This is a genomic window from Mesorhizobium sp. M0207, assembly GCF_040321995.1.
Classification (GTDB): domain Bacteria; phylum Pseudomonadota; class Alphaproteobacteria; order Rhizobiales; family Rhizobiaceae; genus Mesorhizobium.
In genome coordinates this window covers 7,501-121,769 of the sequence record NZ_JAMYSQ010000013.1, presented here as the reverse complement: position 1 = coordinate 121,769, position 114,269 = coordinate 7,501, and the positions used below count along the sequence as shown (strand labels likewise).

The following is a 114,269-nucleotide window of genomic DNA, read 5'->3' as shown; positions in this document are numbered from 1 at the left end:
GGTTCGGATTCGACGTTGAAACAGAGAATGCCGGCCGAGAGCGCAGAATCCATTTCGCGCGCGGTCTTGCCGACGCCCGAAAACAGGATCTTGCTTGCCGGGATGCCGGCCGCCAAAGCGCGGCGCAATTCGCCCTCCGAGACCACGTCGGCGCCGGCGCCGAGCCTTGCCAGCACCCTCAGCACGGCCTGGTTGGAATTCGCCTTCATGGCATAGCAGACGAGAGCATCGAGCCCGGCAAAGGCCTCGGTGAAGACGCGAAAATGCCTGGTCAGCGTCGCCGTCGAATAACAGTAGAACGGCGTGCCGACGCTGGCGGCGATGTCTGATATCGCCACGTCCTCGGCATGCAGCGCGCCGTCGCGGTAGTCGAAATGGTTCACGAGATTGGTCCGAAATCAGAGCAGCGGGTCGAGGATGAATTTCTTGTCCTCGACAGGTTTTTCCGGCTCCGGCGGCAAGGGTTGCTTGGCCTTCTCGGCGTCCTTGCGGGCCTGCACGGCTGCCGCGTACGGCGTGTCGAGCGCAGCCTTCCTGCCGCAGGCCGCAACGGTGGCCATTGCCGCCAGCAGCGTCAGCGTCACCAAAATCCTGCTTCCGGTCATCGTGCCATCCGTCCGAAACTGTTGCCCGCAGCCGCTTCTAGCCGAGTTTTGCGGCCATTGCACCCCGCGTCTTACGCCTTGGCGAGCCGCTTTTTCCAGTAGCGGATCTGCTTGCGCACCTCGGACGGCGCGGTGCCGCCGAAGCTCGTGCGGCTCTTTACAGAATTCTGCACGGCAAGAACCGAAAACACGTCGGCGCTGATACCGGGGTGAATGGACTGCAGATCCTCCAGCGAAAGCCTGTCGAGCCCGACCTTCTTCTCCTCGGCCAGCGCCACCGCCCGGCCAGTGATATGGTGCGCCTCGCGGAACGGCAGGCCGAGCGAGCGCACCAGCCAGTCGGCGAGGTCGGTCGCAGTCGAATAGCCGGCGCCGGCCGCCTTCTTCATCGCGGCAGTGTTCACCGTCATATCGCGCACCATGCCGGTCATCGCCGCCAGCATCAGGTCGAGCGTCTCGGCCGCGTCGAAGACCGATTCCTTGTCTTCCTGCATGTCCTTGCCATAGGTCAGCGGCATGCCCTTCATCACCGTCAGCAGACCGACGAGATGGCCGGTGACACGGCCGGTCTTGCCGCGCACCAGTTCGGCAGCGTCCGGGTTCTTCTTCTGCGGCATGATCGACGAACCCGTCGAGAAACTATCCGACAGCCTGATGAAGCCGAATTGCGGCGTCGACCAGATGATGATCTCTTCGGCCAGCCGCGACAGATGCGTCGCGCAGATCGCCGCAAAGCCCAGGAACTCGAGCGCGAAATCGCGGTCCGAAACACTGTCGAGCGAATTGCGCATCGGCTCGCGGAAGCCAAGCGCCTTCGCCGTCTGGTGCCGGTCGATGGAAAAGCTGGTGCCGGCAAGGGCGGCGGCGCCGAGCGGGCTTTCATCCATCCGCTCGATGGCGTCGCGGACACGCGACAGGTCGCGCGCAAACATCTCGACATAGGCCATGCAGTGGTGGCCGAAGGTCACCGGCTGCGCCGCCTGCATGTGGGTGAAGCCCGGCATCACCGTTGCCGCATGCTCCTCGGCCCGATCCAGGAACGCCGTGATCAGGCCCTTCAGCGCCTCGGCGACACGAAAGCATTCGTCCTTGACCCACAGCCTGAGGTCGACCGCCACCTGGTCGTTGCGCGAGCGGGCGGTATGCAGGCGGCCGGCGGCGGGGCCGATCAAATCGGCCAGACGGGCCTCGACATTCATGTGGATGTCTTCCAGCCTGGTCGAGAACTCGAATGTGCCGGCCTCGATCTCTGCGAGGATCGTGTTCAGCCCGTGAGCGATTTTTTCTTGATCGGCCGCCGAAATAATGCCCGTTTGCGCCAGCATCTGGCTATGGGCGATCGAGCCGCGAATATCCTGCGCATAGAGTTTGCGGTCGAACGAGATCGATGCGTTGATCGCTTCCATGATTGCGGCCGGACCCGAGGCAAAACGTCCGCCCCACATCTGGTTGCTGGCCTTCTTGTCGTTCATCGCTATAACCCGTGCTCCGGAGCAGTTTTTCAAAAATGGCAGACGGCAATAGATTTTTCCCGGCTTTGCGTCTCATCCTCGCCGCTTTGGTTGCGGGCGTGCTGGCCGGCGCGGTCGCGGTATATGTCAGGGAAAGCAGTTCTGGCAACAAGGCGCCCGCGCAAGTGGCCGCCGGCGGCGGCAAGGACGACGTCGCCTGCGCCGCCAAGACCGACCGTGCCAAGAAGATCGCCGCCGCTGCCACCGGCCAGGTTGCCGCGCTTTTGCCGGCGGATCCGCCGCAATCGCTGAAAAGCCTTGCCTTCAACGGCCCCGACGGCAAGCCGACGACGATCGCCGATCATGCCGGCAAGACGGTGCTGCTCAATCTGTGGGCGACATGGTGCGCACCTTGCCGCGCCGAAATGCCGGCGCTCGATGCGCTGCAGAAGGAGATGGGCAGCGATGCGTTTCAGGTTGTTGCCGTCAACGTCGATGCCGGCGACGATGCCAAACCGAAGAAGTTCCTGGAGGACACCGGCGTCAAGTCGCTCGGCTACTATCGCGATGCCACGATGGCGCTGTTCAACGACGTCAAGACGCGCGGCCTGGCGCTCGGTCTGCCGGTCACCATGCTGATCGATGGGCAAGGCTGCCTGATCGCCCATATGAATGGCCCGGCCGAATGGTCGGGGCCGGATGCCAAGCGTCTGGTCGAGGCGGCGCTTCAGCCGGGATAGGCTCAGACCGTGCGCAGGCGCGGCTTGAGCACGGCAATGCTTGCGCCGCGTCGGCTGGCGGTGCGGATTGCCGGAGCGGCCACGCCCGTCAGTTCCCCGAATGTCTCGATCGGAGCCGGTTTGCCGAGGTAGTAGCCTTGCCCGATCTCGCAAGCCTCGGCGTCCAGGAACTGCAATTCACCCGGCGTCTCGATGCCTTCTGCCAGAACCGGTAAGCCGAGACCGCGTCCAAGCCCCAGCACGGCGCGAACGATCGCCGCGAACTGGGCGTTCTTGTCGACCGATTTGATGAACGACCCGTCGATCTTGATCTTGTCGAAGGGAAAGGCGCTGAGGTTGGACAGCGAAGAATAGCCGGTGCCAAAATCGTCCATCGCCACATGCACGCCAAGCGCCTTGACCTGCCTCAAGGTTGCCAGCGCGCGCGGCATGTCCTTCACCAGGGCCGTTTCGGTGATCTCCAGTTCGAGCCTGCCGGGGGCCAGGCCGGATCTCGTCAATGCGTCGTGCACCTTGCGGCTGAAGTTCGGATTGTGAAGTTGCACGGCGGAGACGTTGACGGCGACCATCAGCGGGTTTGTCCAGCGAACAGCATCGTTACAAGCCGTCGTCAGCACCCAGTCGCCGATCTGCGCGATAGCGCCACTGTCCTCGGCCACGGGGATGAAAACGGTCGGAGAAATGTCACCCCGCTCAGGGTGCTGCCAACGGACCAGGGCTTCGAAGCCGATCATCCTGCCGCCGCGGATCTCCTTCTGCGGCTGATAGACGAGGTGGAACTCCTTGCGGGCGATCGCCTGGCGCAATTCATGCTCCATCACGCGCTTGTCGCGGGCCGCGGTGCCCATGGCTATCTCGAAAAACCGATAAGTGTCCCTGCCTTCGGTTTTGGCGCGATGGAGTGCCGTGTCGGCATGGCTGATCAGGCCGGCCTGGTCTTCGGCATCCAGCGGAAAGAAGGCGATGCCGATGCTGGCCGAGACGAGGCCGGAGCCGACCGAAACCCTGTTTTCCTCCCGGATCGCCGCCAGCAAGTCCTCGGCTATCCGGCCTGCGGCCAGGGGGTCGGGGAGGTTCGGAGCTATGATGGCAAATTCATCGCCGCCGAGACGCGCGAGCATCTGTCCGTGGCGCGGGATGCCGGAAATGCAGTGCGCCAGCTTCTGCAGCATAGCATCGCCGGCCCCGTGGCCATAGAGGTCGTTGACTTGCTTGAACCGGTCGAGGTCAAGCAGCAGGAGCGCCAGATGTCCATCCTTGCCGCCACGATCCATCGAGGCGAATTCTGCTTCCAGCCGGGAAGAAAAGCTCCGCCGATTGGCAAGCCCGGTAAGCGGATCGAAATGCGCGAGGCGGAGGATCTCTTGTTCTGCCTTCTTGCGCTCACGGATGTCGCGAACGGCAAGCACCGTATGAGGCCTGCCGCAGTAGGTGATTTTCCTGGCGATCAGCTCGACAGGAATTCTCGCCCCGTCGCTGCCCCTTAACTTCGCTTCCTGCGCCTGTTCGCCGAAGCCGGACATATCGGCTGCGCTCTGTCCGTCGAAAAGCTCGCCGAATTGCATCGTGTTCAGGGTGGCTGTCGCTGTTCCGGTCAGCTTCGCCATACTGTCATTGGCGCTGACAATGCGGGTGCCATCGCAAACGATCAGACCTTCCACCGCCGCATTGGCGAGATCGTGCATGCGATCGGCCTCGAGCTTCTGGCGGCGAAAGCGCAGGTCGATCCACAGCGCGGCACCCGATAGCACAAGGATTATCAGGCTGGCGACCGCTGCGGCAAAGGCCTGGGAAATGGGCTCGATGGAATGTTCGGATATTTCAATCGAGGAATCCGGAATGATCGACACCGCGGCCATCGCGATGAAATGCAAGCTGCAAATCGCCAGCGTCAAAAGCGCGGCGCCGCCGAAAGTCGCGAGCGCTGACGGACGGCGCAAGACGACAAGGAGCGCCAGTGCCGCGAGGGTCACGCCGGCCAGAAGCGATATCGCGACAAGGAGCAGGTTCCATACGACCCGGCCTTCGACCTCGAAAGCTGCCATGCCGATGTAGTGCATCGTCGCGATGGCGCCGCCCAGAATGGCGCCACCGACGAGGAAATGGTCGATGCCGCGGCGCAAGGTGGCGACCCACATCCCAAGCGCGGTCATGATAACGGCGGCGGCAAGCGAAAAGGCGGATAATCCCGGATTGTATGCGTTCGGTATTCCCGGCGTAAACGCGGTCATGGCGATGAAATGCGTCGCCCATATGCCGAACCCGGTCGAGGCCGCGGCGATCATCAGCCAGACAAGCCGGTTTCGCTCGGTCGATCGGCCGACATGCTTAAGGAGATTAACCGCTGAGAAGCAAGAAATTCCACAGATGAGTGCGGCAAGCGCAACCAGTCTCGGATCGTGCTGACTTACAATACAATTATAGACCGTCAGCATCCTGGTTCACTCGGTCTGCCAAAATTAACAGGGGAGGTGTGACTGATTAGCTCTTGGAGATTTTAACGAATGGTTAACCCGTGGGCCATGAGGCGGGTCTTTTCGGGGGAAAACCGACGCCGCTGCGCCCAAAAAGACAGTGATGTGATTTCTGGCGCCCGGTTTCAGTAGCGAGTGCACTTTAGGAAGGAATGATGTTCATTGATCCGCAATAAAACCGTTGTCCGATTGTCATCAGCGCCACATATTGGCTTTGCGGAAGTGCCCCTTTCGCCAATGACAAACGGGAGATGAAACATGAAGTTCTTCGGCTTTGCGGCCGGTATCGCCGCCACCGTGACCCTGCTTTCCACCACCTCCGCCTTCGCCGTCACGCAGATCAGCTGGTGGCACGCCATGACCGGCGCCAACGCCGAGGTCGTCGCCAAGATCTCCAAGGATTTCAACGCCAGCCAGAGCGACTATGAGCTCGTTCCGGTGTTCAAGGGCACCTATCCGGAGACGCTGAATGCCGGCATCGCTGCCTTTCGTGCCGGGCAAGCGCCAGATATCCTCCAGGTGTTCGACGTCGGCACCGGCGTGATGATGGCGGCCGAGGGTGCGATAAAGCCGGTGGCCGATGTGATGACCGGCGCCGGGATGACTTTCGACAAGAGCCAGTATCTGCCCGGCATCGTCGGCTATTATTCGAAGCCGGACGGCACCATGCTATCGTTCCCCTACAACTCTTCCTCGCCGATCCTCTATTACAACAAGGACATCTTCCAGAAGGCAGGCCTCGACGTGAACAATCCGCCCAAGACGTGGAACGAGGTGTGGGAAGCTGCCAAGAAGATCAAGACGAGCGGCGCCGCCCCTTGCGGCTATACCTCGACCTGGCTGACCTGGATCCACCTGGAGAATTTCGCGGCGTGGAATGACGTGCCTTGGGCCACCCAGCAGAATGGCCTGGCCGGCGGTGATGTCGAACTCAAGATCAATGCGCCGATTTTCGTCAACCACTTCCAGGCGCTCGCTGACCTGGCCAAGGACGGCACATTCAAATATGGCGGGCGCACCTCCGAAGCCAAGCAGATATTCCTCGCCGGCGAATGCGGCATCTTCACCGAATCGTCGGGCGGCCTCGGCGATATCGTCAAGTCCGGCATGAACTATGGCATCGGCCAGCTTCCTTACGACAGTGACGCCAAGGGTGCCCCGCAGAACACGACGCCGGGCGGTGCCAGCCTGTGGGTGTTCGGCAACAAGTCGGACGAGGAATACAAGGGCGTCGCGGCCTTCTTTGCCTATCTGTCCAAGACCGATGTGCAGGAATATCTGCACCAGAAGTCGGGATATTTGCCAGTGACGCTTGCGGCATACGAGGCGACTAAGAAATCAGGCTTCTATGACAAGAACCCCGGCCGCGAGACACCCATCCTGCAGATGATCGGCAAGTCGCCGACCGACAATTCGAAGGGCGTGCGCCTGCCGAATCTGCCGCAGGTGCGTGATATCCAGAACGAGGAGCTGGAGAAGATGCTGGCCGGCCAGCAAACCGCCCAGCAGGCACTCGACAATGCGGTTGCGCGCGGCAACGCGGCGATCAAGGAAGCGCTGGAGAACTGACGGGATTATCTCAGTTAGTCGGTTGGAATATCGCCCACGCGAGCTCGCGCGGGCGATACCTGGATAGCGAGGGAAATCAGCCTGTCTCCACGCGTCGTCTTTCCCAACAAGATCCTGCCCTACCTGCTGGTGGCGCCACAACTCGCCATCACCCTGGTTTTCTTCTACTGGCCGGCCGGTCAGGCGATGTACCAGTCGATGCTCAGGCAAGACCCGTTCGGGCTGAAGAGCAGGTTCGTCTGGTTTGCCAATTTCCGGAAGGTGCTGGCCGATCCGGCCTACCTCAACTCGATCAAGGTCACAGTAGTGTTCTCTCTTGCGACCGCGATCGTTGCCATGGTTGTGGCCCTGCTGCTCGCGGTCATGGCCGAGAAGGCCGTGCGCGGCAAAGGCCTTTACCGCACACTGTTGATATGGCCTTACGCCGTGGCGCCGGCGATTGCCGGCATGCTTTGGCTTTTCCTGTTCAATCCCTCGATCGGCTCGTTGGCCTATTTGCTGAGAAGCCTCGGCGTCGTATGGGACCCGCTCCTCAACGGCACCCACGCCATGATCCTGCTGGTGTCGGCTGCTGCCTGGAAGCAGATCAGCTACAACTTCCTGTTCTTCGTCGCCGGCCTGCAGGCGGTGCCGAAAACGCTGATCGAAGCGGCGGCCATGGACGGCGCCGGCGAAACCAAGCGCTTCTGGACCATCGTCTTCCCGCTGCTTGCGCCGACAACCTTTTTCCTGCTGGTCGTCAACACCGTCTATGCCCTGTTCGACACGTTCGGCATCGTTCATGCCGTCACCGGCGGCGGGCCGGGCAAGACGACAGAGACGCTGGTCTACAAGGTCTACAATGACGGCTTCGTCAATCTGATCCTGGGCGACTCGGCGGCGCAGTCGGTCATCCTGATGGCCATCGTCATCGCGCTCACAGCAATCCAGTTCCGCTATGTGGAACGCAAAGTCCACTACGGCTGAGGGCAGCGATGATCGGCCAGTCCCCGCTCCGCACCTTCATCGCCCATGCCGTGCTCATCCTCGGCATATTGATCGTGGCTTTTCCGATCTACTACACCTTCGTTGCCTCGACGCACACGCTGCAAACGATCCTCAGGCCGCCCCTGCCGCTCTTACCCGGCGGCCAGCTATGGAACAATTACAGCGAGGCGCTGTTCGGCGGCATCGGTCGTATCGGCGGGGTCAGCGTCGGCAGGCTGCTCCTCAACACCACGATCATGGCGCTCGGCGTTGCGGTGGGAAAGATCTTCATCTCGATCCTGTCGGCCTACGCGATCGTGTTCTTTCGCTTTCCGTTGCGCATGACCTTCTTCTGGCTGATCTTCATCACCTTGATGCTTCCAGTCGAGGTGCGCATCCTGCCGACCTACAAGGTGATGGTCGATCTCGGCATGATCGACACCTATGCCGGCCTGATCGTCCCGCTGATCGCCTCGGCCACCGCAACGCTGCTGTTTCGCCAGTTCTTCATGACCATACCGGGCGAATTGGTCGAGGCGGCGCGTGTCGACGGTGCCGGGCCATGGCGCTTCTTTTTCGATATTCTGGTGCCGCTGTCGCGGACAAACATCGCCGCGCTGTTCGTGATCCTCTTCATTTATGGCTGGACGCAGTATCTTTGGCCGCTGCTCGTCACCAACAGCAACGACATGAACACCATCGTCATCGCGCTGAGAAAGATGGTTTCCTTCGCCGATGCCGACACCCAATGGCACCTCGTGATGGTCACGGCAATGCTGGCCATCGTGCCGCCGATCCTGGTGGTCGTGCTGATGCAACGCTGGTTCGTGCGCGGTCTGGTCGAATCCGAAAAGTGAGAAGCCGATGGCGACCGTGGATCTGAAGGATGTCAGGAAAATCTATCCCAGCGGCGTCGAGGCCGTGAAGGGCGTTTCCATCGCCATTCCCGACAAGGAGCTTTGTGTGCTGGTCGGCCCCTCCGGCTGCGGCAAGTCTACGCTGCTGAGGATGATCGCCGGACTGGAGACGATTTCTGCCGGTACAGTCGCCATCGACGGCAAGGTGGTCAACGCCATTGGCCCGACCGAGCGCGACATCGCCATGGTGTTCCAGAACTACGCGCTCTACCCACATATGAAGGTCTATGACAACATGGCCTATGGCCTGCGCAACCGCGGCACGCCGAATGACGAGATCGACAGCAGGGTACGCTCGACTGCCAAGGTGCTGGAGCTTTCGGCGCTGCTCGACCGGCGCCCGCGCGAGCTTTCCGGCGGTCAGCGCCAGCGCGTCGCCATGGGTCGCGCCATCGTGCGCAACCCGAAGGTCTTCCTGTTCGACGAACCGCTGTCCAACCTCGATGCGAAATTACGCGGGCAGATGCGCATCGAGATCAAGAATCTGCAACGCTCGCTTGGCGTCACCTCGGTTTATGTCACGCACGACCAGCTTGAGGCGATGACGCTGGCCGACATCCTCGTCGTCATGAACGCCGGCCTGGTCGAGCAGACCGGCGCGCCGCTTGATGTGTACGAGAAACCGGCCTCGACCTTCGTCGCTTCGTTCATAGGCGCACCGCCGATGAATCTGCTGGCGCTCACAGGGGCCTCCCCAAGCTCGGTATTGGCGGACGGTACTGTGATTGGCTTGGCGCCTCGACAGGGCAAGGCAGTGACACTAGGCTTTCGTCCGGAGGACGCCGACATCACCTTCGCGGCAGAGGCGCCGGCCGGCGCGCTCGCGCTGCCGGCAACAGTGGAAGCGGTCGAACCGGTCGGTGCCGAAAGCTTTCTCCATTGCGTGGCAGCCGGCAGCCGCATCGTGGTGCGCGTCTCAGGCCGCGCCAGCGCCAAGCCAGGCGACCAATTGCGCGTCGTGGCCAGGTCCGAAAAGCTGCATTGGTTCGATCAGGCGGGCAAACGGGTCGATTGAAGTCGGCCTTGCGCAAAACCGTTCATGCAAACACATGCGCCTTGCCCGACACGGTCAGCCGGACGATCTCGCCGATCGCCGGCGCGTCCATGCCCGGCTTGCGCAGGATCAACGGCGTATTGCCGATGGCGGCGGCGTCGGGCGGATCGGGGCTGTTCAACAGACGCACCGCGATGGTGCACATCGAGCCGGCGAACTCCGAATCCGTCACCTCGCCGAACAGCATGTCCGGCGTGCCGGACATGCCTTCACGCGATGTGCGTTTCAGCAACACCTGCTCCGGCCGCAGCATGATGCGGGCGACGTCGCGCCGCTCCGAGCTGTCGACAGCGATGCGGCCGAGCGGCGAGATGGCGAAGCCATCGGCGATCCTTGCCGGCAGGACGATGGCGTCGCCAAGGAACTCGGCGACCATCCTGTCCTTCGGCTTGAAATAGAGCTCGCGCGGCGTGCCGACCTGCGAGAATTTGCCGTCGCGCATCACCGCGACCTGGCTGGCGAATGACAGCGCCTCGGCCTGGTCGTGGGTGACCAGAATGGTGGTGATGCCGGCGGTTTCAAGGAGCTCGGCCACGGCCTTGCGCATCGAGGCGCGCAGGCCGGTGTCGAGCGCCGAGAACGGCTCGTCGAGCAGCATCAGCCGCGGCTTCATGGCCATGGCGCGGGCGAGCGCGACGCGCTGCTGCTGGCCACCGGAGAGTTCGTGCGGACGGCGCTTCAGGATACCTTTGTCCAGCCCGACGACATAGGCGAGCTCGGCGATGCGCTCACTGCGCTTTTCCTCGTGACGCCCCATGCCGAAGCCGATATTGGCGGCGATGCTCAGATGCGGGAATAGAGCGCCGTCCTGCGCCACCAGCCCGATGCCGCGGCGATGCGCCGGCACGGCCGTGTCGCCATCGGCCAGCACCTCGCCATCGAGCACGATGCGGCCCTGGTCCGGCGCCTCGAAGCCGGCGATCAGCCGCAGCAAGGTGGTCTTGCCACAACCGGACGGCCCGACGATTGCCGTACGGCTGCCGCTGGCCACGCTGAGGTCGACGCCGGCAAGTGCTGCGACGGGCCCGTAGTGCTTGTGGATGCCGCTCAGCTCGAGAAAGCTCATCGCCCGGCCATCCGCTTCGACTGGACGTAGAGCAACCAGGTCAAAGGCAGCGACATCGCCACCATGATCAGGGCATAAGGCGCCGCCGACGCATAGTCGATCTCGCCGCTATAGGACCAGAACGCCATGGCCAGCGTGCGGGTGCCGTTGGGCGCCAGCATCTGGGTTGCGGTCAATTCGTTCATGATACCCAGCGCGACCAACGCCATGCCGGCTGCGGCGCCCGGCGCCGACAGGCGGATGGTCGTCGACCACAGCGCCTTGAGCGGCGACCGGCCGAGGCTGGAGGCGGCGCGTTCGAGCTCGACCGGCGCCTGTGCGATCGACGCCCTGAGGCTAATCAGAGCGCGCGGCAGGAACATCAGCGCATAGGCGACCAGGATGGTGAACAGGGTCTGGTAGAGCGGCATGGCGATACGCACGGCGATGGTGACCAGCGCCAGGGCGATGACAACGCCGGGCAACGCGCCGACGATATAGTTGCAGCCCTCCAGGACGCGTTGCAGCCGCCCCGGCGCGCGGATCGAAATCCACGCCATCGGCATTGCCGCGACGGTGGCGAGCAGCGCGCCGGCAATTGCTAGGAACAGCGTTTGGCCAAGCGCCAGGCCGATCTCGTCGAGCCGCCAGACATCGGCGCCGCCGGCCATGAGCCAGCGGCCGATAGTGGCGAACGGCACGCCGAGCGCCAGCAGCGTGGTAATGGCAGGCAGCAGCAGGCAAGGAATGGTGGCGCGCCCAAGGCTCGTGCGCTGCTGCTGGCGCGCAGCACCCGAACCGACGCGGGCGTAGCGCTCCTCGCCGCGCACCAGCACCTCCAGCCCGAGCAACACAAGGCAGCAGGTCACCAGCACGCCGGCCAGCATGTTGGCGGCGGGACCGTTGAAGGTCGACTGGAACTGGTCGACGATCGCGGTGGTGAAGGTGTCGAAGCGGATGAACACATAGAGCCCGTATTCGGCCAGGAGATGCAGGCCGACCAGCAGGGAGCCGCCGCAAATGGCGAGCCGGAGCTGCGGCAGCACGACACGCCTGAACACACGCCACGGGCCGAGACCAAGGGCTGCCGCTGCATCTTCGAGAGCGGGATCGAGCCGGCGCAATGCCGCCGCCACCGGCAGATAAAGGAAGGGGAAGTAGGCGATGACCGACACAAGCACGCCGGCCCACAGGCCGTGCAGTCTGGGCACCATGGTGATCCAGGCGTAACTATGGACGAAGGCCGGAATGGCGAGCGGCGCCACCGACAGCCAGGCCCATAGGCGGGTACCCGGCAGATCGCTGCGCTCGGTCAGCCAGGCCAGCATGACCGACAGCACGATCGAGATCGGCACCGCCAACACCACCAGCAGGCTGGTGTTGACCAGAAGTTCGCCGACGCGCGGCCTGAACACCAGCGCCGCCACCGTTTCCCAGCCGGTCTGCACCGCCACCCAGACGATGAAGGCAAGCGGCAGCAGCGCGAAAAGCGAGACAAAGACGGCAGCCAACGCAATCCATGAGACCGACCAACGACGTGCCCGCACGGCCGTGGCGTCGGCCGGCAAGCCTGGGCGTGCGAGATCGATCGCGGATTGCATCAGATCAGACGTTGCGCCAGCTCCGCCCGGAGGCGGAAACGATCGGCGGCGGATAATCTCGCGGGTAGCTTGTGGTCATAGGCAAATGCCATCTTGAAAACAGAGCGCTCCTGTGGAAAGCGAATTCCCACAGGAGCGCAGTCGGTTGCCCTTTTAGGACGAACGCCGGCTAAAGCAAGCCGGCCGCCGTCATCAGGTCGGTCACCTTTTTCGAGTTCAGCGTCGTTGGGTCGACTTTCGGCGCCTGCAGATCGGCCAGCGGCACCAGCTTCGGATTGGACTCGGCGCCCTTGCCGACTGCGTATTCGAACGAATCGCCTGTTTTCAGCACGTCCTGGCCGCCATTGCCGGTGACCCATTTCAGGAAAGCCTGCGCTTCCTTCGGGTGCTTGCTCGAGGCCAGCACACCACCGCCGGAAACCGAGACGAAAGCGCCGGGGTCCTGGTGCTTGAAATAGTGCAACTCGACATTCTTGCTGTTCTCGCCGGTCTTGGCCTGATCGCCGTAGTAGTAATAGTGGTAGATCACGCCGCCTTCGACCTCGCCGGCATTGACCGCCTTCATCACCGTGCTGTTGCCCTTATAGGCGGTAAAATTCTCCTTCATCGCCTTCAGCCATTCGGCCGTCGCTGCCTCGCCCTTGAGCTGCAGAAGCGCGCTGACGATCGCCTGGAAATCGGCGCCGGAGGGAGAAGCGGCCCAGCGGCCCTTCCAGCTCGGATCGGCGAGATCGAGCAGCGATTTCGGCAGCTGGTCGGCGGTCAGCTTGGTCTTGTTGTAGGCAAAGACGGTGCTGCGCGCGGCGACGCCGACCCATTTGCCGCTCGCCGGCTGGTACTCCTGCGGAACCTGAGCCAGCGTCTCGGTGTCGACCGATGCGAACAGGCCGGCCGCCTCGACTAATGCCATGGCCGGCGAATTCTCCGTCAGGAATACATCGGCGGGCGAAGCGGTGCCTTCGGCAACAATCTGGTTGGAAAAATCGCTGTCGCCGCCATTGCGGACGGTAACCTTGATGCCGGTTTCCTTGGTGAATCCCTCCGCCCAAGCCTTGGTCAGGTTTTCGTGCTGGGCGTTGTAGACGACGATGCCCTCGTCCTCTGCCATTGCCGGGCCGGCGATCAGGCTGATTGCAAGTGCTGTCGCACCGGCAAGGGCGGAAAGAGCATATTTCATGGCGTCGTCCTCGATTTCGATTGGCTTTGGCTTGGCACGCTGCACCTATCAATACATGACTAGCGCAGTCAACATTGCTGGCCCACTCAATCGCTCAAAAGGAGCAAACTTTCGTCATGCTCAGCTAATTTGCCTTGGACATTATTTCGCCGGCCACGTAACAAATCAGCGCCGAGACGCGAATATCGGGGAGTGAACTCTTGTGAGCGGCAAGGACGAAGCCGAGCTTTCACGGCTGCTGCGGGCCGCGATCGCCGGAGACGAAAGAGCCTATGCCGACTTTCTGCACCGGATCGCCGCGCTCGTTCGTGGCTTTGCCCGGCGCAAGATCGTGCAGGGCGGGGTGGATCCCGAGGATGTAGTGCAGGAAACCTTGCTGGCCATTCATGTGAAACGACACACCTGGCGCCATGATGCGCCGGTGCTGCCTTGGGTTTATGCAATAGCCCGCTTCAAGCTGATCGATGCGTTCCGGCGGCGCGGTCGGCGGATCGAGATCGAGATCGACGAAATCGCCGAGACCTTTGCCGAGCCGGAATCGGAGACGGTGAGCGAGCGCGACGTCAACCGGGCGCTCGACAGCCTGTCGCCGGCACAGCGTTCCGTCGTCTCGGCCGTATCGGTCGAAGGCCGGTCAATCGGTGAGACCGCGGCCAAATTCGGCATCAGCGAGACGGCTGTGCGGGTGTCACTGCACCGCGGGCTTGCCGCCATTGCCAAACGGTTCAGGGCGGGGCGGGAATAAGAATAACATGAGGACCGAAGATTTCATCAGGGCGCTTGACGCCGATGCCCGCAGCAAGGCGCTGCCGCTAGGCACCGCCTGGTGGCTTGCCGCCGGCGTGGCCATCGTGATCGCGGCCGCGGTTTTCTGGCTGACGATCGGCCCGCGCCCCGACATTGCGATCGCCATGCACACGATGCGGTTCCTGTCCAAATTCGTCTTCACGATTGCTCTTGCCGTCAGCGCCTTTGTCCTGGTGCGTGGGCTGTCGACGCCCGGTGCATCGACCGGCCGGGCGGTGAGCTGGATGATCGCCGCGCCGCTGCTGGTGATTGTGGCTGTGATTTTCGAACTCTTCGCCGTGCCTGCGTCCGACTGGGGCACGCGCCTGGTCGGCACGAACATGGTCATCTGCCTGACCTTCGTTCCGTTGATCGGGATCGGCCCGCTTGCCGTCTTTCTCGCGGTGCTGCGCCATGGCGCGCCGACAAGGCCGGTGCTTGCCGGTGCGGCCGCGGGCCTGCTTGCCGGCGGGCTGGCGGCGACCTTCTATGCGGCGCATTGCTTCGACGATTCGCCGCTTTTCGTCGGCACCTGGTATACGATCGCGGTCGCCATCCTTGCCGTGCTCGGGGCGCTCGGCGGACGACTTTTTGTGCGCTGGTAGCGAGGCGATCAGCGTGTCGGAACGGGATGCTCGCCGCGATAGTCGTAGAAGCCACGCCCGGTCTTGCGGCCGAGCCAGCCGGCCTCGACATATTTGACCAGCAGCGGGCAGGGGCGGTATTTCGAATCCGACAGCCCGTCATGCAGCACCTGCATGATCGATAGGCAGGTATCGAGCCCGATGAAGTCGGCAAGCTGCAGCGGCCCCATCGGATGGTTGGCGCCGAGCTTCATGGCGGTATCGATGGCGTCGACCGAGCCGACACCTTCATAGAGCGTGTAGATCGCCTCGTTGATCATCGGCAGCAGGATGCGGTTGACGATGAAGGCCGGGAAATCCTCCGAGACGGTGATCGTCTTGTCGAGCTGCTTCACATAGGTTTTTGCCGCCTCGAAGGTCTGGTCCTCGGTGGCGATGCCGCGCACCAGTTCGACCAGTTTCATCACCGGAACCGGATTCATGAAATGTATGCCGATGAAGCGTTCCGGCCGGTCGGTCTGCGAAGCCAGCCGTGTGATCGAGATCGATGACGTGTTCGTCGCCAGGATGGCCTCGGGGTTGAGCTGCGGGCAGAGCTGGGCGTAGATCTTGCGCTTGACCGTCTCGTCCTCCGTCGCTGCTTCGATCACCAGATCGGCGCCCGCAAGGTCGGCCATGGCCGGTGCCGCCGAAATGCGCGCCATCGCCTCATTGCGCAGCTTTTCCTCGAGTTTGCCTGAGCCGACCTGACGGGCCATGTTGCCGCTGATCGTAGCGATGCCCTTTTCGATGCGGTCGGGCGAAATATCGTAAACCAGCACCTTATAGCCCGCCAGCGCCGACACATGGGCGATGCCGCCACCCATCTGGCCCGCGCCGATGATGCCGATCGTTTCGATCTTGCTCATTACCCGATCCCGTCGAGGCCTTTGCGGCCGGTTTTTTGTGCAGTGCAAACTAAAAGGGCGGGGCGACTTCGTCTACCCCACCCCTCAGAATTTAATACGCTTTGGCAGAAGGCGTCAAAGCGCCTTTTGCAGTTCCGGCAGAATGACGAAGAGATCGCCGACGAGACCGTAGTCGGCGACCTGGAAGATCGGCGCTTCCTCGTCCTTGTTGATGGCAACGATCACCTTCGAATCCTTCATGCCGGCAAGGTGCTGGATGGCACCGGAGATGCCGACGGCAATATAAAGGTCGGGCGCTACCACCTTGCCGGTCTGGCCGACCTGCCAGTCGTTCGGCGCATAGCCGGCATCGACGGCGGCGCGAGATGCGCCAACCGCCGCACCGAGCTTGTCGGCGACCGGCAGGATGACCTCCTGGAACTTCTCGGAGGAGCCCAGCGCACGGCCGCCCGAGATGATGATCTTGGCCGAGGTCAGCTCTGGACGGTCGGTCTCGGAGAGCTTGTTCTCGACAAAGCTCGACAGGCCGGGATTGGCCGCCGCCTGGACCGTCTCGACCGGCGCGGAACCGCCCTCGGGCGCTGCCTGGAAGGAAGCGGTACGCACCGTGATGACCTTCTTGGCGTCACTGGACTGCACCGTCTGGATGGCGTTGCCGGCATAGATCGGCCGCTTGAAGGTGTCGGGCGACACGACTTCGATGATTTCAGATATCTGGGCGACATCGAGCAGCGCCGCCACGCGGGGCGCGACGTTCTTGCCCGACGAGGTCGCCGGCGCGATGATCGTCTCGTATGGCTCAGCAAGCGAAACGACGAGTGCCGCCAGCGGTTCGGCGAGACGCTCGGTCAGTTCGTCGGCGTCGGCGAGCAGCACCTTGGTGACGCCCTTGAGCTTGGCGGCGGCGTCCGCTGCCGGCTTGGCACCTTTGCCGGCAACCAGCACATGCACGTCCGAACCGATCTGCAGCGCCGCCGAAAGCGCCTTGGCGGTCTGGTCGGAAAGCGCAGCGTTGTCGTGTTCGGCAATCAGAAGAATAGCCATGATGTTTTCCTGACTTTCGTCTTCGAGGCTCCTGAAATCCGGTCAGGCCGAGTCGAAAACGGTTGGTTTCGAGAACCGGAGCGGAGCGTACTTCAGTACGTGAGCACCGGAAGCGGAGAAACCGGCCGTTTGCAGGCCGGGCCTCATCGGATTTCCTTAGAGCACGCCGGCTTCGTTCTTCAGCTTGTCTACCAGTTCGGCGACGCTCTTGACCTTGACGCCCGCCTTGCGGCCGCCCGGCTCCTCGGTCTTGAGCACTTTAAGCCGCGGCTTGACGTCGGCGCCGTAATCGGCAGGGCTCTTCTCGTCGAGCGGCTTCTTCTTGGCCTTCATGATGTTGGGCAGAGACGCGTAGCGTGGCTGGTTCAGCCGCAAATCGGCCGTGACGATCGCCGGCATCTTCAGTTCCAGCGTCTGCAGGCCGCCATCGACCTCGCGCGTCACCGTGGCCTTGTCACCGTCGAGCACGATCTTGGAGGCGAAGGTGCCCTGCGCCCAGCCGAGAAGTGCGGCCAGCATCTGGCCGGTCTGGTTGGAATCGTCGTCGATCGCCTGCTTGCCGAGAATGACAAGGCCGGGCCGTTCTGCCTCGACGACGCCCTTCAGCACCTTGGCGACGCCCAGCGGCTCAGTCTGCTCGTCGGTCTTGACCAGGATGGCGCGGTCGGCGCCCATGGCGAGCGCCGTGCGCAAGGTCTCCTGTGCCTGCTGCGGCCCGATCGACACGACGATGATCTCTTCGGCCTTGCCAGCTTCCTTCAGCCGGATCGCCTCTTCGACCGCGATCTCGTCGAACGGGTTCATCGCCATCTTGACGTTGGCGAGTTCCACCGCCGAACCGTCCGCCTTCACCCGGACCTTGACGTTCGCATCCACAACCCGCTTCACGGGCACAAGGATCTTCATTTGCCTGTCACCTCTTTCACGATAGTCTCTTCACGCTCGTCGGGCGCGCTATAGCAGCGTGCACCTCTTCAGAGTTGTCGAAAGCCGACATTCCGGACGGAATTCTGGTCTTCGCCACGCCAGTAGGGTGGCGCTTCCGTAGTTGCGGCGACCCCGCGCGTCAATATCCGGGGCGCACTCGGATGCTCGGCGAAGCACTCAAATCGGTTCAGTCCGGACCGGAAACTGTCCCCCGGCCCCAGCGCGGCGCCGGCTGCGCAGGTTGTGGGTCGCTTGGCGCCGGCTCCACGGCTACGGGCGCCGGACCGGCGACCACGGCCGGCTCCTCGTCTGCGCCGGCGAGTAGCGGTACGCCGCGGCTGCGCAAGACAAGCACCAGCACGGCTCCAGCGATGATGCCGCCGATATGGCAGGCCCAGGAAACCTGATCCTCGCCCCCCAGGGCGAACATGAAGATCTGGAAAAGGATCCACAGGATCAGCGGGATGAAGGCCGGAATGCGCAACGGGATGCGCGCGAAGACCAGCACCCATACCTTCACCCGCGGATAAAGGATCAGATAGGCGGCGACCACACCGGCGATAGCGCCCGACGCGCCAATCAGCGGCACCCGCGAATCCCAGGCAACCAGACCCTGGAGGAAAGCGCCGGCGATGGCGCAAAGCAGGTAGAAGACGAGGTAGCGGACATGGCCAAGTGCATCCTCGACATTGTCGCCGAACACCCACAGGAACAGCATGTTGCCGCCGAGGTGGAAGATATCCGCGTGCAGGAAGGAATAGGTCAGATAGCTCAGGCTCTCCGGAATGACGACAAATTGCGGAGCGAGCTCGACGCTGTCATGCACAACCGACGGGATGAAACCGAGGCCCATCACCGCGGCGTTGGCGAAATCCTCGCCGCCCAATGTGGTGACAAAGTAGATCAGCACGTTGAGCGCGATCAGGCTGATCGTCACATATTGCAGCTTGATGTGCCGCAGCCGGTTGGTGTCATAAAGCGGGATAAACATCAGGCCTCTCCCGGTTCCGGCAGATTCAGCGGTTCTTGCCGGGAACCCATAGCACGTCGGCATTTCCGTTGTCATTGACCGCGCGTGCGGCGACGAACAGAAAGTCCGAGACACGGTTGATGTATCTTATCGCCTCGCGGTTGACGTGCTCGTCTGGATCTTGCGACAGCGCAACCATGATGCGCTCGGCGCGGCGGGCCACCGTGCGGGCGAGGTGAAGGGCAGCCGCTGCCGGCGTACCGCCGTTGAGCACGAAGGATTTGAGCGGCTCAAGGTCCTTGTTGAGGAGATCGATGTCCTGTTCGACGCGGTCGGTCTGCGAGGCGATGATGCGCAACGGCTCGTAGTCGAGCGGCTTGCCATTATTGGGGACTGCCAGATCGGCGCCGAGGTCGAAAAGGTCGTTCTGGATGCGGCCGAGCATCGCATCGATCGCCGGATTTACTGCCGCGGTATGAATGCGGGCCATGCCGATGCAGGCATTGGCCTCGTCGACCGTGCCGTAGGCGTCGATGCGAAGGTCGGATTTCAGCCGCCGCTCGCCGGAGCCGAGACCGGTGGTGCCATCGTCGCCAGTGCGGGTGTAGATCTTGTTGAGCTTGACCACGGGGTACCTCCCGGCTGGTGCTGCGTCACTTACGGGTGAAATACACCGCCAGCATGATCAGCACCAAGGCCACGAACTGCAAGAGCACGCGCGTCTGCATCAGCTTGTTGGAGGTCATGCTGGAGCCGCCGCGCATCATGTTGATGAGGCCGCGGATCAGCACGATCACCACTGCGACCATGACAAGAACGGCGAGGATGTTGAAGACGGTTGCCATGGTGTGTTCCAGTTGAATTGCGTTCAGGCGCGATTGGCGAGCAGACGGTAGAGTGCAGAAGCCGGCAGGATGCGTTTAAGGATCACACCGATCCTGGCCGGCACTGTTACCACATAATGCGGGCGCGGGCGCCGCGACAGAAGCGCATGGTGCAAGGCGGCATAAACCACCTCCGCCCCGGGCTTCAGCCGCGATGTGCTGCCGCCGGCCCGCAGCCGTTTGAGTTGCGCCGCATAGGCGAGGCGATGAACGGAATTCTCGTGATCGATATTCGCCAGGAACCATGCGAGGCTGTTGCTGGCGATCTTCGATTTCACCGGCCCCGGCTCGATCAGCGAAACATGGATGCCGCTACCCCGGAGTTCTTGATAGAGGGACAGCATCAGCCCTTCGATAGCGTGCTTCGATGCCGAGTAGGCGCCGCGAAAAGGCACCGGCGCGAGGCCGAGGATCGATGAGCAATGAACGAGACGACCATGGCCCTGACGGCGCATCACCGGTACGACACGGCGAGTGAGGTCATGCCAGCCAAAGACATTGGCCTCGAACTGCTGCCGTAAAGCCTTGACCGGCAGGTCCTCGACGGCGCCGGGCTGTCCGTAGGCGCCATTGTTGAAGAGCGCATCGAGCCGGCCGCCGGTCCGTTCCAGCACCGACGCCACCAGCGCCTCGATCGATCCGGGCTCGGTGTAGTCCAGATAAAAGGCCTCGATGCCGTCGGCCTCGAGCGCAGCGATATCTTCTGGCTTTCGGGCCGTCGCGAACACCCGCCAGCCTTCCTTCTTAAGAGCATGGGCGCAATAGGCGCCTATACCGGAAGAGGCACCTGTGACAATGATGGTGCGCAACTCTTCTCCGGGAGGAATGGTGGTTTGACCTAGGGTTGTCATTTACCGCAAACCCTTCCCATATTCGCGGCGTCGGGACAATCGAAGGGAACGCGGTTCTTGTTGCGGAAGATCGTAGCCCTCAAACGCGTTCTCTACGACGCGCTCGGCCATTTCAACACCGACGACGGCTGGGCAATGGCCAGCCATCTGGCGATCACCGCGCTGATGGCGCTTTTTCCTTTCCTGATCTTCGCTACGACGCTGGCGAGTTTTTTCGGCGCGCAGGCTTTCGCCGACACCGCCGTGCACCTTGTGTTCGACACATGGCCCGAGCAGATCGCCAAACCGATCGCGCGCGAGGTGCTCAACGTGCTTACCGTCCGGCGCAGTGACCTGTTGACCTACGGTATCGTGCTTGCCGGATATTTCGCCTCGAACGGCATCGAGGCGCTGCGCACCTCGCTCAACCGGGCCTATCGTGTCTCGGAAACGCGCGGCATCATCTACCGGCGGGTGCAGAGCATCATCTTCGTGCTGATCGCGACGGCCGGGTTTTTGGCCATCAGCGTGCTGCTGGTCTTCGCGCCGTTGCTGGCACGGCTGGCCGAGTCGCATTTCGAATGGATAAAACCTTATATGGGCACGATCACGCTGTGGCGGTACGTCATCGCCTCGGTCGTCATCATCGGCGGCCTGTTCGCCGTGCATTTCTGGTTGCCGGCCGGCAAGCGCCGCTTCGTTTCGATCGTGCCTGGCATCATCTTCACGCTGGTCGGCTGGCTCATCGGGTCGACCATCTTCGCCGCCTATCTCGATCATTTCTCGTCCTATGTGACGACCTATGCCGGCCTCGCCTCGATCATGATCGCCGTCGTCTTCCTCTACATCGTATCAGCGATCTTCATCCTCGGTGGCGAGCTCAACGCCGCGATCAGCCGCTATTTAGAGGCGCGTGCCCGCGTCGGCGGCTGAGCCGTCGCCAGCCCGACGCCGAGCGTCGCGATCGCCATGCCGGCGATCTGGAGCGGGCTCAAGTGCTCACCGAACAATGCCCAGGCGATGACCGCGGTGACGGCCGGCACGAGGTAAAACAGCGAGGCGACCTTCGACATTTCGCCGTCGCGGATCATCACCATCAACAGGAAGATGGCGCCGATCGACAGCACTAGCACGAGCCAGGCCATGGCGAAGATCAGTTCGCCATTGACGATGACCGTTCGCGTCTCGAAGGCTAGCGAGGCCAAGGCCATTACAGATGCACCGCCGACATATTGCCAGAACGTGGCAGCCACCAGATCGCCGCCGGAAGCAAAGCGCTTCTGCCAGATCGTGCCGGCGCTCATGCCGAGCACCGAGACAAGTGAGGCGCCCACCGTCTCGGCCGTCACCCCGCCGCCGAGCGCGCCGAGCTTCGGCCAGAGCACGATCACCACACCGATCAGCCCGAGGCCGAGACCGGCCCAGTGGCGCGGCAGGATGGCCTCGCCGAGAAGCCTGCCGGCGAGCACTGCCGTGATCAGCGGCTGCAGGCCGACGATCAGGGCTGAAAGCCCGGCGGGCATGCCCCGGTGGATGGCCCAGAACACGCCGCCGAGATAGACGCCATGCATCAGGATGCCGGCGCCGGTCGCGTGCAGCGCCTCGTCGCGGGTGGCACGGCTCGAACCAAGCGCGGCCATCAAAGCGACAAGCAGGATTGCGGCCAGGACAAAGCGCGCGGCCAGGAAGGTAAAGGGCTCCGCCCACGGCATGGCATAGCGCGCGCCGATGAAGCCGGTCGCCCACAGGACGACGAAAGAGGCGGGGATGAACCGCTTGAGGCTGTGCATTTTTCCGGAGGCCACGCGTCGGTGAGGACTGATTGTCGCGCTTGCTCTAATGCCGTTCCGAGCGGAAGGCAAAACCAAACCGTTGATCCATAGGCTCATTTCCATTCAAGGAATGCCTTTGGCGCCGCTAGAGACCGACCAGCCGCCTCACATCGTCCGGCGATGCGCCCGTCTTACGCTGGGCGGCAAGGCCGGTATCGCCAAGACTCTTCGACAGTTTTCGTCCGTCCGGGCCGAGGATCAGGCGATGGTGAAAATAGGCCGGCTGCGGCAGGCCAAGCAGTTGCTGAAGCAGCCGCTGCACGCTGGTCGCGGAATAGAGATCCTGGCCGCGCACGACATGGCTGACGCCCTGCAGCGCGTCGTCCATGGTGACGGCGAGGTGATAGCTGGTCGGGATTTCGCGGCGCGCCACGACCACGTCGCCCCAATCCTGCGGATGGGCTTCGACACGACGCGTCGCGGAGAGCGTCTCGTTCGTGTATTCGGCCCATGACAGGTCCTTGCCGGCGCGCGCTATTGCCGCATCGACGTCCAGCCGCCAGGCAAATGGCACATTTTCGGCCTGGCGCCGCTTGCGTTCGCTCGCCGTCAACGCCTTGTCGGCGGCAGGATAGAGCGGCACGCCGTCCGGGTCGCGCGGCCAGTCGCGGCCACGCTTCTCGCTGTCGGCGATAAAGGCGCGGATCTCACTTCTGCTCATGAAGGCCGGGTAGACAAGTTCTTCCTCGATCAGCCGCTCGAGCATCGCCCGATATTCGGCAAAATGCTCGGACTGGCGGCGCACCGGTTCCTCCCAGCCAAGCCTCAGCCATTTCAGGTCGCGAAAAATGCCTGCCTCGAATTCCGGCGTGCAGCGTGTCGTGTCGATATCCTCGATGCGCAGCAGCAGGCGTCCGCCCGTCGCCTTTGCCAATTTCTGATTGAGCAGCGCCGAATAGGCATGGCCGAGATGCAGTTCGCCGTTCGGGCTCGGCGCGAAGCGGAATGTCAGCAGTGTCATTGTCCGGCGGCAATCGGGTTGTGTGGCGCTTTCGCCAATTGCTACTTTGCGCCGGTGGCGTCGTGCGTCCAGAGGGACACGTGACGAAGCGTGCGGCACTTTTGATTTTGGAACAAGCAGACATGCAACGCATCGCCAGTCTCGACGACATTGCGCAAGGGCTGGATAGGCTATGCTTACTCGACCCACGCCTGGAAAGAGTGCGCGGCATGGCCGGCGAGGTGCCGCTCAGGCTATCGGAGCCGGGGTTCAGGAGCCTTGCTTCCATCGTCGTTTCGCAACAAGTGTCCCGCGCGAGCGCCGACGCCATCTTCGGCCGGCTGACGAGACTGCTCGATCCGCTGACGCCGCAGGCGATACTTGCCGCCGACGAGGTGATCTTTCGCGAGGCCGGGCTGTCGCGACCCAAGCAGCGCGGCCTGCTTGCCGTCGCCCGGGCGGTGGCCGACGGGCTCGACCTCGATCACCTCTGCCGGCTCGATGCAAGCGAGGCGATCGCGGCCATGACCAGGGTGCCGGGGATCGGCCCGTGGACGGCTGAAGTCTACCTTTTGTTTGCCGCCGGACACCCGGACATCTTTCCGGCGCGCGACGTTGCACTGCAGAGCGCGGTCGGCCATGCACTAGGCATCGACCCGCGTCCGCCGGAGAAAATGCTGATCCGGCTTGCCGAATCATGGAGCCCGTGGCGCGGTGTCGCATCGCGGCTTTTCTGGGCTTATTATCGCGAATTGAAGGGCAGGGATGCCGCGCCTCCGGCCTGAATCCGCAAAAAAGCATTGAAATCATGCGTTTTTGAGACCCGGCATGATCGACAATCCGCTTCACATCCCTGTCATGTCGGGCTTACAGTATCCGCGTCGACCGGTTCTAGGGTGAAGGAGGTCAACGACGTGACGGTTGCCGTATCTCCGGATGGGCTTCCAGCGCTGGTGCTGAACGCGGATTACCGTCCGCTCAGCTATTACCCCCTGTCGCTCTGGTCCTGGCAGGATGCCATCAAGGCGGTGTTCCTCGAGAGGGTGAACATCGTCGCCGAATACGAACACGCCGTCTCTTCACCGACCTTTTCGATGAAGCTGCCGAGCGTCGTCAGCCTGAAGGCTTACGTGAAGCCGTCGAGGCATCCGGCGTTTACCCGTTTCAACGTCTTCCTGCGTGACCGTTTCCAATGCCAATATTGCGGCACGCCGGACGATCTGACGTTCGACCATGTCATTCCTCGCCATCGCGGCGGCGCCACGACCTGGGAGAATGTCGTCGCTGCCTGCTCGCCCTGCAATCTGAGGAAGGGCGGCATGATGCCGGCCCACGCCAAGATGTGGCCGCTGCAGAAGCCCTACCAGCCGACGGTGCATGATTTGCATAATAACGGCCGGCTGTTCCCGCCCAACCATCTACACGAAAGCTGGATGGATTATCTGTACTGGGATGTCGAACTCGAGCCCTGAGATCATCCGATAATTCGGGACGCTGGCCGTCTGAAGCGATTTTCTGCGCTTCCGATGCTCACGGACCAATGTCCGCTCCGCTTCGGTTCTCGGCAATCACTCCACCCGACTCAGCCTGCCGAATTCTTGGATGATCTCGTGTCGCGCTAAATCAGTCGCGGGCGAAGGCGCTGCGGAAGGCTACGACTGCCAGGACAAAGCTGGCGATGGCGTTCCAGCCGGCCAGCGACAGGCCGAGAATGCGGAGCGCCGCCTTGTCGCAGGAGGGCGGGACGAATTTGTCGAGCGCATCGAGCACGCCCTTGCCGCCGGTGTCCACCGGCCCGGCGGCTGCGGTGCAATCGGTCGGGCCTGGCCACCACGCCCATTCGACACCGGAGTGATAAACGCCGAGATAGACGCCGTAGAGCATCAGCAGGCCGCCAATGGCCAGCAGGCCACGGCTTACCCAGGCTGGCGCCTGAAGAGCCGACGCAAGCACCGCCAGCAGCATCAAGGGCACGCCGACGTAGTAAGGCGTGCGCTGCTCGAGGCAGAGCTTGCAGGGGATGTAGCCGCCGAGATACTGGAAGGCCAGCGCCGAGCCGACCGTGGCGGCCATGGCGACAGCGAGGAACAGGGCGGTGCGCAGCCGCTGGCGTCCGGTATCGGTATTCACGGTCGCTGTCATCGGGCTCAGTCCATTCGGTTCGATGCCGTTCAGACGGCGTATTTGACGACGATATAGAGCAAAATCAGGGCGGCGGCGGCGGCGCCTGCAATCTGGCCGAGGCGCTTTTCGATGAAGTGGCGGATCGGCTCGCCATAGCGGCGCAAGAGCCACGCGAGAAACAGGAAGCGAGCACCGCGCGCCACGATTGCCAGCACGATGAACAGCAGCAAAGGAACACCGATGACGCCCGACAGGATCGTCACAACCTTGATCGGCGGCAGATGGGCGAGGCCGGAGGTGACCAGCATCAGGATGATGAAGCCAACACCCGACGAGACGCGCATCGCCTCGAACTCGTCATATTTGCCATAAAATTCGAGGATCGGCCGCGCCACCGCATCATAGGCATAATGGCCGATGAACCAGCCGGCGATGCCGCCCAGTACCGAGGCAACGGTGGCGACCAGCGCGTAACGATAGGCGCGATCCGGCCGCGACAGCGCCATCGGCAGATAGAGGACGTCGGCCGGCACCAGGAACACCGAGCTCTCGACGAAGGCGATGAAGGCCAGCCACCATTCGGCGGATTTGCTCGCCGCCAGCGACAAGGTCCAGTCGTAAAGTCCGCGAAGCATCGGCACTCCTAATGCACGCCCAAACCAGAAGCGGTCTTGGGATCACGACATGTACAAACAAGACTTGGAAGCGCCCAGCATCAACCTCGTCGGACGAGGTGCGCTTCAATGACATGCGCCGCCTGTCTAGAAAGATTTTCCGCGCTGCACAATGGCAGCTGCTTCACGAAATCGAAAGGCTGAGGCTTGAGCGAGCCCAGATGTCGGGATTTGGCCAGTTGACGAACAGGCCTCCAACCGTATAGTCCGCGCCCATCCAGGCCGCCCGGCCTGAGCCCCTATGGCGGAATTGGTAGACGCGCTCGACTCAAAATCAGGATGCGTCTACCGTCAGCCCGCAGGGTAATAGGATTGGAGGTCAATGGGTTAGGAGTTAAGAGCCGCTTAATTCTCGAACTGCCACCCTCTGCGTAGGTGCAGCATGAGAGCGTTGAGAGGTAAATGAGTTAGCGCCTTGCGGGTGTGGTGAAACTGGTAGACGCGCTGGATTCAAAATCCAGTTCCGAAAGGAGTGTCGGTTCGAGCCCGACCACCCGCACCAACTATCGGCCAACAAACTTTGAGAACGGCAGTCATTTCACCTGTCGCGCCAGAGTTCGAATCGTGTCGGCCGCCCACCTCCACCAGGATACTCCGCAATGTCCGGTGATGGATGGGACAGATCAATACATAAAATCAATATGTTATGAGAGATCGTGTGCAAAAACTGCACACGAAAGGTCCGCTACTCTTCTGGTTTTCGTTCCTGCGATGGAGTAGCCGACGGGCCTCTTGGGACGCCTGTTGAGTAGCTGCGCTGTCCTATCCTGCGAGGACCGTTGCTGGTGTATCCGCGATCTGCCGTCTTTCAGATGGCGGACGTCACCCATGTCGGTCGACCAAGATCAAGCTTGATCCCGCTGACCACGCGACGCCGCTGATGTGCTCGACACCAATGCCCGACTGCGTCGGCGCATTACGCGTGAGCCGTAAGAAATAAAATGACCAGTGCGCTTGAGCCCGCTGCAATATCAAAAAGATGCCCCGGCTTCAGGGAGGCCACACGCGCCGCCCATTCGTCGGCTGTGAAAGCGCGTCGTTGCAATGCAAGTGAAAAAAACTACCGGCCAATCAAAGCGAACATTTCTGGACTGTTTGCCGACCGAGGCGGAGTTTGATGAGGCTCAACTTCAGCCGGGACCGAAATGGCCTTACCGACCGATCCAGATCACCACGCCCGGGAGACGCTCCGGCTGATCGGCCCCGATCCGCAGAACTGGGTGCCGGACCGGGAAGGCATCGACCACAATGTCTTCATCGTTGGCGGTGGGCAGACGGGGGCGACCTTTGCCTTCGCGTTGAGGCGTGCCGGCATCGGCAAGGTTACTGTCGTCGACGCGGCACCGGATGAAAGCAAGGCCGGCATCTGGTTCACTCATGCACGGATGAACCGGCTGCGAACGCCAAAGGGCTTGCCGGGGCCGGAACTCGGCTTGCCGGGCTTGAGCTTTCAGTCCTGGTACGAAGCCCGCCACGGTGCGGAAGCTTATGCCGGATTCGACCGCATCGCACGGACGGATTGGGCGAACTACCTGAAATGGTATCGCGCGTTCCTCGGTATCGGCATCCGTTACGGCACGCGTCTCATTCGCATCGAGCCGGCCGGCGGGCTTTTTCGCCTCCACCTCGAAGCCGACGGCACGCCATCGGTCGAAACGGCGCGCAAGATCATTCTGGCCAATGGCTTTGGCGGCAGCGGCGGTCCAGTGATACCGGCGGTACTTGCCGCCTTGCCGCGGGGCCTTGTCGCACACAGTTCAGCGGCAATCGATTTTGCCTCGCTCAAGGGCAAGGCAATCGCTGTCGTCGGGTCGGCGGCTTCGGCATTCGATGCGGCCGGAGCTGCCCTTGAGGCCGGCGCGAAATCGGTGCGTCTCTTTGCCCGCCGCAACAGCATTGCCAGTGTGCCGATCAACCGCGTGCGAAGCTATCCCGGCGCCTATGACAATTATCCTCGGCTGCCCGATGCGGTGCGCTGGCGCCAGGCATTGCGCTTCCGCGAGGCCGGTTCAACGCCGCCGCTCGATGCGGTGGAGCGGGCGGTGCGGCACCAGAATTTTCATCTCCATCTCGGTGCCCCCTGGACAAATGCGGATGTCGAAGACGGCAAGGTCGTCACCGATATCGCAGGCGAGACGTTTGCGTTCGACTTCGTCGTCGCCGGCACCGGCTATTTCGCCGACCCGACGCGCAAGCCTGAGTTCGCCGATTTCGCCGCCACCATCCGGCTATGGCGAGACCAGTACGGGCCGCCGGAAGCAGAGCTGGATGAATTTTTCGGCGCCCATCCCTATCTCGGCCTCGGCCATGAATTCCTCGAGAAGGCGCCGGGCGAAGCACCGTTCCTGAAGAATATCCATGTTTTCAATCCCGGCGGCTTCGTCAGTTTCGGCCTGCCGATCGGCGATGTTCCGTCGATCAGGCGCGATGTGCCGGCCGTTGTCGCGCGCATCAGCCGCGATCTCTTCCTCGCCGATCTCGACAGCCATGAGAGCCGCATAACCGGGAGCCATCCGGCCGAGTTCGGCGAAGACGCCTATGCCGCTTCCGTCTGGCGGCCGGCGCAGACCATCGCGGCGGAATAGGCATTTTTCGATGGACAAACGCCGATGACCTTCAGCCCTGACCTTTCCGACCCGTTCGTCGCCACGGCGGTCGAACTGCGCGATATCTTCGATCGGGATGCCGTGGCGCGCGACAAGGCCGGCGGGCGGCCCGTCGAACAGATCCGCCTGCTGAAGGAAAGTGGTTTGCCGTCGGCGCAGATTCCCAAGCGCTATGGCGGCAAGGGCGCACCCTGGCTGTCGGTGCTTCGCGTCGTGCGCGAATTCGCCCGCACCGACGGCTCGCTCGCCCATCTCTACGGATACCATCATCTGCCGCTCAATGGCGTGCTGTTCCGTGGCACGCAGGCGCAGAGGGACCGGCTGCTGACACGCTCGGCAAGGGAGAACTGGGTCTGGGGCAATTCCGGCAACGCCATGTCGAAGACGTCGACGGCCAGGCGCAACGGCACGGGCTGGATCCTGAGCGGCTTTCGGCCGTTCTCCTCCGGTTCCCACATCGCAGACTACATCCAGGTTGCCTGGGAGGACGGCCAGGATAGACTAGCGGCAGCGATCCCGGCTGACCGTGAGGGCATCGTCATCGAGGATGACTGGGATGGTGTCGGCCAGCGGCAGACCGGCAGCGGCAAGGTGACGTTCAAGGACGTGCATGTCGGCGACGACGAACTGATTGGCTCGCCCGCGGTGCCGCTGACGCCGTTCCAGACGCTGACGTCACTGTTCCAGCAGGCGGTCCTGCTCAACCTGTTCGTCGGCAGCGCGCAAGGAGCGCTGAGCGAAGGCCGGGACTATACGGTCTCGCAATCGCGCCCCTGGGTCTATTCCGGCTATGAGAAACATACCGACGATCCGTTCGTGCAACGCAAATATGGCGACCTCTATATCCGCACGCTCGCCGCGGCCGAACTGGCCGATATAGCAGCATGCAGCCTCGATGCCGCCTATGGCCAGGGCGAGGCGTTGACCCTGGAGCAGCGCGGGCAGACGGCGATCGATCTCGCCACCGCCAATGTCTACGCCGGACAAGTCGGCCTCGACGCGTCGAGCGAGGTTTTCGAGGTGATGGGCGCCCGCTCAGCCACCAAGGCCAACGGCTACGACAGGTTCTGGCGCAACGTGCGCACGCACACGCTGCACAATCCGGCCGAATACAAGAAGCGCACGATCGGCACCTGGTTGCTGACCGGGGAATTCCCGGCCGGCGGACTGTACCGCTGAGGAGGCGAAAAAAATGGCCAGGCGCAAGGACAAGCTCAAGCTGGGAGCGTTTCTGCTCTTCACCGGTCACCATGTGGCGGCCTGGCGCCATCCAGCGGCAGGCGAGGGGACCAGCCTCGGCGACTACGTCGAACTTGCCCGGCTGGCGGAAGCGGCCAAATTCGACGCGATCTTCTTTGCCGATGGCGTCGCGGCGCGGCTGAGCAACCTCGAGGCCGCCAGCCGCAAGGCGCATAGCGGCGTCTATCCGTTCGAGCCGATCACGCTGCTGTCGGCACTGTCGGCTGTGACGAGGAACATCGGCCTCATCGCCACGGCGTCGACCAGTTTTTCCGATCCCTACAATCTGGCCCGCCAGTTCGCGTCGCTCGACCATCTGAGCGGCGGGCGCGCAGGCTGGAATCTGGTCACCTCTTCCGATCCGGAGGCAGCGTTCAATTTCGGTCACGAGACGCATATCCAGCATGGCGAGCGCTACGACCGCGCCGAGGAATTCGCCGATGTCGTGCTCGGCCTGTGGGACAGCTGGGAGGATGACGCCTTCCCGCGCGACAGAGCAAGCGGGCGCTATTTCGACAAGGACAAACTGCATGTGCTGAACCACAAGGGCCAGCACTTCAAGGTGCGTGGTCCCCTGAACACGCCGCGAACGCCGCAAGGTCGTCCGGTCGTGGTCCAGGCCGGCGCGTCGGGTCCGGGCAAAGAGCTGGCGGCTCGTACCGCGGAAGCGATTTTCGCCGCGCAGATCACGCTCGACGAAGCCACCGCCTTCTATGCCGACGTCAAGGGCAGGCTCGGCAAATATGGCCGCTCGGAGGATGACCTGAAAGTCCTGCCAGGCATTTTCCCGGTCGTCGGCCTCACTGAAGCCGAGGCGCGGGGGAAGTTCGAACAGCTGCAGGATCTCATCCAGCCGGAAGTCGGCCTCGGTCTGGTCTCGGCGCTGGCCGGCGGCTTCGACCTCAGCGCCTATCCGCTCGACGGGCCGGTGCCGGATTTGCCGGAGACCAATGCCGGCAAGAGCCGGCAAGCGCTGGTGATCGATCTGGCGTGGCGCGAGAACCTGACGATCCGGCAGCTTTATCTGCGCATCGCCGGCGCCCGCGGCCACTGGCAGGTGGTCGGCACGCCGCAACAGATCGCCGACACCATGGAAGAGCGGTTCGAGAATTACGGCGCCGACGGCTTCAACATCATGGCGCCGATCATGCCCGGTGGCCTGAAGGATTTCATCGAGCTGGTGGTGCCGGAACTGCGCCGCCGTGGCCTGTTCCGCGACGAGTATGAGGGCAGCACCTCGTGCGACAATCTCGGCCTGAAGCGACCGGCAAACCGTTTTTCGCGGCATGCCGCGGCAGCTGCGGAATAGGCCGGCAATGGCGCGCGACACGCTCTTTCTCATCCAGCCGGGTTTCGCCGACCCAAATCAGCCGGGCCAGACGTTCGTCTGCCCCTATTGCAACCAGGTTGAGGGATTGCTCGCAGCCTTTCCCGATCTCGCCGCCAGACTCGACGTTGAGCGCGTGCCGTTTTCGAGGCCGAGAGGCAAGGTGATCGACGCGCTCGGCGAACGGCACCAGTCGCTGCCGGTGCTGATCATCGGCAGCAATCCGCCCGCCGACTTGCCGACGGCCAAGGGCAAGGTCTTCGCCGATGACACCAGGCGCATTCTTGCACTGCTTGCCGAGCGCCACGGCTTCCCGCAGCTGCATGAGTGAGACGATGACCTTCGATCCCGATACGTCCAATCCATGGATCGCCAAGGCGGTCGAGTTGCGCGACATCTTTGCCCGCGATGCGGTCGAGCGCGACCAGCTTGGCGGCAGGCCTACCGAACAGATCCGTCTTCTCAAGCAAAGCGGCCTACTCACCATCGTGATCCCCAAGGAATTCGGTGGCGCCGGGGAACCCTATTCGACGGCGCTGAAGATCGGGCGCGAGTTCGCCAAGGTCGACGGCTCGATCGGCCATATCTACGGCTACCATTTCAGCGCACTGATCGCCGCCAGGCTCAATTCGGACGAACCGCGCTCAGCCGATCTGCTGCGGCGTTCGGCTGCCGGCGACTGGTTCTGGGGCAACACCGGCAACAGTTTTTCCAAAACGCTGTTCGGCCGCAAAGATGGCGAGTGGACGATCGTAAACGGCTTCAAACCCTTCGCCTCCGGCTCGCATGTCGCCGACTATCTTTCGACCTCGTGGGAAGACGAGGTCAGCGGCGAGAGGAAATTCGCGGCGATCCCCGCAAATCGCGAAGGCATCACCGTTCTCGACGACTGGGACGGCATCGGCCAGACGCAGACCGGCAGCGGCAAGGTCGCCTACAAGGACGTCAGGATCCACGACAGCGAGTTGGTGCGCGGTTGGGTCGACGCGTCGTTGCCAATCCGCACCATCGGCCCGCTGCAGCAGCAGAGCGTGTTGCTCAATGTCTTTGTCGGCACGGCCCAGGGCGCGCTGCTGGCGGCGCGAGATTATACGCTCAACAGTTCGCGGCCGTGGATGTATTCCGGCGTCGAGCGCCATATCGACGATCCATGGATCAAGCGGCAGTATGGCGAGCTCTGGGTCAAGACGCGGGCGGCGACGGCGCTGGCCGATCGCGCGGCGGCGGCGATCGATCATGCGATCGCGCGCGGCAAGGCGCTGACCGAGCAAGAACGCGGTGAGGCGGCGGTTGCCGTCGCCGCGGCCAATGTGCTGGCAGGCGATGTTGCGCTCGAAGTCACGACCGAGATATTCGAGGTGATGGGTGCCCGCTCCGCAGTGCGCAAATACGGCTTCGACCGCTTCTGGCGCAACGCACGCATTCACACCTTGCACAACCCTGCCGAATACAAGACCCGCACCGTCGGCACCTGGTATCTGACCGGCGCATATCCCGAGCCCGGCGCCTTTCGATGAGCGGCCGGCAGCTCCATCTCAACGTCAACATCCTGCATGCCGGCTTCTCGCCGGCGGCATGGCGGATGGACGGCGTCGACCCCTATGCCGCCTTCACCGTCGGCCACTATGTGCACGTGGCGAAGATCGCCGAGCGCGCCAAGCTCGACGCCATCTTTCTTGCCGATCAGGCAGCAATCTCGGACCGCATTGACTATCGGCCGATCACATCTCTGGAGCCGACGATTGTGCTGGCGACGGTAGCCGCCGCAACCGAGCGCATCGGCCTGATCGCCACCGCTTCAACCAGCTTCAACGAGCCCTACAATATCGCCAGGCGCTTCGCGACGCTCGACCATGTCAGCGACGGACGCATCGGCTGGAACATCGTCACCACGGCCGATCCCGCCTCGGCCCGCAATTTCGGCCTCAACGGTGCCATCGATCATGGCCGGCGCTACGAGCGGGCGGCGGAATTTGCTGACATCGTCAAGGCATTGTGGGACAGCTGGGAGGACGATGCCTTCATCGGCGACGTCGCCAGCGGGCGCTTCGTCGATGCCACCAAGGTTCACGCCATCGACCACAAGGGCGCACATTTCTCGGTGCACGGGCCGCACAATGTGCCGCGTTCGCCGCAAGGGCATCCGGTGGTCGTCCAGGCCGGCGGGTCCGATGACGGCAAGGACCTCGCCGCCCGCCACGCCGAAGCCGTGTTTTCCGCATCGCAATCTTTCGAGGAAGCGCTCGGCTATGCGCGGGAACTTAAGGCGCGTGCCGTCGCCTATGGCCGCACCGGCGGCGTGCCGCTCAACCTCGCCGGCCTAGCCACTATCATCGGCAGCACAGAGGGGGAAGCGGAGCGGCGGCAAGAAGAGCTGTGGGATCGCATTCCGCTCGACTACAGCCTTGGGCGGCTGTCCGGCGTGCTCGGCATCGATCGCGAGCGGCTGAAGCTCGATGAGAAGTTGCCGGAACGGATTCAACTGCCCCCCAACGGCGGCCACACCTTCTTCAAGGCCACGCTCGCGCTCGCCCGCAGCAATGATTTCACGGTTCGCCAGCTGATCCGGGCGCTGAACGGCAGCACTGGCCACCGCACCATCGTCGGCACGCCGGAGCAGATCGCCGACGATATCGAAAGATGGTTTGTCGCCGGCGCCGCCGACGGCTTCAACCTGATGCCGGACGTGCTGCCGACCGGACTGGAGGTCTTTGTCGATACGGTGGTGCCGATCCTGCGCCGGCGGGGGGTGTTCCGAACGGAATATGAAGGGCGCACGCTGCGCGACCATCTCGGCCTTATCAGGCCCGAAAGCCGCTTTGCACCGCAGCCGAGCAAGGCGCCAGGGCTGCTAGGGGCAGCCCTTTGAATGATCATCAAAATACAACGGAGCGGAGGGTCCTGCCATTGACCTCCATGCCCGGCCAAAATACAGGCCCGACAATGAGCGCTGATACCGAATTTCTTTGGTACATCCCGAACCAGGTCGCTCCCGGTCACCGCGGCGAGCCGGCCGTCGAGAACCACAACAGCCTGGAGACGCTGACCAGCCACGCGAAGGCGCTTGAGGAATACGGCTGGAAGGGCGCGCTGATCGGTACCGGCTGGGGTCGGCCCGACACTTTTACTGTCGCGGCCTCGCTCGCCGCGCGGACCACCTCCTTCGAGCCGCTCATCGCGATCCGCCCGGGGTACTGGCGGCCGGCGCACTTCGCATCCGCCGTAGCCACGCTCGACCAGCTGACCGCCGGTCGCGTGCGTATCAACATAGTGTCAGGCAAGGACAACCTCGCTGCTTATGGCGACAGCGAAGGTGACCAGATACATCGCTATGCCCGTACCAGAGAGTTCATGCGCCTGGTTCGCAGACTTTGGACTGAAGAGAACGTGACCTTTGCGGGCGAGCACTTCCAGGTCACTGGCTCTACCGTGATGCCCCGCATCCATGTCCGTGGCGATCGTCGCCATCCCAAGCTCTACTTCGGCGGCGCGTCGGAGGCGGCGGAGCGGGTGTCGGCCAGCGAGGCGGATGTCCAGCTCTTTTGGGGTGAGCCGCTCGACGGCGTCCGGGAGCGGATCGAGCGGCTCAAAGCCTTGAGCAGGGAACTCGACCGAGACCTCCCGCCTCTGGAGTTCGGGTTGCGGGTCACCACGCTGGTCCGCGACACCGCTGGGCAGGCCTGGGCGGATGCAGAAGCGAAGGTCGACGAGATGGCCAAGGGCCAGGGAGCCGGCTGGAACGATCACGGTCGGGCGGTAGCGGTGGGCCAGCAGCGTCTGCTCGATCTGCACGCGCGCGGCGAGGTGCTGGACGACAATCTCTATACTGCGCCGGGCAAATATGGCGGCGGCGGCGCTGGCACCACCTGGCTGGTCGGCTCGGCCGCCGACGTCGCCCGCTCGCTCGGCAGATACCGGGATCTGGGCATCACGCATTTCGTGCTCTCGGACACGCCGTATCTTTCCGAGATCAAGCGGCAAGGCGATCAGTTGCTTCCGCTTTTGCGCAACGGGGCCTAAGCCGCGCTTCTTGAATGACCTGGGGTCGTCAGAACACCGGATAAGCCAGATTGCCAGTAGGGAAGACGATGTCACAGCCGGCCGCCTTCAGCATCCGCCCTTCCGACGCTGACCTGCGTGGTGAAGCGGCGCTACGGCGGCGTTATCGAGCGCCGCAAAGCGCGCATACCGGAACCTGGAACGAAGCCCTCGAGGCGATCCTTTCGCATCGCTCGGTCCGCAATTATCTCGCCAAGCCTCTTCCCGAAGGGACGCTGGAACTGATCGTCGCCGCCGCCCAGTCGGCGCCGACTTCTTCCAATCTCCAGGCGTGGAGCGTCATCGCAGTCGAGGATCCGGCGCGCAAGGCGCGGCTTGCCGAACTGGCGGCGATCAATCGCCATATCGAGCAGGCGCCGCTGCTGCTGGTCTGGCTGGCCGACCTGTCGCGGCTGCGCGCCATTGCCGAGGCAAACGGCCGGGTGGGCGAGGGGCTCGATTATCAGGAGAGCTTTCTGCTGGCCGTGATCGACGCCGCACTTGCCGCACAGAACGCCGTGGTGGCGACCGACGCGCTCGGGCTCGGCTCCTGCTACATCGGCGCGATGCGCAATCATCCGCAGGAGGTGGCGCGCGAACTCGGCCTCCCGCCGGAAACCGTGGCGGTGTTCGGCCTGACCGTCGGCTATCCCGATCTCCTGGCTGCGACTGACATCAAGCCCAGACTGCCGCAGGCTGCGGTGCTGCACCGCGAGCGCTATCGATCAGAGCCCGATCCGGACGATCTTGCAGCCTACAACCAGAGGCTTCGATTATTCCAGCAGGAGCAGGCGATGCCTGTGGTGGACTGGACAGAGTTGGTTTCGAACCGCATCGGCAGCAAAGCAGCGCTGAAAGGCCGTGATCGCCTGGGCGAAGTGCTCAAAGCGCTGGGCTTCAAGCTCAAATAGGCGCGCGCCTGCTCGCGAGACCGCGGCGAGGCTATTCGGCCGCGATAATGGCGATGCGCGCCGGAAGCGCCGCCGGCGGTGGGGCGTCGAGAGCGCCGAGCTGGCGCGCCTCGGCCTTCAGCCAGCCATGAAAGCGCTCGACCGTCTCCAGCTTCGCCTTGTGCGGCGTCGTCGCAAAATAATAGGAAAACTCGACCGGCTGCGGTGAGCCGAATGGACTGACCAGACGCCCCGCGGCGAGGTCAGGCTCGGCCAGCCGGAATTTGCCGAGACCGATGCCCTTGCCGGCAGCAGCTGCGTCGAGCACCAGTGACGATTGGCTAAGCCGTATACCGCCCTCGACAAAGCGGCCGGACAGGCCGTTGGATCTCAGCCAGCCCTTCCAGTCAGGGCAGCTTGGATCGCGTTCCGGACCGTCCTCATGCAGGATCGGTGCGTCACGCAGCCCCTCCGGCCCGCGATAGAGACCGTGCATGCGAGCAAATTCCGGGCTGCAGACGGGCAGCACCGCTTCCGAAAACAGCCGTTCCGTCAGCAGGCCGCTATAGGCGCCCGACCCGTAGCGGATGACGCAGTCGACGTCTTCGCTGGCAAAATCGGCAAGCCTGGTCGATGCGTCGACCAGCACTTCTAGGCCGGGTACCGCGTCGCGCAGTGCGTCGAGGCGCGGGATCAGCCATTTGCTGGCGAAGGAGGGCGCGACCGACACTTTGATCGGCGCATCCTCCTCGTCGCCGGAAATCCGCGCGACCGACTCGACAACGACGTCGAAAGCCTCGGTGAGGCCGGGCATCAGCGCCTGGCCGGCCGACGTCAGCAGAAGCTCGCCACGGTTGCGATGGAACAGCGGTTGACCGAGGTGATCCTCGAGCAGGCGGATCTGCTGGCCGATGGCGGCAGGCGTCACATGGAGCTCTTCGGCCGCCCGCGTAAAGCTCAGGTGGCGGGCGGTTGCGACAAAAGCGCGAAGCGACGTCAGCGGCGGAAGCCTCGCCAGCGTCGGCCGCAGCTTCCTTGATTTTGCGCGAATGAGATCGACCATGGAGCGCATTCAACACGTTCAGGCCGGGCGCGACGAGGGCGGGCTTTGCGCCAAAGTGCCCGGTGGAAAATTTCGTTTGCCGCAGCGTCGCGGCAGCGGGAACGGAAATCTAAAAAATCGTAATGTCTACAATTCTTGTAGAAATAAGATCGGAGCGCTGATTTGGGCGTCGAGCAGCTTTGCCAGATCCTGGAATGAAACGGTCGTGCGAAGCGGTGCTTTCGGCAGACGATAGAAAATCATTCTTCCGGTTTTGCGGCGTGGCAGGGATCATCGCGTCGAGGCGCCGGAGTGTGTTCGGCCGCCGGATGCCATCGTAGCCGTTTTCCGGAGCTCAAGGCCATGTCTGTCAATCGTCGTCATTTCAACCAGCTGCTGTTGCTTGGCGGTGCGAGCTTCGCATTGCCCGGGGTTTCCTTCGCTGCCGAAGGAACGCCGGTCCAGGGTGGCACGCTCAACTGGGCCTACTATCCCGACCCCACGTCGCTGATTGCCATCAACACCTCGTCGGGCACCGGCCAGGCGATCGGTCCCAAGGTGAATGAAGGTCTGCTTGATTTCGCCTATGACCTCAGCCCGAAACCGCTGCTGGCGACGGAGTGGTCGATCAGCGATGACGGCCTGCGCTACACCTTCAAGCTGCGCGACGGCGTCAAATGGCATGACGGCAAGGACTTCACGTCGGAAGACGTTGCCTTCACCATCTTCCGGCTGAAGGAGGCGCATCCGCGCGGCCGCATCACCTACCAAAACGTGACCGTGGTCGAGACGCCCGATCCGCACACCGCCATCATCGTGCTTTCAAAGCCGGCGCCCTATCTGATCACGGCACTGAGCAGCTCGGAATCACCGATTGTGCCGAAGCACGTCTACGAAACGTTCAAGCCGGCGGAACAGCCGAAGCTCGAACAGACGATCGGCACCGGTCCCTTCATTCTCAAGGAATGGGTGCCCGGCAGCCATCTGATCTTCGACCGCAATCCGGATTATTGGGACGCGCCTCGGCCCTACCTCGACCGCATCGTCCTGCACGTCATCTTCGACCCGGCCGCGCGTTCGGCGGCTCTTGAAACCGGCGAGATCGATATCGGCGCCAATCCCGTGCCGCTGGCCGACATCGAACGGCTGAAGGCAAACCCCGCTCTGGTCGTCGACACCAACACCTACGCCTATTCCGGCCCACAGCAGCAATTGTTCTTCAATTACGAGAACGAAATCCTGACCAAGCGCGATGTGCGCCTTGCCATCGCCCACGCAATCGACCTGCAGAAGCTGGTCGACATCGCGCTCTACGGTTATGCGCAGGTATCGCCGAGCCCGATCAGCACGGCGCTGCCCAAATGGTATGACCCCAGCATCAAGGCGCGCGAGCCCGATACCAAACTGGCGGAGAAGCTGCTCGACGACGCCGGCTATCCGAGTGGCGCCGATGGGACGCGCTTCAAGCTCCGGCTTGCCTACAACGCGTTCCTGCCGGCGTCCTATGCCGATTTCATCAAGCAGTCGTTGGCGACGGTCGGCGTCGATGCCGAGATCCTCAAGCTTGACCTGTCGACGTTCCTGAAGACCGTCTACACCGACCGCGCCTGGGACTTGGTGGTCGAGTCGCTGTCGAACACCTTCGATCCGACGCTCGGCGTCCAGCGCGCCTACTGGTCGAAGAACTTCAAGATCGGCCTCGTCTTCTCCAACGCTAGCCACTACGCAAACCCCGAGGTCGACCAGATCCTCGAAGCCGCGGCAATCGAGCCCGACGAGACCAAGCGGCGCGAGCTCTGGTACAAATTCCAGCACATCATCCATGACGACGTGGTGTCGGTCGATCTGGTCGCCGCCGGCGCCCAGATCGTCGCCAACAACAAGGTCCGGGATTTTGCGCCCGGCGCTCAGGGGATCAACAACAGCTTCGCGCAGATATGGCTCGCGCCAAACGCCTAAGCGTTCTGCAAGCCCTCTGGTTGGGACCGGCGCGTGAAAACGACGATCCCGACTTTTCTCCATCAAAGATAAATCGCGCAATTCGGAGTACCGACCATGACCATCAATCGACGCCTGTTCAATCAGTTCCTGCTGCTGGCCGGCGCGAGTGCTGGACTTCCCGCCGGGGCATTCGCAGAAGACGCAAAGCCGGTGGCCGGAGGCACGCTCAACTTCGTCTACTATCCCGAGCCCAACCAGATCGTTTCCATCAACACCAGCGCTGGCGGACCGGCCACCATCGGTCCGAAGATTTTCGACGGCCTGCTCGCCTACGACTACGATCTCAATCCGCGACCGCAACTGGCCACCGAATGGTCGATCAGCGACGACGGGCTCGAATACGTCTTCAAGCTGCGCCAGGGGGTGAAGTTCAGCGATGGCCATGATTTGACCTCCGAGGACGTGGCCTTTTCTATCTCCCGGCTGCGCGAAGCGCATCCGCGCGGTCGCATCACCTTCCAGAACGTCACCGACATCGACACGTCGGACCCGTATATCGTGAAGATCAAATTGTCGAAGCCGTCCGCCGCCCTGATCTCGGGGCTGGCCGCGACGGAATCGCCTGTCGTGCCCAAACACATCTACGAGAAGCTGAGGCCGGCCGACGATCCGTCCTTCAAGCAGATCATCGGCAGCGGGCCGTTTGTGCTGAAGGAATGGGTAAAGGGCAGCCACATCCTCGTCGAAAAGAATCCGACCTATTGGGATGCGCCTAAACCCTATCTCGACCGGATCATCTTCCGCTTCATCACCGATCCGGGCGCGCGCGCTGCGGCGCTCGAAACGGGCGAGGTCGACATCGGACCGAACCCGGTGGCCTTCGCCGACCTGGAGCGTTTCAAGGCGCTGCCGCAATTCGTCGTCGACAGCACGGTCTTCGCCTATAGCGGCCCGCTGCACCAACTGATCATCAACCTCGAAAACCCGATCCTGAAGGAGAAGAAGGTCCGTCAGGCAATCGCGCATGCGATCGACCTCGACGCGATCAATGCAATCGTGTTTTACGGTTATGGCCAAGTCTCGCCGACGCCGATCAGCGTCGTCAACAAGAAGTATTTCGATCCCGACGTAAAGGCCGCGACAGTCGATACGGCATTGTCGGAAAAACTGCTCGACGAGGCCGGTTTCAAGCGTGGGGCTGACGGCGTACGCTTCAAGCTCAGGCTCACCAACAATCCCTACAACCCGTGGGGCTATGCCGACTTCCTCAAGCAGGCATTGGCCAAGATCGGCATCGATGCCGAGATCGAAAAATTCGACTTCGGCACCTATGTCAAAACCATCTACACCGATCGCACCTGGGACCTGTCGACGGAATCCTGCGGCAACATCTTCGATCCGAGCGCCGGCGCACAGCGGCTCTACTGGTCGAAGAACATCAAGAAAGGGCTGCCGTTCTCCAACGGCGCGCACTATGAGAACCCGGAGGTTGACCGATTGCTGGAAGCCGCATCGGTCGAGCTCGACGAGGCCAAGCGCAAGCAGCTCTTCTTCAAGTTCCAGGAGATCATCGCCGACGAGTTGCCGATCATCAATCTGATCGCGCCACCGACCATCATCATCGCCCGCAAAACCGTCAAGAACTACGCGCCTGGCGCCGAAGGCCTGTCAGCGAATTTCGCCGACGCCTATCTCGACCCGAACGCCTAAATCTGCCGGGCAATCATGAGAGAAGGGCCGCATAGAGCTGCGGCCCTTTTCGTTTCTTCCATTTCGCAAAGCTGGTAACTTCAGGCCAAAGCACCCAGCCTTCGGCTGGCGCCGACCAGAAGGCCGGCAAGGGCTATGGCCTGCGCCAGTTGTTCGCCGATGGAGCTCGATTCCCAGGCGACGCCGCGCAGCGGATGGCCGATGGCGAACAGATTGCCATGGGTCTCGCCATCACGGGAAATCACCTGGCCGTCATGCGTCGCGTCGATGCCGAAGCCGGTCGCATGCGGCCTGACGATGCCGTTCTCGAGCAGGTTCTGGACGAACGGATCGGCGATCCGCCGCCAATCATGCTCCTGATGGCCGCGGCAGTTGACGACGCCGTCGAAGCGCAGCCGTTCGACCGCGCCGGTATCACGCCAGCGGACTTCAGCGACGATGCCATTTGCCTGCGGATGGAGTGCCAGCACCCGTCCCGCTCGACCCGTCCAACGGCCTTGGCTTCGCGCCAGTGTCACGCGCTCAAAACTCGGTGGCGCCGCGCGGTGCGCGGTGACATCCCAGAAGGCGCGCAGATGGCGTGCGAACTTCAAGCGCTCCCTGTCGGTGGCGCCTTGCCACAAGGCCAGGATCCACGGCCGGATCGTCAGTGGCAGCCCTTGCCAGTCCAGGCCGGTGGTTTCGATTGCCCGGCGTTCGGCCTTGACCAGTGCGAGAAGCGCCCTGGTGGTTTTCGGCAGCGGCCGCCCGGCGAGGAAATCGCGCCACGCTTCCGTGTTCCGCCGAGGTTCGACGATCTGTCCGCGCCGCGACACGACGCGATAACCGCCCTTGAAGCCGCGCGCTTCCATGCTGGCGACGACGTCGACCATGCTGAGGCTGGAGCCGATCAGCAGCAGTTCCTTGCTGCCGGCGAGCCGATCGAGCGCCGCCGAATCCCAGGGATTGGCGACATAACGGGGATCGCCGACGACGGCTGCTTCCGTGGTGGACGGCTGGCTCTGGAACACCCCGGTTGCCAGTACCGCCTCATCCGCCAGCAATTGCTGGCTATCGCTGGTGCCGACGCATACCCCGGACGGACCCGTCAGCATGTCGACGGCGGATGCCTTGATGTGGCGCAGCGAAGAACGCGGATCTGCTTCTCTGATCGCTCTCGTCAGTTCCGACTGGACATAGCTGCCGAACAGCCAGCGCGGCGGGCTTGAGTCCGGGACATCCTCGGGCGGTGTCCAGCCGTGCTCCGGCCCATTCCCCATAAGCCAGCGAACGAGGTGATCGGGATCGTCCGGATGCAGCGAGAAGATGCGCGCCGCGCCGTTGACGAGGTGTTGTGGATCGACGGTGCTATAGGCAACGCCGCGACCGAGCTCGGCCCGGCGCTCGATGATGGTGATTGCCAGCGGCTCAGTTGAACGGTCGAGCAGCTTGATCGCGGTAACCGCGCCGGCAAAGCCGCCGCCAACGATGATGATTGAACGAGGGATCGAACGTAGCGGGGAGGAAGGGGTATGAAGCATCAAGAACCTTTGCGATGCCGGTGGTCGTGGCTCCAGCCCATCGCCCCGGCAACGATCATCGTGCTTTCCCGTAACCCGATGTCAAAAAACAATAATTGCCAGCTGACGAAAGGCATTCTTTCACTCAGCGGGTTTGGCAGGCGCTAGATAGGAACGCCCTTTGCGACCAGCCCGAGAACCGCTGATGACTGAAAATCGAAAGATAAGGCTTGGAGCCTTTGTTCGCGGACCGGGCCATCATGTCGCTGCCTGGCGCCATCCCGATGTGCCTGCCAATCCGGGCCTGAGCTTCCAGCACTATGCGGACGCCGCGCGCACTGCCGAGCGTGGCCTGTTCGACATGGTGTTTCTGGCCGACAGCCTCAGCGCGCGCAATGGCGAGCAGCCGATCGAGACCTTCGAGCGCACCGGCCATGTCGTGCATTTCGAGCCGCTGACGCTTTTGTCGGCGCTCTCGACCATCACGCAAGGGATCGGGCTCGTTGCGACCGCCTCGACCACCTATTGGGAGCCGTTCCACTTGGCGCGGCTGTTCGCTTCGATCGATCATCTCAGCGGCGGCAGGACAGGCTGGAATGTCGTCACCTCAGCCGATGCGCCGGCGGCGGCGAATTTCAGCCTCGACCAGCATCCCGTTCATGCCGACCGTTACGCCCGCGCCGAGGAATTCGTCGCTGTCGCGCAGAAGCTTTGGGACAGCTGGGACGACGATGCCTTCGTCGCCGACAAGGCTTCGGGGATCGCCATCGACCGGCGCGGCATCCACGCCCCGGACCATGCCGGCCGGCATTTCCGCGTCAAGGGACCGCTCAACGTCGCTCGCCCACCGCAGGGCCATCCCGTCATCGTCCAGGCGGGCTCGTCCGATGCCGGCCAGCACTTGGCGGCGCGGACGGCGGAGGTGGTTTTCACCGCCCACCCGACCATCGAATCGGCGCGCGGCTTTTACGGCGAACTGAAAGGCCGGCTGGGCTCGTTTGGCCGCTCCGCCGACAGCCTGAAGATCATGCCCGGTGTCTTCCCGGTCGTCGCGCCGACGCGCACGGAGGCCGAGGACAAGTTCGATGCGATCCAGCGCCTGGTCGATCCTGTGGTTGGTGTGGCGCTGGTTTCAGGATTGCTCGGCGGTGTCGATCTTTCCGGCCATTCACTCGACGGACCGTTGCCGGAACTGGGCAGTTCCGATGCCGTGAAGAGCCGCCTGAAAGTCGTTTCCGAATTGGCCGCGAGCCGGAACCTGACCATCCGCCAATTGTATCTCGCCGTTGCCGGCGCGCGCGGCCATTTCCAGATCGTCGGCACGCCAAAGGATGTGGCCGACATGATGGAGGAGTGGTTCGCCGGTGGCGCGGCGGACGGCTTCAACGTCATGCCGCCGATCCTGCCGACGGGCCTCACCGATTTTGTCGACCTCGTCATTCCGGAGCTGCAGCGGCGGCGTCTGTTCCGGACTGCTTACGAAGGCGGGACGTTGCGCGAGAACCTCGGCCTTGCGCGTCCGATCCGTGGCGCCGCTGAACAGCAAGAGAGGAAAGCATCATGAGCGACAGGACGATCGATTCGAAAATGTTTCGCCAATGGCTGGCGGATGGCGAAGAACTGGCGGTACTAGACATTCGCGACAGCGCGACTGTCGGATACGCATCGCCGCTGTTCGCCACCAACCTGCCCGCGGCTCAGGTCGAGGCCGAGATCGACCGCTTCATCCCGCGCAAATCGGTGCGCACCGTGCTGGCGGACGACGGCAGCGGCGTTGCCGAGCAACTTGTCGAACGACTGGTGGGGTATGGCCGTACCCAGCTGTTTTCGCTGAACGGTGGAATTCCGGAATGGACGCAAAGCGGCGTTGAAGACCTGCCGACCTTCGATACGCCGGGCGTCGATTTTTCGCTGGCGATCCGCGACGAGAAGGGAACCCCGGTCGTCAGCGTTGAAGAGCTCGCGGTGCTCAGAGGCCGAGGCGCCGACGTGGTGGTGCTCGACAGCCGCACGGTGGCGGAGTTCGAAAAGGACCATGTGCCGGGCGCCATCAGCGTGCCGGGCGCCGAGCTGGTGCTGCGCTTCGCCGACCTGGTGCCGTCACCGGAGACGCAGGTTGTCGTCTCCTGCGCCGGCCTGCCGCGCGCCATCATCGGGGCGCAGACACTGATCGATGCCGGCGTGCCCAACCGGGTCGCCTATCTGCACGACGGCACCAGGGCATGGCGCGAGGCCGGTCTTGCACTCGAAACCGGCAAGACCGCAATCTATGGTCCGGCAAGCGAGGATGCCAAGCGTTTCGCCGGGGAGCACATCGCAAAGCTTGCCGAAGGCGACAGCTTTCCCCGCATCAATGCGGCCACGGCCGCGAACTGGGCGAAGGACGAAAAGCGGACGACCTACCTGCTTGACGTGCGCACGCCCGACGAGTTCGCCGAAGCGCATATTCCGGGGTCGATCGCGTCTGAGGGCGGGCAGTTGCTCGGTGTCGCCTATCGCACCATCGCCGTGCGCGGCGCCCGCGTCGTGCTGATCGACGATCTGCTCGGTGTCCGCGCGGCGACGACGGCGCATTGGGCTGCAGCGGCGCGGCTTCGAGATCGCGATCCTCTTGTATGACTTCCAGTCGACCAGCCTGGTGGAAGCGGCGTAGGGCAGGAGCACTGTCAGGCGATTTTTTCGGGGGCCACTATTCGGCGGCTTCCGATTGGCGGCGACGGCCCGCCAGCACGTTCTTCTGCATCGCCGTCAGCGAAGACCGCACGGCTTTGGCGCCGTATTCCAGCATCTTGGCCTCATACTCCGACAGCGCCTGGAGAAGCGGCTTGTCGCCGCGTTTGGCGGCCACCAGCTCTGGCACCAGCAGCCCGGCGTCGTAGATCGCGGTGTTGCCGCCAAGCGCGCGAAAATAGGTCATGGCGTGGATGGCATCGCCAAGCAGCGTCACCGGTTTCGTCGGCCAGGGATCGACAGGTTCGGAGCTGTGGACATGAAGCAGCGCCACCGTCGATGGGTCGGTGTAGCGGATGAGGTTGAGGATTTCCGGGTGCCAGTGGGCGATCTTCGAGATCAGCAGGTCAATCAGTTCTGAACCGGAGAGCTTTGCCAGCGCGTCGTCTGTGGCAAGTTCGTCCTTTTCATAGGCGGTGTTCCACCAGACATAGCTGGTGGTGTTGTTGAAATGGAAGCCGGAAAAATCCTTGTGAGTGGCGTCGTCCAGCCCGATCAGTCCATGCTTTCGGAATGCGTCGACATTGACTCTGTGGCTGGTGACCATAAGCCCATGACCTTCGGTTGGCCTGACGCCGGCATTGTAGTCGAGTAGCAGCGGCGAGATCTGGTGAAGGGCTGCGGCATGCAGCGTCATCTTGCCGGCCAGACGCCTGACGCCGGTGTCGAAGCTTCGCGCATGCGGCACCAGTTGCTGGCGCACCCGCGAGCGGGCGCCGTCGGCACCGACCAGCACGTCGGCATGGATTGCCGAGCCGTCCTCGAAATGCGCGACGACCGAACCATCCGGCTGCTCGTCGTAGCGAGAGAAGACCTTGCCATAGCGCATGATGCCGTCGAGGCCGGACAACAGCACCTGGCGCAGCGTGATACGGCTTACCGATTTTTCGATATGCGTGTCGTCGGCCTCGCCCGGCGCGTTGCCGCCGCCCCAGGCATCCTCGCCCAGGATGTTGAAATTCTCGTCGAGCAGGATGTTGCGATCCGGCGCCTGGCCGAGCGTGGCGACAAAAGCGTCGTAGAGTTCCGGCGGCAAATTGGCGATCAGGGAATCGATGCCGCGCTGGCGGATGCGCAGACGAAAACCCTGGACATAGTCGGTGCGGGCGCGGTCCTTCTCGAAGACCGCGACACTGATGCCGTTCTTCTTCAGGCCTTGCGCCAGTGTCAGGCCGCCGGGGCCTCCGCCGATGATGGCGACTTCGACATGTTCTGTTGTCATGGCGCTCAACCGACCGCCGCGAGCTTGGGCTTGCCCGCGGCAATAGCCGGCGTCTCGGCCAACTGCCGGGCGATATGGCGGCTGAGCGTCGCCTTGGCGGCGATCGTGCGGATCATGTGGTTCTGCGGTGCGTGGGAACGGGCGGTCAGCGCATCACGGTGGTGGCGCTCAAGCTGGAAATCTCTGTTAAGGCCTGGATTGCCGGCAAGCTCCAGCGCCAGCGAGGTGACGGCAACGGCATTGTCGATGACGACATGCCTGACCGTCATGCCGTCGGTGCCCACAGGCCGGCCGGCGTCGACATCTTCGGCGAGCGAACGCAGCAGCCGCGTGCTGCTCGCAAGCCTGACCTCGATCTCACCGAGCCCTGCCTGGATGTGCGGCACGGTCGACAGCGGCGCACCAAGACTTGCCGGCGCGTGCGTGCTGACAAAGGAGACAAGCCGGTCACGGGCAGCACGGGCGGCACCGTGGTAGACAGCGCCGATCAGCGAAAAGAAGAACGCCGTCGCGCCTTCCTCGCGCCTCAGCGGCTCGGATGCCGGCTGCGCCTCGGTGATGTCTTCGGCAGGAACCGCAACATTATCCAGAATGATGTCGTCGCTGGCCGTCGCCCGCATGCCGGCGGCGTTCCATGTCTTTTCGACACGCAATCCAGGCGCGTCGGTCGGCACCAGGAATGAAGCCAGGCGGGGCTGCGGCTCGTCGGTCAGCGCCAGCAAGTTCACCCATTTCAGAATAGGAATGCCGGTGACGTAGTTCTTGTGGCCGGATATCCGCCAGACATTGCCGTCGCGCCGGGCAATGGTTTCGGGCGGCTTGCCATGGGCGGGCGAGCCAATCCGCGGCTCGGCTTGGGCGGCGTTGATCAAAGCAGGGCCAAGACGGCCGGCCTCGACAATCCGCTGAACCAGATGGCGCGGCCATTTTCCGGATTTCCGCATCGCATACTGGCTGTTGTAGTGCATGGCCAGCACCAGCGCCGTCGACGGCTCGCCACGGCCAATCTCGGCGATCACCGCCTGTGCTTCCGTCAGCCCGCCACCGAAGCCGCCATGTTCGCGCACCGTGACCAGGCCAAGCAGCCCCGCCTGGTGAAGCCGGTCGAAATTGGCGAATGGGAATTCCCCGGTCGCGTCGTGATGCGCGGCGGTCAGCGCGAAGTCGTCGGCAAGGCCGGCCACTTTCTCGAGGAGTTGCGGAAACTCGGCAATTGTCGACATCATGACGTTGGCTTTCTCTCAGGCGGCGGCGCGAATGTTCACCAGATCGAGCGGCCGGCGATCGACCCAGGCCTCGACGTCGAAATCGCCGGCGAGGAAGCCCCAGTCGCGCAGGAAATTCTTGTAGTGGGAAACCGCTGCGACGAGCTCAGGCTGCAGTCCGAGGCCGAGATGCTTATGGACATCCGGGCCATTGGCGGCCAGCACCTGTTCCTCGGTGGCCCCGGCTTCGCGGGCAACAAAGCGCTGCGTCTCTTCCGGATGCGCCTCGGCCCAGGCGCTGGCGCGCAGGATGGTCTCGATCAGTCGCGCGACCAGATCGGGGCGTTGTTCCGCCAGCAGTTCATCGACGGTCAGCACGCGCGGCGAACCGGAATTGATGCGGATATTCGGGTCGGGGTGGAAGCCGAATTCCACGACCTGGATGGCGCCGATCAGATTGGCGACATTGATGCCGGCCGTGCCTTTGACATAGATGGCGTCGACCTCGCCGCGGATCAGGGCTGCGGCTTCCTCGCCATAGGCCTGCTTGCGCTTGAGGCCGAACAGCGACGGTCCTTCCTGGCTGTCGAGCACGCTGTCGGCCAGCGCTATGTCGACGATCTCGACGTCGCCATAGCCAAGGCCCTCGAGCGAGAGCGCCGAGACCAGTCCCTTCAACGCCGTCGCTCGCATGAAGTCGACGATTCCCTCGGGGCGCCGGGCGATGCCGAAGCGGCGGCCTTTCAGGTCCCGGGTTGTCCTGATGCCGGAACCGGGCAAGGCGATGATTGCCTGGAATTCGTCGGTCCAGGTGATGCCGGCGAGACGCGTCTTGCGTCCTTCGGACCGCGCGCGGATCGGCGGCACGTTGCCGCCGTGGCGGAACGACCAGTCGAGCGTGTGGTTGAAATGGCTCTGGCGGATGTCGCGATTGGGCGAATCGATGATCGACTTCAATTCAATCCCCTCCTTGCGAAAGGTCTCGTCGAGAAGCCCGAGCTGTGCGGCGAGCCCGACGGGCGTCGGCACCGGGCAGCGTGTGTACCAGATTTCGGAGATCGCAGTCGCGGTCATGATTGCTCCTCAGGTGTTGCGCAGGCCAGCCTGCTTCATCAGCGGCAGGATGTTCTCGCCGAAGAATTCGAGGTCAGGTTTGAAATCGAAGAAGGACAGCTGCAGGCCGTCGATGCCGGCGTCCTTCAACTTGACGAACTGGTCGACGATCTGTTCGGGCGTGCCGATGAGATAAATGTTGCCGCCGACCTTGGCGTAGGGATCGTCGCGGCCCTCGCGTCCTTTCCAGGCCTGGGCATCGCTGTTGAAGGTCTGGAAGCCTTTCGGCGTGCGGCTGTCGGCATGGGCGACGATCTCATCGGCGACCGCCCAGGCCTCCTTCTCGGTCGGCCTGCTGATGACCAGCGGGTTGAGCAGCGTGCGCACGGTGCGGCCGACGCCGAGGGCTGCGTCCTTCACCTTCTTCGTATGCGCCGGCAGCGCTTCCAGCGCGCTGGCGATGTCGGAGCCGGCCGGGCTGGTGACGAAGACGATGTCGGAATAACGGCCGGCAAAGGAAATGCCGGCGTCGGAGCCGGTGGCATTGACCAGGATCGGCCGTCCATAATTCGGCTTGGGCGTGACGAAGCCGCCATTGAGCTTCCAGCTCGATTCTCCGGAGAATGAGAAATTCTCGTCGTCCTGCCACAGTCGCTGCAGCACTTCGACGAACTCGGCGGCGAGTTCATAGCGGCGGTCGTGCTCGATACGGTTCCAGCCGAACATTTCATGTTCGACGGCGCGATGGCCGGTGACGACGTTGATGCCCCAGCGGCCGCCGGAGATGTGGTCGAGTGTGGCGCCGAATTTCGCCAGATGCAGCGGGTGCCACGGGCCGTAGAGAACATGCATGGTCGAGATCAGCATGATCTTCTTGGTGATCGCGGCCATGGCCGCGACGGAGACGAAACTGTCCAGCGCCTGGCCGTTGAAGACACCGCCATAACCGCCCTTGGGCAGCCACTGGCTGAGCGCGAAGACGAGGTCGAAGCCAAGCTCCTCGGCCTTCAACGTCAGGTCGCGATTGTAGTCGAAGCGCCAGTCGGTCGAGCGCGGCAAGGTCGAGTTGGTCCAGCCACCGGCCTGGATCGGCAAGAATAGCCCGAGCAGCACCGGCTGCTGAAGCGCTTTCGACAGCGGGCTGTCCGGATAGTCGGTCGGCGCCTTGAAGAAGGGCGTGCCGACGATGGAACCAGGCTTGTGGGCGAGCGTCATGGCGAACTTTCTCGGGTGGAGGAAGGGAACCCGTGCGAAGGACCGCGCACGGGTCAGGGCTCAGGCGACGATATGGGCGGTTGCGAGGGAGCCGGCATTGCCCTCGGCGCCCACCGTGTGACCGGCTATGCGCCTGTTGTAGAGGGTGATTTCCGGTTGGCTGACGATGCCGATATCGGGCAGGTCCTCGACAAGGATCTGCTGGATCGCGGCCCATTGCTCGAAGCGCTTTTCGTGGTCGACCTCGACGGCGGCCGCTTCAAGAAGTTCGTCGACCTTGGCATTGCTGTATTTCGAACCGTTGGAGAACGGCACGCCGGGTTTGAAATTTTTCGACCAGTAGAGGCGCTGTACGCCTACCGTCGGGTCGAACAGATTGCTCATGCCGTTGAAGGTGAAGTCGAAGTCGCGGTCGGTGTAGATGCGCTTGGTGTAGGTGGCGAAATCCTGGCTGCGCACGGTGACCTCGATCCCGACCGCGGCCAATGCCTGCTTGATGTAATCGGCGCCGCGCTTGTAGGTTTCGCCGCTCGGGACATAGTCGTGGACAAGCTTGAGCCGGGTACCGTTGGCGTCGCGCGGCAAGCCTGCTTCATCGAGCAGTTTATCGGCGGCGGCCGTGTCGACCGGATAGGTCTTCAGGTCGGCGACGAACCACTTCTTCAGATTGGGGTTGATCGGGCCTGGAATGGTTTCGCCATAGCCATAGTTGATCGTCTCGCGGATGACGTTGCGGTCGATGACATGGGCGAAGGCACGGCGGACGCGAACATCCTGGAAATAGGCTTTCTCCAGGTTGAATTCGACCCGGCTGATGCCATTGGAATATTGGTAGCCCTGCTTCTCGAAGCCGATATGCGGCAGCGTCTCAAAACGCTGCAAATCGCTGTACGGAATCGGCGTTGCCGGCGCCAGATCGATCTCGCCGGTCTCCAGCGCCAGCGCGCGCGCCGAAGCGTCCGGGATGAAGCGCACGATCAACCGGTCGAGATAGGGGCGCGGTGCGTCCCAGTAGTCAGGATTGCGTTCGTAAACGATGTGGCTGCCGCGCACCCATTCTTTGAAGACGAACGGGCCGGTGCCGACCGGAGCGACGTTGACCGGATTTTCGGCTGCCTTTGTGCCGTCATAGAGGTGCTTCGGCACGATTGGCGTTTCGGCCGCAGCCAGGGCCGTGATCAAGTAAGGCGCCGGCCTCGACAGAACCAGCGCTACGGTCAGCGGATCCGGCGTCTGGATGTCTACAAGGTTGAGGAAGGTGTTGCGGCCGCGCGGATGAACCTCTCTGATCGTGGTGATCGAATAGGCGACGTCGGCGGCGGTGAACGGCTGGCCATCATGCCACTTCACGCCTTCGCGCAGCTTGAAGGTGTATTGCAGCCCATCGCCACTGACTGACCATTGTCTGGCCAGGGATGGGCGCGGCGTGAGATCGAAATCATAGGTCAGCAGGCCCTCGGTGGTCTTTGCCGAGACGTAGACCGAATTGAATGCCGTGTGGGCGATGGTCGTCAGCACAGGCGGCTCAGCCGAGAGCACCAGCGTCGCCGTTCCACCCTGTTTCGGCTCGGCGGCGTAGGCGCTGCGCGATGCAGGCAACAGGGTCGCTCCGAGCGCGGCCGCCGAGATGCCGAGGAACCTGCGGCGGTTCGGACTGAGGAAATGAGACATAGCGTCCTGGTCCTTTTTTGCTGCCGGACCCGATCGGCCGATCGTCGGCCGCCAGGCTAAAAATCCGTCGTTCCAAGAGCGGGCCCGTTTGCGAAAAGATTTGGCCGACCTGCTCCCGCGCTTAAGATTTCATACCTCAAACAGCTAAGTTTGTAGTATGAAATAAAATTCTATTCTGCAATGAAGCCATTTGCAGGATAAAATTTCTTAAATCAGGTTTGACAATGTCTATAAATCTTGTCAACTAAAAAGCGCGGAACTTTCCGGGAAACAGCAAACCCGCATCGTCAGCCACAGCCGGGATAGCGAAAACGATGTCGACCCTGACGCGCATTGGCAGAACCTTCCGGCGCACCGCCATCCAGGCGGTGCCGACCGTTCTGGGCATCGTCATCCTGAACTTCTTCCTGCTGCAGCTCGCGCCCGGCGATGCCGCCGATGTCATGGCCGGCGAGGCTGGCTCGGCCACTGTCGAAACGATGGCGGCGCTTCGCCAGCGCTTCGGGCTCGACAATCCGCTTCTCGTCCAGCTGTTCAACTATCTCTACAATCTGGCGCATTTCAGCCTCGGCTTTTCGCCGCGCTACGGCATGCCGGTCGCCGACCTGATCGGCCAGCGGCTGCCCGGCACGCTAGTGCTGATGGCGGTGGCTCTGGCCGTCGCCATTGTGCTCGGCCTCGCCCTTGGATCGGTGATGGCGGTGTTTGCCGGGCGCCTGCCGGATCGTGTGCTCTCCGTTATTTCGCTGCTGTTCTATTCAATCCCGGGTTTCTGGATCGGCTTGATGCTGATCGTGCTGTTTTCGGTCAAGCTCGGCTGGCTGCCGAGCGGCGGCTCGGGAACCATCGGCAGCAACCTGACCGGCCTTGCCGGGCTCTGGGACAGGGCGCGCTACATGATCCTGCCGGCACTGTCGCTGGCGCTGTTCTACGTGGCGATCTATGCGCGGCTGACACGAGCGGCGATGCTGGAGGTCCAGTCGCAGGACTACGTGCGCACCGCCGCAGCCAAGGGCCTGCCGCCGGCCATCATCACCATTCGCCATGTCCTGCGCAACGCGCTGATCCCCATTACCACCATGGCCGGCATGCATGTCGGCGGCATGCTCGGCGGCGCCGTGGTTGTCGAGACTGTCTATTCCTGGCCCGGCCTCGGGCGTCTCGCCTTCGAAGCGGTCATGGGCCGCGATTTCACCGTGCTGCTCGGCATCCTTCTGTTGTCGTCGCTGCTGGTGATCATCGCCAACGCGACCGTCGATCTTCTGCACGCCTGGCTCGATCCCCGCATCGGAGTACGCTGATGGCTTCCACCGATTTCGCCGCGGGCGATGCCCGTTCCCGCCGTCTCCATGCCGATGCCCGCGGGCCCGCGGCACCGCCTGAACCCGAGGCAAAGAGTTGGAGCAATCTCCACGCGCCCGACGCACGCTCCGCTTCGGCAGCGTCGGTGCCGATAGCCGCTGGCGGGCGTGCGCTGAAGGTTTTCCTGCGCAATCCCAACGCCATGTTCGGCGTTGTGTTCCTGTCACTGGTCGTGCTGGCCGCACTGCTGGCACCAGTCCTCTATCCGGCCGATCCGCTATCGATGGTGGCGCGGCCCTTCCTGTGGCCGGGCCAGAACCCAGCCTTCCCACTGGGCACGGACTCCATGGGCCGCGATGTGCTTTCGGGCATTCTGCATGGCGCACGGATTTCGCTGTTCGTCGGCCTGGTGGCGACCGCGCTCGGCCTCAGCTTCGGCATCCTGGTCGGCGCCGCCGCCGGCTACTTCGGCGGCTGGATCGACGACCTGCTGGTGCGCCTGATCGAGATCTTTCAGACCATACCGAGCTTCGTGCTGCTGGTCGTCATGGTGGCGATCGCGCAGCCGACCGCGCCTGTCGTGACAGTGGCGATCGCCGTCATCACCTGGCCGACGGTGGCGCGGTTGACCCGCGCCGAGTTCCGGGCCATCCGCGAGAAGGATTTCGTCATGGCCGCCCGCAGCCTCGGCTACGGCCATGTCCGCATTATCTTCCGCGAGATCCTGCCCAATGCGCTGCCGCCGTTGATCGTGACCTCGTCGGTGATGGTGGCGACCGCGATCCTGATGGAATCGGCGCTGTCCTTCATGGGCCTCGGCGATCCCAACGTCGTCAGCTGGGGCTCGATGATCGGAGCGGGCAGGGAATTGATCCGCACCGCTTGGTATCTGACAGCGCTTCCGGGACTGGCGATCGTCTTTACCGTGCTGGCGCTGAACCTGATCGGTGACGGCCTCAACGACGCGCTCAACCCGCGCTTCTCACAGGAGCGATAGAGATGGCGGCTCCTTTGCTCAGGATCGACAATCTGACGGTTCGCTTCCCGACCGCCGAGCCGGTCAGCCGGCTGAGCTTCGAGGTCGGTGAGGGCGAGACGCTGGCGATCGTTGGTGAATCAGGCTCCGGCAAGTCGCTGACCGCGCTCGCCCTGATGCAGCTTCTGCCGCGCTCGGCGAAAATACCCAATGGCAGGATCGAATTCGCCGGCAAGGATCTGCTTGGTCTCGACCAGAAGGCTATGCGGAGCCTGCGCGGACGCGAGATCGCCATGATCTTCCAGGAGCCGATGACGTCGCTCAATCCGGTGCTGACCATCGGCCGGCAGATCACCGAGGTGCTGACGCTGCACGAAGGCATACGCGGCAAGGCAGCGCGGAACCGTGCCATCGAGCTTCTCAATCTGGTTCGCATTCCCGATCCGCAGCGGCGCATCGATGACTATCCGCACCAGCTTTCCGGCGGCATGCGCCAGCGCATCATGATTGCCATCGCCGTCGCCTGCCGGCCGCGCCTGCTGATTGCCGACGAACCGACGACGGCGCTCGACGTGACCATCCAGGCGCAGGTGCTCGACCTGCTCGATACGCTGCGCCGCGAACTGTCGATGGCTGTCATGCTCATCACCCACGATCTTGGTGTCGTGGCACAATGGGCCGACAAGGTCGTCGTCATGTATGCCGGCCGCAAGGTTGAACAGGCGCTGCCGGACGCACTGTTCAGAACACCCCTTCACCCCTATACGCGCGGCCTGCTGGCGGCGTCGCCGCGGCTGAAGACCAATCTCCACTACCGCGACGCCAGGCTGACGGAGATTCCCGGCAGTATCGTCTCGGCCGCCGGCGAAAAGGGCTGCCCGTTCCGCCCGCGCTGCGCGGTGGCGCGCGACAGCTGCGCCCATTTCGTACCCGACCTCGTCGAGGTGAGCGAGGATCGTCTAGTCGCCTGCCCCTACAGCTTCATTCCGGAGGTTGCGCATGGCGCTGCTCTCGGTCTCTGACCTTTCCACCCATTTCCACGCCCAGGGCGGCACGCTGCGCGCCGTCGATGGCGTATCCCTCGAAGTCGGACGCGGCGAGACGGTTGGTCTCGTCGGCGAAAGCGGTTGCGGAAAATCGACGCTAGGCAAGACCATCATGCGGCTGGTCGACCCGACTAGCGGCAGGATCGAGTTCAACGGCACCGACATCACCGTTCTCGACACGCGCCGGCTGAAGGCGGCGCGCCGTAATATCCAGATGATCTTCCAGGATCCGTTCGCATCGCTCAATCCGCGCCACACGATCGGCGACATCCTGACAGCACCACTGAAGGTCCATGGCATCGGCAACACGGCCGAGCGGCGCACCATCGTCGAGGACATCATCGAGCGTGTCGGTCTGCCGAGGGATTCGCTTGGCCGCTACCCGCATGAATTTTCCGGCGGGCAACGCCAGCGCATCGGCATCGCCCGGGCGCTGATCCTCAATCCGGAACTGGTTGTGTGCGACGAGCCGGTGTCGGCGCTCGACCTTTCGATCCAGGCGCAGATTCTGAACCTGCTGGTCGACATGAAACGTCAGCTCGGCCTGTCCTATCTCTTCATTTCGCACGATCTATCAGTCGTTCGCTATTTCGCCGACCGGGTGCTGGTGATGTATCTCGGACGCATTGTCGAAAGCGCCGACAATGCGGCGCTGTGGACCTCGCCAAAGCATCCCTACACGCGCGCGCTGATGGATGCCGTGCCGGACCCGGCGCGCCGACGTCAGGCCGCGCCGATCCATGGCGATCTGCCAAGCCCGCAGAACATCCCCAGCGGCTGCCGTTTCCATACCCGCTGCCCGCTGGCGACCGATCTGTGCCGTTCGCAGGAACCGGCGTTCCGAGCGATCGCGCCGGGACACCATGTCGCCTGCCACTACGCCGAACCAACCATCAACTGAAATTCAACGGAGCAGAAAAATGTCCGACTACCGCTATCTTGGCCGCAGCGCCCTGAAGGTTTCGCCGCTCAGCCTGGGCACGATGATGTTCGGCGGGCCGACCGAGGAGACGGTCGCGCATCGCATCATCGACAAGGCGCGCGAGCAAGGCATCAACTTCATCGACACCGCCGACGTCTACCACAACGGCAAGTCCGAGGAAGTCGTCGGTCGCGGTATCAAGGTGACGCGCGATCATTGGGTCGTGGCGACCAAGTTCGTCAACTCGCATGATAAGGGGCCTAATCTCGGCGGCCATTCGCGCAAATGGGTGATCCAGACGGTCGAGAACAGCCTGCGGCGCCTGGGAACAGACTATATCGACCTGTTCTACTTCCACCGCGCCGTCTTCGATGCGCCGCTGGAAGAGCCGGTGCGGGCGATCGCCGACCTGATCCGCCAGGGCAAGCTGCGCTATTTCGGCGTCTCCAACTTTCGTGGCTGGCGCATCGCCGAAGTCGCGCATCTGGCCGATGAACTCGGCATCGACCGGCCGGTGGCCAGCCAGCCGCTCTATAACATCGTCAACCGCATCGCCGAGGCCGAACAGCTGCCGGCGGCCGCCTATTACGGTCTTGGCGTCGTCTCCTACAGCCCGCTGGCGCGCGGCGTGCTGACCGGCAAATACGAGCCGAACCAGGCGCCTGCCGCCGACACGCGGGCCGGCCGTGGCGACAAGCGCATCGCCGAGACCGAGTGGCGCCCGGAATCGATCGAGATCGCCAGGCAGATCGCGGCGCACGCAAAGTCGCGCGGCGTCTCGGCCGCCGATTTCGCGCTGGCCTGGGTGTTGAACAACCGGCTGATCACGGCGGCGATCGCCGGCCCGCGTACCGAGGAACAGTGGGACAGCTATGCGAAGGCATTGGACTTCAGGCTGAGCGCCGAGGACGAGGCCTTTGTCGACCGCCTCGTCACTGCCGGTCATGCCTCAACGCATGGGTTCAATGATCCGAGCCATCCGGTCGAAGGCCGCGTGCCGCGTTCGGAGCCGGCCGCGCCGATCCCGCTGACACGGCCTCTGCGCGCCGCCTGACGGTCGCCGACGAAATGGCGGGGCCGGCGGCCCCGCCCGCGTTTCCAATTGCTTTGGACAGATGAGAGAGCCCATGAATTTCCACGTCGAACGGCTGCGCCAGAACATCGTCGTGCTTTCGGGCAACACCCACAGGCCGTCGAAGTCGCGGACGCTGGCGCATCATCTCGGCGAGGCGCTGCGCGAAAGATTGTCTGTCACAGTAAATTTCCTCGATCTTGTCGATGCCGGCCGTGGCCTGGGTGCTGCGTTTACGCGAAGGGAATTGACGCCGGAGGCGCTGAATGTGGTAAACGCGGTCGAACAGGCCGACGCGCTGATCGTCACGACGCCGGTCTACAACGGCTCCTATGCTGGCCTGTTCAAGCATCTGTTCGACCTCATCGATCCACTGGCGCTCGTCGACCGGCCGGTCCTGATCGGCGCGACGGGTGGTGGCCAGCGCCACGCGCTGGTAGTCGAACATCAGCTTCGCCCGCTGTTTGGCTTTTACTCCGCCCTGACGGTGCCGAGCGCCGTCTATGGCAGTGACAGCGACTTTGCCGACGGCAAGCTCGTAGATTCGCTGGTTCTGGCGCGGGCCGGGCAGGCCGTGGATCAATTCGTTGCCCTGCTTTCAGCGCGCCAGCCGAAGAGCCAACCGGTCCGGGCGGCTTCGGGCTGACGGATAAAGTGCCAAGGCAAGTGCCTGATAGGCGATATATGGCCAAGGCGCGGCCCGTAAGCACTCCGCATTTTGCGCCTGAATAATCCCGCGGGCGACAGGGTGCCGTCTAAATCCGAATTCTTTTTTAAGCGCGAGCTGATTTTAAGAATTCCATTGCTATCTAAGTCTATAATATCAGTGGACTTTAATCCAACGCTCTTTGAATAGGGCGGTCGAGGGGTTTGCCCTCTGTTCAAAAGGATTAAGGCTCCATGCGAAAACTTATTTCCGCCGCCCTTGTCGGGCTTGCCATAGCGGCCACATCCGCTGCAGCGCATGCCGACGACAAGAAAGTCGTCATCGCCTACCAGACCGGTGCCAATCCCTACAACCTCGGTATTGCCAACGGCGATCTTGCCAAGAAAACCGGCTGGAACATCGAATACCGCCGCTTCAATTCCGGTGCTGACATCTTTGCTGCCATCGCATCCGGCGACGTCCAGATCGGCGATGTCGGATCAAGCCCGTTCGCCGCAGCCGTCAGCAGGGGCATCGACGTGAAGGCCTTCTACATCTCCTCGGTCTCCCGTGACGGAGAAGCCCTGGTGGTGCGGCCCGATATCAAGTCGCCGGCCGACCTGCGGGGCAAGAAGCTCGCGGCCGCGCCAGTATCGACGGACCATTACCAGCTTCTCGCCGTCCTCAAGCAGGAAGGCATTTCGGAGAAAGAAACCCAGGTCATCGCCATTCCGCAGCCCGAAATCGTCGCTGCCTGGAAGCGCGGCGACATTGACGGGGCCTTCGTCTGGGATCCGGCACTCTCTGAACTCAAAAAGGACGGCAAGGTTCTGCTCACAGCCGGCCAGGTCGCCGACCGTGGCGCGCCGACCTTCAGCGCGCTGGTCGTGACCGGCGAGTTCGCCAAGGCCAATCCCGACTTCCTCGGCCAGTATGTCCGGCTGATCGACGGCTACAACACCGCCTACCTGAGCAACCCGGCCGCATGGGGACCGGACTCAGAGAGCGCCAAGCTGATCGCCAAATTGCAGGGCGGCACGGCGGCCGAGAATTCGGAGCAGTTGAAGACGACTGTGGTTCCGCCGCTCGACGAGCAGGTGTCCGACAAATGGCTGGGCGGTGGCGACAAGAGCGCCGTTGCGAAAATCCTCAAGGACACCGCAGGCTTCCTGAAGGACCAGCACAAGATCACCGCCATCAAGGACAGCTACGCCGCGTTCGCCGATCCGGAATACGCAGACGCTGCCAAGGCCTCGAACTAGAAATCACCTGACGAAATTCAGGTTCTGGCTGGCGGAATTCTCGCCAGCCAGACTGCTTGGAGGCCCACCATGCTTCGGATCCGCGATGCCAGCGTGACCTTTCCGGCCTCGGATGGCCAGGACGTACACGCGCTTGATCACGTCTCGCTCGATATCGCTCCAGATTCCATCGTTGTCGCGGTTGGTGCTTCCGGATGCGGCAAGTCGACATTGCTCAACGCGATCGCCGGCTTCCTGCCGCTCACCGAAGGCACGATCACACTGGACGGAAAAGAAATTGTCGCGCCCGGCGGCGATCGTGGCGTCGTCTTCCAGAAAGATACCTTGCTGCCCTGGGCCAATGTGCTGGACAATGTCGCTCTCGGCCTGAAATACCGAGGCGTGCGGCGCGGCGAACGCCATGAGCGATCGAGGCGTCTGCTGGAACTGGTCGGGCTCGCCGATTTCGCCGAAAAGCCGCCCTATGAACTGTCCGGCGGCATGCGCCAGCGAGTCGGCATCGCGCGGGCGCTGGCCACCGATCCGAAGATCCTGCTGATGGACGAGCCGTTCGGCGCCCTCGACAGCCTGACGCGCGAGACGATGCAGCAGCTTCTGGCCTCGGTCTGGGCCAAGACCGGCAAGCAGATCCTGTTCATTACCCATTCGATCGAGGAAGCCCTCACGCTCGGCACCACCATTGTTGTGATGTCGCCTCGACCAGGCCGCATCGTTGCCCGGTTCGACGCCGACTTCGTTCGCGACTTCGCTGAGAGCGGCGACATCGGGCCGATCCAGTCCCACCCGCGTTTCATCGAACTGCGGCAGGAAATCCGCTCGCTCATCCACCAGCCGGAAGGCGCCCGCACAGGAACCTTGCAATGACGCTCGCCGCCAATTCCGGAACCTCTTTTTCGTCTTCGATAGCTCAGCGCGCGCCGTCTCCCAAGACGCGCCGGTCCGCTTCGACAAGCACGCTCGGCATCAGCCTGGTCACCCTGGCGTCGCTCATCGCCTTGTGGTTTTTGGCCACGCGCTTCGGCTGGGCGTCGCCGCTGTTCCTGCCGTCGCCCGCCGAGGTACTGACCCAGTTCAGCGCCGTCTGGGCCGATGGCTATGCCAACGGTACGCTCCTCGAGCACACACTCGCCAGCCTCGGCCGCATCGCCGCGGCGCTCGGTGTCGGCATTTTCCTGGGCGTTCCGCTCGGCCTGCTGATGGGACTCAATCGCTGGGTCAAGGGCATCTTCAGCGTTCCGATCGATCTCTACTGGGGTCTGCCGCCTTTGGCCTACCTGCCGCTGCTGATCATCTGGCTGGGCATCGGCGAAACGTCCAAGATCGTGCTCCTGTCGCTGTCGACCTTCGCCCCGATCTGTTTTGCCGCACAGGCCGGCGTCCGGTCGGTGCCGGCCGAACGCATTAATGCCGCGCTGTCGCTCGGTGCGAGCCGGCTGCAACTTTTCACCAGCATCATCCTGCCGTCCGCGTTGCCGGAAATCATGACCGGCCTGAAGATTGCCATCGGCGCCGGATTGTCCACGCTGGTAGCGGCCGAGCTGATCGCGGCCCAGTCGGGCCTCGGCTACATGATCATGTCGGCGGCCAATTTCCTCGCCACCGACGTCGTCTTCGTCGGCCTCATCGTCATCGCCATTCTTGCCTTCGCCTTTACCAGCGGCATGCGCTGGCTGGAGCATCGCCTCATCCCCTGGAAGGGCAAGATCTGACGCTTGCCGAGACATTCCGCAATCGCTGAAGGAAACAATCCGATGTCCAGCAACACCCGTCCGCTCGACCTCTACTGGTATCTGCCGACCCATGGCGATGGACCGTATCTCGGCACGGACGAGCGGCACCGCCCGGCAACCTTCGGCTATCTCAGGGAGATCGCCCAGGCTGCGGACCGGCTTGGCTTCAAGGGCGTGCTCCTGCCGACAGGAACGCGTTGCGAAGACGCCTGGATCGTGGCGGCCGGGCTGATCCCGCTCACCGAACGGCTGAGGTTCCTCGTGGCACTTCGGCCGGGCAGCGGAACACCGGCGCTGTTTGCGCGTCATGCGGCCACTCTGGACCGCATTTCCGGTGGTCGTGTCCTGCTCAATGTCGTCACTGGAGCCGACCCGGCCGATCTCGCCGGCGACGGCAACAAGCTCAGTCATGACGAGCGCTATGCACAGACCGACGAGTTCCTGACGATCTGGCGGCGGATCCTTTCGGGTGAGCCGGCGGATTTCGACGGCAAATATCTTTCCGCCCACGGCACCGACATTTCCTTCCCGCCGGTTCAGCGGCCGCATCCGCCACTCTGGTTCGGAGGCTCTTCGGATGCCGGCATCGCGATCGCCGCCAAGCACGTGGATACCTATCTGAGCTGGGGTGAACCGGTGGACCAGCTTGCCGAAAAGATCGCCCGCGTCAGGGAAGCCGCAGCGGCGCAAGGCCGCATGATGCGCTTCGGGCTTCGCGTTCACCTGATCGTACGCGAAACGGAGGATGAGGCGTGGGCGGCGGCCGACCGGCTGATCAGCCACGTCACCGACGACCTGATCGCCGAAGCCCAGAAGGGATTTGTCCACATTTCGGAATCCGTCGGCCAAAAGCGCATGTCGGCGCTGCATCAGGGCCGACGCGACCGGCTGGTCGTCGGCCCGAACCTGTGGGCGGGACCGGGGCTGGTGCGTGGCGGTGCGGGAACGGCCTTGGTCGGCAATCCCGACAATGTTGCCGCGCGCATTCGCGAGTATCAGGAGATCGGCATCGAAACCATCATCGCGTCCGGCTATCCGCATCTGGAAGAGGCGTTCAACGTCGCTGAATTGCTTTTCCCCAAACTCGGCCTGAATGGCGAAGCCGCACCCCAGGAGCGCAGCTGGGACGTCGAGTTCGGACGCCCCAAAGTCACCGCGTCCGCTTCGTGACGACCTGCCGACAGCGTCGGCCAGAGCGATGTCATGTGGCTTCGCGGCGGCGATCGGAGCGAGGCTGCGGCTAGGTCCAATGACACGGCTTTCGGGAAGTCGACCGAGAGCAAGTAGCGTCCTGGCTAACCGCCGGATAAAGTTAGGACAGGCCATATCCGGCCGCTCAAGCGAGCTCGGCTGGCGTTATCCCAGGAGCCCCTGGGATAACTGCTATTGAGGCCGCGGCCGGCCCCTCCGACAGCCTCAGGCGGTAACGAGGTCGCTCACATCGGCCCCGGCACCATCTTGGTCGGCTGCTCCGGCATCGGGAATGCATAATTGTCGCATTTCACGTCCGGGTTCGTCGGGCTGAACATTCCGAGCGGGTTGTCCTTGAACAGCCAGGCGTGAAGGTCGTAGTGGTGGAACTCCTTGGGGATGAGCGGATAATGCCCCTCCATCGGCCCCTGGAATGTCTGGCCGAAGAGCTTCGGCGGCTCCTTGGTGTCCGGCGTCAAGGGCACGAGCCATTCCGCGCCGACTAGACGCAAGTCGCCGCCGACCGGCTCATAGATCAGCACATTGGGGCGCGTCGGATCCGCGGTCGGGCCGACAGTCGTGACGTTGACGAAATGGATGCCCATCGCGCCCTTCGGGTAGTCCATCGCCCCCTCTACCTTTTCGCCGCTGTAGAAGACGCATCCTACCGTCGATAGATAAAGCTCGCGAATGGCAACCTTGTAGTCTTCATACCTGGACAGCGATTTACGCAGGGCATCGATCTCGGCTTTGTCGGGTTCGGCCGCCCGAGGAGTGGCGGCGTTCAGACACGCGCCAACGAGACCTGCCAAGGTGAGGATACCGACACGCCTGAGGTGAGTTGTTTTCATCATGCATTCCTCCCAGATTTTTTTCTTCTGGCCGTGCAGGACCGAGGCGGCAGTGATGCTGGACGCGCGGCCGTAATCGATCGCCTCATCCCGGTTGGGACTGCGTCGATGCTAATCCTTTCCGCTGATCGGGAGAATTAACCCTGACGACCTAGGCCCGAGAGAGCCGACGGTGCAGAGACGGACGGTCGGGCCTACTTTGGACCCCATGCACTAGCGCCGGCGCAGCAGGCTCCTCATCCGGTTGCGCAGCAGGCGCGCCATGTTGCGGGTTTCGCGGTAGAGGTGAAGCTGCGACGCCGCCTGGCGGGCGGGACGGTCGGCATCCGGCGTCAGCCCGATCACCAGCGTGCCCATCGGCCTGCGTTCGCTCCACAGCCGGCTCATCACCGGATGGTCGGGCACGGCGCAGGAATCGGTCATCATGATGTTGGGGTCGTCGAGATGCTGCCTGGTCACCTCGATCATCAGCAGCGTGCCCGGCGAATAGGCAGCGAGCGTCTCGTCATAGGCGGTCTTCCAGGTGTAGGCGACGCCGGCCTCGACGAAGACGACCAGGCAGGCGATGGTGCGGCCGTCGAGCGTCAGCGAATGGATGCGGCAGAGATCCTGCTCGGCCAGCCGGTGCACCGCTTCGCGGGCGAAGGCGGCGCGGTAGCGGTCGATGGCCATGGCGGTGCGCTCGCGGCCTTTCCAGCCGGCGGCCTCCAGCGTCAGGAAATTCTCGATGGCATGGCGGATCTCGTCCGGCCCGCGCGCCACGACATGCTCCAGCCGGCCGAGGTCGGCAAGGCGGCGCTTCAGGCGGCGGAATTCGCGATAATGGTGGGCGCGCAGCGAAGCCTTCAGATATTCCTCGCCGTCGAGCTCGCTTTCGAGCACCGGGCGGTCGGCCTTGCCGGTGGTGACCAGCGTCAGGCCGCGCGTTTCGGCGACGCTGGCGAGCAGGCTGGCCACCGGGCCGTCCAGCCTTATGTCGGGCAGCACGAAGACTTTCGGCAGCTTGAGATGCGGCCTGGACAGCATCGCGAAGAAATCCTCGATCACGCCGATCGGATCGTCGCGGTCGACCAGCGGCGTGCCGATCGGGCCGAACGCGCTCGACCAGGTGCGCATGACTGGAACGCCGAGCGGCACCGCCGGCCGCTCGACCGAGAACGGCACCAGCAGGCGCAGCCGGTTGCGATACTGGTCACCGTCGCGGATCACCGCCAGCCGCACCTCACGGTCCTCGAGCCTGGGCATGGCCGGCGCCAGGAAGCGCGGATTGAAGAAGACGTTGGGCTCGATCGTGCGGGTACAGAGATAGTCGAGCTCCTCGACCAGGTCGAAGCCGGCGGAGGCCGGATAGATGGCAAGCTTGCGCTCGGGCCGGTTGTTGGCGAGGATCTCGACATGGGCGGGATCGGCTTCGCGGGCAAGCCCGGCAAGGCCGGACACCATGGCGCCGGCCGGGCCGCCGCTGGTTTCCTCGAGCAAGGGGACAGCAGCCATCAGGCGGCTCCTTTGGCGGGCACGAAAATGACCATGGCGATGCCGAGCTTGCGCCAGACCGTAAAGGACAGCGCGCCGGCCTCGAAGATCATGGCGAAGACGGTGGCCATCGCCGCGCCCCACAGACCGAAAAGCGGGATCAGCACGACGCTAAGCGCGATGTTGAAGGCCAGCGTCATGGCGTAGACGGCAGCACAGATGTTCTGGTTGCCGCTCATGGTGAGCAGGCTTTCGCAAGGGCCGACGGCGGCCCGCGCGACGACGCCGAACACCAGCAGGAACAGCAGCGGATAGCCGGCGGAAAATTCCGGGCCGAACAGGGTCAGCATCGGCTCGCCCAGGGCCAGCACCAGCAGCGCCATCGCCAGCGACGGCCAGAAGGTCCACGACACGGTTTCGCGGGCGAAGGCGGCGAGCTTTTGCGGCTCGCCATGGGTGAACTGCGCATAGCGCTGGGCGACGCCGGCCTTGACCGCGAAATAGACGAAATGCACCAGCGCAAGCGTCTTGACCGTGGCGAAATAGACGGCGACGTCGTTGGGATCGAGATAGGCGCCGACCATCAGCACGTCGGCATTGGTGAGCAGGAAGAAGAAGCTCTCGACCAGGAAGATCGGCAGCGAGACGATGAACCATTGGCCGAAATGCAATTTCATCGGTCCGGCCGGGATCCTTTTGTCGATGCGCGACGTCACGCCGATAAGCTGGCCGAGCGTGGTGGCATAGGTGGCGGCGATGGCGGCGAAGATCGCCGTTCTGGCGTCGGGCGCATAGCCCGCCAGCAGCATCAGCGCCATGAACGCCAGGATCAGCAGCGGCCGCACCAGAAAGGTCGGCGACAGCGCAAACAGCGCCCAGGAATTGGCCCGCGCCAGCCCTTGCAGCAGGTCGGACATGGCAATCATCGGCAGGCAGATGATGCCGAGGATGAATGGCACGACATAGTAGTCTTCGATAAAGGCCGACAGCAGCCAGACGCCGAGCGCGCCGAGGCCGGCGATCAGCGTCGAGGCAACCAGCACGAACAGCCGGCTGGCCCGCACGATGCCGCGCAGTTCGGCCATCATGCCGCGCTCGCGATATTCGGGAATGAAGCGGATGATCGAGGTGTGGAAGCCGAGGCAGGCGAGATTGCCGACGATGACCATCGTCACCCAGACGAGCACGAAAATGCCGTATTCGAACGAGCCCATCCAGCGCGCCATCAAGACCTGGCTGACGAAGGCGATGACGGCGCTGACGATGCGGACCGAAAAGGCGATCAGCGACATGCGGCCGGCCTCGCCGCGCGCGCCGGCGCTGAACAGCACGGCATCGATCAGGCCAAGCAGCGGCCTGATGCGCAGCGCAAGGCGCTGCGGCAGGAACCGCCCGGCTGTCGTCGCCGCGGAAAAGCGCACCCCGATCACACTCCGTTTTCCGCCAATTTACAGGGTGTTGGTGTAGCGGAGACACATTAAGAAACGGTTGGGTGGGGAGAGGGTACGGTCGTTGGCAATGCAGGTGGCATGACGAAATCGGAACCGAGCCTGAGGAAGATCACCGCAGCGCTTCCGATGCCCTCCGGACCGCGATACAGGGATGCGAGGAAGGTACAAAGCGGGTGGACAAAAATTTGTTTGCGTGACGTAAGTCGCTGAATCAGCTTAAGTCTGCCCATGCCTGTCCAGACTCCGGGCAAGTTTGAACCCGCTTCCGAAAATGGTCCATAGCTATGTTCGATGACAGCCGCAGCTTCGTAACGCGGGCGTTCCTTCGTGCCGAATTGGAACTTGAATTCCGTGCCTATGTCGGCGAGGGGTCGGATGCGATCTTGATACAGCGGTTGCGCGAGTGGGATAATCGTCGCCAGCTAAGCGAAGTACAAGCGGAAGGTGCGTTCACCCAAACCTTCTTCGTCGATACCTGGGGGTATGGCGAAGCGGGCCGAGTAGCGCCCGAATTGCAGACCATAATTCCCAAACTTCGGATTGCCGGTGACGGCGCAGGCGGTGGTCCTGGTGAGGCTGACCTGGCTCTCGGCTGGTTTGGTGGTGACTTACACGCGACGCCGCAGGTGCTTTGCGAGTTCAAGGACATTCGCTCAAAGCTCGACGCGAAGCAAAATCGCAAGGGCAGCAACCGTTCGCCCGTCGAGCAATGCCTGAACTACATTCGTGGCGCGCGGCGCGGCCTATTCGGCAATGAGCCGGTGCAGCCGTGGTGGGGAATTGCCACCGACATGAACGAGTTTCGCCTCTACTGGTGGGACCGTGCTCCATCGGAATATCTCCGCTTCGTCATCCGCCGCACCGATCTCTTCGCGGAGAACTATGACCTGCTGACCAATTCGGAGGATGCGCAGTTCGACCGCTTCTTGTTTTGGAAACTGTTCCAGCGGGATTATCTACTTTCCCAAGCGGGCCGCCCTCCGCTCCTGCGACTCATCGAGCGACAATGGGTGCGGGAACGTGCGCTCGAAGGTGAGTTCTACGACCGTTACAAAGCGGTTCGCGAGCGGCTTTTCGAGGTCATGCGGCTGAACAACGCCACATTCGACGGCACACCGACGGAACTCCTTCGGCTCTCGCAGGCGTTGCTCGACCGATTCATTTTCGCCTTCTACTGTGAGGACATGGGCGCGCGGATGCTGTTTCCGCCGCAAATGATCCGTGATCATCTAAAGAGCCGGAGCGTCGAACCCTATTATGACCCCAACGGGTCGGAGTTTTGGGAGTTCTTCAAGCGTCTGTTCGCTTTCATGAATGAGGGCGGTATGTTTGGCGGTCTAAGAGTGCCGCATATTAATGGCGGCCTGTTCGCCGCCAATCCAGCAATGAACGCGCTGGTCATCCCAAATCATGTATTCGCGGCAGCGAAGCAGGGTGCAGGCGAAGCTGCGCTTGAAAGCGATAGAGACACGCTGCTCTATCTCTGCGCGCGGTACAACTACGCCTCGCGCGGTAATGTGAAGGAAAGCCTGAGCCTTTACACTCTCGGCCGTATTTTCGAACAGTCGATAACCGAACTCGAATACCGCGCTGGCGAACTGGAAGGCCGTGATAGCGTTGCCAAGCTTTCAAAGCGAAAGCGCGACGGTGTCTACTATACGCCTGAATGGGTGGTGAACCTGATGGTCGAGCAGGCGCTTGGTCCATGGTTCAGGGAGGCTAGGGCGGCGAGCGGCTATCCTGCTGCAGAAGATGGTGCGCCTGACCTTTCCGCCGGGGAGGCTTATCTTGCGCGACTACGCGGGATACGCATCGTCGATCCGGCCTGCGGCTCCGGCGCATTCCTGATTTCTGCCTTCCGGCGCCTGCTGCAGGAAAGGATGGCGGTGGATCGCGACATCGAGCGCGCCAAGGGCGGAGGGGTGGCGGCGGCTGTCAGCGAGGCACCCATGATCGCCGACATCCTCGCCAACAACATCTACGGCGTCGACATCAATCCGGCTTCGGTGGAAATTGCCAAGCTGGCGCTGTGGCTACATTCGGCTCGCGCCGATGGACCGCTCTCTTCGCTCGATCACACGATCCGGTGCGGCAACAGTCTTGTCGACCATGATTTCTGGGCTGGGCGAGAGCGGATGCAAGATCACATCGAGCGCATCAACAGCTTCGACTGGGAGGATGCTTTCCCCGAAGTCTGGCCGGACGACGACGCAGATGGCGGCTTTGATATCGTCCTTGGCAACCCGCCCTATGTGAAGTTGCAGAACCTTATGAAGGTCGATCCTGACGTGGTTGCCTATCTGCAAGGAAACCGAGGTGACGACACCTACGTCAGCGCCCAGACTGGCAACACTGACCTCTATCTTCCGGTTCATCGAGAAGGGGCTGCGGCTACTCGCACCGGGCGGTCGCATGGCTTACATCGCGCCGAGTCTGTGGACGGTAAATCACTATGGCGAAGGCCTGCGCAGGCTGGTGCGCAGAACGCGGCAGCTTGACCGCTGGATCGACTTCAAGGCCCACCAGATATTCGATGAGGCCATAACCTATACTGCGGTGCAATTCTTCACCAAGGAACCGTGTGCACAGGTTCGGATCGCCATCGCACCCGGCGGTGATGCCGAGGCACATGATGTAGACTGGTCGGATGGAGATCTGGCGGTTCCCTACAACGCCTTTGCCGCGAATGGCGAATGGCTGATGGCGACCGGAACGGAACGAGCGCTGATCGATCGACTGGCGCGGGATTGCTTGCGTCTTGACGATCAGCGGCTGACCAGCGGCATTACCGTCGGTATCCAGACAAGCGCTGATTCCTTCTATCATCTCGACCGCATAGGAACCAATCGCTACCGCTGTGCACCAAAGGGGGTGCCTGCCTGTGAAGTCGAGATCGAGGATGCGATCATGAAGCCGCTAATTTCTGGCGGCGAGGCAAAACGCTACGAAGAGCCTGCGACTGACACTTATCTGTTGTTTCCCTACGCACGCGACCCGCGCGGCAACATGCGCCTTATCCCAGCCGACGAGATGGAACAGCGATTTCCTCGAGCATGGCAATATTTGCTTTCGTGGGAAGCGGAACTTCGAGCGCGAGAAGGAAACAAATTCGACGATGACAACTGGTACCGGTTTGGGCGCCATCAGAATGTCGACAAACAGGACATCCCAAAACTAATAGTTGCGCAAACAGTTCCTGAAATGAGAGTTTGCGCTGACACTAGCGCGGATAAGTACCTTAACAATGTCCGGGTTAATGGCATCATAGCAGCCACTGGAACGGATCAGTCCTATCTGCTCGGCGTGTTGAACGGGCCGATTTCGGACTTTGTCTTCCGCCGGATCGGAAAGCCCAAACAGGGTGGCTGGTTCGAAGCCAACAAACAGTTCATTGCGCCTCTCCCGATCCCCAATGTGTCGCCGGAGGACCGTGCCGAGATCGCTGCCCGGGCTCGTGAATTGCAGCGAAATTGGACCCGCCGCCGCGAACTGCTTCATTCCATCGAGGATCGGCTTTCTGTCCTGGCGCGGGCGCGACATCCGGCGCGTTGGCTCTGGCCTGACCTGCAAGAGCTGCCGGAAATGACGGCGCAAGCACCGGCAGTGCTAAAGCTGCAAGGCGAACGCCGCGCTTGGGCGGAAGCCCAGCTAAACGAGTTCGAGGCCAGTCGTCTCGAAGCGTTGCAGGCGGCGCTTGATGGTGGTGGGCGTCTCGAAGCGGCGTTCCGTGAGGGTGAGCTTCGACTCTATGTCGGCGGCGCGATCATTCTTGACCGCATCTACCTCAACGACGGCGCCGGGCGACTGGCAGAGGCCTATTGGCGCTGGCTATTCCTCAGCCGCAAGTGGCGCGAGGCTGACCGCTTCGCTGCCGAACTGCGGCGACCGCCGGTCGAATCCGATTCGCCGGCCACCCATCAGTTTGTCGAACGCATCGGCGAGTTAGCTGATGACGTGAATGCGATTGAAGCCGGCGAACGGGAAATGAACGAGCGCCTGTTCCAGCTCTATGCGTTAACGGCGGACGAACGGCTTCTTGTTGAAAACGATCATATGCGCCGCCGCGATGCCTGAAACCGCTCGTCAAATGACCTATCGAACGCCTAGATAGTCGGCATGGATCAGCTTTCGCTTTTCGAGACCGAACACGCCGTCACCGAGCCTCGTGCCCCTAACGCCGCCTATATCCGCAAGCACCTCAACCGCCTGCTTCGGCTTGCTCGGCAAGCTGAGCGGTTGCCATGGAGTCAAGCGGAAACGGCTAGCTGGGAAAAGCTATTTCCGGAACTGACGCTACTGCTTCCGCCGGAAGAGGGTGAGGCCTTACGAGCTGCTTTTGTGTTGGAGTTGGAACGGCTTAAGGCGGCGTAAGGGCAGAGCCGAATGAAAGTGCTCGTTCCACCTTTCGCAGAGTTCTTCGTGCCGGTTCTCAGGGCGCTGGACGCCCTCGGCGGGTCGGCTTCGATCGAAGAAATTGATGACAAGACGGCTGTGTTGATGAATGTTTCCGACACGGCGCGGGCCGTGCTGGTTGGCGATGGGCCAAGGTCGAAATTCGACTATCGCTGCGCCTGGGCGCGGAGCTGGCTGAAGAATGCGGGCTTTACGAATAATAGCGAGCGCGGCGTGTGGGCCCTGACTGCGGAAGGCCGTGCAGCGTTGTCACTCAATCCGGACGAGATCGTGCGGAGCGTCAGGCGAGCGGACGCCGCTTTGCGCAAGGCGAAGGTTGTCGTCACCCCTGAGCGGGTAGAGGTTGAGGCGGAAGCAGTGGAAATCTCCTTGAAGGATTGGCGCGAGCAATTGCTCGACATCCTCTTGGCGCTGGATCCAGGAGCGTTCGAGCGACTTTGCCAACGGCTTCTCCGAGAGGCGGGTTTCATCAAGGTCGAAGTGACCGGGAGGAGCGGCGACGGCGGCATCGACGGTACCGGCGTATTGCGGGTCAACCTGCTTTCATTCCACGTGCTGTTCCAGTCCAAGCGTTGGAAGGGGTCAGTCGGGGCAGGCGTTGTGCGGGACTTTCGCGGCGCCATGGTAGGGCGGGCGGACAAGGGCCTGATTATCACCACCGGTACTTTTACGGCGGATGCTCGGCGCGAAGCCGTGCGCGACGGCGCACCGGCCATCGACCTGATCGATGGCGATGGGTTATGCGACCTGCTGAAGGAGCAGAAGATCGGCGTCAGGGTGAAGATGGTCGAGGAAGTTACTGTGGACGAAGCCGCCTTCGCAGGATTTTAGCTGGTCACGCCAGCGGGACAGCGCCCCCCTCTGGCCTGCCGGCCATCTCCCCCTCGGGTGGGGAGATTGGCCAACGGCGGACGTCCGCGCTGCCCCTCATCCGCCCTTCGGGCACCTTCTCCCCGTATGACGGGGAGAAGGAAAGGGCGCCTCTACGTCCCCTTCATCGCATCACATGAAACATTCGGGTTCATGTCGGCGAAGGCGCCGGTCGGGTTGCCCTTCCAGGCCCAGACATGCAGCTCATAGAACGGACCGAGGCCATAGCGATTGGGCGCGCTGTTGAAGTTGAACAGATGCCCATCGAGCGAGGCCGGGCCTTTCGAGGTGATGTATTCGACCGCGACCAGTTTTAGCGTGCCGTCGGCCATCGGCTCGTACATCACCGCTTCCGGCTTGGCGACATCGACAGCGTCGTCCTTGAGGTAGCCGGGATTGACGTAATGGATGCCCATGGCGCCGCCGGTGATGCCGCTGGCGCAGGGGATTGGCGCATAGCCCTCGGCGGTCGCCGCCGCCACATTCTCGAAGCGGCTGTTGGCGGCTCGTACCATGTCGGCCAGCGGATTGCCGTCCTTTGCCTGGGCCGCGGTGGCGGCGATCGACAGGATGGCCAGGGCGGCAAGGCGCCCGGTGCAAAGATTGATGTTCATGTTCTCTCCGGTTGTTTGAGGACGCGCACCGATCGGGTCTGCTCAACGCTGCGGCGTCCGTTGGAATTTTGCGAAACAGGTCGCTCGTCCTGTTTTCATGTCGGCCGCGATGATGCGGCCGGTTGCACGGGTTGTTTCAGCCCGTCCAAACGGCGCGGCGGCCTAATGGTCCCACCAATAATATTCCCAGTATTCGCGCCGCTGCTCGCGTTCGGGCAGTCCGATGTCCTGCCTCAGATAATCGTCTTGCGGGGGCAGCCGGCGCCGCCTGCCCAGCAGACGCGAAGGCAGCGCCGCCGCGATCCGCCATAGACGGCCAGGCAGGGAACCGCCGGGGTTTCCCACGACAGGCGCCGGTTCGCCGACCGGCATGCCATCAGGCATGTCGCAATTGCCGCGAATGGCAGTTTGATACTCATCCTTTTGTCCGCCACTTGGGGTTTGCCTGCCATCAACGGTAAAAGTAGGGGTCAAGAACCCGCACCTCCGTGATCTTGTCGACAGGCAGCGAATTCTTCTGGGCGGTGCTGCGGATCGCCTCGGGCGAGGGCGCGTCATAGATGCAGAAGCTGCGCTTCTTGTCCGGCGACACGTAGGACTGCAGCCAGGTAACGCCCTTTTCGGCATTGCGCATGACGACACCGCCCAGCGCGTCGGCGCCGGCTTCGTTCATCGGCACGTTGAGGCCGTCCGGGAATGTGCGTTCGATCAGATAACGAGGCATGGAAGCCTTCCTTTCTCCAGTGGGTCACGCCCGGTTTGAGCGCGGCTCGACATTGATCACGCCCGGCAAGAGCGCACATCGGAGCCTTTCCCCATTTTTGACGGGATGATTCCCTATGTTGGCAGCGTTATGGACGGGGGATATGTTGGCGGGTCCATCGCGGGTCCGCCTTTTCGGCGAACTCGATCTGCGTGAGCGAATGATGCTTCTGGAACGGCAGACACAGCTGGAGCGACTCGACGGGCTGCTGGCCGATGCCGGGCGCGGCCGTGGCTGCGTCGCGGTGCTTGCTGGCGAGGCCGGGGCCGGCAAGACCGCGCTTGTCGAGGCCTTCATCGACCGGACTGCGCAAGCCACGCGCATATTCCGCAGCGCCTGCGAGGATCTGTCGATACCCGATCCGCTCGGGCCGCTTTACGATCTGGCGCGGGACGCGCAATGGGCGCTGCCGCAGGCGATCGATCATCGGCAGGGACAGAGGCTGCCGCTGTTTTCGGATGCGCTCGACATCTTCGAGACAAAGGCGCAGCCGACCCTGCTGGTGATCGAGGACTTGCACTGGGCCGATGATGCGACGCTCGATTTCGTCCGCTTTCTCGGCCGGCGCATTGCCAACAGGCATCTCTTGCTGCTGCTGACGGCGCGCACCGATCGCAGCGAGGGACAGATGCGGGTGCGCCGCGCGCTCGGTGAGATACCGGCAGGCAGCGTCGCGCGCATCGACGTGCCGCTGCTCAGCGAGTCGGCGGTGCTGTCGCTGGCCGAGGCGGCGGGGCGTGATGGCGACGCCATCTACCGGGCGACGGCGGGCAACGCCTTTTTCGTCACCGAGCTGTTGTGCAGCGGATGCGAGGAAAAAACGGCGCTGCCGGCAAGCGTGCGCGACGCGGTTCTGGCGCGGGCCGAGCGCCTGTCGGCCGGCGCCCGCGCGATGCTCGACGCGGTGTCGGTGTTCCCACGCCGGGCCGACGCCTGGGCGTTGCAAGGCCTGTGCGGCGTCGCCAGCGCCGGCCAGCTTGCCGAATGCGTCGCCAACGGCTTGCTGGAGGATCTGGGCGATGGCTATGCGTTCCGGCACGAGATCGCCCGCCGCGCCATCGAGGCGATGCTGACGACGAGCCACCGGCTACAGTTCAACCAGCGCGCGCTGGCCGCCCTGCTCGAAAACAGTGAGGTTTCCACCGGCCGCCTGGTGCATCACGCGGTGGAGGCGCACAATCTGCAGGCAGTGCGCGAGCTGGCCCCGGTTGCGGCGCGCGAGGCCTCCCGCGTCGGCGCCCATCGCGATGCGGCCGGCTTCTATGAAGCCGTGTTGCGGCAGGCCGACAGCCTGCCGGTGGAGGAGCGCACGGCGCTCCATGAGAAATATGCCTTCGAGTGCCACCTCATCGGCAAGATCGACGAGGCCATTGCCGCGCAGGACCAGGCGCGCCGGCTGCATCAGGCCCAGGGGAATACGGCGAAGGAAGGGGATTGCCTCAGGTGGCTGTCGCGCTTTGCTTACCTGCTTGGCGACCGCATGGCTGCCGATGCCCTTGGCGAGCAGGCGGTTCAGCTGCTGGAGACCGCGCCGGCCGGGCCGGAACTCGCCATGGCCTATTCCAACCTCTCGCAACTGGCGATGCTGGCCGAAAGGCTCGACGACACGCTGCGGCTCGGCAACAAGGCGATTGCGCTCGCCGAACAACTGAACCGGCCCGACATCGTCTGCCACGCGCTCAACAATGTCGGCAGCGCCGAGCAGTGGCTGGATCTGGCAAACGGACGGCTGCACCTTGCCCGCAGCCTGGAGATCGCGCTGGAGCAGAATTTTCAGGAACATGCGGCGCGCGCCTTCACCAACAGCGCCTGCAGCGAGATGAACCAGCTCGGCTTCGCTGAGGCGCGGTCGTTCCTCGATCGCGGCATCAACTATTGCGTCGAAAACGACCTCGTCACTTGGCGCGACTATATGCGCGGCGTGCTGGCCCAGTTGCTGCTGCGCCAGGGGCAATGGGAAGAGGCTGCCGGCGAGGCGCTCGAGGTGATCGCCAATGAACAGGCAACGATGCTGGTCCGCTATCCCGCCGTGGTCGCCCTGGCGAAGCTGCGGATACGGCGCGGCGACCCGTCCGCCGAGCCGCTGTTTGCCGAAATGACGCAGTTCCTGGACAAGGGATTGGAATTGCAGCGGCTGGCGCCCTATGCGGCGCTGATGGCCGAACGGGCGTGGCTCGGCCAGGCTGACAAGGATGAGGCGCTCGGCCTGATCGCACTGGCTGAGAGCTTGTCGACGACGCGGGCGGGTTTCGGCGAGCTGGCGACGTGGCGGCAGAAGCTGGCGCCGGACATGGATCCAGGCGACACCATCGGCATGGCTGCGCCCTACCGCCTGCTGCTCGCCGGCGACTGGCAGGCGGCGGCAGAACTATGGGCCGAGATGAACGCGCCCTACGAACGCGGGCTGGCGTTGGCAGAGGGTAACGAGACCGCGCAGCGCCTGGCGCTGGAGATTTTCGAAAGCCTCGGCGCCAGGCCGGTCGCCGTTCACCTGCGCGATATCATGCGCCGCAACGGTGTCAACGGCATCGCAAGGGGGCCGCGCCGAACCACGCGCGCCAATCGCGCCGGCCTGACCCGGCGCCAGATGGAGGTGCTGCAACTGATCGAGCGCGGCTTCTCCAATAAGCGGATCGCCGAGCAGCTGACCATCTCGCCGAAGACGGTCGATCACCACGTCTCGGCGGTTCTGGGCAAGCTGGACGCGGTTTCGCGCGGCGAAGCCACCGCCGCGGCGCGCGATTCGGGGTTGATTTGAGCCTGTGTTCTTCGGGTCGCGATCCTTCGCGCCCCCCTCTGCCCTGCCGGCCATCTCCCCCTCAGGTGGGGAGATTGGCCAATGGCGAAAGTCCGCGCTGCCCCTCATCCGCCCTTCGGGCACCTTCTCCCCGTGAACGGGGCGAAGGAAAGCAGTGCCTTACGCAAACGCCCCATGACAATGCTTGTATTTTTTCCCTGACCCGCACGGGCAAGCCTCGTTGCGGCCGACCTTGCCCCAGGTGGCCGGGTTCTTCGGGTCGCGGTCTTCGGGGGCGACGATGGCGTTGGTCTCCTGGCGGACCAGCACGGCCGTCTCGCCGCCTTCGAAATCGTCCTCGCCGGTGAAGCCGTCGATGTGGCTGCCGAACATGTCGGGGGCCTCGGGCGGCGGCGCTTCCGCCGCCTGGCGGACCAGCTCGACGCGCATCAATTGCGCGGTGACGGCCTGGCGCAGATTGCCCAGCATCGCCTGGAACAGCTCGAACGCTTCGCCCTTGTACTCCTGCAGCGGATCGCGCTGCGCATAGCCGCGGAAGCCGACGACCGAGCGCAGATGGTCGAGATTGACGATGTGCTCGCGCCACAGATGGTCGAGCGTCTGAAGCACCACCGAGCGCTCGACATAGGTCATCACGTCGGGGCCGAAGCGCTCGGCGCGTTCCTTGGCGGCGGCCTCGGCGGCCTGGCTGACGCGCTCGCGGATGTCGTCCTCGGCGATGCCTTCTTCCTTGACCCAGTCCTCGACCGGCAGATCGAGATTGAGGAATTCGGCGATCTCGGCCTTGAGCCCGGCGACGTTCCACTGCTCGGCATAGGCGTTTTCGGGAATGTTCTTGGCGACGATCTCCTCGATGACGCCTTCGCGCATCTCTGTGATGGTCTCGGACAGGCCCTCGCCGTCCATCAGCTCGATGCGCTGCTCGAACACCACCTTGCGCTGGTCGTTCGAGACGTCATCGTATTTCAAGAGGTTCTTGCGGATGTCGAAGTTGCGCGCCTCGACCTTCTTCTGCGCCTTTTCCAGCGCCTTGTTGATCCACGGATGGATGATCGCCTCGTCTTCCTTGAGGCCGAGCTTCTGCAGCATGCCGTCCATGCGCTCGGAACCGAAGATGCGCATCAAATCGTCCTGCAGCGACAGGAAGAATTTCGACCGGCCGGGATCGCCCTGGCGGCCCGAGCGGCCGCGCAACTGGTTGTCGATGCGGCGCGATTCATGGCGTTCGGTGGCCAGCACGTAGAGGCCGCCGGCGGCGAGCGCCTTTTCCTTCAGCCGGGCGATGTCGTCGCGGATTTCCTTTTCCCTGGCTTCGCGCTCGGGGCCGGCCGGCATGTCGCCAAGCTCCTCGGCGATGCGCATGTCGGCATTGCCGCCGAGCTGGATGTCGGTGCCGCGGCCGGCCATGTTGGTGGCGATGGTGATGGCGCCGGGCTTGCCGGCCTGGGCGACGATCGCCGCCTCGCGCTCGTGGTGGCGGGCGTTCAGCACCTCGAAATCCTTGAAACCTTCCTTGCGCAGGCGTTCGGCCAGCTGCTCGGACTTCTCGATGGAAGTCGTGCCGACCAGCGTCGGCTGGCCCTTGGCGCGGGCTTCCTTGATCTCCTTGACGATCGCCTTGTATTTCTCCTCGACCGTCCGGTAGACCTCGTCGTCTTCGTCAATGCGGATGACCGGCAGGTTGGTCGGGATCTCGGTGACGTCGAGATTGTAGATGTTGGCGAATTCCTCGGCCTCGGTCAGCGCCGTGCCGGTCATGCCGGCGAGCTTCTTGTAGAGGCGGAAATAGTTCTGGAAGGTGACCGAGGCGAGCGTCTGGTTCTCCGGCTGGATCGCCACATGCTCCTTGGCTTCGAGCGCCTGGTGGAGGCCCTCCGAATAGCGGCGGCCGGGCATCATGCGGCCGGTGAACTCGTCGATGATGACGATCTCGCCGTTGCGCACGATATAGTCCTTATCCCGCTGGAACAGCCGGTGCGCCTTCAGCGCGTTGTTGACGTGGTGGACGATGGCGACGTTCTCGACGTCATAGAGCGCCTCGCCCTTGAGCAGGCCGGCATCGCGCAGCATGTTCTCCAGCTTCTCGGTGCCTTCCTCGGTGAAGATCGACGTCTTCTGCTTCTCGTCGATCTCGTAGTCCTGCGGCTGCAGCTGGATGATGAAGGTGTCGATGGTGTTGTACATTTCCGAACGGTCCTCGAGCGGACCGGAAATGATCAGCGGCGTGCGCGCTTCGTCGACCAGGATGGAATCGACCTCGTCGACGATGGCGTAGCTGTGGCCGCGCTGCACCATCTGGGCGCGCTCGTATTTCATGTTGTCGCGCAGATAGTCGAAGCCGAGCTCGTTGTTGGTGGCGTAGGTGACGTCGGCGGCGTAGGCGACGCGGCGCTCCTCGTCGGACAGGCCGTGGACGATGACGCCGACCTTGAGGCCGAGGAATTTGTAGACGCGGCCCATCCATTCGGAGTCGCGCGTGGCCAGGTAATCGTTGACGGTGACGACATGGACGCCGTTGCCGGCGAGCGCGTTGAGGTAGACCGGCAACGTCGCCACCAGCGTCTTGCCTTCGCCGGTGCGCATCTCGGCGATGCCGCCATTGTGCAGCACCATGCCGCCGATCAGCTGCACGTCGAACGGCCGCATGCCGAGCACGCGGCGGGCGGCCTCACGCACGGTGGCGAAGGCCGGCACCAGGAGGTCGTCGAGACTGGCGCCGTTGGCGATGTCCTGGCGGAATTTGTCGGTGCGGGCCTGAAGCTCGGCGTCGGAAAGCGCCCGCATCTCGTTTTCCATGGCATTGATCGCCTCGACGCGCGGCCGGGTCGATTTGACCCGACGATCGTTGGAGGAGCCGAAAACCTTACGGGCGAGACCGCCGAGACTGACCATCCAATGGCCCTTTCGATAGCATTCCAAGTCATTGCGACGGGCGCCGGCTGGCCCCATCAACTCAACGTGAACGCGGACAAACGCAAAAAGCGCCCGGAAAACGGTTCTGGACGCAAAGTCGTTGGACAGATAAGAGGGGGCTCATTCGATGTCAACGCCGCGCTCGCCCTGTCGACCGCGCCAAATTCCGCCACAATCTTGCTGGTCTGGAAGCCATTCCGCTCTAGCTACCCCGCTTTGGAGATAATCGTAATGTCAGTATTGTTCCGCCGCGCGTCGCTCGCCAGCCTTGGTCTGGCATTCGGGCTATCGGCCCTCTCGCTGTCGCCGCTGATGGCACAGGAGGCCGCCCCTGCCCAGCCGGCAGCACCCGCTCCGGCGGCCAAGCCGGTCGATCCGAACGCCGTGGTCGCCACCATCAACGGCCAGACGCTGACCGAGGCAGACCTTGGGCTTGCCGAGGGCGAGCTGTCACAGCAGTTCGCGCAGCTTCCGCCCGAGCAGCGCCGCGCCGCGGCGCTGTCGGCGGCGATCGAAATCCGCGTGATGGCGGCTCAGGCGGTGACCACCGGCCTCGACAAGGATCCCGACTTCCAGCGCCGCATGGCCTTCCTGCAGCAGCGCGCGCTGCATGGCGAAATGGTCGAGAAGGGCGTCGTCGACAAGGTTACCGATGCCGAGGTCCGCGCCCGCTACGACCAGGAAATCGCCAACACGCCGCCCACCAATGAGGTGCACGCCCGTCACATCCTCGTGAAGACGAAGGAAGAGGCAGACGCCATCATCAAGCAGCTCGACGGCGGCGCCGACTTCCAGAAGCTTGCCAACGAGCACACCAGCGATCCGAGCGGCAAGACCAGCGGCGGCGATCTCGGCTGGTTCGGACCTGGCCAGATGGTGCCGGAATTCGACAAGGCCGTGTTTGCGCTGGCGGTCGGCAAATATACCGACCAGCCGGTGCAGTCGCAGTTCGGCTGGCATGTCATCAAGGTCGAGGACAAGCGCACCAAGCAGCCGCCGGCGTTCGACCAGGTCAAGGACCAGGCGCGTCAGGCGGTCATCCGCGACAAGTATTTCGCGCTGGTCAAGTCGCTGCGCGCCAACGCCAAGGTCGACATCCCCGATGCGAACCTGAAGAAGACGGTCGACGCGCTGGAAAGCGCCAAATAGGCCAGATTGGGCTACGACAGGGCGCGCTGCCGCCCTGTCGCTTCTATTTGGTAGGGCGAGCGATGATGCGTCGACGCCGCCGCCGGAGCGCCGTGGCGTCGCCGGCATCGTCAGCGACTATGCCTTTCAAAACATAGCCGACCGCCCTGCGCAGCGTCGCTTCGTCCTCGTCCAGGCGGTTCGTCAGAAGATGCGTCCAGGCGAACGAGGCAATCAGGTCGGCGACGACAGTGGCATCGACGTCGGTTGCCACCTCTCCCCTTGCCTTGGCGCGTTCGACCATCTGGCCGGTATGGATGCGACGCCCTCTTGCGTATTCGGCGAGGGCGGCGGCGGCTTTTTCGTCCGACTGCGCCTCGGCAATCAGCGATCGGAACACGCTGCCCGACGACGTGTCGCGCCAATGCGCGAACAAGCTCTTCAGGAAGCCGACGAGATCCTCCGCAAGGTTCCCAATATCGGGATTGTCGACGCGCTTTTGCCGTTGATAAACGTCGAGCAGCAAGGCGGCCTTGCTTGGCCACCAGCGATAGATCGTCGGTTTTCCGGCGCGTGCGCGGCGTGCCACCGCCTCAATCGAGAAGCCGGAATAGCCGGCTTCGACCAGTACCGCCTCGGCGGCATCGAGAATGGCATCGGCGCTTTCCGGGCTGCGCCGTGCGCCAGCCGACTTGCGCCCGGGATTGGTGGTTTCGCCCATCTCTTCTTCCTTACCCGCGATTTCAGCAGCCATCATATACAACTCTTGACGAAACGGAACGATCCGTTTCATATGTAACGGAACGTTCCGTAACGATAAGCAGAGTTTGATGAACTCGACCGCCGTGACCCGCTTTTCGCGCCTGCGCTTCGCCCTGCTGGTGCTGCTCGGCGTGTATCCGCTGATCACTGCCATTTTGTACGTGGTTTTTCCGCTGACGCAGGAATGGCAAATCTGGCAACGCACGCTGGTCATCGCGCCGCTGATGGTCTCGATCATGATCTGGGGGCTGATTCCGGGCGTGCAGCGGGCGTTTCGCGGGTTCATCAACCCAGCGGCCCGCTGATGTTCATTCCAGCGCTTGCGACGTTTCCGACGCAACGCGCCACGCGCCATCGGCCAGCACGAGTTCCAGCGTCACCCGCGCCTTGCCGGTCAGGCGCTGCGCCGATTTGTCTTTCGGCACATAGTCGTAGCGCATGGCGAAAACCACGTCGGCACGGTCCTTGCCGTGCGGCGTCACCTCAAGGCTGCCGGGCTCGAGACCGAACGACCACGATGCCCATTGCGCGAACCAGTCGGTCTTGACCTTGACGATCGCCTCGCTGTCGTAGCGCGTGCCGTAGATGATGGCCGACGAACCGTAGAGCCGCTTGACGGTTTCGCGCATTCTCCTGGCATCAGGCGCCAGATAGTTTTCGCGCAAGAATTTTTCGATGGCACCCTCGTCGCCGACGGAGCGTTCGAGCGCAGCCACCTGCGACGCGGGAGCCGGGCTGACGGCCGGTTTCGGTTGCTGGGCAGTGTCTCCGCCCGGAACGAATTCGAAACGCTCGAGCAGCGACCCCTGCTCCCAGGGACGCTGCGCCTCGCGCGTTGCCGAAACGACGTCGCGGCGCACCGCAATCATCATGTCGTTGATGCTCTGTCCGGGTTCCGCCATATGCCGCAAAAGTGCCGCCGCAAACGGCGAGTTGCGTCCCGTCCCGTCCATTGCGACGGCGCCGGGCGCAGTCGAGAAGGCGATGAATGAGCCGCGTGTCGACTCGAACTGGGCAAGACCGGCGAGAGCCGTCGCCGAGCGCGTCGTGGCGCTGCGGCTGAGACTTCGGGCAAACGGGTTGTTGCGGCAGGCATCGAGGAAGACCAGGCTGACCTTGGTCTGCTGCTCCATGATGTCGAGAACCTCGTCGATCGGCACCGCCTCGAGCTGCAGCTTGACCGGCATGTCCAGCCGGGCGTCGACCGGCACGATGAAGTTGCGCCCGTCGACCTGCAGGCCGTGGCCGGCATAGTAGAACAGCCCGGCACCGGCACCCTGCAGCGCATCGGAGAATTCGCCGATCTTGCGTTCGAGCTCGCGCTTGCCGAGATCGTTGCCTTCGATCACCTCGAAACCGATGGCGCGCAGCTTGTCGGCGATGTCGAGCGCATCGTTGACGGGATTGGCCAGCGTGCCGGCTTCGGCGTAGCTGCCGTTGCCGACCACAAGCGCCACGCGCCGCGCCGTCTGCGCATCGGCGCGCAGCAGCAGAAAGCCCAGAAACGCCAGTGCCAAGACCACAAGCCTGCCCATGGGGCAGGATCATAGCGCTATCGGTCGCAGCGACGCCAACAAATTTGCAACAGCCTGCTTGCTGCATGAGGCGGTGTCAGGCTTCCGGCACCCGTAACGGCTGTGAAACGCCTTGCGCCAGCGCGTGCTATCGGGCAAACCGGCGTTCCTTTCGCGATTTTTCCCGCCCGGGGTCTTCCATGTCCACACAGGTTTCGCCGCTCGCGCCGAAGAAATATCCCAAGATGCCGGTGATCGAGGGCGCGCGCATCGCCACCGCCGAGGCCGGCATAAAATACAAGAACCGCACCGACTTGCTGGCCATGGTGTTCGACGCCGGCACCACCGTCGCCGGCGTGTTCACCAGGTCGAAATGCCCGTCGGCGCCAGTTGATTTCTGCCGGCAGAACCTCGTGGCTGGCAAAGCACGCGTGCTGGTCGTCAATTCCGGCAATGCCAATGCCTTTACCGGCCAGAAAGGCCGCGCCTCGACGGCACTCACGGGCGAGGTGGCGGCGAAAGCGGCCGGCTGCACAGCGGGCGAGGTGTTCCTGGCCTCGACCGGCGTCATCGGCGAACCGCTCGACGCCGGCAAGTTCAGCCATCTGCTGGCCGGTCTGGTCAAGGACGGCAAGCCGGAATTGTGGACCGAAGCCGCCAAGGCGATCATGACCACCGACACCTATCCCAAACTGGCGACCGCGACGGTCAAGCTCGGCGATGCCGACGTCACCATCAACGGTATCGCCAAGGGTGCCGGGATGATCGCGCCCGACATGGCGACGATGCTTTCCTTCATCGCCACCGATGCGCCGATCGCAGCATCCGTGCTGCAGGACCTCCTGTCGCGCGGCACGGCCAAGACCTTCAACGCGGTTACCGTCGACAGTGACACCTCGACCAGCGACACGCTGCTGATGTTCGCCACGGGTGCTGCCGCCAGGCGCGGCGCGCCGGCAATTTCCGACCCCAAGGATGCGCGCCTCGGCGCCTTCCGCCGTGCCCTCGGCAAGGTGCTGAAATCGCTGGCACTGCAGGTGGTGCGCGACGGCGAGGGCGCCCGCAAGCAGGTCGAGGTCACCGTCACCGGAGCCAAATCGGCCCGCTCGGCCAAGCGCATCGCGCTGTCGATCGCCAATTCGCCGTTGGTCAAGACGGCAGTCGCCGGCGAGGACGCCAATTGGGGCCGCGTCGTCATGGCCGTCGGCAAGGCCGGCGAACCGGCCGACCGCGACCTTCTGTCGATCTGGTTCGGCGACAACCGCCTGGCCTATCAGGGCGAGCGCGACGCCGCCTATTCCGAGGAGGCGACTTCGGCGTATATGAAGCGCGACGAGATCCGCATCCGCGCCGATATCGGCATCGGCCGCGGCAAGGCGACGGTGTGGACCTGCGATCTCACCAAGGAATATGTCGCCATAAACGGCGATTATCGGAGCTGATGGCGTTGGCTTCCAGACATCCGGCAAGCGTGTTGGCGATCGTGCGCCGCTATGAGGCGGCCGGCTTTCGCGCCTGGCCGGCGGCCGCCGTCCATTATGACGGCACCTGGGTGGTTCGGCTGACGGCCGGCCACCCGGCCAAGCGGCTGAACTCGGTCAATCCGCTCGATCCGGGCGACATCCAGCACATTGCCGAGCGCATCGGTCGCGCCAGCCGCCGCTTCGACGCGTATGGCAGGCCGCTGACCTTTCGCATCTCACCGCTGTCGGGGCCTGATCTTTCGAAGTACCTCGACAGCGAAGGCTGGAGTACGTTCGCGGAGTCGCTGGTCATGCGGCTGCCGCTGGCGGACGCCGCGCTCGACGATGCCATGGACCAGATTCCGTTGAAGGACATCAGCCGTTTCATCGGCGCGGCGCTCAAGGTGAGCGGCTCGGATGTGTCGCTGCGGCCAGGCCTGTCGGAGATCATCGGCGCCATCCAGCCGGAGGCCGGGCTGTTTGCGCTGGAGGCCGGCAGCGAACCGCTGGCAACGTTGATCTGCGTGCATGACGGCGACCTTGCCGGCCTGTTCGAGATCGCCACCGACAGGTCGGTGCGCAACCAGGGCCATGGCCGCCATCTCATCCGGTCGGCGCTGAAATGGGCGCGGCTGCGCGGGGCGCGGGAAGCCTGGCTGCAGGTCGAGGCGGACAACGCGCCGGCGCTGGCGCTCTACCGTTCGCTCGGATTCGACGAAGTCTATCGCTATCGCTATCGCCGGCCACCCGGCGCATGAGCGGCTTGGATACGATCGGCAAACGCCTGCTCCTGGTCGCGGCCTGCGCGCTGGTCGATGCCGACGGGCGCGTGCTTTTGGCGCAGCGGCCCGAAGGCAAGCAACTCGCCGGCCTGTGGGAGTTTCCGGGCGGCAAGGTCGAGCCCGGTGAGACGCCGGAACAATGCCTGATCCGCGAATTGTACGAGGAGATCGGCATCGAAACCGACATCCCTTGCCTGGCGCCACTCACCTTCGCCAGCCATTCCTACGATGATTTTCACCTGCTGATGCCGCTGTTCGTCTGCCGTCGGTTCCGCGGCATTGCCCAGCCGAAGGAAGGCCAGGTGCTGAAATGGGTGCGGCCGCGCCAGATGCGCGATTTTCCAATGCCGTCGGCCGATGCCCCGCTGATCCAGTTCCTCATCGATCTGCTGTAGCGGCCGACCTGCCGTAAATCGGGCAGCGCCGCAACGCGCCGGCAGCAGCGTTAATGAAAGATTTATCTGACCGTGAAAAATTGACGCTAGGCGGTCACGCCGATTCTACCGCTGGGGAGCGATTTGCATGAGCCTTGAAAAGGACTGGGACTCGCCTTGGCCGGACCGCCTTCCTGGCGCCGCCAATGCCGGCATGGGAATATTGCGCATCGCCCTCTTGTTCGGCTCGGCCGCGGTGGCTCTGGCCTTGATCGCGACGCCCTACCTCGACAGCCGGACCCGCTCGCAGTTTGCCCGCGACGGGCTTGATACGATGAGCACCGGCTCGATCGGCCAGCGCGACAGCTATACGCTACGCAAGAGCGTGCTGCAGCCGCTGCCCAGTTCGGTCTGCGTTATACGGGCCGATGGCAGAAGCAGCGGCGACTGCTGACTCCTCAACAGATCTCCAGGATTCGGCTGGTTCCTAGAATGCAGCTGGTTCACCGCGCGTTAAGCCTGTCGCATTAACCTTTCTTAACGGGTCGGCGCTAGGTTCAGGCAAGAGGGATGGCGCCCATGAAAATCTTGCTGCAACAATTTTTTGAAGACGAGAGGGGTGCGACGGCTATCGAATATGGTTTGATCGTCGCCGTGCTGTCGCTTGCCATTGTCGCTGGTATTGGCCAGGCTGCCGGCGCCATCCAGTGGTTGTTCAGCGACAACAGCAGCAAGCTTGCCAACGCTTTTGCACAGTGACCTGCTTAGCTTTTGCGTGGGATACGCTTAGCTTTTGCGCAAGGATGCGCTCAGGGGCCGCCGGGGTTTTCCAGGATTGTCTTCAGCGATATTTTTGCGGAGCCCGGCTTCAGCGGCTTTTGCTGAGAGGCATCGGGCGCCCAGCCTGACATCCAGACCACCGAGAAACTCGCCCTGACGCGGCCATCGGCATCCGAAAACCGCTCCGCATAGATTTCGGCGGCGCGCGCGAACAGCGCTCGCGTGCCCGGCCGCCTGCTGCGGTCGACAAGCGCGCTGGTCTCGCCCATGGCGCGCAGATCGGCGACCAGGCCAAATAGCGAATCGTAGCGCACCGTGATCGTCTCGACGTCGGCAACTGGCAGTGCCAGGCCGGCGCGCTGCAGCAGCGCGCCGGCGTCGCGGACGTCGGTGAACGGGATCACACGCGGGCTGGCGCCGCCATAGAGTTCGGTCTCGGCGGCAAGCAGGCTTTCGCGCAGTTCGGAGAGCGTGCCTGTGCCGGCGAAGGCGCCAAGGAAAAGCCCGTCCGGCTTCAGCGCCCGGCGGACCTGCACCAGCATGCCGGGAATGTCGTTCATCGCCTGCAGCGACAGCAGCGAGACTGCGAGGTCGAGGCTTTCCGGCTCGAATGGCACGGTTTCCAACGGCGCCAACAGTCCTGGCTGGCCACCCAGGAAAGCGGCGTCGGCCTCGACGCGCACGTTTTCCGTCACCTTGCCGCTTTCGGCGAGCACCTCTGCTGCTGCCGGCGTCTGGCAAAACAATGAGGCCGCCTTGCCGAACCTGCGTTCGACGGCGCCGAGCCGGTCGGCAAGATCCTCGGCCGCACGCCGCATGAGGAAATCCGCGCTGGCGATGGGGCGGGCCAGTGCCCGGCGCTTGCGCGCCAGCCAGAGCGAGGTGTCAATTACAGGCTGCAATGGGCAGGTCCTTGTGCTTCGCTCTCTGATATAGTGATGCGGAGGACCAACCACGTGGCCGATCCCATGCCAGAGATCAAGCGTATTGCGATCAAGAGCATTGCCCGCAAGGCATTGGGCTGGCCAGCGCGCCTCTTGTTCCCGCCCGTCTGTGCCGGCTGCCGCCGCCATGTCTCGCAGCCCGGCGTGTTGTGCGGCGCCTGCTGGCCGAAACTCAGGCTGCTGGAACGGCCGTGGTGCCCGGTGATGGGCACGCCGTTCACCCACAATATGGGTGAGGGTTTCCTGTCGGCGGAGGCGATAGCCGACCCGCCGCCGTTCGAGCGCGCGCGGGCGGCGGTCGCCTATTCCGGCGTTGCCCGCCAGATGGTGCAAGGGCTGAAATACCAGGACCGCACCGATCTGGCGCCGTGGATGGCGCGCTGGATGCTTCGCGCCGGTGCCGAGCTCATCGCCGAGGCCGATGTGGTCGTGCCGGTGCCGCTGCACTGGCGGCGTTTCTTCAGGCGGCAGTTCAACCAGTCGGCGGAACTGGCGCGGGCGGTGGCGCAACTCGGCGAGCGGCCTTTCGCGCCATCAGCCATCAGGCGCGTCAAACTCACGCGCCAGCAGGTCGGGCTGGAGCGGCGGGAACGCGAGGAAAATGTTCGCGCCGCATTCAAAGTGCCTGATGAGGCGGAGATCGAAATCACCGGCCGCCGGGTGCTGCTGATCGACGACGTCTACACCACCGGCGCCACCGTCCGCGCGGTCGCCAAGGCGTTGAAGAAGGGCGGCGCCGGCGCGGTCGACGTACTGACCTTTGCGCGTGTGCTGCCGGGGGACTTTCGGGCCGACGAATCGGCGCCTATATAGCCTAGGAACGAGGCAGGATTGCTGACCGATGGTCGATGTGACGATCTACACGCGGATGATGTGCGGCTATTGCACCGCGGCCAAGCGGCTGCTCGATAGGAAGGGTGTGACCTACACCGAGCACGACGCCTCCTTCTCGCCGGAGCTGCGCCGGGAGATGATCTCCCGCGCTCACGGCCGTTCCACCTTTCCGCAGATATTCATCGGCGACACGCATGTCGGCGGCTCTGACGATCTCCACGAATTGGAGGCGGAAGGACGGCTGGACACATTGCTCGCCAACGGCTCGGCCAGATAAGGACATGACTATGGGTGGTTTCAAGGCGGCGGCGATCCAGATGCGTTCGGGAACCAGCCCGGAGCGCAATGCGGTCGATCTGGAACGGCTGGTGCGCGAGGCGGCAGGCCTTGGGGCGACCTATATCCAGACGCCGGAAATGACCGGCGCGCTGATCCGCGACAGCCAGGCACGGGCCGCTTCCTTCACCTCCGAGGACAAGGACATCGTCGTCTCGACGTCGCGGCGGCTGGCCAGCGAGCTCGGCATTTTCCTGCATATCGGCTCGACCGCCATTCTGCGCGCCGACGGCAAGCTTGCCAACCGCGCCCTTCTGTTCGGGCCGGACGGCGCCACGATTGCCACCTACGACAAGATCCACATGTTCGACGTCGATCTCGACAATGGCGAGAGCTGGCGCGAATCCGCCGCCTATGAGCCTGGCACCGAGGCCGTCGTCGCCGAAGTCAATGGCGCGAAGCTCGGCTTTGCCGTCTGCTACGATCTGCGCTTTCCGCAGCTGTTCCGTGCCGAGGCGCTGGCCGGCGCCGATCTGCTTTCGGTGCCCGCCGCCTTCACCCGCCAGACCGGCGAAGCGCATTGGCACGTGCTGCTCAGGGCGCGAGCCATCGAGAACGGCGCCTATGTGGTTGCCGCCGCGCAAGGCGGCGTGCACGAGGACGGCCGCGAAACCTATGGCCATTCGCTGATCGTCGATCCCTGGGGCCGCATCGTCGCCGAAGCTGCGCATGACGAGCCGGCGGTGATCGTCGCCGAGATCGACCCGGCGCAGTCAGTCGCTGCGCGCAAAAAGATACCGAATCTCAAAAACGCACGCGATTTTGCCGTAAACGCCGGTTCGGCGGAGGCAATTCCGCTCAGGGGTGCCGCCTCTTGATCCGCTTTTCCCTGATCTGCGAGCACGAGCACGAGTTCGAGGCCTGGTTCCGCAGCAACGACGATTTCGACACCCAGAAGAGGCGCGGTTTCGTCGATTGCCCGGCCTGCGGCTCGCACAAGGTCGACAAGGCGCTGATGGCGCCTGCCGTCTCCACCGGGCGCAAGCGCGAAAGCATCGCGCTGGCCATGGGCGAGGCGCAGAAGCAGGCGCTGGCGCAGCTCAAGGCGCTGGCCGACAAGGTGCGCGAGAATGCCGACTATGTCGGCGACAAATTCGCCGAGGAAGCCCGCAAGATCCATTTCGGCGAAAGCGATCCGCGCGGCATCTATGGCGAGGCGACGCTGGACGAGGCCAAGAGCCTCGCCGAAGACGGTGTCGAGTTCATGCCTATTCCAAGCTTCCCCGACGACCGCAACTGAGGAAAGTCTTGCCCCATCCGGAGAAGACTGAAAAGCGGCGTGGTTCAGAGGTAGTGATCCGTGTTTTCAGCTGGTTGGCTATAAAGTCGATCGACAAGAGGACGATCGATGGGTTGCCAGTTTTCTATAATGGCGAGAGCGGCGGGAAAGATGCAGATAAGGTTGCCGCCGCGCTGCGGTTGATTCAGAAATTTGACCCTGTTCGATACAGCCGTCTGGTCCGCGATCTCAAACGGATCTGGATTACAATCAATCCAGGTGCCGCTGCGCAATTTGTGAAATCGACTTCGACTTGCGAGCTCGATCGGCGATTTGTTCTAGGCGAGCACACGCTGAGCGACCAGATCGCCAGCGCGATAGTGCATGAGGCGACGCATGCGCGTCTCCATCAGCGAGGCATTGGCTATGAGGAGGAATTGCGCTACCGGGTGGAGTGGGTTTGCATGAGACGTGAACTGGCTTTTGCGGCGAAACTGCCGGACGGGGCGAGTATTCGTCAATGGGTCGAAGCTCGACAAACGGAACCCTCGGATTTTTCCAATGTAGCGATGAATGGTCGGCAAATTGATAGCGCGCGTGATGCCTTGCTCCATCTCAATGCTCCAGGTTGGCTGGCAGACTTGATCGTCTTTTTCGCCCGGCGGCGATATCAGAGGCGTATCAGGCGACAAGAAGCTGAAGCGCATTTCGACAAGCGAAAATGATGCTCCGTTTCGCTTGTGGGATTCGCTTCCGCCCAGAGCGGCGATGCCGCCCCCTGCACAAGCGTCCGCAATTTCAGGCCGAGCAGCAAGGATGGGGCTCGCGGGCAACCGTTTCGCTGCTTCTTTCATGCCCACTGCCTGACGGGCTTGCTTCACTTGACGGAGTTGCTTCCGCATAGGCTGCAAACTGGCGTTCAAGCGCCTTGACTGCACTGCTGCGCCAGCCCTCCGCCAGGGATTCCGACATGGGATCGGGGAAGATTTCCTCTTCGCCGTTCTCCACGCCGTCCAGGATCGCTCGTGCGACAGACTCCGGAGAGGCTTTCGCGATGTCCAGGCCCCGTGTCATGTCCGTGTCCACCGGGCCGGGAAGGACCCTGTGGACGCTGACACCCCGTCCGGCCAAAAGGGTGCGCAACGACTGCGACAGCGAGAACGAGGCCGCCTTCGAGATGGAGTAAGCCGGACTGAACGGCACGGCGGCAATCGAGGCCAGCGACAGAATGTTGACGATGGCTCCCCGCGACCGGGCGAGCAACGGCAGCAGAGCCTGGGTAACGTCGTACGAGCCGAAGAGGTTTACGGCGAGCTGTTGTTCGAGCACACGACGGTCGCTGAGGTCATCGATGGGCGATACGCCGGCGTTGCTGATGAGGATATCGAGAGCATCGATCTTCTCGACGGCCTCCCGGATCTGCGCAGCGTTGGTCACATCCATGGTCAGGGGCGTCACACGCCGGTCCGGATGAGCCATCGGTTTGCGGGTTGCGGCATAGACGCGCTTTACGCCTCTGCTCAGGGCTTCCTCGACCAGTGCCCGACCGATGCCCCGATTGGCTCCAGTCACCAGGATGGTTGTACCTTCGATCTTCATTGCGTCTCTCCTAATGCTTATCGTTGTGTTCGAGCGTTGGCGCGCCGCAACTCAGGTTGGCTACAGTCGCCGTTGTCGATACGACTGGTTGGTGAGATGGACTTAGCGCCGGGCATCGAAGCCATGGGAGTGACAAGTGTGACGGGATTCCGATGGACTCGCTGATCACGGCCGCGGCGCATGCGCTTGCGACGGGCGATCCGCTCGGCGCCTTGAAGCGGGTTGCGCTGCGCGACGATGCGCCGGCGCTGGCGTTGCGCGGTATCGCGATGGCGCAGCTTGGCGACCTGGTTCGGGCGAAGGTTCTTCTCAAGAGGGCGGCGCGCGCATTCAGCCCAAGGGAGGCCGTGGCCCGCGCGCGGTGTATCGTCGCCGAGGCCGAGATCGCGCTCGTCTCGCGCGACCTTACCTGGCCGGCCAAGGCACTCGACGCCGCACGGGCGACGCTCGAAAAGCATGGCGACCGCGTCAACGCCGCGCATGCGCGCAACCTCGACGTTCGGCGCCTGCTGCTGATCGGCCATCTCGACGAAGCCGAGCGCAGGCTGGACGGCTTCGATCCGTCGCCGCTGCCGCCGGCATCGCGGGCCGCCCACGAGCTGGCTGTCGCCGGCATCGCCATCCGCCGCTTGCGGACCGGCCCTGCGCGCGCCGCGCTCGGGCTGGCGGCGCGGGCGGCGCGCGCGGCGGGCATCCCCGCGCTGATCGCGGAGGTGGAGAGCGCATCGCTGGTGCTGGACACGCCGGCCGCGCGCCTTGTCGCGCGTGGCGGGGAACGGCCCCTCCTGCTCGATGAAGTCGAAGCGCTCCTGGCGTCGGGGGCGCTCGTGGTGGATGCATGCCGCAATGTCGTGCGTGTCGCAGACACCGTCGTCTCGCTGGCGACCCGCCCGGTGCTGTTCGCGCTGGCCCGCGCGCTGGCCGAAGCCTGGCCGGGGGACGTGGCAAGAGCGACGCTCATTGCGCGCGCTTTCCGCGGAAAGGACGCGGACGAATCACATCGCGCACGATTGCGCGTCGAAGTCGGGCGGCTTCGCGCGGAGCTTCGGAGCTTGGCGGATGTGAGCGCGACGAAGCGGGGCTTTGCGCTGGCCCCGCGCCGCGCAGGTGAGGTCGTCGTGCTGGCGCCACCCGTCGAAGAAGAGCATGCCGCCGTGCTCGCCTTCCTCGCGGACGGCGAGTCTTGGTCGAGTTCGGCCCTGTCGATTGCGCTTGGAGCCAGTTCGCGTACCGTGCAGCGAGCGCTCGAGCAGCTCGCCCAGGCCGGCAAGGTGCAGTCGTTCGGCCGCGGACGGGCGCGTCGCTGGATAACCCCGCCGCTGACGGGTTTCCCGACAATCTTGTTACTCCCCGGCCCACTGCCGGGCTACTAGGATGGAATCATGGAACGATCCGCAGCCGAAATCCTTCGAGAATATGGACCCTTTCCGGGTGTCGACCACGTGGACGGCGTTACCTTCGACGGTGAGCATGTCTGGTTTGCCTCAGGCGACAGATTGAACGCCTTCGATCCGGCGAGCGGCAAAGTGGTGCGCTCGATCGACGTCGCGGCACACGCCGGAACGGCCTTCGACGGCCAGCACCTCTATCAGATCGCCGAGGATCGTATCCAGAAGATCGATCCGAAGAATGGCCAGGTGCTGGCGACGATCCCGGCGCCCGGCAATGGCGGTGATTCCGGGCTCGCCTGGGCCGAAGGAACACTCTGGGTCGGCCAGCATCGGGGCCGAAAGATTCATCAGGTCGATCCCGAGACAGGGGCAATCCTTCGCACCATCGTTTCCAACCGCGTCGTCACCGGCGTCAGCTGGGTCGACGGCGAGCTGTGGCATGGCACCTGGGAGGGTGAGGAGAGCGATGTCAGACGGATCGATCCTGAAACGGGAAAGGTCCTTGAGAAGCTCGATATGCCGCCGGGAACAGGCGTGTCGGGGCTCGAATCCGATGGCGGCGACCAGTTTTTCTGTGGCGGCGGAAACAGCGGCAAGATCAGAGCTGTTCGCCGGCCCAAACGAGGCTCGGCGACCAGGATCTGAGTTTTTGCCGTCCGTAGCCGTTTGACCATTCGAGCTAACTGGTTTTTGCGGTTTTTAGCCCGGTGGTCCGAACCAGGTGTTCATCGCGTCTTGAAGACCATCCTGCGTCCTGTCGCCTACCCAAGCAACATATCCGTCGGGTCGGATTAAAACTGCGGTTGGAGCGGAGACCAAACCTAGCGCAGGCAACTCCCATGGATCGTCGCATTTGGCGTAAACCAACTTAATGCGGTCTGACCACGGCTTGATGTCGAGGCTGCCCGGCGCGTCGAGATTCAAGAGCACTGGCCGCGCATTTTGGAGGAGCGCAAATACGCGCATGGGACCATCAGGCGTGGCCAGGTCGAGGTCGGGCATGCGGCGGCCGACCAGCGGATGCGCCTGGCCGAGGTCGTAATGGATACCAAGTCCGGACATCTCGGCAGCGATCCGTTTGCGAGGCTCCTCCATCCTAAGGAGCTCTGATACGATTTCACGCAAGGCTTCAGTGCGATCATCAGTACGTTGCAATGCGACCTGTGCCATTGTCGTACGCAACACGCGGGCCGCAACCGGATGCCGCTCGATGTGATAAGTGTCGAGCAAGCGTTCAGGCGATGTTCCTTTCACCACTTGGGCCAACTTCCAACCGAGGTTCACCGCATCCTGCACACCGATATTGAGGCCTTGTCCGCCCACCGGGGAATGCACATGGGCGGCATCGCCCGCTAGGAGAACCCGGCCCTTGCGGTAAGCCGCCGCCTGCCGCGACATGTCCGTGAACCTGGAAATCCAGGTTGGGCTATGGATTCCGTAATCTGTTCCGCATGCGGCGACGAGCGCTTCGCGGAGATCGCGCAGCGTGGGTTCGGTCGTGGCGCCGACATTCTTTTCAGTGACCATGACGCCTATGGGACCTTTACCGGCAAAGACGACCTTGCCGTCACGAATTTCGTACTCTTCCCTGCCGAAGGCATGGATGCCAAGTGCGGTGCGATGAATGCCCAGTGGCGGCTCCTCCGCCATCTCGGCCTCGGCGAGGATGCTGCTGGTCGTCGCATCCCATCCTCGAAACTCAATGCCAGCAGCTTTGCGGACCAGACTGCGGCCTCCATCACACCCGACGAGATAGCTTGCCCGCAGCGACGCACCATCGGACAGTTCGATGGTGACGCCGGCGTCGTCCTGCACGAAACACGTCAATTCACGGGCGCGATAGATCGGCACTGCCAGCTCGCTGACCCATCCAGCGAGAATGCGCTCAATGTGTTTCTGTCTCAGCGCCAGCCCGTAGTTGTGGCGGGTCGGAAAATCGCTGATGTCTAAACGCATCGCCGCGAATCCCGTGACTTGGGCTATTTGTCCTTCGGCGAGGAACCGGTCCGCGATGCCGCGCTGATCGAAAACTTCGAGAGTGCGTGAGCTCAGACCTCCAGCACGCGAACCGGCAAGCTCTTGATTCGGGCGGCGTTCGACAATGGCTACTTCGATGCCTGCCAACGCCAACTCGCCTGCCAGGGTTAGGCCCGTCGGACCTCCTCCGGCAATCACGACTGCATGTTCTGTCATCGGCAAATTCCCCTGGCAGTTACGACTCCCAATCAATGATCGCAGAGTCCCAGTGGTTACCGTTTGGGTTAGTTCAGGCTCGCTATCAGTTTTTCGAGCAGGCGAGCCAGCATGATCTGCTCCGGGCGTATCAGGCCGGAAAGTATCTGGTGCTCGTTGGCGACGTGAGCAGTAACCGCCTCGTCAATCAACGCCAGACCCTTTTTAGTCAGCTGCACGACAATGCCGCGGCGATCGTCGGGGTGCGGCCCGCGCTTGATCAGGCCGGATTTCTCGAGCCGATCGAGGCGGTTGGTCATCGCGCCCGACGTCACCATCGTCGCCTCGTAGAGAGCCGTCGGCGTCAGCGCGTATGGCGGCCCGGAACGACGCAGCGTCGCCAGCACATCGAATTCTCCGGATTGCAGCCCGTAACTTGCAAACAGCGGCGCCAGCCGCTCTCGTGCGATCAGCGAGGCGGCCTCGTTCAACCGTCCGAGCACGGCCATCGGCGAGACATCGAGATCCGGCCGTTCCTTTTTCCATTGCCCGATCGCTTTTGCTGCGCGATCCATGTCTCTCACCGTTATGTATCTTGACGTGAAGAATCTTTACCTTATCTTACCTCAGCTTCTGGTGTAGGCCAAGGGCCGCGAACGGGCGACGGGACGGTGCGATGAAATTTCTCTGGGACTCGGCGCTTGGCCTTCTGGTCGTCACCGGTGGACTGCTCGGCCTGACGCTGCCGTTCGGCAAGATCGCGACGGCGGCCGGCGTGGCCGCCATGGTCTGGGCCTTCGTCATCTCGCTTGGTGCCGGCGGCGTGCTTTTGTGCGCATTGCTGCTCAACGGGAAGCGCATGCGGCTTACGCCGCACAGGCTGCGCTATTTCTTCGTCACCGCGGCCGTCTCATATGCAATCCCCAATCTGCTGATGTTTTCAGCCATTCCGCATCTGGGCGCCGGCTACAGCGGCATCATGTTCACGCTGTCGCCGGTCGTCACGCTGGTGTTCTCGATGCTGCTCGGCGTCAGGCGCCCGACCATGCTGGGCATCGTCGGCATAGTCGTCGGTTTCGTCGGCGCAGTCATGGTGGCGGTGACGCGCGGCGAAGCGGGCCAGCCGGCCGAATTTTTCTGGGTTGCGATGGGCCTGCTGATCCCGGTCAGCCTCGCCGCCGGCAACATTTACCGTACCGTCGACTGGCCCGAAGGCACCGGCCCGATCGAGCTCGCCGTCGGCAGCCATCTGGCAGCAGCCTTGATGCTGTTTGCCGGCATTCTGGTCCTGCTTGGCGGCAATGCATTCGGCTCGCTCGGCGGCGTGCCGCTGGTCGCCGCGGCACAGGTGGCATCAGCCTCGGCGATGTTCGCCTTCTTCTTCCGCCTGCAAGCGGTCGGCGGCCCGGTCTATCTCAGCCAGATCGGCTACGTCGCGGCGGCGGTCGGGCTGTTTGCCGGGACACTCTTCCTCGGCGAGCGCTATCAACTGCTGACCTGGGCCGGTGCCGTCATCATCACCGCCGGCGTGTTCATCACCACCAAGGCGCAAAGCCAGAGGCCATAGGGGCCAGAAGGCGCAAGCTTCAGACGGATGCCTTCTCCGCCAGCACCATGTAGTTGACGTCCATGTCCTTCGAGCGCTGCCAGCGGTCGGCGAGCGGGTTGTAGGTGACGCCGGTGCGGTCGACGACGGTCAGGCCGGCGCCGGCAAGCGCCTTTTCCAGTTCCTCGGGGCGCACCAGCTTGCCGAACTGGTGGGTGCCGCGTGGCAGCCAACGCAGCACATATTCGGCGCCGATGATGGCCAGGCCCAGGGCCTTCAGCGTGCGGTTGATGGTGGCGACGAACATGATGCCGCCGGGCTTGACCATCTCGCCGCATTTGGCCAGGAACAGATCGACATTGGCGACATGCTCGACCACTTCCATGTTGAGGATGACGTCGAATTTTTCGCCGGCATCGGCAAGGTCTTCCGCGGTCGTGGCGCGATAATCCACGCTCACGCCGACTTCCGCCGCATGCAGCTTGGCCACTTCGATGTTGGTGGCGGAGGCATCGGCGCCGACCACTTCGGCGCCAAGCCGCGCCATCGGCTCGCACAAAAGCCCGCCGCCGCAGCCGATGTCAAGGAAGCGCAGGCCTTCGAACGGCCGTGCCGCACGCGGATCGCGGCCGAAGCGGGCCGCCACCTGGTCGCGGATATAGGCAAGCCGGATCGGGTTGAACTTGTGCAACGGGCGGAACTTGCCGTTCGGGTTCCACCATTCGGCGGCAAGGGCGGAAAAGCGTTCCACCTCTCCGGCATCGATCGTCGATCGTCGGGGCTCTGGCATGGCGTGGTCTCCTCGGACGCTAGGAAGTCGGGCGCGAGGCTGCGAATGTCAAGGCGCGAAATTCACCGCCGCGGTGCAATGGGCGCGATGCCTTCCGGCGCCGCCTTTTGCCGGCTGCGTTTGTGTCAGCACGTGTCAGTTGATGGTGTGCCGGAAGGAAACGCCTAGGCTTTGGCGGACGAAGCAGAGACATCGGGTTCGGAGGAGTGCGCAATGATGCGAGCGGTTGCTTCCATTCTTTGGCGCCGGCTTGACCAGGAAGGCCACGACGCTTGCCTTCTGTCGGAAGCGAGTTCCAGGTGGAACCTCAGGGGACAGGCGCTTTTCGTCCAGGACGGCGAGCCGTGCAGCATCGCCTACGAGGCGGACTGCGACGCCGATTGGCATACACGATCGGCGCGCGCCGACGGCTTTCTCGGCACGCAAGAGCTGCATTACAGGATCGACCGGCTGACCGAGCGCCAATGGACGCTGAACGGCGAGCATCAAGCGGAAGTCGACGGTCTCATCGATGTCGATCTCGGCTTCACGCCCGCCACAAACCTTTTGGCGCTTCGCCGTTTTGCCCTCGATGTCGGTATGGCGACGCCCGCGCCGGCAGCCTATCTGACATTTCCCGAACTCAGGCTCGTTCGCCTCGAGCAAACCTATCAGCGCGTCGATGCTGCACATTACGCCTATGCCGCCCCGATGTTCGGCTACCACGAGACACTGGAGGTCTCGCCGCTCGGTTTCGTCCTCGATTATCCGCGCCTGTGGCAGGCCATCGTGCGGACGGGCTGAACCGCCCGCGTTGGGAGTGCAGCTGGCCGGTGTGGCTTAACGGCAAATTTACGATATTGGCGGTTTCTTAACGTTGGGTCAGTGTTTGGCATTTAGATTGCTGTCCGAGTAGGGGCAGCCTGGTGCGCATAAGAACCCAGATAGTCGCGACATTGTTCAGCGCCGTGGCCTTGATCGGCCTGGTCGGCGGCGTTGCGATCGTCTCGCAGATATCGCTGACCAAATCCGTGGCGCTGGCCGAGGCGACAAGCGTCGCACGGCAGTTGACCGAAACTATTGCCTTCAGGGCATCGGACGCGCCGCGTTCATTATTCGAGAGACCCGATGCGCTCCGCGAATTCGTGACTTTGCAGCACGGCCGCTCGAAACGCGATCTCGTCATCGTAGACAAAAACAAGGTTATTTTCGCCGACGTTCCGGGAGAAGAGCAAAATATCGGCACGACGTTCGACTACGATCCCGGCAATGAAATCGCCCGGACGATTGACGACGGCGTGCCGCGCAACTTCGTCGAGGCCAGTGCCGACGTGGCCGATCCGATTGACCTGGTTGCGGTGCCGATCGAGGATGCACCCGGCAAGATCGTCGGCGCCGTCCTGTTCGAGTATACGCCGCTGCTGCGTGCCGCACAGCAGCGCACGAACGATATGCTGTGGCTTGTGGGCCTGTGTACCGCGGGAGCCGTGCTGATCGCGGCGGCCTCCGCCTTCCTGTTGTTGCGAGGCTTCAGTAAAGGCCTTGCTGGTCTCAACCGCGGCATCGAATCGCTGGCGCGCGGCGACGCCGGGGCCCGTATCGGCCGCACCTCCGATGACGAGTTCGGACAGTTGGCGCAAGGGTTCGACACTATGGCCTCCGAAATCGAAGCCTCGCGCGCTCAACTTGTCGATCAGAAGGCCTACATCGAAGACATCGTCCAGACCGTTGCCGAAGGCATCGCCGTCATCGACGGCAAGGGTCAGGTCGTGTCCGTCAATCCGGCGGCAGCCGAGATCATCGGGCGGCGCAGCGACAAGGTCGTGGGGCAGGACTGGCAGTCGGCCCTGGATATCAGGGGGCCGTCGGGAGACAAGCCCGCGTCGGGAACATCTCCGGTCGAACTGGCCATGACCACCGGCCGCCGCCACCAGAATGAGGTGAGGCTGGCAAAGCCGGATGGGACCTCCTTGCCCGTGGTCGTCAGCTGCAATCCGCTCAACCGCGCCGATGGCGGCATCGTGCTGACGCTCAGCGACATCAGCGACCTGCGCAGTGCCGAGCGGGCGGTGCACGATCGTGCCGAAGAACTGGCGAGGCTCAATCGTGAACTGAAAGAGACATCGGAGGCCACGACCCGCCTGGTCAAGCTCGGCGAACTGCTTCAGGCCTGCGTCACTTTTCACGAGGCATTTTCCGTCGTCGGCTCCGCCATGCCTGATTTCTTCGGCGGATTGAGCGGAACCGTTCATCTGACCAGTGCGTCGCGCAACCTGGTGGAGGAGATGGCGCATTGGGGCACCATCCGGTCGAGCGTCGGCCAGTTCGGACCGGAAGATTGTTGGGCGCTGCGGCGCGGCCAGGAGCACGTCGCCGGTCCAGGCATGCTGACGCCGCGCTGCAACCACATCACCGAAAATGGCGGTCGCGGCTATGTCTGCATGCCTCTAGCAGCGCAGGGAGAGACGCTCGGCATCCTGCATCTGTGCGAGCCGGACGCCGCCGCCAAACCGGAATGGCTGGCCGAACGGCAGCAGATACTGCGTGGCGTCGTCGATACGCTGGCGTTGGCGCTTGCCAATCTGCGCCTGCGCGAGACGTTGCGGCAGCAGTCGATCCGGGATCCCAACACCGGGCTCTACAATCGCCGCTACCTTGAGGAGACCAGCAGCCGCGAGTTGAGGCGCCTGGAACGTGCCGAACAGCCGCTGACGTTGATCATGCTCGACGTCGATCATTTCAAGCAGTTCAACGATACATTCGGCCATGAAGCTGGGGATCTCGTCCTCAAGCAGGTGGCCGCCACGCTGGTCGACCATGTCAGGGAAAGCGACGTGGTTTCGCGCTACGGCGGCGAGGAATTTGCCTTGATGATGCCGGGAACGTCACTGGCCGATGGCGCCGATCGCGCCGAAGCTCTGCGAAAGGCGATCAAGCAGCTGCATGTCACGCACCGCGGCCGCACGCTCGGCACCATCACCGCGTCGTTCGGGGTCGCCGCCTTCCCGGAGCTCGGCGCCTCATGGGCGGAGATCGTCAATGCCGCGGATCGCGCTTTGTATCAGGCAAAGGCTGAGGGCCGTGACCGCGTCATCGCCGGAGCGGGTCTCGCCCGTGTCGAGCAGCAAAAGCCAAAACTCACCAAGAGCGTGGCTTGAAATCTGGTTGATGGACGGGGCAAGGCGACGGAATCCTCACCGCCTTGCGAAACCGCTATCATTTGGCTAAGGAGGCCGCGCATTGAGCGCCCGGCCACAGCTTGGCGCATTTTTCCGCTTTTCGGCCTTCGGTCCGGCATCCAGTCAAAGGCATTTCGCTTCTATGGCGCGCATCGTGATGAAATTCGGCGGAACCTCCGTCGCCGACATCGCCCGCATCCGCAATGTGGCGCGTCATGTCAAACGCGAGGTCGACGCCGGCCATGAGGTCGCCGTCGTGGTCTCGGCGATGTCCGGCAAGACCAACGAGCTCGTGCAATGGACGCGCGAGGCCTCGCCGATGCACGATGCGCGTGAATATGACGCAGTGGTCGCGTCCGGCGAGCAGGTCACTGCCGGCTTGCTGGCGATCGCGCTGCAGAATATCGGCGTGCATGCCCGCTCCTGGCAAGGCTGGCAGATCCCGATCAAGACCGACAACGCGCATGGCGCGGCGCGCATTCTCGATATCGACGGCGGATTCCTGATCAAGCGCTTCGGCGAAGGCCAGGTGGCGGTGGTCGCCGGTTTCCAAGGCATCGGGCCGGACAACCGGATCGCAACGCTCGGCCGCGGCGGTTCCGATACCAGCGCTGTCGCCATCGCGGCAGCGGTCAAGGCCGACCGCTGCGATATCTACACCGATGTCGACGGGGTCTACACGACCGATCCGCGCATCGAGCCGAAGGCGCGGCGGCTGGCCAAGATTTCCTTCGAGGAAATGCTCGAAATGGCCTCGCTCGGGGCCAAGGTCCTGCAGGTGCGCTCGGTCGAGCTTGCCATGGTGCACAGGGTGCGTACGTTTGTGCGGTCGTCCTTCGACGATCCCGATGCACCCGGAATGGGGGATTTGCTCAATCCGCCGGGAACGCTTATTTGCGACGAGGAAGAGATCGTGGAACAGCAGGTCGTCACCGGAATTGCCTATGCCAAGGACGAAGCGCAGATTTCGCTGCGCCGTGTCGGCGACCGGCCGGGCGTCGCCGCCGGCATTTTCGGGCCGCTGGCCGAGGCCAACATCAACGTCGACATGATCGTCCAGAACATTTCCGAGGACGGCAAGTTCACGGACATGACCTTCACCGTGCCATCCGGCGACGTCGACAAGGCGCTCGCCGTGCTCGAGCGGCTGAAGGCGACGATCGGCTACGACGTGGTGCAGTCGGAAGCCGGCATGTCGAAGGTCTCGGTCATCGGCATCGGCATGCGCAGCCATGCCGGCGTCGCCGCTACCGCCTTCAAGGCGCTGGCCGACCGCGCGATCAACATCCGCGCCATCACGACGTCCGAAATCAAGATTTCGATCCTGATCGACGGTCCCTATACGGAACTAGCAGTTCGCACTTTGCATTCCGTGTACGGTCTGGATAAGCAGTAGCAGGCTGCATCGGCCCGAAAATCGGCGGCAATTTTCGGAAGGCCGGATCGAAAGCCTTGGAGCGGCCTTTATGCGTCCAATTGGACGCACGGCGCTCTAATTGAGTTGTTGCGTTTGTGCCGCTGTGCAGGGCAACCTGCACCGGTTGAAATGCTATTGGAGGAAGAAGCCGCGATGCGTGATTCGGCCAGTGGCCCGCGCGTTTTGCTGAAACGGCTCCGCGAGCTCATGCAAGAGCCGCTGGAGCCGCAGGAGCGGCTTGACCGAATCGTGCGCGATATCGCCTCCAACATGGTTGCCGAGGTCTGCTCGCTCTATGTGCTGCGCGCCGATTCGGTGCTCGAACTCTACGCCACCGAAGGCCTGAACCCGAACGCCGTCCACCTGGCGCAGCTCAGGCTGGGCCAAGGCCTGGTCGGCACGATCGCGGCCTCGGCGCGGCCGCTCAACCTCTCCAACGCGCAGGAGCATCCTGCCTTCGCCTACCTGCCGGAGACAGGGGAAGAGATATACAATTCCTTCCTCGGCGTGCCCGTGCTGCGGGCAGGGCGGACACTCGGCGTCCTAGTCGTGCAGAACAAGACCATGCGCCATTATCGCGACGACGAGGTCGAGGCGCTGGAAACAACGGCGATGGTGATCGCCGAGATGATCGCCACCGGTGATCTGGAGCGGCTGACAAGGCCCGGCCTCGAGCTCGATCTGCGCCGCCCGGTAAGCTTTACCGGCCTATCCTTCAACGAAGGCGTCGGTCTCGGCCATGTGGTGCTGCACGAGCCGCGCATCGTCGTCACCAATCTTTTCAACGAGGACAGCGAGGAAGAGGTCAGGCGGCTCGACGCGTCGCTCGGCTCGCTCAGGCTCTCCATCGACGACATGCTGGAGCGCCGCGACGTCGCCTTCGAGGGCGAGCATCGCCAGGTGCTCGAAGCCTATCGCATGTTCGCCAACGACCGCGGCTGGGTGCGCCGGCTCGAGGAGGCGATCCGCAACGGCCTGACCGCCGAAGCGGCGGTCGAAAAGGTGCAGAGCGACATGCGTGCCCGCATGCTGCACATGACCGATCCATATCTGCGCGAACGGATGAGCGATTTCGACGATCTCGCCAATCGGCTGCTGCGGCAGCTGATGGGGCGCGGACCGGAGGACGTCGCGGCCTCGCTGCCCAAGGACGCCATCATCGTCGCCCGCTCGATGGGTGCTGCGGAGCTGCTCGATTATCCCAGGGACAAGCTGCGCGGGCTGGTGCTGGAGGACGGCGCCGCGACCAGCCATGTTGTCATCGTGGCGCGGGCCATGGGCATACCGGTCGCCGGCCAGATGAAGGGCGCCGTTTCCATGGCGGAAAACGGCGATGCCATCATCGTCGACGGCGAGGAAGGCGCTATCCATCTGCGCCCCCAGCCCGACCTCGAGGCGGCCTATGCCGAGAAAGTGCGCTTCAGGGCGCGGCGGCAGGAGGTCTACCGCGAACTGCGCAAGAAGCCGTCGGTGACCAAGGACGGTGTCCAGGTCGATCTTCTGATGAATGCCGGGCTGGCGGTCGATCTGCCGCAACTGGCCGAAGCGGGTGCGGCCGGCATCGGCCTGTTCCGCACAGAGCTGCAATTCATGGTCGCTTCGACCTTTCCGCGCGCCGAAGCCCAGGAGCGGCTCTATCGTGACGTGCTCGAGGCGGCGCGCGACAAGCCGGTGACGTTCCGCACCATCGATATCGGCGGCGACAAGGTGCTGCCCTATTTCAAGGGCTCGATCCAGGAGGAAAATCCGGCGCTCGGCTGGCGGGCCATCCGCCTGACGCTCGACCGGCCTGGATTGCTGCGCACCCAGATCCGCGCGCTGCTCAAGGCGTGCGGCGGGCGCGAACTGAAGCTGATGCTGCCAATGGTGACGGAACTCGGCGAGATCGCGCAGGCGCGCGAGATCATCGATCGCGAGGTGCGGCATCTGTCGCGCTTTGCCCATCATTTGCCGACCAGCCTGAAGCTTGGGGCGATGCTGGAGGTGCCGTCGTTGCTGTTCCAGCTCGACGAACTGATGAAGGCGGTCGATTTCGTCTCGGTCGGCTCGAACGACCTGTTCCAGTTCGTCATGGCGGTGGACCGTGGCAATACCCAATTGTCCGACCGCTTCGACCCGCTGTCGACGCCGTTCCTGCGTGTTTTGAAGCAAATTGCCGACGCCGGGGCGCGCAACCAGACGCCGGTGACCTTGTGCGGCGAACTGGCCGGCAAGCCGATCTCGGCGATGGCGCTGATCGGCCTTGGCTATCGCTCGATCTCGATGTCGCCGGCATCGATCGGCCCGGTCAAGGCGATGCTGACGGAACTGCCGCTCAGCGAACTGGAAGCGTTCTTCGACGATAATCTGATGGCGCCGGCGCATGGCCTGCCGATGCGGGCGCTGCTGCAAGCCTTTGCCGACGACCGCTCTATACCGCTATAGACTTCGCCATGATCAACCTGCCCCGCGACCGTATGGATCAAGTCGTCAAGCGTTTCGACATGCTCGAAGCGCAGATGTCGGCCGGGCCAGCGCCGGACGCCTATGTCAGGATGGCCTCCGAATATGCCGACATCCAGGAGATGGTGGCAAAGATCAGGGCGCTGCGCGCCGCCGAGCACGAACAGGGCGATCTGGAGGCGATGCTCGCCGACAAGGGCACCGACGCCGAGATGCGGGCCTTGGCCGAGGCCGACCTGCCAGGGGTCAAGCATCACATCGAGGCGCTGCAGAAGGACATCCAAATCCTGCTGTTGCCCAAGGATGCCGCCGACGACAAGAACGCCATCCTCGAGATCCGCGCCGGCACCGGCGGCGACGAGGCGGCGCTTTTCGCCGGCGACCTGTTTCGCATGTACGAGCGCTATGCCGCGGCGCATGGTTGGCGTTTCGAGACGGTGTCGGCCAGCGAGGGTGAGGTCGGCGGCTACAAGGAAATCATCGCCACCGTTTCGGGCAAGGGCGTCTTTGCCCATCTGAAGTTCGAATCCGGCGTGCACCGGGTGCAGCGCGTGCCGACGACCGAGGCGGGCGGACGCATTCATACCTCGGCGGCCACGGTCGCGGTGCTGCCGGAAGCCGAAGAAGTCGACATCGACATCAGGGCCGAAGACATCCGCATCGACACGATGCGCGCCTCGGGTTCCGGCGGCCAGCACGTCAACACCACCGATTCGGCCGTGCGCATCACCCATCTGCCGACCGGCATCATGGTGGTGCAGGCGGAAAAGTCGCAGCACCAGAACCGGGCGAAGGCCATGCAGATCCTGCGCGCCAGGCTCTACGACCTCGAGCGCAGCAAGGCGGACGAGGAACGTTCCGAATCGCGCAAGTCGCAGGTCGGCTCGGGCGACCGCTCGGAACGCATCCGCACCTATAATTTTCCGCAGGGTCGCGTCACCGATCATCGCATCAACCTGACGCTCTACAAGCTCGACCGGGTGATGATGGGCGAACTCGACGAGATCATCGACGCGCTGATCGCCGATCACCAGTCGAAGCTGCTCGCCGATATCGGCATCGATGGCTGACAGCCTGCCCGCCACGCTGGCGCCGCTGCTGCGGGAGGCGCGAAACCGGCTCACCGCAGCCGGGATCGCGGATCCGGCGCTCGATGCCAGGCTGATCGTCGAGCATTTTTCCGGCACCAGTCACACGCAGGCCATCGCCGATCCCGGGCGCGCTGTCGATACGGACGTGACGGCGGTAATCGAAGCCGCCTTGCGGCGGCGCATCGCCGGCGAGCCGGTACACCGGATCCTTGGCTACCGCGAATTCTACGGCTTGCGCCTTTCGCTTTCGCCGCAAACGCTGGAGCCGCGGCCGGATACCGAAACGCTGGTCGAGGCTATACTGCCCTTCGTCAAGGCAATGGCGGCAAGCGAGGGCGACTGCCGCATCCTCGATCTAGGGACCGGTACCGGTGCCATCGCGCTGGCGCTGCTCAGCGCCGTTCCGGCCGCGACCGCCACCGGCGTCGACATTTCGCAGGGGGCGCTGGCCACAGCCATGCGTAATGCCGAGGAATTGGGGCTCGCCGACCGGTTCACGCCGCTCAAATCCGACTGGTTTGAAAAAGTTTCTGGCCGGTACCATGTAATTGTCGCAAACCCTCCCTATATACCCTCAGACGACATTGGAAATCTGCAGGACGAGGTCCGCGGTTTCGATCCACGCCAGGCCCTCGATGGTGGTGTGGACGGTCTGAGCCCCTACAGGAAGATCGCCGCGGGAGCGGCAGCGTATTTGGAAGTCCAAGGCAGGATTGCGGTCGAGATCGGCCATACGCAGCACCAACAGGTTACGGAGATATTCTCCGCGGCCGGGTACCGTTCGGTCGGGGTGTTTCGTGATCTCGGCGGAAACGACAGAGTTCTTGTGTTCGAACGGTGGAAGCCGTGATGCAGTGCGAAAAAAGCGCTTGGCAATACCGGGGAATGCGGCTAGGGTCGCCTTAACCGGATGAGACGAAGCAGGCAGTGCTCTTAGCGATTCGGTTTTCCTTGGAAATAGCTGCCTTCTTGCGCAAACGACGCCCAAGCTTCGTGCGGGAATCGTCCGGCAAGTGAAGTAACCGGAACAGGATGGCACGTGGCGCCAACGCAATTGATGCGGGCGAACGCCGGTGAAGGAACGAAACGGCTGGCTGCATGAGCGCCTCCGTTCGTGAAGAGTTTTTCGAAAATTTCAAAGTGAAGAGAGTCTAATGAGGCCACAACAGCAAAACAGGCGCATGCGCGGTCGCAACAACAATGGCGGCGGCGGCAACAACAATAACAACAACAATCGTAAGGGGCCGAATCCCCTGACGCGTAACTATGAGAGCAACGGCCCGGACGTGAAGATCCGCGGATCGGCTCAGCAGATTGCCGAGAAGTACGCAACCCTTGCCCGTGACGCGCAAAGCTCCGGCGACCGGGTGATGGCGGAAAACTATCTCCAGCATGCAGAGCACTATAACCGCATCATCGCAGCCGCTCAGGCGCAGATGCCGATCCAGAACGCGCAGCAGAATCGCGATGATTTCGACGATGACGGCGACGAGGATCGCGACGAGTTCGACAATGCCGGCAACAACAATGCCAACGAGACGTCGGGTTCGGCGGCCAATCACGGTGCCGGCCCGCAGCCGGTCATCGATGGCACGCCGGCCGAGCTGGCTCTGAACCAGGAAAACAGCCGCGACAATCGGGGCGGCCGCGACAACCGTGACGGCCGCGACAACAATGGCGGACGCCACCGCGACCGTCGCCCCAATGGCGGTTACGGCCAGAACGGCCAGCGCGGCGAGTATGGCGCGCGCGGCGAGCAGGGTGGCCAGCGCGCCGAACAGCCACGGCGCGACGAGACGCCGGCGCAGGCGGAGCCCGTGCCGGCCGCTGAGCCGGTCTTTGTGAGCGAGCCCGCACCGCAATTCGACAACCTTTCGCCGGCGGGTCTCGCCGCCCAGGCCGAGCTCAACGAAGCCGCGGCCGAAAACAGCCCGGCCCGCCGCCCCAGGCGTCCGCGCCGTCCGCGCCTCGATGTCGAACAGGCAAATGGCGGCAACGACAACGCCGGCCCTGACAGTGCCGAGACTGGCAGTGCCGAGACAAGCAGTGCCGAGACAAGCAGTGCCGAGACAAGCAATGCCGAGACTGGCAATACCGACGCTGGCAATGTCGATGCAGGGCCGGCTGAAGGCCCCGGCGGTCAAGCTGTGATCGCAGACGTCGAGAATTGATCGAAGAAACGTTCAGGCGATCTTAGCGCATCCTTTACCCTAGGCGGCGGAGAGAAATCTCCGCCGTTTTTGCTTTGCGCGCTCGGAATATTATGCGTTCGCCAGTGTCGAGGCGTCTTGAGGGTCCGTGGTTTGCGTCCCATATCTTGCGTGAACAGGATCCGGCTCGAACGGGCGGGTCCGTCACCGCAATCTGATCCGGTGCCGCGAAGCGGGCCGGTGAGGGAAGGAGACAGGCATGAATCTTGAAAAATATTCCGAGCGCGTGCGCGGCTTTATCCAGTCCGCGCAAACCATGGCGCTTTCCCGCAATCACCAGCAATTCACCCCCGAGCATATCCTCAAGGTCCTTGTCGATGACGACGAGGGCCTGGCTGCGTCGCTGATCGAGCGCGCCGGCGGCAATGTACGTGACGTCAAGCTCGGCGTCGAAACGGCACTGGAGGCAATGCCCAAGGTCGAGGGCGGCAATGGCCAGCTCTATCTTGCGCAGCCGCTGGCAAAGGTGTTTTCGACCGCCGAGGAACTGGCCAAGAAGGCCAGTGACAGCTTCGTTACCGTCGAACGGCTATTGCAGGCGCTGGCCATGGAAAAATCGGCCAAGACCGCCGACATCCTGTCCAAGGCGGGCGTCACGCCGCAGGCGCTGAACCAGGTCATCAACGACGTACGCAAAGGTCGCACTGCCGATTCGGCGAGCGCCGAGCAGGGCTACGACGCGCTGAAGAAATACGCGCGCGACCTGACGGCGGACGCCCGCGCGGGCAAGCTCGATCCGGTCATCGGCCGCGACGACGAAATCCGCCGCACCATCCAGGTGCTGTCGCGCCGCACCAAGAACAACCCAGTGCTGATCGGCGAACCGGGCGTCGGCAAGACGGCGATCGCCGAAGGGCTGGCGCTGCGCATCGTCAATGGCGATGTGCCGGAATCGCTCAAGGACAAGCAGCTGATGGCGCTCGACATGGGGTCGCTGATCGCCGGCGCCAAATACCGCGGCGAGTTCGAGGAGCGGCTGAAGGCGGTGCTTTCCGAAGTCACGTCTGCCGCCGGCGGCATCATTCTGTTCATCGACGAGATGCACACGCTTGTCGGTGCCGGCAAGGCGGATGGCGCCATGGACGCGTCGAACCTGCTGAAGCCGGCGCTCGCCCGCGGCGAATTGCATTGTGTCGGCGCAACCACGCTCGACGAATACCGCAAGCATGTCGAGAAGGATGCGGCCCTTGCCCGCCGCTTCCAGCCGGTGTTCGTCAATGAGCCGACGGTCGAAGACACTGTCTCGATCCTGCGCGGCCTGAAAGAGAAATACGAGCAGCACCACAAGGTGCGCATCTCGGATTCGGCACTGGTCGCGGCCGCAACCCTGTCCAACCGCTACATCGCTGACCGCTTCCTGCCGGACAAGGCGATCGACCTGGTCGACGAGGCCGCGTCGCGGCTCCGCATGCAGGTCGATTCGAAGCCCGAGGCGCTGGACGAGATCGACCGCCGCATCATGCAGCTCAAGATCGAGCGCGAGGCGCTGAAGGTCGAGAAGGACGATGCCTCGAAGGACCGGCTCGCGCGGCTCGAGAAGGAACTCTCGAACCTCGAGGAGGAATCGACCGAGCTGACCTCGAAATGGCAGGCCGAGAAGCAGAAGCTCGGGCTTGCCGCCGACCTCAAGAAACAGCTCGACGAGGCGCGCAACGAACTTGCCATCGCCCAGCGCCAAGGTGAATTCCAGCGCGCCGGCGAACTTGCTTACGGCAAGATCCCGGAACTCGAAAAGCAGCTGAAGCAGGCCGAAGCCAGGGATGGCAAGGCCGGCATGGTCGAAGAAGTGGTCGGCCCCGATCACGTCGCCCATATCGTCTCGCGCTGGACGGGGATCCCGGTCGACAAGATGCTGGAAGGCGAGCGCGACAAGCTGTTGCGCATGGAAGACGAGGTCGGCAAGCGCGTCGTCGGCCAGGGCGAGGCGGTGCAGGCAGTGTCGAAAGCGGTGCGCCGGGCCCGCGCGGGTCTGCAGGACCCGAACCGGCCGCTCGGCTCGTTCATGTTCCTCGGGCCGACGGGCGTCGGCAAGACCGAATTGACCAAGGCGCTGGCCAGCTTCCTGTTCGACGACGAGAGCGCCATGGTGCGCATCGACATGTCGGAGTTCATGGAGAAGCACTCGGTCGCCCGGCTGATCGGCGCGCCTCCCGGCTATGTCGGCTATGAGGAAGGCGGCGCGCTGACCGAAGCGGTGCGGCGCCGGCCCTATCAGGTCGTGTTGTTCGACGAGATCGAGAAGGCGCATCCTGATGTCTTCAACGTGCTGCTGCAGGTGCTCGACGACGGCCGGCTGACCGACGGGCAGGGCCGCACGGTCGACTTCCGCAACACGCTGATCATCATGACGTCCAATCTCGGCGGCGAATATCTGGTCAATCTCGGCGAGGACCAGGATGTCGACGTCGTGCGCGACGAGGTGATGAATGTCGTCAGGGCTTCGTTCCGGCCGGAATTCCTCAACCGCATCGACGAGGTGATCCTGTTCCACCGGCTGCGCCGCCAGGATATGGGCCAGATCGTCCAAATCCAGCTCAAGCGGCTGGAAAACCTGCTTGTTGACCGCAAGATATCGCTTTCGCTAGATCAGGAGGCGATCGACTGGCTGGCGGCCAAGGGTTACGACCCGGCCTATGGCGCGCGGCCGCTGAAGCGGGTGATGCAGAAGGAATTGCAGGACCCCCTGGCGGAAAAGATCCTGCTCGGCGAGATCCTCGACGGCTCAACTGTCAAGGTCACCGCCGGCTCCGACCGCTTGAACTTCCGCTCGAAGCCCGCGGTCGTGGCAACCGAGGCAGCCGCCTGAGCTCAAGCCAAAAGCCTGTTCCATCCCGATCGAATCGGGATGGAATTCCTATCTTCAATCTCGACCATGATCCTTTCCGAAAAACCGGCATACCCTTTTGTTACGCCGGCCTTCGGTTCATGGTCCAACATCACTGGCGGGGCGCAGATGACGCTGGACGACTATAACAGCTTCTGCGCCTCGCTGCCTTCGGCGACCCATGTCGTGCAGTGGGGCGGCGCCCATGTCTGGAAGGTCGGCGGCAAGGTCTTCGCGATCGGCGGCTGGAGTGAGGGCAAGGAGCCGTTCGTTACCTTCAAATGCTCCGACATCGCCTATGACGTGCTGAGGGAGCAGCCGGGCCTTCGGCCCGCGCCCTATCTTGCCTCACGCGGCATGAAATGGATCCAGCGCCAGACCGGCGAAAGCATGGATGATGGCGCGCTGAAGGATTACCTGCGCGAAAGCCACCGTCTTGTCGTGCTGAAGCTGACGAAGCAGGCGCGCAAGGAATTGGGACTCGCTGCCGGTTAATCGGTCAGAAATCCGCCATCTTCATGCCCGGTTCATATTGGAACCTTATCGTTGGCCACTGATTTGCTGGCGAAGGGGTTCGCCTACCACATCGGCCCGAAATCGAGTTTTGATTTTCGCAAAGCACGATGCGGAGATTTAAAGCGTTAGAGCGTCCTTTGCGCGTCGAAAAAGACGCGCGGCGCTTTGAAGAGACAATGCCGGCGGCGGCAATTACGGACCGGAGAATTTGGCCATCATGTTGCGCACCATCTTCACCCTTTCAGCGCTTGCTGCCGGGCTGCTGGCGTCGAATGCGATGGCCTCGCCAATAGTGGATACCGCGCCACGGGTGGTTCGTGCCGCCAATGGCGGCGGCATTCTTGTCGCCCAGAACGGCAATCTCGACATCTATTACGACGCCAGGGGAAACCGCGTCATCGTCGATGCGGAGACCGGCAAGGTTATCGCCATCCAGCCGCCGCAGACCAGGCTCGACCGCCGTGCCTTGCGCCGCGAGCGCTTGCGCAACCTCGGACCGGTCGAGGACGACCGCTATTATCTCGACGACCCGCAGGACATGGCGCGCTACCGCCGCAGGCAGTTGGAAGACGAGGGCAGGATCATCGTGCCGCCGGCCGACGACTACGATCTTAATGGCGACAATTCGGTGGAAGCCTTCCCCGAAGCGCCACGGGATGACGGCTACGGCAATGGTTATCCGGAGGCAAAGCCGCGCACCATCGAGCGCCAGCCGCTCAACGAGGCCTCGATCGAGCCGGTCGAGCCGACGGGGCCGAACGAGCAGGCGGCCTTACCGCCAGACACAGCCCCGCCGCCAAGCACTGGCGGCAAGACGGCGGTCGACCCGTCGCTTGCGCTCGGCGCCCGCGAGGACGTGGCGGCACTGCAGGTGCTGCTCGACCGTGCCGGTGCATCGCCCGGCGTCATCGACGGACGCTTCGGCTCGAATGTCGACAAGGCGCTCGCCGCCTATAATGAGATCACCGGCAGCAATCTGAAATCGACCGACGCAATCGGCATCCAGGCGGCCCTGGCGCAATCCGGCGGCGATGCCTTCGCCTCCTATACGATCACGCCCGAGGATGCGGCCGGTCCCTATGTCGCCTCGATACCGGAGGACTACAGCCAAAAGGCCCAGCTCGATCGGATGGGCTACACGTCGGTACCCGAAGCGCTGGCCGAGCGCTTCCATATGGATGAAACCTATCTGAACAAGCTCAATCCGGACGCCAATTTCAATCGTCCGGGCACCATCATCAAGGTCGCCAATTTCGGCAGGCTGGTGGCGACGCCGGTGGCGCGCATCATCGCCGACAAGTCCAATAAGCAGGTCCGCGCCTATGATGCGGCGGGCAAGCTGGTCGCAGCCTATCCGGCGACTATCGGCTCGTCCGACACGCCGTCGCCGTCCGGCACGCATGCGGTGTCGCGTGTCGCATTGGACCCGAACTACACCTACAACCCGAACATCAATTTCAAGCAGGGCGAAAACGACAGGATCCTGACCATCCCGCCGGGGCCGAACGGCCCGGTCGGCTCGGTCTGGATTGCGCTGGACAAGCCGACCTACGGCATCCACGGCACGCCGGATCCGTCCAAGATCGGCAAGACCGAAAGCCATGGCTGCGTGCGGCTGACCAATTGGGACGCGCGCGAGCTTGCCAAGATCGTGACGCCCGGCGTTATCGTGGAGTTCGTCGACTAAAGCGCAACGCCCGCGCCCGGATCACCCGATGACCTTGCGCAGCAGTGGCGCGCGCGGCGCTGCGGCATAGATCAGCTGCACCACCAGGATGAAGCCGACGCTGAGCAACGGGCTGATCAGGCAGAGAGCAGCGCCGACGGCCCACAGGATCTGTGCCTTGACGATGCGCAGATAGACCGTTCGGGTGGTCTCCGCGTCGACACCTTCGGCCAGAAATCCGTTTTTGTCCGCGTAGCGCCAACTGGCGAGCAGCGTCAGTCCGAGCATCAAAAGATTGAACCAGTAGGCGAGCACCGCAGTCCTGAATTCGAGGAAGTCGGCGAGAAGGTCGGTCGAGAACGGCAGCAAGGCGATGAAGCCGAGGAAGCAGAGGTTCAGCGTGGCAAGCCGCCGGTCGGATTTTGCAATCAGCCCGTGTTGCGCCTGCTGGCCGAACCAGAAGATGGTCAGCGTCAGGAAGCTGAGCGCATAGGTCAGGAAGCGCGGCGCCAGTGCTGTGATCGCTGTGATCAACTCGCGTTCGGAATGCACCGTTTCATGCGCCGGCACCCTGATCTCGAGAACGATCAGGGTGAGCGCGATGGCGAACACGCCGTCGGTGATGCCGACGACGCGCCCGCGTCCTTCCGCCGAGGGTTCGAGCGGCCGTTTCATACGGTATTTCCCCCTTGTCTGTAGCGCTGCGAGAAGCTTAGCACGGCACTTGCCGTTTGCACCCTGAGCGGCGTGATCCTGCCTGTGTGGCCGGTTGGGCCTGGTTTCAACGAGAACAGTCTGCTGGCCGGTTGTCGCCGGCGCGCCGGCGATCTAGGTAAGGCGGCATGCACACGCCAACCAAAGTCGGTACCGGCGCCGTTCCCCTGACCGGCTCACTTCCCGCCGATACGTTCTGTCCGCAGGCGCAGCGGCGGTTCGTGCTGATCGCCGCGATCCTGGCTTCTGCGCTCGGCTTCATCGACGGGTCGGTCCTGGCCATTGCGACGCCGGCGATCCGCGTCGACCTCGGCGCCAGCCTCGCCGAGGCACAATGGATTTCCAATGCCTACGCATTGACACTCTCAGCCCTCATTCTCGTCGGCGGCGCCGCCGGCGATCGCTTCGGCCTGCGCCACTCCTTCGTCGCCGGCATCGTCCTGTTCATTGCCGCCTCGCTTGCCTGCGCGCTGGCGCCTAACCCGGCGGTGCTTATTGCGTTTCGGGCTATCCAGGGTGTCGGAGCGGCCATCATGGTGCCGGGCAGCCTGGCCATTATCGCCAAAGCCTATCCGAAAAAGGAACGCGGCCGGGCGATCGGCATCTGGGCCGCAGCATCAGCACTGACGACGGCGCTCGGCCCGGTGCTGGGCGGCTTCGTGCTGTCGGCGTTCGGCGACGGCATCTGGCGGGCGATCTTCGCCATCAATCTGCCGCTCGGCCTTATCTCGGTCTATCTTCTGCTGGCCAAGGTCCCTGCCGACGCGCCGGTGGAAAAGCGCAGCCTCGATCTCGGCGGCGCTGCACTCGCCATATTGGCGTTCGGAGCTCTCGCTTACGGTCTGACCTCGATCAGTGGCGACGGGGAGGGGCTGATGTCCGGCCCGAGTATTGCCGCCGGTGCGGTTTTGCTCGTCGTGTTCATCGTCTTCGAGCGCCGGCGGCGCGAGCCGATGATCGATCTGTCGTTGTTTCGGATCGGCGCGTTCGCGGGCGCCAATGTGGCTACCTTCTTCCTTTATTTTGCGCTGTCGGCCAATCTGTTCTATCTGCCGATGCTCATGATCGCCGGATGGGGGCTGAGCGCGGCCGAGGTCGGTTTCATCTTCTTACCGCTTTCGGCATTGATCGCAGTGTTGTCCGGACCGGTCGGCCAGTGGTCCGACCGCATCGGGCCTCGCTTTCCGATCGCCAGCGGCAGTCTGGTTGTGGCTCTTGCCTTTGCCGGACTTGCCTTGCTGGCCTATTGGGGCATCCACAATTGCTGGATCGGGGTATTCCCGCTGATGGCATTGATGGGGCTCGGCATGGCGCTGGTGGTATCGCCGCTGTCGACCGCCGTCATGACGGCGGTCGAGGACAAGGACACGGGTGCGGCCTCGGGCATCAACAACGCCGTCTCGCGCATCGGCGGCCTGATTGCCGTGGCGGCGATGGGATCGCTGGCGGCCTGGGTCTATGCTGGCGTGCTCGGCACCGCTGCCGGCTCCGGCATTCCGGGTTTCGGCGAACCGCCGCCAGCCGGCCTGGCGCCCGGCCTCGATGCGGCACGACTTGCCGCCAGCGACGCGGCATTCGCCGCCGTTGCCGCGGTGACCGCGGTGCTTTGCCTGCTTTCGGCAATCGCCGCGTGGACGACGGTTTCCGGCGAGCGGCTGCCATGGGCGCGCGACACGGCGAATCAGCACGGCTGACGACGAAAAACGTCGGCTCAGCCTTCGATCTTGGCGCTCGCGACCTTCAACTGATTGCTGTCTTCCTGCTTGAGCAGGTCGTCGATGCGTTCGCGCTCGCGCTTGAAGGCGACGAGGTCGTCGCCCTTCAGCGTCTTGCCGACCGGTAGGCGGACGCGCATCGAATCGACCTTTGTGCCGTTGACGATCAGTTCGTAATGAAGATGCGGACCGGTGGAGAGGCCGGTTGAGCCGAGATAGCCGATAACCTGACCCTGGCGAACGCGAACACCCGGCTCGATGCCTTTGGCAAAGGCGCTCTGGTGATTGTAGGACGTCTCGTAGCCATTGGCGTGACGCAAGATGATCTGCTTGCCATAGCCACCGGCCCAGCCGGCTTTTTCGACGACGCCATTGCCCGCGGCAATGATCGGCGATCCCACGGGAGCTGCCCAGTCGGTGCCGGTATGCATTTTCACATACCCCAAAATGGGGTGGCGCCTGGCACCGAACCCTGACGTAAATCGGCCATTGGGCAACGGATTGCGCAGCAGAAACTGCTCGGCGCTGCTACCATTTTCGTCGAAGTAGTCGGTGCTGCCGTCCTGCATCTGGAAACGGTAGAAATTTCGCGTCGTGCCGCCGAAAGTCGCGGAGACGTAAAGCAGCTCGGATTCGTCAGACGCCTGGTCGTCGCCATCGGGTTGCGAGAACAGCACTTCGATGCGGTCCGTGGGATTGAGGCGCGACTGAAAGTCGACACTGGATGCCAGCAACTTGATCAGTCGTTGCGTCATCGCCTTGGACATGCCGTAGGAATAGGCGGTGCGGTAGATGCCGTCATAGACGTTCGGCAGATTGCCGCGCACTACGGGCGCAGGCGAATCGTCGAACGCCGTCAGCAATTCGGGATTTGGCTCCGGCTCCTGCGCCGGCACGTACTGGTCGTGGTCGTCGAGTGCGATGGTGACGATGTGCTGGGTCCTGTCGTACACGCTGGTGCGAACGATCTTGGCGGCGTCGCCATGGACCTCAAGCCCAACGCGCAGCACGGTTCCTGCCTTGAGGGCCGTCGCATTCAGCAATTTGGCGATCGCCTCGGCCATTCCGGTGGCATCCTCGCCGGTATAGCCCGAATCAGCGAAGGCCTCGGCAATGTCGAGATCCTTGGTGAAGGGGAT

103 protein-coding genes, 1 tRNA gene and 1 pseudogene (2 of these 105 only partly in view) are annotated in these 114,269 nt (G+C 63.3%); 64 read left to right on the top strand and 41 right to left on the bottom strand.

Translation table 11 applies throughout. The features are described 5' to 3' along the window. The 3 genes from lysA to argH form a co-directional block, all read right to left on the bottom strand. Nucleotides 1-383, bottom strand: partial view of a diaminopimelate decarboxylase gene (gene lysA / locus NKJ15_RS18605; RefSeq protein ID WP_352816672.1) — the 5' end (the start) only. Its footprint begins 886 nt before the window's first position; the window shows 383 of its 1,269 coding nt (coding positions 1-383); its start codon is at nt 381-383; the stop codon falls past the left edge of the window. A 15-nt stretch (nt 384-398) separates the two neighbouring features. Further along, the gene (locus NKJ15_RS18600; protein ID WP_023677931.1) at nt 399-605 is read right to left on the bottom strand and encodes a hypothetical protein; all 207 of its coding nucleotides are present in this window, start codon (nt 603-605) and stop codon (nt 399-401) included. 71 nt (nt 606-676) lie between these two features. Continuing rightward, on the bottom strand, nt 677-2,077 hold the full coding sequence (argH, locus tag NKJ15_RS18595) for an argininosuccinate lyase (RefSeq protein WP_352471406.1): 1,401 nt from the start codon (nt 2,075-2,077) through the stop codon (nt 677-679). Nucleotides 2,078-2,112: 35 nt separating this feature from the next. On the opposite strand from argH, the gene tlpA reads away from it, so the two are divergent. Continuing rightward, entirely contained in the window at nt 2,113-2,796 is a 684-nt protein-coding gene (gene tlpA, locus NKJ15_RS18590; protein ID WP_023677933.1) for a thiol:disulfide interchange protein TlpA, read from the top strand. Nucleotides 2,797-2,798: 2 nt separating this feature from the next. On the opposite strand, the gene NKJ15_RS18585 is transcribed toward tlpA, so the two are convergent. Then, nucleotides 2,799-5,231, bottom strand: a complete 2,433-nt coding sequence (locus NKJ15_RS18585) for a bifunctional diguanylate cyclase/phosphodiesterase (protein ID WP_352816670.1) — start codon at nt 5,229-5,231, stop codon at nt 2,799-2,801. A 297-nt stretch (nt 5,232-5,528) separates the two neighbouring features. Here NKJ15_RS18585 and ugpB point away from each other — a divergent pair, with 297 nt between their 5' ends. From ugpB to ugpC, 4 genes are all read left to right on the top strand, one after another. Further along, nucleotides 5,529-6,839 (top strand): sn-glycerol-3-phosphate ABC transporter substrate-binding protein UgpB, encoded by a 1,311-nt coding sequence (gene ugpB / locus NKJ15_RS18580; RefSeq protein ID WP_352471403.1) that lies wholly within the window; start codon nt 5,529-5,531, stop codon nt 6,837-6,839. Between the two features lie 81 nt (nt 6,840-6,920). Then, on the top strand, nt 6,921-7,805 hold the full coding sequence (ugpA, locus tag NKJ15_RS18575) for a sn-glycerol-3-phosphate ABC transporter permease UgpA (protein WP_352816757.1): 885 nt from the start codon (nt 6,921-6,923) through the stop codon (nt 7,803-7,805). 8 nt (nt 7,806-7,813) lie between these two features. After that, on the top strand, nt 7,814-8,662 hold the full coding sequence (gene ugpE, locus NKJ15_RS18570; protein ID WP_352570555.1) for a sn-glycerol-3-phosphate ABC transporter permease UgpE: 849 nt from the start codon (nt 7,814-7,816) through the stop codon (nt 8,660-8,662). Between the two features lie 7 nt (nt 8,663-8,669). Continuing rightward, nucleotides 8,670-9,737: a sn-glycerol-3-phosphate ABC transporter ATP-binding protein UgpC gene (ugpC, locus tag NKJ15_RS18565; protein ID WP_352452447.1), complete on the top strand. Its 1,068-nt coding sequence runs from the start codon at nt 8,670-8,672 to the stop codon at nt 9,735-9,737. 22 nt (nt 9,738-9,759) lie between these two features. Here the strand turns inward: ugpC and NKJ15_RS18560 are convergent, their stop codons facing one another. From NKJ15_RS18560 to NKJ15_RS18550, 3 genes are all read right to left on the bottom strand, one after another. After that, entirely contained in the window at nt 9,760-10,842 is a 1,083-nt protein-coding gene (locus NKJ15_RS18560; RefSeq protein WP_352743791.1) for an ABC transporter ATP-binding protein, read from the bottom strand. Continuing rightward, nucleotides 10,839-12,422, bottom strand: coding sequence for an ABC transporter permease (locus NKJ15_RS18555; protein ID WP_352615994.1), 1,584 nt, complete (start codon nt 12,420-12,422; stop codon nt 10,839-10,841). The genes NKJ15_RS18560 and NKJ15_RS18555 overlap by 4 nt, the downstream gene beginning before the upstream one ends. A gap of 169 nt (nt 12,423-12,591) precedes the next feature. Continuing rightward, nucleotides 12,592-13,599, bottom strand: coding sequence for an iron ABC transporter substrate-binding protein (locus NKJ15_RS18550; RefSeq protein WP_352816668.1), 1,008 nt, complete (start codon nt 13,597-13,599; stop codon nt 12,592-12,594). Nucleotides 13,600-13,801: 202 nt separating this feature from the next. Between NKJ15_RS18550 and NKJ15_RS18545 the strand changes: the two genes are divergently transcribed. Together NKJ15_RS18545 and NKJ15_RS18540 are read left to right on the top strand one after the other, a co-directional pair. Further along, complete coding sequence (locus NKJ15_RS18545) at nt 13,802-14,344, top strand: sigma-70 family RNA polymerase sigma factor (protein WP_352489432.1); 543 nt, start codon at nt 13,802-13,804, stop codon at nt 14,342-14,344. Nucleotides 14,345-14,351: 7 nt separating this feature from the next. Beyond that, complete coding sequence (locus tag NKJ15_RS18540) at nt 14,352-14,990, top strand: NrsF family protein (RefSeq protein WP_352816665.1); 639 nt, start codon at nt 14,352-14,354, stop codon at nt 14,988-14,990. Nucleotides 14,991-14,998: 8 nt separating this feature from the next. On the opposite strand, the gene NKJ15_RS18535 is transcribed toward NKJ15_RS18540, so the two are convergent. The 7 genes from NKJ15_RS18535 to NKJ15_RS18505 all read right to left on the bottom strand — a co-directional run bounded on the left by NKJ15_RS18535 (nt 14,999) and on the right by NKJ15_RS18505 (nt 20,553). Further along, the gene (locus NKJ15_RS18535) at nt 14,999-15,877 is read right to left on the bottom strand and encodes a 3-hydroxybutyryl-CoA dehydrogenase (protein WP_023677945.1); all 879 of its coding nucleotides are present in this window, start codon (nt 15,875-15,877) and stop codon (nt 14,999-15,001) included. Between the two features lie 114 nt (nt 15,878-15,991). Then, entirely contained in the window at nt 15,992-16,921 is a 930-nt protein-coding gene (locus NKJ15_RS18530) for an electron transfer flavoprotein subunit alpha/FixB family protein (protein ID WP_023677946.1), read from the bottom strand. A gap of 156 nt (nt 16,922-17,077) precedes the next feature. Then, nucleotides 17,078-17,827, bottom strand: a complete 750-nt coding sequence (locus NKJ15_RS18525; RefSeq protein WP_352769951.1) for an electron transfer flavoprotein subunit beta/FixA family protein — start codon at nt 17,825-17,827, stop codon at nt 17,078-17,080. Nucleotides 17,828-18,035: 208 nt separating this feature from the next. Further along, nucleotides 18,036-18,839 carry a rhomboid family intramembrane serine protease gene (locus NKJ15_RS18520; RefSeq protein ID WP_352816661.1) on the bottom strand — a complete coding sequence of 268 codons (804 nt, stop codon included), beginning with the start codon at nt 18,837-18,839 and terminating at the stop codon, nt 18,036-18,038. Between the two features lie 25 nt (nt 18,840-18,864). Beyond that, the gene (locus NKJ15_RS18515) at nt 18,865-19,446 is read right to left on the bottom strand and encodes a cob(I)yrinic acid a,c-diamide adenosyltransferase (RefSeq protein WP_352615986.1); all 582 of its coding nucleotides are present in this window, start codon (nt 19,444-19,446) and stop codon (nt 18,865-18,867) included. Between the two features lie 25 nt (nt 19,447-19,471). Further along, nucleotides 19,472-19,663: a twin transmembrane helix small protein gene (locus NKJ15_RS18510; protein ID WP_023677950.1), complete on the bottom strand. Its 192-nt coding sequence runs from the start codon at nt 19,661-19,663 to the stop codon at nt 19,472-19,474. A 23-nt stretch (nt 19,664-19,686) separates the two neighbouring features. Then, entirely contained in the window at nt 19,687-20,553 is an 867-nt protein-coding gene (locus tag NKJ15_RS18505) for an SDR family oxidoreductase (RefSeq protein ID WP_352816659.1), read from the bottom strand. Nucleotides 20,554-20,610: 57 nt separating this feature from the next. On the opposite strand from NKJ15_RS18505, the gene NKJ15_RS18500 reads away from it, so the two are divergent. Beyond that, a complete protein-coding gene (locus NKJ15_RS18500) occupies nt 20,611-21,465 on the top strand; it encodes a YihY/virulence factor BrkB family protein (protein WP_292656768.1) in 855 nt (284 codons plus the stop codon). Here the strand turns inward: NKJ15_RS18500 and NKJ15_RS18495 are convergent. Then, nucleotides 21,432-22,322: a DMT family transporter gene (locus NKJ15_RS18495; RefSeq protein WP_352816656.1), complete on the bottom strand. Its 891-nt coding sequence runs from the start codon at nt 22,320-22,322 to the stop codon at nt 21,432-21,434. The two genes, NKJ15_RS18500 and NKJ15_RS18495, sit on opposite strands and share 34 nt — an antisense overlap. 127 nt (nt 22,323-22,449) lie before the next feature. After that, complete coding sequence (gluQRS, locus tag NKJ15_RS18490) at nt 22,450-23,325, bottom strand: tRNA glutamyl-Q(34) synthetase GluQRS (protein WP_352768048.1); 876 nt, start codon at nt 23,323-23,325, stop codon at nt 22,450-22,452. Nucleotides 23,326-23,447: 122 nt separating this feature from the next. On the opposite strand from gluQRS, the gene NKJ15_RS18485 reads away from it, so the two are divergent. Continuing rightward, nucleotides 23,448-24,089, top strand: a complete 642-nt coding sequence (locus tag NKJ15_RS18485) for a DNA-3-methyladenine glycosylase family protein (protein WP_352471385.1) — start codon at nt 23,448-23,450, stop codon at nt 24,087-24,089. A gap of 129 nt (nt 24,090-24,218) precedes the next feature. Continuing rightward, on the top strand, nt 24,219-24,776 hold the full coding sequence (locus NKJ15_RS18480; RefSeq protein ID WP_023677956.1) for an HNH endonuclease: 558 nt from the start codon (nt 24,219-24,221) through the stop codon (nt 24,774-24,776). A 151-nt stretch (nt 24,777-24,927) separates the two neighbouring features. Here NKJ15_RS18480 and NKJ15_RS18475 read toward each other — a convergent pair whose 3' ends face one another. Continuing rightward, nucleotides 24,928-25,446 carry a disulfide bond formation protein B gene (locus NKJ15_RS18475; RefSeq protein WP_352769943.1) on the bottom strand — a complete coding sequence of 173 codons (519 nt, stop codon included), beginning with the start codon at nt 25,444-25,446 and terminating at the stop codon, nt 24,928-24,930. A 29-nt stretch (nt 25,447-25,475) separates the two neighbouring features. Then, nucleotides 25,476-26,063, bottom strand: coding sequence for a YqaA family protein (locus tag NKJ15_RS18470; protein ID WP_023677958.1), 588 nt, complete (start codon nt 26,061-26,063; stop codon nt 25,476-25,478). A gap of 456 nt (nt 26,064-26,519) precedes the next feature. Here NKJ15_RS18470 and NKJ15_RS18465 point away from each other — a divergent pair. The 9 genes from NKJ15_RS18465 to NKJ15_RS18425 all read left to right on the top strand — a co-directional run bounded on the left by NKJ15_RS18465 (nt 26,520) and on the right by NKJ15_RS18425 (nt 36,223). Further along, nucleotides 26,520-26,604, top strand: a tRNA-Leu gene (locus NKJ15_RS18465). A gap of 643 nt (nt 26,605-27,247) precedes the next feature. After that, on the top strand, nt 27,248-28,687 hold the full coding sequence (locus NKJ15_RS18460; protein WP_352816652.1) for an NAD(P)-binding domain-containing protein: 1,440 nt from the start codon (nt 27,248-27,250) through the stop codon (nt 28,685-28,687). 24 nt (nt 28,688-28,711) lie between these two features. Continuing rightward, entirely contained in the window at nt 28,712-29,887 is a 1,176-nt protein-coding gene (locus NKJ15_RS18455) for an acyl-CoA dehydrogenase family protein (protein ID WP_352816649.1), read from the top strand. Nucleotides 29,888-29,900: 13 nt separating this feature from the next. After that, a complete protein-coding gene (locus NKJ15_RS18450) occupies nt 29,901-31,256 on the top strand; it encodes an LLM class flavin-dependent oxidoreductase (protein ID WP_352816646.1) in 1,356 nt (451 codons plus the stop codon). A gap of 7 nt (nt 31,257-31,263) precedes the next feature. Next, on the top strand, nt 31,264-31,605 hold the full coding sequence (locus NKJ15_RS18445; RefSeq protein ID WP_352540173.1) for a DUF3088 domain-containing protein: 342 nt from the start codon (nt 31,264-31,266) through the stop codon (nt 31,603-31,605). A gap of 4 nt (nt 31,606-31,609) precedes the next feature. Then, the gene (locus NKJ15_RS18440; protein ID WP_352816645.1) at nt 31,610-32,791 is read left to right on the top strand and encodes an acyl-CoA dehydrogenase family protein; all 1,182 of its coding nucleotides are present in this window, start codon (nt 31,610-31,612) and stop codon (nt 32,789-32,791) included. Further along, nucleotides 32,788-34,143, top strand: coding sequence for an LLM class flavin-dependent oxidoreductase (locus NKJ15_RS18435; protein WP_352816643.1), 1,356 nt, complete (start codon nt 32,788-32,790; stop codon nt 34,141-34,143). The genes NKJ15_RS18440 and NKJ15_RS18435 overlap by 4 nt, the downstream gene beginning before the upstream one ends. A 74-nt stretch (nt 34,144-34,217) precedes the next feature. Further along, nucleotides 34,218-35,294 carry an LLM class flavin-dependent oxidoreductase gene (locus tag NKJ15_RS18430; RefSeq protein ID WP_352616972.1) on the top strand — a complete coding sequence of 359 codons (1,077 nt, stop codon included), beginning with the start codon at nt 34,218-34,220 and terminating at the stop codon, nt 35,292-35,294. Between the two features lie 68 nt (nt 35,295-35,362). Continuing rightward, the gene (locus NKJ15_RS18425) at nt 35,363-36,223 is read left to right on the top strand and encodes an NADPH-dependent oxidoreductase (protein ID WP_352768032.1); all 861 of its coding nucleotides are present in this window, start codon (nt 35,363-35,365) and stop codon (nt 36,221-36,223) included. 31 nt (nt 36,224-36,254) lie between these two features. Here the strand turns inward: NKJ15_RS18425 and gcvA are convergent, their stop codons facing one another. After that, a complete protein-coding gene (gene gcvA / locus NKJ15_RS18420; protein WP_352816640.1) occupies nt 36,255-37,265 on the bottom strand; it encodes a transcriptional regulator GcvA in 1,011 nt (336 codons plus the stop codon). 342 nt (nt 37,266-37,607) lie between these two features. Between gcvA and NKJ15_RS18415 the strand changes: the two genes are divergently transcribed. Both NKJ15_RS18415 and NKJ15_RS18410 read left to right on the top strand, forming a co-directional pair. Next, nucleotides 37,608-39,203 carry an ABC transporter substrate-binding protein gene (locus tag NKJ15_RS18415; RefSeq protein WP_352816637.1) on the top strand — a complete coding sequence of 532 codons (1,596 nt, stop codon included), beginning with the start codon at nt 37,608-37,610 and terminating at the stop codon, nt 39,201-39,203. Nucleotides 39,204-39,299: 96 nt separating this feature from the next. After that, nucleotides 39,300-40,895: an ABC transporter substrate-binding protein gene (locus NKJ15_RS18410; protein WP_352816635.1), complete on the top strand. Its 1,596-nt coding sequence runs from the start codon at nt 39,300-39,302 to the stop codon at nt 40,893-40,895. 80 nt (nt 40,896-40,975) lie between these two features. On the opposite strand, the gene NKJ15_RS18405 is transcribed toward NKJ15_RS18410, so the two are convergent. Next, the gene (locus tag NKJ15_RS18405; RefSeq protein ID WP_352816632.1) at nt 40,976-42,415 is read right to left on the bottom strand and encodes an FAD/NAD(P)-binding protein; all 1,440 of its coding nucleotides are present in this window, start codon (nt 42,413-42,415) and stop codon (nt 40,976-40,978) included. Nucleotides 42,416-42,596: 181 nt separating this feature from the next. On the opposite strand from NKJ15_RS18405, the gene NKJ15_RS18400 reads away from it, so the two are divergent. Together NKJ15_RS18400 and NKJ15_RS18395 are read left to right on the top strand one after the other, a co-directional pair. After that, complete coding sequence (locus tag NKJ15_RS18400) at nt 42,597-43,958, top strand: LLM class flavin-dependent oxidoreductase (RefSeq protein ID WP_502906924.1); 1,362 nt, start codon at nt 42,597-42,599, stop codon at nt 43,956-43,958. After that, nucleotides 43,955-45,047, top strand: a pseudogene (locus tag NKJ15_RS18395) (rhodanese-like domain-containing protein). Before NKJ15_RS18400 ends, NKJ15_RS18395 begins: the two are co-directional and overlap by 4 nt. Before the next feature lie 36 nt (nt 45,048-45,083). Here the strand turns inward: NKJ15_RS18395 and NKJ15_RS18390 are convergent. Genes NKJ15_RS18390 through NKJ15_RS18370 form a run of 5 tightly spaced genes read right to left on the bottom strand, consistent with a single transcriptional unit; the run spans nt 45,084 to nt 51,490 of the window. Next, on the bottom strand, nt 45,084-46,346 hold the full coding sequence (locus tag NKJ15_RS18390) for an FAD-dependent oxidoreductase (RefSeq protein WP_352816627.1): 1,263 nt from the start codon (nt 46,344-46,346) through the stop codon (nt 45,084-45,086). A 5-nt stretch (nt 46,347-46,351) separates the two neighbouring features. Continuing rightward, nucleotides 46,352-47,569, bottom strand: a complete 1,218-nt coding sequence (locus tag NKJ15_RS18385; protein ID WP_352816754.1) for an acyl-CoA dehydrogenase family protein — start codon at nt 47,567-47,569, stop codon at nt 46,352-46,354. An 18-nt stretch (nt 47,570-47,587) separates the two neighbouring features. After that, complete coding sequence (locus tag NKJ15_RS18380; RefSeq protein ID WP_352769914.1) at nt 47,588-48,625, bottom strand: ABC transporter substrate-binding protein; 1,038 nt, start codon at nt 48,623-48,625, stop codon at nt 47,588-47,590. Nucleotides 48,626-48,634: 9 nt separating this feature from the next. After that, nucleotides 48,635-49,819: an LLM class flavin-dependent oxidoreductase gene (locus NKJ15_RS18375; RefSeq protein WP_352471360.1), complete on the bottom strand. Its 1,185-nt coding sequence runs from the start codon at nt 49,817-49,819 to the stop codon at nt 48,635-48,637. A 60-nt stretch (nt 49,820-49,879) separates the two neighbouring features. Next, nucleotides 49,880-51,490: an ABC transporter substrate-binding protein gene (locus NKJ15_RS18370; protein WP_352540160.1), complete on the bottom strand. Its 1,611-nt coding sequence runs from the start codon at nt 51,488-51,490 to the stop codon at nt 49,880-49,882. A 314-nt stretch (nt 51,491-51,804) separates the two neighbouring features. On the opposite strand from NKJ15_RS18370, the gene NKJ15_RS18365 reads away from it, so the two are divergent. From NKJ15_RS18365 to ssuD, 10 genes are all read left to right on the top strand, one after another. Further along, nucleotides 51,805-52,791, top strand: coding sequence for an ABC transporter permease (locus tag NKJ15_RS18365; RefSeq protein WP_352449708.1), 987 nt, complete (start codon nt 51,805-51,807; stop codon nt 52,789-52,791). Further along, nucleotides 52,791-53,789: an ABC transporter permease gene (locus NKJ15_RS18360; RefSeq protein ID WP_352471358.1), complete on the top strand. Its 999-nt coding sequence runs from the start codon at nt 52,791-52,793 to the stop codon at nt 53,787-53,789. Before NKJ15_RS18365 ends, NKJ15_RS18360 begins: the two co-directional genes overlap by 1 nt. Nucleotides 53,790-53,791: 2 nt before the next feature. Further along, on the top strand, nt 53,792-54,790 hold the full coding sequence (locus NKJ15_RS18355) for an ABC transporter ATP-binding protein (RefSeq protein ID WP_352471356.1): 999 nt from the start codon (nt 53,792-53,794) through the stop codon (nt 54,788-54,790). Continuing rightward, nucleotides 54,768-55,715, top strand: a complete 948-nt coding sequence (locus NKJ15_RS18350; protein ID WP_352471355.1) for an ABC transporter ATP-binding protein — start codon at nt 54,768-54,770, stop codon at nt 55,713-55,715. Before NKJ15_RS18355 ends, NKJ15_RS18350 begins: the two co-directional genes overlap by 23 nt. Nucleotides 55,716-55,734: 19 nt before the next feature. Next, a complete protein-coding gene (locus tag NKJ15_RS18345) occupies nt 55,735-56,790 on the top strand; it encodes an aldo/keto reductase (protein WP_352816624.1) in 1,056 nt (351 codons plus the stop codon). A 73-nt stretch (nt 56,791-56,863) separates the two neighbouring features. Further along, entirely contained in the window at nt 56,864-57,454 is a 591-nt protein-coding gene (gene msuE / locus NKJ15_RS18340) for an FMN reductase (protein ID WP_352471353.1), read from the top strand. 254 nt (nt 57,455-57,708) lie between these two features. Continuing rightward, nucleotides 57,709-58,716 carry a taurine ABC transporter substrate-binding protein gene (tauA, locus tag NKJ15_RS18335; protein WP_352471352.1) on the top strand — a complete coding sequence of 336 codons (1,008 nt, stop codon included), beginning with the start codon at nt 57,709-57,711 and terminating at the stop codon, nt 58,714-58,716. A 69-nt stretch (nt 58,717-58,785) separates the two neighbouring features. Continuing rightward, on the top strand, nt 58,786-59,580 hold the full coding sequence (locus NKJ15_RS18330) for a taurine ABC transporter ATP-binding protein (protein ID WP_352471351.1): 795 nt from the start codon (nt 58,786-58,788) through the stop codon (nt 59,578-59,580). Then, nucleotides 59,577-60,425 (top strand): ABC transporter permease subunit, encoded by an 849-nt coding sequence (locus NKJ15_RS18325; protein ID WP_352616933.1) that lies wholly within the window; start codon nt 59,577-59,579, stop codon nt 60,423-60,425. The genes NKJ15_RS18330 and NKJ15_RS18325 overlap by 4 nt, the downstream gene beginning before the upstream one ends. A 42-nt stretch (nt 60,426-60,467) precedes the next feature. Then, nucleotides 60,468-61,616 (top strand): FMNH2-dependent alkanesulfonate monooxygenase, encoded by a 1,149-nt coding sequence (gene ssuD, locus NKJ15_RS18320; RefSeq protein ID WP_352503200.1) that lies wholly within the window; start codon nt 60,468-60,470, stop codon nt 61,614-61,616. Nucleotides 61,617-61,882: 266 nt separating this feature from the next. Here the strand turns inward: ssuD and NKJ15_RS18315 are convergent, their stop codons facing one another. The 3 genes from NKJ15_RS18315 to NKJ15_RS18305 all read right to left on the bottom strand — a co-directional run bounded on the left by NKJ15_RS18315 (nt 61,883) and on the right by NKJ15_RS18305 (nt 65,382). Next, nucleotides 61,883-62,491 carry a hypothetical protein gene (locus tag NKJ15_RS18315; protein WP_352816621.1) on the bottom strand — a complete coding sequence of 203 codons (609 nt, stop codon included), beginning with the start codon at nt 62,489-62,491 and terminating at the stop codon, nt 61,883-61,885. A 210-nt stretch (nt 62,492-62,701) separates the two neighbouring features. Further along, the gene (locus NKJ15_RS18310) at nt 62,702-63,982 is read right to left on the bottom strand and encodes a GNAT family N-acetyltransferase (protein WP_352816618.1); all 1,281 of its coding nucleotides are present in this window, start codon (nt 63,980-63,982) and stop codon (nt 62,702-62,704) included. Further along, nucleotides 63,982-65,382, bottom strand: coding sequence for a lipopolysaccharide biosynthesis protein (locus tag NKJ15_RS18305; RefSeq protein WP_352816751.1), 1,401 nt, complete (start codon nt 65,380-65,382; stop codon nt 63,982-63,984). Before NKJ15_RS18305 ends, NKJ15_RS18310 begins: the two co-directional genes overlap by 1 nt. A gap of 314 nt (nt 65,383-65,696) precedes the next feature. On the opposite strand from NKJ15_RS18305, the gene NKJ15_RS18300 reads away from it, so the two are divergent. From NKJ15_RS18300 to NKJ15_RS18285, 4 genes are read left to right on the top strand one after another with little or no spacing between them, the layout of a single operon-like run. After that, nucleotides 65,697-67,910 carry an Eco57I restriction-modification methylase domain-containing protein gene (locus tag NKJ15_RS18300; RefSeq protein WP_352816615.1) on the top strand — a complete coding sequence of 738 codons (2,214 nt, stop codon included), beginning with the start codon at nt 65,697-65,699 and terminating at the stop codon, nt 67,908-67,910. Beyond that, nucleotides 67,825-69,486: a hypothetical protein gene (locus NKJ15_RS18295; protein WP_352816614.1), complete on the top strand. Its 1,662-nt coding sequence runs from the start codon at nt 67,825-67,827 to the stop codon at nt 69,484-69,486. Before NKJ15_RS18300 ends, NKJ15_RS18295 begins: the two co-directional genes overlap by 86 nt. A gap of 42 nt (nt 69,487-69,528) precedes the next feature. Next, on the top strand, nt 69,529-69,783 hold the full coding sequence (locus NKJ15_RS18290; RefSeq protein WP_352616917.1) for a hypothetical protein: 255 nt from the start codon (nt 69,529-69,531) through the stop codon (nt 69,781-69,783). A gap of 12 nt (nt 69,784-69,795) precedes the next feature. Continuing rightward, a complete protein-coding gene (locus tag NKJ15_RS18285; protein ID WP_352816611.1) occupies nt 69,796-70,656 on the top strand; it encodes a restriction endonuclease in 861 nt (286 codons plus the stop codon). Between the two features lie 152 nt (nt 70,657-70,808). Here NKJ15_RS18285 and NKJ15_RS18280 read toward each other — a convergent pair whose 3' ends face one another. The 3 genes from NKJ15_RS18280 to NKJ15_RS18270 all read right to left on the bottom strand — a co-directional run bounded on the left by NKJ15_RS18280 (nt 70,809) and on the right by NKJ15_RS18270 (nt 72,033). After that, nucleotides 70,809-71,309, bottom strand: a complete 501-nt coding sequence (locus NKJ15_RS18280) for a hypothetical protein (RefSeq protein WP_352816610.1) — start codon at nt 71,307-71,309, stop codon at nt 70,809-70,811. 162 nt (nt 71,310-71,471) lie between these two features. Next, entirely contained in the window at nt 71,472-71,693 is a 222-nt protein-coding gene (locus tag NKJ15_RS18275; protein WP_352816608.1) for a hypothetical protein, read from the bottom strand. 67 nt (nt 71,694-71,760) lie between these two features. After that, nucleotides 71,761-72,033, bottom strand: coding sequence for a DUF4242 domain-containing protein (locus NKJ15_RS18270; protein WP_023677971.1), 273 nt, complete (start codon nt 72,031-72,033; stop codon nt 71,761-71,763). Between the two features lie 142 nt (nt 72,034-72,175). Between NKJ15_RS18270 and NKJ15_RS18265 the strand changes: the two genes are divergently transcribed. Continuing rightward, complete coding sequence (locus NKJ15_RS18265; RefSeq protein ID WP_352816605.1) at nt 72,176-74,830, top strand: helix-turn-helix transcriptional regulator; 2,655 nt, start codon at nt 72,176-72,178, stop codon at nt 74,828-74,830. 159 nt (nt 74,831-74,989) lie between these two features. Here the strand turns inward: NKJ15_RS18265 and secA are convergent, their stop codons facing one another. Beyond that, nucleotides 74,990-77,722, bottom strand: a complete 2,733-nt coding sequence (gene secA, locus NKJ15_RS18260; RefSeq protein WP_352816602.1) for a preprotein translocase subunit SecA — start codon at nt 77,720-77,722, stop codon at nt 74,990-74,992. A gap of 252 nt (nt 77,723-77,974) precedes the next feature. Between secA and NKJ15_RS18255 the strand changes: the two genes are divergently transcribed. Then, a complete protein-coding gene (locus NKJ15_RS18255; RefSeq protein WP_352456658.1) occupies nt 77,975-78,892 on the top strand; it encodes a peptidylprolyl isomerase in 918 nt (305 codons plus the stop codon). 43 nt (nt 78,893-78,935) lie between these two features. On the opposite strand, the gene NKJ15_RS18250 is transcribed toward NKJ15_RS18255, so the two are convergent. After that, entirely contained in the window at nt 78,936-79,592 is a 657-nt protein-coding gene (locus NKJ15_RS18250; protein WP_352816749.1) for a TetR/AcrR family transcriptional regulator, read from the bottom strand. A gap of 109 nt (nt 79,593-79,701) precedes the next feature. Between NKJ15_RS18250 and NKJ15_RS18245 the strand changes: the two genes are divergently transcribed. Then, nucleotides 79,702-79,938, top strand: coding sequence for a putative antibiotic biosynthesis monooxygenase (locus NKJ15_RS18245; protein ID WP_352816599.1), 237 nt, complete (start codon nt 79,702-79,704; stop codon nt 79,936-79,938). Nucleotides 79,939-79,941: 3 nt separating this feature from the next. Here NKJ15_RS18245 and NKJ15_RS18240 read toward each other — a convergent pair whose 3' ends face one another. After that, on the bottom strand, nt 79,942-81,168 hold the full coding sequence (locus NKJ15_RS18240; protein WP_352816596.1) for a caspase family protein: 1,227 nt from the start codon (nt 81,166-81,168) through the stop codon (nt 79,942-79,944). A gap of 179 nt (nt 81,169-81,347) precedes the next feature. Here NKJ15_RS18240 and argJ point away from each other — a divergent pair, with 179 nt between their 5' ends. The 5 genes from argJ to NKJ15_RS18215 all read left to right on the top strand — a co-directional run bounded on the left by argJ (nt 81,348) and on the right by NKJ15_RS18215 (nt 84,525). Beyond that, a complete protein-coding gene (gene argJ / locus NKJ15_RS18235; protein WP_352816594.1) occupies nt 81,348-82,589 on the top strand; it encodes a bifunctional glutamate N-acetyltransferase/amino-acid acetyltransferase ArgJ in 1,242 nt (413 codons plus the stop codon). Continuing rightward, nucleotides 82,589-83,368 (top strand): GNAT family N-acetyltransferase, encoded by a 780-nt coding sequence (locus NKJ15_RS18230; RefSeq protein WP_352471332.1) that lies wholly within the window; start codon nt 82,589-82,591, stop codon nt 83,366-83,368. Before argJ ends, NKJ15_RS18230 begins: the two co-directional genes overlap by 1 nt. Beyond that, complete coding sequence (locus NKJ15_RS18225) at nt 83,365-83,787, top strand: (deoxy)nucleoside triphosphate pyrophosphohydrolase (RefSeq protein WP_352816591.1); 423 nt, start codon at nt 83,365-83,367, stop codon at nt 83,785-83,787. Before NKJ15_RS18230 ends, NKJ15_RS18225 begins: the two co-directional genes overlap by 4 nt. Nucleotides 83,788-83,914: 127 nt before the next feature. Next, complete coding sequence (locus NKJ15_RS18220) at nt 83,915-84,220, top strand: hypothetical protein (RefSeq protein ID WP_023677980.1); 306 nt, start codon at nt 83,915-83,917, stop codon at nt 84,218-84,220. Between the two features lie 125 nt (nt 84,221-84,345). Next, the gene (locus NKJ15_RS18215; protein WP_352816589.1) at nt 84,346-84,525 is read left to right on the top strand and encodes a Flp family type IVb pilin; all 180 of its coding nucleotides are present in this window, start codon (nt 84,346-84,348) and stop codon (nt 84,523-84,525) included. A 50-nt stretch (nt 84,526-84,575) separates the two neighbouring features. On the opposite strand, the gene NKJ15_RS18210 is transcribed toward NKJ15_RS18215, so the two are convergent. Beyond that, complete coding sequence (locus NKJ15_RS18210; protein WP_352471330.1) at nt 84,576-85,448, bottom strand: methyltransferase domain-containing protein; 873 nt, start codon at nt 85,446-85,448, stop codon at nt 84,576-84,578. Between the two features lie 54 nt (nt 85,449-85,502). Between NKJ15_RS18210 and NKJ15_RS18205 the strand changes: the two genes are divergently transcribed. Genes NKJ15_RS18205 through NKJ15_RS18185 form a run of 5 tightly spaced genes read left to right on the top strand, consistent with a single transcriptional unit; the run spans nt 85,503 to nt 88,604 of the window. Then, nucleotides 85,503-86,303, top strand: coding sequence for a ComF family protein (locus NKJ15_RS18205; RefSeq protein ID WP_352471329.1), 801 nt, complete (start codon nt 85,503-85,505; stop codon nt 86,301-86,303). Between the two features lie 28 nt (nt 86,304-86,331). After that, nucleotides 86,332-86,601 carry a glutaredoxin 3 gene (gene grxC, locus NKJ15_RS18200; protein WP_352617227.1) on the top strand — a complete coding sequence of 90 codons (270 nt, stop codon included), beginning with the start codon at nt 86,332-86,334 and terminating at the stop codon, nt 86,599-86,601. Between the two features lie 10 nt (nt 86,602-86,611). Further along, entirely contained in the window at nt 86,612-87,478 is an 867-nt protein-coding gene (locus NKJ15_RS18195; RefSeq protein WP_352617224.1) for a carbon-nitrogen hydrolase family protein, read from the top strand. Then, nucleotides 87,475-87,900, top strand: coding sequence for a DUF1178 family protein (locus tag NKJ15_RS18190; RefSeq protein ID WP_352471325.1), 426 nt, complete (start codon nt 87,475-87,477; stop codon nt 87,898-87,900). Before NKJ15_RS18195 ends, NKJ15_RS18190 begins: the two co-directional genes overlap by 4 nt. 8 nt (nt 87,901-87,908) lie before the next feature. Next, nucleotides 87,909-88,604 (top strand): hypothetical protein, encoded by a 696-nt coding sequence (locus tag NKJ15_RS18185; RefSeq protein WP_352816584.1) that lies wholly within the window; start codon nt 87,909-87,911, stop codon nt 88,602-88,604. Between the two features lie 73 nt (nt 88,605-88,677). Here the strand turns inward: NKJ15_RS18185 and NKJ15_RS18180 are convergent, their stop codons facing one another. Further along, nucleotides 88,678-89,478: an SDR family NAD(P)-dependent oxidoreductase gene (locus NKJ15_RS18180; RefSeq protein WP_352816581.1), complete on the bottom strand. Its 801-nt coding sequence runs from the start codon at nt 89,476-89,478 to the stop codon at nt 88,678-88,680. Between the two features lie 152 nt (nt 89,479-89,630). Between NKJ15_RS18180 and NKJ15_RS18175 the strand changes: the two genes are divergently transcribed. Further along, nucleotides 89,631-90,851: a helix-turn-helix domain-containing protein gene (locus NKJ15_RS18175; RefSeq protein WP_352816578.1), complete on the top strand. Its 1,221-nt coding sequence runs from the start codon at nt 89,631-89,633 to the stop codon at nt 90,849-90,851. Between the two features lie 9 nt (nt 90,852-90,860). Further along, entirely contained in the window at nt 90,861-91,514 is a 654-nt protein-coding gene (locus tag NKJ15_RS18170) for a Vgb family protein (protein ID WP_352471321.1), read from the top strand. Nucleotides 91,515-91,568: 54 nt separating this feature from the next. Here NKJ15_RS18170 and NKJ15_RS18165 read toward each other — a convergent pair whose 3' ends face one another. After that, nucleotides 91,569-93,062, bottom strand: coding sequence for an FAD-dependent monooxygenase (locus NKJ15_RS18165; RefSeq protein ID WP_352816576.1), 1,494 nt, complete (start codon nt 93,060-93,062; stop codon nt 91,569-91,571). A gap of 68 nt (nt 93,063-93,130) precedes the next feature. Further along, nucleotides 93,131-93,616, bottom strand: a complete 486-nt coding sequence (locus NKJ15_RS18160) for a MarR family winged helix-turn-helix transcriptional regulator (protein WP_352542481.1) — start codon at nt 93,614-93,616, stop codon at nt 93,131-93,133. 101 nt (nt 93,617-93,717) lie between these two features. On the opposite strand from NKJ15_RS18160, the gene NKJ15_RS18155 reads away from it, so the two are divergent. Then, the gene (locus NKJ15_RS18155) at nt 93,718-94,608 is read left to right on the top strand and encodes a DMT family transporter (protein WP_352503215.1); all 891 of its coding nucleotides are present in this window, start codon (nt 93,718-93,720) and stop codon (nt 94,606-94,608) included. A 19-nt stretch (nt 94,609-94,627) separates the two neighbouring features. On the opposite strand, the gene ubiG is transcribed toward NKJ15_RS18155, so the two are convergent. Further along, nucleotides 94,628-95,377: a bifunctional 2-polyprenyl-6-hydroxyphenol methylase/3-demethylubiquinol 3-O-methyltransferase UbiG gene (gene ubiG, locus NKJ15_RS18150; RefSeq protein WP_352453078.1), complete on the bottom strand. Its 750-nt coding sequence runs from the start codon at nt 95,375-95,377 to the stop codon at nt 94,628-94,630. A gap of 213 nt (nt 95,378-95,590) precedes the next feature. Between ubiG and NKJ15_RS18145 the strand changes: the two genes are divergently transcribed. The 10 genes from NKJ15_RS18145 to NKJ15_RS18100 all read left to right on the top strand — a co-directional run bounded on the left by NKJ15_RS18145 (nt 95,591) and on the right by NKJ15_RS18100 (nt 110,722). Next, the gene (locus tag NKJ15_RS18145) at nt 95,591-96,160 is read left to right on the top strand and encodes a putative glycolipid-binding domain-containing protein (RefSeq protein ID WP_352816572.1); all 570 of its coding nucleotides are present in this window, start codon (nt 95,591-95,593) and stop codon (nt 96,158-96,160) included. A 122-nt stretch (nt 96,161-96,282) separates the two neighbouring features. Continuing rightward, nucleotides 96,283-98,514, top strand: a complete 2,232-nt coding sequence (locus NKJ15_RS18140; protein ID WP_352816569.1) for a sensor domain-containing diguanylate cyclase — start codon at nt 96,283-96,285, stop codon at nt 98,512-98,514. 163 nt (nt 98,515-98,677) lie between these two features. Continuing rightward, on the top strand, nt 98,678-99,931 hold the full coding sequence (locus NKJ15_RS18135; RefSeq protein WP_352471486.1) for an aspartate kinase: 1,254 nt from the start codon (nt 98,678-98,680) through the stop codon (nt 99,929-99,931). A 174-nt stretch (nt 99,932-100,105) separates the two neighbouring features. Beyond that, on the top strand, nt 100,106-102,376 hold the full coding sequence (ptsP, locus tag NKJ15_RS18130; protein ID WP_352471315.1) for a phosphoenolpyruvate--protein phosphotransferase: 2,271 nt from the start codon (nt 100,106-100,108) through the stop codon (nt 102,374-102,376). A gap of 8 nt (nt 102,377-102,384) precedes the next feature. Further along, nucleotides 102,385-103,464 (top strand): peptide chain release factor 1, encoded by a 1,080-nt coding sequence (gene prfA, locus NKJ15_RS18125; protein WP_352491802.1) that lies wholly within the window; start codon nt 102,385-102,387, stop codon nt 103,462-103,464. Next, entirely contained in the window at nt 103,457-104,335 is an 879-nt protein-coding gene (gene prmC, locus NKJ15_RS18120; protein WP_352816566.1) for a peptide chain release factor N(5)-glutamine methyltransferase, read from the top strand. Before prfA ends, prmC begins: the two co-directional genes overlap by 8 nt. A 331-nt stretch (nt 104,336-104,666) precedes the next feature. Beyond that, nucleotides 104,667-105,656 carry a DUF4167 domain-containing protein gene (locus tag NKJ15_RS18115; RefSeq protein WP_352816563.1) on the top strand — a complete coding sequence of 330 codons (990 nt, stop codon included), beginning with the start codon at nt 104,667-104,669 and terminating at the stop codon, nt 105,654-105,656. Nucleotides 105,657-105,894: 238 nt separating this feature from the next. Further along, on the top strand, nt 105,895-108,501 hold the full coding sequence (gene clpB, locus NKJ15_RS18110; RefSeq protein ID WP_352471310.1) for an ATP-dependent chaperone ClpB: 2,607 nt from the start codon (nt 105,895-105,897) through the stop codon (nt 108,499-108,501). A gap of 147 nt (nt 108,502-108,648) precedes the next feature. After that, nucleotides 108,649-109,014 carry an MmcQ/YjbR family DNA-binding protein gene (locus NKJ15_RS18105; protein WP_352456638.1) on the top strand — a complete coding sequence of 122 codons (366 nt, stop codon included), beginning with the start codon at nt 108,649-108,651 and terminating at the stop codon, nt 109,012-109,014. A 238-nt stretch (nt 109,015-109,252) separates the two neighbouring features. Further along, nucleotides 109,253-110,722 (top strand): L,D-transpeptidase family protein, encoded by a 1,470-nt coding sequence (locus NKJ15_RS18100; RefSeq protein ID WP_352816560.1) that lies wholly within the window; start codon nt 109,253-109,255, stop codon nt 110,720-110,722. A 21-nt stretch (nt 110,723-110,743) separates the two neighbouring features. Here NKJ15_RS18100 and NKJ15_RS18095 read toward each other — a convergent pair whose 3' ends face one another. Beyond that, on the bottom strand, nt 110,744-111,376 hold the full coding sequence (locus tag NKJ15_RS18095; protein ID WP_352471308.1) for a TMEM175 family protein: 633 nt from the start codon (nt 111,374-111,376) through the stop codon (nt 110,744-110,746). Nucleotides 111,377-111,543: 167 nt separating this feature from the next. Here NKJ15_RS18095 and NKJ15_RS18090 point away from each other — a divergent pair, with 167 nt between their 5' ends. Beyond that, nucleotides 111,544-113,109 (top strand): MFS transporter, encoded by a 1,566-nt coding sequence (locus tag NKJ15_RS18090; protein ID WP_352816557.1) that lies wholly within the window; start codon nt 111,544-111,546, stop codon nt 113,107-113,109. Between the two features lie 17 nt (nt 113,110-113,126). Here the strand turns inward: NKJ15_RS18090 and NKJ15_RS18085 are convergent, their stop codons facing one another. After that, nucleotides 113,127-114,269 carry the 3' portion of a M23 family metallopeptidase gene (locus NKJ15_RS18085; protein WP_352503226.1) on the bottom strand. Its footprint extends 816 nt past the window's final position, so only the last 1,143 of its 1,959 coding nucleotides appear in the window; its start codon lies beyond the right edge, outside the window — the gene reads right to left on this strand; the stop codon is at nt 113,127-113,129.

Coding starts and splice junctions, on each gene's coding strand:
- NKJ15_RS18230 (WP_352471332.1), top strand. CDS start 82,589: ATGGCGTTGGCTTCCAGACATCCGGCAAGCGTGTTGGCGATCGTGCGC.
- NKJ15_RS18560 (WP_352743791.1), bottom strand. CDS start 10,842: ATGAGCTTTCTCGAGCTGAGCGGCATCCACAAGCACTACGGGCCCGTC.
- NKJ15_RS18215 (WP_352816589.1), top strand. CDS start 84,346: ATGAAAATCTTGCTGCAACAATTTTTTGAAGACGAGAGGGGTGCGACG.
- ssuD (WP_352503200.1), top strand. CDS start 60,468: ATGTCCAGCAACACCCGTCCGCTCGACCTCTACTGGTATCTGCCGACC.
- NKJ15_RS18600 (WP_023677931.1), bottom strand. CDS start 605: ATGACCGGAAGCAGGATTTTGGTGACGCTGACGCTGCTGGCGGCAATG.
- tlpA (WP_023677933.1), top strand. CDS start 2,113: ATGGCAGACGGCAATAGATTTTTCCCGGCTTTGCGTCTCATCCTCGCC.
- NKJ15_RS18145 (WP_352816572.1), top strand. CDS start 95,591: ATGATGCGAGCGGTTGCTTCCATTCTTTGGCGCCGGCTTGACCAGGAA.
- argH (WP_352471406.1), bottom strand. CDS start 2,077: ATGAACGACAAGAAGGCCAGCAACCAGATGTGGGGCGGACGTTTTGCC.
- NKJ15_RS18325 (WP_352616933.1), top strand. CDS start 59,577: ATGACGCTCGCCGCCAATTCCGGAACCTCTTTTTCGTCTTCGATAGCT.
- msuE (WP_352471353.1), top strand. CDS start 56,864: ATGAATTTCCACGTCGAACGGCTGCGCCAGAACATCGTCGTGCTTTCG.
- NKJ15_RS18245 (WP_352816599.1), top strand. CDS start 79,702: ATGAACTCGACCGCCGTGACCCGCTTTTCGCGCCTGCGCTTCGCCCTG.
- ugpC (WP_352452447.1), top strand. CDS start 8,670: ATGGCGACCGTGGATCTGAAGGATGTCAGGAAAATCTATCCCAGCGGC.
- NKJ15_RS18250 (WP_352816749.1), bottom strand. CDS start 79,592: ATGGGCGAAACCACCAATCCCGGGCGCAAGTCGGCTGGCGCACGGCGC.
- NKJ15_RS18155 (WP_352503215.1), top strand. CDS start 93,718: ATGAAATTTCTCTGGGACTCGGCGCTTGGCCTTCTGGTCGTCACCGGT.
- NKJ15_RS18380 (WP_352769914.1), bottom strand. CDS start 48,625: ATGACCGCGACTGCGATCTCCGAAATCTGGTACACACGCTGCCCGGTG.
- gcvA (WP_352816640.1), bottom strand. CDS start 37,265: ATGGTCGATCTCATTCGCGCAAAATCAAGGAAGCTGCGGCCGACGCTG.
- NKJ15_RS18290 (WP_352616917.1), top strand. CDS start 69,529: ATGGATCAGCTTTCGCTTTTCGAGACCGAACACGCCGTCACCGAGCCT.
- NKJ15_RS18090 (WP_352816557.1), top strand. CDS start 111,544: ATGCACACGCCAACCAAAGTCGGTACCGGCGCCGTTCCCCTGACCGGC.
- NKJ15_RS18470 (WP_023677958.1), bottom strand. CDS start 26,063: ATGCTTCGCGGACTTTACGACTGGACCTTGTCGCTGGCGGCGAGCAAA.
- NKJ15_RS18455 (WP_352816649.1), top strand. CDS start 28,712: ATGACCTTCAGCCCTGACCTTTCCGACCCGTTCGTCGCCACGGCGGTC.
- NKJ15_RS18345 (WP_352816624.1), top strand. CDS start 55,735: ATGTCCGACTACCGCTATCTTGGCCGCAGCGCCCTGAAGGTTTCGCCG.
- NKJ15_RS18375 (WP_352471360.1), bottom strand. CDS start 49,819: ATGACGCTCGCCCACAAGCCTGGTTCCATCGTCGGCACGCCCTTCTTC.
- NKJ15_RS18405 (WP_352816632.1), bottom strand. CDS start 42,415: ATGCTTCATACCCCTTCCTCCCCGCTACGTTCGATCCCTCGTTCAATC.
- NKJ15_RS18265 (WP_352816605.1), top strand. CDS start 72,176: ATGTTGGCGGGTCCATCGCGGGTCCGCCTTTTCGGCGAACTCGATCTG.
- NKJ15_RS18495 (WP_352816656.1), bottom strand. CDS start 22,322: ATGCACAGCCTCAAGCGGTTCATCCCCGCCTCTTTCGTCGTCCTGTGG.
- NKJ15_RS18520 (WP_352816661.1), bottom strand. CDS start 18,839: ATGTTTATCCCGCTTTATGACACCAACCGGCTGCGGCACATCAAGCTG.
- NKJ15_RS18160 (WP_352542481.1), bottom strand. CDS start 93,616: ATGGATCGCGCAGCAAAAGCGATCGGGCAATGGAAAAAGGAACGGCCG.
- NKJ15_RS18195 (WP_352617224.1), top strand. CDS start 86,612: ATGGGTGGTTTCAAGGCGGCGGCGATCCAGATGCGTTCGGGAACCAGC.
- NKJ15_RS18095 (WP_352471308.1), bottom strand. CDS start 111,376: ATGAAACGGCCGCTCGAACCCTCGGCGGAAGGACGCGGGCGCGTCGTC.
- secA (WP_352816602.1), bottom strand. CDS start 77,722: ATGGTCAGTCTCGGCGGTCTCGCCCGTAAGGTTTTCGGCTCCTCCAAC.
- NKJ15_RS18295 (WP_352816614.1), top strand. CDS start 67,825: ATGGCTTACATCGCGCCGAGTCTGTGGACGGTAAATCACTATGGCGAA.
- NKJ15_RS18485 (WP_352471385.1), top strand. CDS start 23,448: ATGCAACGCATCGCCAGTCTCGACGACATTGCGCAAGGGCTGGATAGG.
- NKJ15_RS18280 (WP_352816610.1), bottom strand. CDS start 71,309: ATGAACATCAATCTTTGCACCGGGCGCCTTGCCGCCCTGGCCATCCTG.
- NKJ15_RS18300 (WP_352816615.1), top strand. CDS start 65,697: ATGTTCGATGACAGCCGCAGCTTCGTAACGCGGGCGTTCCTTCGTGCC.
- NKJ15_RS18370 (WP_352540160.1), bottom strand. CDS start 51,490: ATGTCTCATTTCCTCAGTCCGAACCGCCGCAGGTTCCTCGGCATCTCG.
- NKJ15_RS18310 (WP_352816618.1), bottom strand. CDS start 63,982: ATGGCTGCTGTCCCCTTGCTCGAGGAAACCAGCGGCGGCCCGGCCGGC.
- NKJ15_RS18180 (WP_352816581.1), bottom strand. CDS start 89,478: ATGAAGATCGAAGGTACAACCATCCTGGTGACTGGAGCCAATCGGGGC.
- prmC (WP_352816566.1), top strand. CDS start 103,457: ATGGCTGACAGCCTGCCCGCCACGCTGGCGCCGCTGCTGCGGGAGGCG.
- NKJ15_RS18390 (WP_352816627.1), bottom strand. CDS start 46,346: ATGACAACAGAACATGTCGAAGTCGCCATCATCGGCGGAGGCCCCGGC.
- NKJ15_RS18535 (WP_023677945.1), bottom strand. CDS start 15,877: ATGAGCAAGATCGAAACGATCGGCATCATCGGCGCGGGCCAGATGGGT.
- NKJ15_RS18475 (WP_352769943.1), bottom strand. CDS start 25,446: ATGACAGCGACCGTGAATACCGATACCGGACGCCAGCGGCTGCGCACC.
- ugpE (WP_352570555.1), top strand. CDS start 7,814: ATGATCGGCCAGTCCCCGCTCCGCACCTTCATCGCCCATGCCGTGCTC.
- NKJ15_RS18255 (WP_352456658.1), top strand. CDS start 77,975: ATGTCAGTATTGTTCCGCCGCGCGTCGCTCGCCAGCCTTGGTCTGGCA.
- NKJ15_RS18275 (WP_352816608.1), bottom strand. CDS start 71,693: ATGCCTGATGGCATGCCGGTCGGCGAACCGGCGCCTGTCGTGGGAAAC.
- NKJ15_RS18440 (WP_352816645.1), top strand. CDS start 31,610: ATGACCTTCGATCCCGATACGTCCAATCCATGGATCGCCAAGGCGGTC.
- NKJ15_RS18445 (WP_352540173.1), top strand. CDS start 31,264: ATGGCGCGCGACACGCTCTTTCTCATCCAGCCGGGTTTCGCCGACCCA.
- NKJ15_RS18315 (WP_352816621.1), bottom strand. CDS start 62,491: ATGATGAAAACAACTCACCTCAGGCGTGTCGGTATCCTCACCTTGGCA.
- NKJ15_RS18385 (WP_352816754.1), bottom strand. CDS start 47,569: ATGTCGACAATTGCCGAGTTTCCGCAACTCCTCGAGAAAGTGGCCGGC.
- ubiG (WP_352453078.1), bottom strand. CDS start 95,377: ATGCCAGAGCCCCGACGATCGACGATCGATGCCGGAGAGGTGGAACGC.
- NKJ15_RS18105 (WP_352456638.1), top strand. CDS start 108,649: ATGACGCTGGACGACTATAACAGCTTCTGCGCCTCGCTGCCTTCGGCG.
- NKJ15_RS18525 (WP_352769951.1), bottom strand. CDS start 17,827: ATGAAGATCCTTGTGCCCGTGAAGCGGGTTGTGGATGCGAACGTCAAG.
- NKJ15_RS18350 (WP_352471355.1), top strand. CDS start 54,768: ATGGCGCTGCTCTCGGTCTCTGACCTTTCCACCCATTTCCACGCCCAG.
- NKJ15_RS18360 (WP_352471358.1), top strand. CDS start 52,791: ATGGCTTCCACCGATTTCGCCGCGGGCGATGCCCGTTCCCGCCGTCTC.
- NKJ15_RS18355 (WP_352471356.1), top strand. CDS start 53,792: ATGGCGGCTCCTTTGCTCAGGATCGACAATCTGACGGTTCGCTTCCCG.
- NKJ15_RS18135 (WP_352471486.1), top strand. CDS start 98,678: ATGGCGCGCATCGTGATGAAATTCGGCGGAACCTCCGTCGCCGACATC.
- NKJ15_RS18430 (WP_352616972.1), top strand. CDS start 34,218: ATGAGCGCTGATACCGAATTTCTTTGGTACATCCCGAACCAGGTCGCT.
- NKJ15_RS18530 (WP_023677946.1), bottom strand. CDS start 16,921: ATGGCTATTCTTCTGATTGCCGAACACGACAACGCTGCGCTTTCCGAC.
- NKJ15_RS18505 (WP_352816659.1), bottom strand. CDS start 20,553: ATGACAACCCTAGGTCAAACCACCATTCCTCCCGGAGAAGAGTTGCGC.
- NKJ15_RS18415 (WP_352816637.1), top strand. CDS start 37,608: ATGTCTGTCAATCGTCGTCATTTCAACCAGCTGCTGTTGCTTGGCGGT.
- clpB (WP_352471310.1), top strand. CDS start 105,895: ATGAATCTTGAAAAATATTCCGAGCGCGTGCGCGGCTTTATCCAGTCC.
- NKJ15_RS18115 (WP_352816563.1), top strand. CDS start 104,667: ATGCGCGGTCGCAACAACAATGGCGGCGGCGGCAACAACAATAACAAC.
- NKJ15_RS18330 (WP_352471351.1), top strand. CDS start 58,786: ATGCTTCGGATCCGCGATGCCAGCGTGACCTTTCCGGCCTCGGATGGC.
- NKJ15_RS18175 (WP_352816578.1), top strand. CDS start 89,631: ATGGACTCGCTGATCACGGCCGCGGCGCATGCGCTTGCGACGGGCGAT.
- NKJ15_RS18225 (WP_352816591.1), top strand. CDS start 83,365: ATGAGCGGCTTGGATACGATCGGCAAACGCCTGCTCCTGGTCGCGGCC.
- NKJ15_RS18450 (WP_352816646.1), top strand. CDS start 29,901: ATGGCCAGGCGCAAGGACAAGCTCAAGCTGGGAGCGTTTCTGCTCTTC.
- NKJ15_RS18555 (WP_352615994.1), bottom strand. CDS start 12,422: ATGCAATCCGCGATCGATCTCGCACGCCCAGGCTTGCCGGCCGACGCC.
- tauA (WP_352471352.1), top strand. CDS start 57,709: ATGCGAAAACTTATTTCCGCCGCCCTTGTCGGGCTTGCCATAGCGGCC.
- NKJ15_RS18585 (WP_352816670.1), bottom strand. CDS start 5,231: ATGCTGACGGTCTATAATTGTATTGTAAGTCAGCACGATCCGAGACTG.
- ptsP (WP_352471315.1), top strand. CDS start 100,106: ATGCGTGATTCGGCCAGTGGCCCGCGCGTTTTGCTGAAACGGCTCCGC.
- NKJ15_RS18550 (WP_352816668.1), bottom strand. CDS start 13,599: ATGAAATATGCTCTTTCCGCCCTTGCCGGTGCGACAGCACTTGCAATC.
- prfA (WP_352491802.1), top strand. CDS start 102,385: ATGATCAACCTGCCCCGCGACCGTATGGATCAAGTCGTCAAGCGTTTC.
- NKJ15_RS18425 (WP_352768032.1), top strand. CDS start 35,363: ATGTCACAGCCGGCCGCCTTCAGCATCCGCCCTTCCGACGCTGACCTG.
- NKJ15_RS18220 (WP_023677980.1), top strand. CDS start 83,915: ATGAGCCTTGAAAAGGACTGGGACTCGCCTTGGCCGGACCGCCTTCCT.
- NKJ15_RS18165 (WP_352816576.1), bottom strand. CDS start 93,062: ATGACAGAACATGCAGTCGTGATTGCCGGAGGAGGTCCGACGGGCCTA.
- NKJ15_RS18285 (WP_352816611.1), top strand. CDS start 69,796: ATGAAAGTGCTCGTTCCACCTTTCGCAGAGTTCTTCGTGCCGGTTCTC.
- NKJ15_RS18365 (WP_352449708.1), top strand. CDS start 51,805: ATGTCGACCCTGACGCGCATTGGCAGAACCTTCCGGCGCACCGCCATC.
- NKJ15_RS18460 (WP_352816652.1), top strand. CDS start 27,248: ATGGCCTTACCGACCGATCCAGATCACCACGCCCGGGAGACGCTCCGG.
- NKJ15_RS18540 (WP_352816665.1), top strand. CDS start 14,352: ATGAGGACCGAAGATTTCATCAGGGCGCTTGACGCCGATGCCCGCAGC.
- NKJ15_RS18100 (WP_352816560.1), top strand. CDS start 109,253: ATGTTGCGCACCATCTTCACCCTTTCAGCGCTTGCTGCCGGGCTGCTG.
- NKJ15_RS18270 (WP_023677971.1), bottom strand. CDS start 72,033: ATGCCTCGTTATCTGATCGAACGCACATTCCCGGACGGCCTCAACGTG.
- NKJ15_RS18435 (WP_352816643.1), top strand. CDS start 32,788: ATGAGCGGCCGGCAGCTCCATCTCAACGTCAACATCCTGCATGCCGGC.
- NKJ15_RS18170 (WP_352471321.1), top strand. CDS start 90,861: ATGGAACGATCCGCAGCCGAAATCCTTCGAGAATATGGACCCTTTCCG.
- ugpB (WP_352471403.1), top strand. CDS start 5,529: ATGAAGTTCTTCGGCTTTGCGGCCGGTATCGCCGCCACCGTGACCCTG.
- argJ (WP_352816594.1), top strand. CDS start 81,348: ATGTCCACACAGGTTTCGCCGCTCGCGCCGAAGAAATATCCCAAGATG.
- gluQRS (WP_352768048.1), bottom strand. CDS start 23,325: ATGACACTGCTGACATTCCGCTTCGCGCCGAGCCCGAACGGCGAACTG.
- NKJ15_RS18510 (WP_023677950.1), bottom strand. CDS start 19,663: ATGGCAACCGTCTTCAACATCCTCGCCGTTCTTGTCATGGTCGCAGTG.
- NKJ15_RS18410 (WP_352816635.1), top strand. CDS start 39,300: ATGACCATCAATCGACGCCTGTTCAATCAGTTCCTGCTGCTGGCCGGC.
- NKJ15_RS18240 (WP_352816596.1), bottom strand. CDS start 81,168: ATGGGCAGGCTTGTGGTCTTGGCACTGGCGTTTCTGGGCTTTCTGCTG.
- grxC (WP_352617227.1), top strand. CDS start 86,332: ATGGTCGATGTGACGATCTACACGCGGATGATGTGCGGCTATTGCACC.